The sequence below is a fragment of the Streptomyces sp. NBC_00510 genome (assembly GCA_036013505.1).
Classification (GTDB): domain Bacteria; phylum Actinomycetota; class Actinomycetes; order Streptomycetales; family Streptomycetaceae; genus Actinacidiphila.
The window spans coordinates 922,744-1,038,086 of sequence record CP107851.1 but is presented as its reverse complement, the minus strand read 5'-3'; the positions used below and the strand labels follow the sequence as shown (position 1 = coordinate 1,038,086).

Sequence of the window (115,343 nt, the reverse complement as noted above, 5' to 3'; positions counted from 1 at the left end):
CCTGGAGAGCGAGTACGGGCAGCCGCTGGGCGCCTGCTACATCGTCCTGTCCACCACCGACCACTACCGCGTCCGGCAGAAGCTGAAGCTGCTCAACGAGGCCCGCAAGCGCATGGGCAGCACGCTCGACGTCCCGCGCACCGCACAGGAACTGGCGGACGCCGCCGTCCCCGGACTCGCCGACCACGTCACCGTCGACCTCCTTGACCCGGTGCTCCGCGGTGACGAGCTCCCGCCCGGCCCGCCCGACGCCTCCACCGTGGCCCAACTGCGCTGCGCCGGGCACCGTTCCGCACCTGACGACGTCCCGCCGCCCACCCCGCACGGCGACCGGTGCGACTACCCCCGGCGGTCGCCCACGGCCCGCGCGCTCGTCGACGGCACCTCGGTGCGCGTCGCGGAACTGGACCCGGCCGACCCCCGCTGGACCGCCGGCGACCCCGTCCGCAGCGCCCACCACCGCGCCCTCGGCGTCCACTCCCTGATGATCGTGCCCATCCGCTCGCGCGGCACCACCCTGGGAGCGGTCACCTTCGGGCGCTCCCGGGACGGCGGGCCCTTCCGGCCCGACGACCTGGTCCTCGCGGAGGAACTCGCCGCACACGCCGCGGTCTGCATCGACAACGCCCGCCGCTACACCCACGAGCACGCCGCCGCGCTCGCCCTCCAGCGCAGCCTGCTCCCGTTGGACCTCCCGCAGCAGAACGCCGTCGAGGCCTCCTACCGCTACCTCCCCGCCGACGCGGAGGCCGGCGTCGGCGGCGACTGGTTCGACGTCCTGCCGCTCTCCGGCGCCCGGGTCGCCCTGGTCGTCGGCGACGTCGTCGGCCACGGCATCCACGCCGCCGCCACCATGGGCCGCCTCCGGGCCGCCGTGCAGACCCTGGCGGACATCGACCTCGCCCCCGACGAGGTACTCGCCCACCTCGACGACATGGTCAGCCGGATCGCCGACGAATCCGCCGACGCCGCCGACGCCGCCGACACCTCCGGTGTGACCGGCGCGACCTGCCTCTACGCCGTCTACGACCCGGTCGGCTGCCACTGCACCCTCGCCCGCGCCGGCCACCCCGCACCCGTGCTCGTCACCCCCGACGGCGCCGCCGGCCTCGTGGAGCTTCCCAGCGGCCCGCCCCTCGGCCTCGGCGGCCTGCCCTTCGAGGCCACCCGGATCGACGTCCCGGAGGGCAGCGTCCTCGCCCTCTACACCGACGGCCTCATCCAGGACCGCTCACTCGACGCCGGCCGGGGACTGCGGCGCCTGCTCGACAGCCTCGCCTGCCCGCGGACCTCGCTGGAGGGGCTCTGCGACGCCGCCACCGCCTTCGCCGGCGGCCGGCCGGTGGACGACGCGGCCCTGCTCCTGGCCCGCACCCACGCGCTCGACGCCGAGCACGTCGCCTCCTGGGACATCCCCGCGGACCCGGCCGAGGTCGCATCGGCGCGGGCCCGGGCGGCGCGGCAACTCACGGCCTGGGGGCTCGACGACCTCGCCTTCACCACGGAACTCGTCGTCAGCGAACTCGTCACCAACGCCGTCCGCTACGCCTCGGGCCCCATCCGGCTGCGGCTCATCCGCGACCGCACGCTCATCTGCGAGGTCTCCGACGGCAGCAGCACCTCGCCTCACCTGCGCCACGCCCGGACCACCGACGAGGGCGGCCGCGGCCTCTTCCTCGTCGCCCGGTTCGCGGAGCGCTGGGGTACTCGGTACGCGGGGGACGGCAAGACCATCTGGTCGGAACAACCCCTCCGGCCCCGCGAGGGCGCCACATGGCCTTGATCCGGACGGGCAACCGTGGCTGACGTGGCGTCACGCGCCGGGGAACGGGTCGCGCGGGTGCGCGACGACCCGGCCGCGCGCTACGCGCTGGCCCGGGAGTTCTACCGCCTCGCCACCGGACCCCGCCACCGCTACGGCCACGCCGAACTCAGCTTCATGCGCTGGTCGCTGGCCCGCGGCGTACTGGCACCGGAGACCGCCTCCCCGCCCGGCAGCCCCTGGTGGCGGGCCGTCAACGAACGGCTGCTGCGCGACAAGACCGAGGCCCAACTGCTGTCCGCCGGAGCTGCGGGCACCCCAGGCGCCCGCAGCGTCGAGTTCTGGCTGGACTTCATCCGCACGCCGGAACCCGACCGCTGGTACCGCGCGCACAACGCCAGCATCGTCGCCGGCTATCTGCAGCACGAGGAACTGGCCGCCACCGAGCTGAAGGTGGAGCGGTTCATGATGAACGTCGCGCTGCTGCGCGTCCTGTTCACGCACGCGATGCTCGCGCGGCCCCGGCTCGCGCTCGGCCCGTTGGCCGCGTTCGGCCCGCTCATGGCCGATCCCCGGCACCGGGCCGTCCAGATGTACCTCGACCTCGGCCGGTCCTTCCCGCCCGAGTACCCGGTCACCACACCCGTCGAGGACACCGTCCTCGACGAACACGCCCTCGCCCGCATGCTGGACTACGGGGTGATCGCTCCGCGGCTGTCCGAGCTCTACGCGTTCTCGGCCGCCTCGCTGGAACAACCCCGGCTGACCACCCTGCTGGACGACGGCGTCCCGGCCTACGCGTGGCCGCACGCGGACCGGCGGATCTGGTACGTCGGCAACACCGGCCCGCACCTGCGGGCCATCGCCCGCCTCACCGGCGTCCGCCTGCGCTGGGAACCGTCGCCACGGGCCCGCGTGCGCCGGGGACCGCGCGGACCGCGGCGGGCGCGCTCTAGAGGCGGACCGGCAGCTCCGTCCTCCCGTTGAAGACGAAGGTGGGCAGGGGTCGCAGGTCCTCCAGCGGCACCGCCGGCCGCAGGCCGGGGAAGCGTTCGAACAGGTCGGGGAGGGCGGCCTCCGCCTCCAGCCGTCCCAGCGGTTCGCCGACGCAACGGTGGACGCCGTGGCCGAAGGCGACGTGGTCCTTGTCGCGCCGCCGGACGTCGAAGGCGTCCGTGTCGTCAGGGTGCCTGCGCGGGTCGCGGCCGCCCGCGCCGAAGCCCATGACGATCGGCTCACCGCGGCGGATCAGCACGCCTTCGCCGAGGTCGATGTCCTCCACGGCGTACCGCAGCGGCATGTGCCGGACGGGGGAGTCCGCGCGCAGGGTCTCCTCGACGACCGCCTGCCACGGCACGGCGCCGCCGAGGACGTCCCTCAGCTGTTCCGGGTGGCGCAGCAGGCCGATGACGGCGTTGGTGATCAGGTCGGTGGCCGAGGGGACGCCCCCGGCGACGGTGACGACGAGGGCCAGGAGCCGTTCCTCGTCGGTCATGTCCGGGGCCTCGACCAGGGTCGTCGGCATGTCGTCGCCGGGCACGTGTGCCTTCTCGGCGAGCAGCGCGGCCCAGAAGGCCATCGACTCGTCCGCGCCGGAGGCCGCGGCCCCGGGGTCGGAGGGCGGTTCCAGCAGTGCGCCCATCGCCCGGACGGCCTGCTCCCAGCGGTCCTCCGGTACGCCGAACAGGTCGCACAGCGTCTCACACGCGACGACCCGGGCGTACCGGGCGCGGACGTCGACGACGCGCCCGGAGCCCGGCGTGCCGAGTGCCTCCAGGTAGGCCTCCGTCCTGTGCCGCAGGTTCGCCCCCAGGGCGGCCGTCCGCCCGGGGGTGAACGCACGCTCCACGACGGCGCGCAGCCGGCGGTGGTCGGGACCGTGGGCGTTCAGCACCGTCGGCGAGACGAGGAAGGGCGACAACGGCCAGTCCGGGGGCAGGTCGCCGAGGCCGGGCCAGTGCTGCCTCGCGTCGCGGGAGACCCGGGGGTCGTCGGCGAGCCGCCGCAGTACGTCGTACCGGGTGACCGACCAGGCGAGGACGCCTTCGGGCAGTTCGACGGGGGTGGCGGGGCCCGCCGCCAGGAGGCGTGCGGTGTCTTCGTGGAGACGGTGGCCGGCCGGGTCGAGCCCGCTCCGCTCCGGGGGCTTGTGCATGGGGAGTCCTTTCCTCGGCTGCGCGCGGTCGCAGCGCGGTGGCCGTCGAGAGGTGATCCGGGCGGGGATCAACGGGCGGGGAGGCGGCCGTCGATCTCGCAGGCCTGGCAGGGCGGCCTGCCGCAGGTGCACTGGGTGATCGCCTCGAGCACGCCGCGGTCGTGGTGGAGGCACTCGTCGCGGCAGGTGTGGCGGGGGATGAACCCGGCCTGGATCTCGCCGGGCCAGGGCTCGTGGCCCTCGCGGCAGCGGACGAAGCGCTCCGGGTCGGTCTCGTGCAGCTCGTGCATCGCGGAGCGGGCCTGGTCCTCCAGTTCCCGTACCCGGGTGACCAGGGCCTTGAGCTCGGCGGCGAGGCCCTCGTAGTGCTCTGCGCCGGTCCGCACGTGGGCGGCCCGCAGGGCCATGGCTGCGTTGCCCAGGAACCTGCCGGCGTCCTGGAGGTCGGTGACGTGGTGCATCTGAAGGCCGTTCACGCCACGGACCCACACGGCGTCCATGCTCATGTCTCCACCTTTCCGGTGTTCGCCGTCTTCCGCGCGACACGCCGTACTGCCTGCCGGACTTCTGCGGTGGCGACCTGAGGTAGCGCTGCCATGGTGGATCCGTGCATGAGGTGAAGCAAATCGATGGATCTCATGCCGTGATGCGACAAGCCGATGAACAGAGCCGCTGACCCGCGGCTGCGGGTCAGCGACTCGCCGAGGCGAAGGGGCCGGTGCCCGCGAACACCAGCCGGGCGAAGTTCCTTCCGATGCGCCGGTGTCCCGCGGGATCGGGGTGGACCTCGTCGGGCAGCGGCAGTTCGGCGTAGTCGGCCGCACCGTAGAGCTCGCGCCCGTCGAGGTAGTGCAGGTGAGGGTCGTCGGCCGCCCGCTGTGCGACGATCCGGGCCAGCTCCTCGCGGATGACGTTGAGGGTCAGCCGGCCCGCGGGGCGTTCCGCCGGGTCGCCGGTGGCCTTGAAGCGCAGCCTGCCGCCCTCGAAGTCCGGGGCGAGCGGGCCCGGGGTGTCCTCCTGGACGGGGCACAGGATGGGGGAGACGACCAGCAGCGGTGCCGTGGGATGGCCCTCGCGGACGATGTCGAGGAAGCCGTGCACCGCCGGGGTGAAGGCGCGCAGCCGCATCGCGTCGGTGTTGACGATGTTGATGCCGATCTTGAGGCTGAGCAGGTCCGCCGGAGTGTCGCGCATCGCACGGGCGGTGAACGGGTCGAGCAGCGCGCTGCCGCTGAACCCCAGGTTGACCAGCTCCACTCCGCCCTCGGCGGCTGCCAGCGCGGGCCAGATGGCCGTCGGATGCGCTGCGTTGGAGCCGTGGCTGATGGAACTGCCGTGGTGCAGCCACACCTTGCGGCCCCGCGGCGCGGACGGCTCGACGGGGGCGTCGGTGCGCAGGGCGATCAGCTCGGTGATCTCCGAGTGCGGGAGCCAGATCTCGACGTCCTTGTCCCCCGGGGGCAGTCCGCCGAACCGGGCGGTGCCGGGCGGCCCCTCCCGCAGCTCGGCGGCCTGGGTGACCATGTCGACGATCTCGCGGACGTTGCCGCCGGCCACGGTGGCCTGGGCGGTGAGACGGCCGTCGGCCAGCAGGTCGTACACGCCGTCCGGCGGGGCCGGGAAGCCCCGGTAGACCCGTTTGGTGGGCAGCGTGTCCAGTTCGACCGTGGTGGCCCGGGTGCGGAACGCCAGCCGCACGCCGGACGGCTGGGCCTCCGCCACGGCCAGTTGCTCGTCGGGGATCTGCCGGCGCGCCGCGGCGGGCAGGCGGTGCGGGAGCAGCCCGTGGCGGGTGTGCTCCACGTCGAGGGCGCCGCGCAGCAGTTCCTCGGTGACGGGGGTGGTGATCAGGTTCCGGTCCGTGTGCATGATGCGTTGCCTGTCCAGGGGCTGTCCGTGGGCTGGGTGCCCGTACGTTGGGTGGGAGGTGCCGGGGCGCGCGCCCTCAGGACGTCGACCGCTCGCGCAGCAGGGCGTCCAGGGAGTCCAAGGCCCACGACCACGACTCCTCGGCGGTGACGGGTGTGTGGTCGAAGCCCCCCGCCAGTTCGAGGCTCACGTAGCCGTGGAAGACGCTGCCCAGGAGACGGACGGCGTGCGTCTGGTCCGGTTCCGGGAGGTCGTAGCCCCGCAGGATGGCCCGCGTCATCTGGGCGTGCCGGACGCCGGCGCTGGCGGCCGCCGTCTGCGGGTCGAGCCTCAGCTGCGCCGCCGCGTAGCGGCCGGGGTGCTCCCGGGCGTACGCGCGGTACACGTTCGCGAAGGCGACCAGGGCGTCCTTGCCTGCGCGGCCGGCGAGGGCCTCGGCCGCCCGGTCGGCGAGTTCCTCCAGGGCGAGCAGGGCGATCCTGGTCTTCAGGTCCTGCGAGTTCCTGACGTGCGAGTACAGGCTCGCGACCTTGACGCCGAACCGCTCGGCGAGCGCCGAGACGGTCACCTGGGCGAAGCCGACCTCGTCGGCGAGTTCCGCCCCCGCCCGGGTCAGGCGTTCCGCGGTGAGTCCTACGCGTGGCACGCTGTGCCCTCCCTTCCTCCGTAAGCGATTATGCGCATACCTAAAGCCATTAGGCAAACGCCTAGCTCCTGAATCCGAGGCGTGCACGCTCCGCTACGAACGGCCCACCCAGGATGCGGCCCACGTCACCGCGTGTAACGGTCGTCATGTGCATTTCGGGTTCGGCTGGGGCCAGGGGACTCGTGGACGGCTCCGGCCGTCGCATGACCGTCCGCCTCGCCCACGACGTCGATGTCAACTCCCCCGGGAACGACCCCTGTCGGACGGGAGGCAGTGACCTCGAACGCATCCCCCGCAATCCACCACCACTCACCAAGTTCTGCTGAAACGCGAAGGGTCACGACTCGGCCGCCGCCGTGTCGTGCCGCGCCGCCGCGCCGGCATTCGCCGTGCGGCGCACCGGCACGGGCGGCGCACCGGACCCTTCGGCTACCCGGAAGGAATGGGTTGTGAAGGCTCGTCTTGGCTTGAGCCGGGGAAGGACGCTCGTGGCCGTTGCACTCGCCACGATCGTCACCTCGGCCCTCACGGGATCGGTGTCCGCCGTCGCGGACGGACACTCCGGAGGCTCCATAGACTCCGGCCACTGGGGCGTCATCGCCCGCAACACGATCGGTTCCCCCGTCGCCGATCTCAGGGACGGCCCGTACGGCTCGTACGGTGTGACGGGATCCCCCTCCAGGCCGCCCTACGGCAGCGGCAGCCTCGGAATCGCGGTGGCGAACGAGTCCACCACGCTGAGTCCCCCCAGCGAGAAGGTCGACTTCGGCAACGAGGTCGACTTCTACGGCAGCCGCGTCCGGGACCTGACCGCGCTCGGGTTCCACGTCTTCCAGACCCAGGAGAACGTCGACTACGGCGGCACACGGAACCTGCCGAACATCAGGATCGAGATCAATCCGAGGCTGACGCCCACCGACACCTACACCACCCTGGTGTGGCTCCCGCCCGCGGTCTCACCGACGAACCAGTGGAGCGGATACCTGAACGCCGCCACGACCGGCGAGTGGTTCCTCTCGGGCGGCGAGATTCCGGGCACCTGCACCCAGACCGTTCCGTGCAACTTCACGACGCTGAAGAACGCGCTCCCGCAGGCGACCATCTACACCGTCGCCGTCGGCAAGGGCCGCGACAACATCTGGGTCGGCGCAGTCGACGGCCTGCGGATCAACCGGTACGTCTACGACTTCGAGGCCGACGGCGTCAAGGCCCGTCGCGTCGGCTGAAGGCCGTCACTCCTCCCGCCGGGAGGGACCGGGGCATCACCGGAGCAAGCCGGCCGGTGATGCCCCGGGCGGCGTCAACCGCCGTTCCGCCGCCCCTGGATGAGCAGCAGGGTGACGTCGTCACTGCGGGCTGCGGGCTGCGGGCGGCGGACTGCTCGGCGTCAGGGACGAGGGCGTCGGCGAGTTCGTCCACGGTCCCGGCCCCGGCGTGTGCGCGAGCACCGCACCGGGCGGCAGCGGGTGCCTCGCGCGGCCCCGGCCTTCCGGCGGCCGGCGTGACCCGGGTAGAAACTGGACCGTTCGTTCCTGATAGGCGTACACTCCGGCGCATGGCACGCGTGAGGGAGTTCGACACCGACAGGGCCGTGGAGGCCGCGATGAACGCCTTCCGCAGCAAGGGGTACGAGGGCACGTCGGTGCAGGACCTGGTCGACGCCACCGGCGTGGGGCGCGGTTCGCTGTACGCGGCCTTCGGCAGCAAGGAGGGGCTGTACCTGGCGGCCATGGACCGCTACCGGGAGCAGTACGCCCTGCCCCTGGTCGAGGCCCTCCGGGCCGGCGCGCCCGGCCGGGAGCTGCTGCGCGAGGTCCTGGTCGCGGCGGTCGACGAGATCGCGCGCGACGGCAGCCGGCGGGCCTGTCTGATCGTCGGCGCGGCCATGGAGCGCGTCGCGCACGATCCGCGGGTCGCCACGCACGTGGAGGCGACGACCGCGCTGCTGGAGGACGCGCTGGCCCAGGTCGTCGCGGAGGCCCAGGCGGACGGCCAGGTGTCCGGCAAGCGTGACGCGCGGGACCTCGCCCGGTACCTCGTCGTCACGATGCACGGCCTGCGGGTCATGGGGGCCGTCAACCCCGACCGGGAGGCGCTGACGGCCGTCGTCGACGCCGCCCTGGACGCCCTCGGCTGACCCGAGCCCGCCGGGCCGCTCACTGCGCGGAGAAGCCGCCGTCGATCGCGAGCGCGGCGCCGTTGACGAAGTGCTCTCGTCGCTGAGCAGGAAGGCGGCGAAGGCGGCCACGTCCGCCTCTGCGCCCGCCCGTCCGGCGGGGATCCGCTCCAGGAACCGGCCCTCGATCCCGGGGTACGTCTGGACGGCGGCACGCCACAGCGGTGTGTCGATCAGCCCGGTGACCAGCGCGTTGACGCGGACGCCCGCCTTGGCCGAGTCGAGCGCCGCGGAGCGGGTCAGGCCCACCACGCCGTGCTTGGCGGCCACGTAGGCCGGCATGCCCGCGTCGCCCACCACGGCCGCCGTCGAGGCGTTGTTCACGATCGATCCGCCGCCCGAGGCGGCGATCGCCGGGAGTTCGTGCTTCAGGCTGTAGAAGACGCTGGTCAGGTTGGTGGCGATCATGTGGTGCCAGAAGGCGGCGTCGGTGGTGCCGAAGCTGCGCTGGTTGTCGCCGCCGCCGGCGTTGTTGAACGCCCCGTGCAGGCCGCCGAATTCGGTCACCGCGTAGTCGACGAGACGGGCGACCCCGTCCTCGGCGGTGACGTCCGTCGGCAGGAAGAACGCGCGGCCGCCCTCGGCCTCGATCCCGGCGACGGTCGCCTCGCCGCGGGCCTTGTCCCGCGCGCCGATCACGACGGTCGCGCCCTCGGACGCGGCGCGGCGGGCGAAGGCGGCGCCCATCCCCGACGTTCCTCCGGTGACGATGACGACCTTGGTTCCAGACGGTGGGACATGTGTGCTCCATGCGTGCGTCGAGGGGGCTTCCGCGGGCTCGGTCCCGCCTGTCATTGGAGGCTAACACAATCTGGAACGAACGGTTGGTAAAGAAAAGATGTGAGATGATCTTGGTTCGTGGCGCGTGGAGATCTGACGGACGAGCAGTGGGCTGTGTTGGAGCCGTTGCTGCCGAAGGGCAAGAAGGTCGGTCGGCCGCCGATATGGACCCGGCGGCAACTGATCGACGGCATACGGTTCCGGGTCCGCACCGGGGTCCCCTGGCGGGACGTGCCCGGGCAGTACGGATCGTGGGCCCGGGTGTACGACTTGTTCCACCGCTGGCAGCGGGACGGGACGTGGCAGCGGATCTTCACCCAGCTCCAGGAGCGGGCGGAGGCGAGGGAGCTGATCACGTGGGACCTCGACGCCGACTCCGCCGTCCGCCGGGCGCATCAGCGCGCCGCCAGGGCGAGGAGGAGGGGGAGCGCCGGAAGGAGCCGCCCGGCGGTGTCCTCGCCGAGCCGGACGATCACGGGCTCGGACGCCGGGAGGGTCTGACCACCGGGCCCTACGGCGTGCCGGGAAGCCGAATCGTGACGAGGAGACCGCCGGCGGGGCGGGGGGCCAGGTCGAGGGTCCCGTCGTGGGCGCGGACGATGCTCTGCACGATGGCCAGGCCGAGGCCGACGCTGGCGTGCTCGTCGGCGCGTACGCGTTCCGTTCCGCGCTGGAAGGGTTCGGTGAGGGTCGGTACCAGTTCCGGGGGGAGCGGATGGCCGGTGTTCTTCACCCGCAGCACGCTCGTGTCGCCGTGCGCCTCGGTGTGGACCGTCACGGTGCCGCCGGCGGGGTGGTTGTGGACGATGGCGTTCTGGACGAGGTTCGTCACCACCCGCAGCAGGAGCTCCGCGGAGCCGCTGGTCCGGGCGGCCCCACCGGAGACGTCGAGGGTGATCCGGCGCCGTTCGGCGAGGGGCAGCAGCGTTTCGGCGGCTTCTTCGGCGACGAGGGAGAGGTCGACGCTTTCGCGGGTGAAGTTCCCGCGGTTACTGCGGCTGAGGAGCAGGAGCGCCTCGGTGAGGTCGATCGCCCGCGTGTTGACGGCGTGGAGGCGTTCGATGAGTTCGCCCCGGTCCTGTGCGGGGTCCTTGCGGGCGACGTCGAGGAGCGTCCGCGAGATCGCCAGCGGGGTGCGCAGTTCGTGGGAGGCGTTCGCGGCGAACCTCTGCTGCTCGGCGACGTGGGACTCGAGTTGTTCCAGCATCGAGTCGAACGCGTCGGAAAGTTCCCGGAATTCGTCCTGGCGGCCCGTCATGCGGATCCGGTGGGACAGCGACCCGCTCCCGGCCATCCGTGCCGCATCCGTGACCTGAGTGAGGGGTGCGAGCATCCGTCCGGCGAGAAGCCATCCCCCCAGCAGGCCGAACACGAGCAGGAAGGCCATCGCGACGGCCGCGGCGGGGGCGAAGGTGTGCACGAGGAGGTAGCGGTTGGGCGAGACCCCGAGAAGGCCCTTGGAGTTGTCGGGCACGTAGCGCAGCAGGAACCCCCACACCACGGCCAGCAGGAGCGCGCCGGCGACGGCGAGGAACCCCGCGTAGCTGAGGGTGAGCTTCAGCCGGGCGCTGAGCCCTGGGCGTCTCTTCACGAGCGCCGGCGCTTCGGCCGGGCGGGGCTCGTCCTCGACGGTCGGTACGTGCATACCCGGAGCCAGCACGGCGTATCGCCGACGTATGCACCCGGGGCCGTTCGCGGCGTGGGCGCTGCCGCCGGGCCGGCCGGGCCCACCGGCCGCCACCGTCGAAGGCCGCCGCGTCGAGCGGGGGAACCCGAGTGCACCGGCGGCTGCTGCGGTCACCTGTCGGTCCACGTGCGCCGCAGCGGCGCCGTCGTGGAGTGGACCGCCTGGCGGGGGCCGTTCACGCGGCCCCCGCCGGAACTGCACTTCGGCGCCGGGCAGTACGACGCCGAGCCGGCCCGCGCGGCGCGCACGGCCGGTCAGTGACCGCGGCCCAGGGTGGACTCGCGGACGACCAGGTCGAACCCGGGGCGCACGCGGCGCGGCGGGGCGTCCGGCGCGCCGGTCAGGCGCTGCACGAGGCAGTCGACGGCCTGGCGGGCGATGGCCTTCTTGTCCGGCGAGATCGTGGTCAAGGTGATCGTGCCGTAGCGCCCCTCCTCGATGTCGTCGAAGCCCACGAGCGCGACGTCCTCCGGCACGCGCAGGCCCCGGGTGACGAGCACCCGCAGGGCCCCGATGGCCTGGAGGTCGTTGTAGGCGAAGACCGCGTCCGGCAGCGACCCGCGGTCCAGCAGGTCGGCCATGGCCTGGGCGCCGTCGGCCCGGCCGTACCCGGAGGCGGTCGCGACGAGGTCGTCGCCGTGCGGGAGCCCGCAGGCGGCCAGCTCCTCGCGCCAGCCGCGCAGTCTCAGGTGCGCGGGCTGCCGGGCGACCTCGCTGCGGGCGCCGATGAAGGCGATCCGCCGGCGTCCCGTCCCCGCCAGGTGCCGCACCGCGCTGCGTGCCGCGGCCACGTTGTCGATCACGATGTGGTCGTACGGGGCGTCGTACTCGCGCTCCCCGAGGAGCACCAGGGGTGAACTGTCGTCACGGGCGAGCAGGTCCGACGCCTCCAGTTCGATCGGCGAGAGGATCAGCCCGTCGATCACATGGGTGCGGAAGCCCTGGGTCACCAGGATCTCCTTGCGCCGCTCGCCCGCCGTGTGGTCGAGCAGCACGGTGTAGTCGTGGCGTGCGGCGGCGTCGATGACGGCGCCGGCCAGCTCGGCGAAGTACGGGTTGCCGAGCTCGGGCAGGGCCAGCGCGATGATGCCGGTGCGGCCCTTGCGCAGGTGCCGGGCGGTGAGGTTGGGCCGGTAGCCCAGTTCGTCGATCGCCTGCTGGACCCGCGCGCGCATCGCGGGTGTGACGTGCGGGTAGCCGTTCACGACGTTCGAGACGGTCTTGATGGACACTCCCGCGCGCTGCGCGACGTCCTTGAGGCTGACGCCCACGGCGCTCCCTCCGGGTTGGGCCGGTGCCGGTGGGCCGCGCGCGGCCCACCGGCACCGGCACGGTCATGTGGTGCGCGGTCCCCGCGCGAGATACCGCTGGGCCACGACCACCACGATAAGGAAGCCGCCGCTGACCACCGATTGGTACGAGGAATTGAGGGAGCCGATCTGGTTGATGAGGTTCTGGATCACCGCCAGGACCAGGACGCCCCACAGGGTGCCGCTGACCGAACCCGCACCGCCGATCAGCAGTGTGCCGCCGATGACGACCGCGGCGATGGCGTCCAGCTCCATGCCGACGCCGATGATGGTCACGCCCGAGGAGAGCCGGGCGGCGTTCAGGGCTCCCGCGAACCCCGCGAGCAGTCCGCTGATCGTGTACACCAGCACCCGGGTCCTGGCCACCGGCAGGCCCATCAGCGTGGCCGCGTCGGGGCTGCCGCCCACCGCGAACAGCGACTGCCCGAAGGAGGTCCGCTGGAGCACCAGTCCGCCTGCGGCGAAGAGCACCAGCGCGACCAGGACCGGGTGACCGAACCCGGCCACCGTGCCCTGCCCGAGTTCGGCGAAGGCCGAACCGTGCGGCACCAGGTAGGTGTCGGCGCCCTCGTCGGTCACGGCCAGCAGCAGTCCCCGGGCGGCCAGCAGCCCCGCCAGCGTGACGATGAACGGGGCCATCCCGGCCCGCGCGATGAGCAGACCGTGCACGGTGCCGAGCAGACCGCACACCGCGAGCGGCAGCAGCAGCGCCGGCAGCATCCCGTACTGCGAGGCCCACGCCGCGAGGACACCGCCGAGCGCGAAGACCGAGCCGACCGACAGGTCGATGCCGCCGGTGATGACGACGAGGGTCATGCCGAGCGCCACGATCGCCAGGAAGGAGGCCTGGACGGTGACGTTCTGCGCGTTGTCGAGGGTTCCGAAGGACGGGAAGACGAAGGAGGAGACCAGCACCAGCAGCAGGAGGACGGCGAGCACGCCCTGCCGCTGCACCAGTACGGCCAGCCGCCGCCGGTCCCCGGCACGGGCCGCCGCCACGGCGGGCGGCTGCGGCGTCGCCCCGGCGGAGCGGGGCGTGGTGAGTGACTTCATCGGGATCGACGCTCCCGGGCGACGTAGACGGCGACGAGGATGATGACGGCCTGGGCCATCTGCGCGGTGGAGTCGGGGAGGTCGTGCTTGACCAGGGTGGCCCGCAGCAGCTGCATCAGCAGCGCTCCGCAGACCGTGCCCAGGACGCGCACGGACCCGCCGGTGAGCGGGGTCCCGCCGACCACCACCGCGGTGATCGCGGACAGTTCCATCAGGGTGCCGAGCGTGGACGGGTCACTGGCCGTCAGACGGGCGGTGGCCAGCACCCCGGCCAGGGCCGCCAGCACCCCGCACACCACGTACACGCCGATCAGCACCCGCTTCACCGGCAGCCCGGCCAGCCCGGCGGCGGCGCGGTTGCCGCCGATCGCGACCAACTGGCGCCCGAAGGTGGTTCGGTGCACGACCCCGGCGACCAGCAGGGCGAGCACACCGGCGATCAGCACGACCACGGGGACGCCCAGGACGTCGTCGGTGCCCAGGCCCAGCAGACCCGGGTTGGCGATCTGCTTGAGCTGCCCGTCGGCGAGGACCAGGGCCAGGCCCCGGCCGCCCACGAACAGCGCGAGGGTGGCCACGATGGGCTGCAGACCCACCACCGCCACCAGGGTGCCGTTGACCGCGCCCACCACCGCCCCGGCGGCGAGCGCCATGAGCAGCGCGGACAGCAGTCCGTACCCCAGGTACAGCGGCAGCAGGGCCGCGGCGAGGGCCATGACGGACCCCACCGACAGGTCCACCCCCTCGGTGCCGATCACCAGCGCCATGCCCAGCGCGACGATGACCACCGGGGCGACCTGGACGAGCTGGGTGCGCAGGTTGGCCGCGGTCAGGAAGTGGTCGGTGAAGACGGCGTTGAACAGGACCAGCACGGCCACCGCCGCGTACACCCCGTACGCCTGGAACCAGGCGGGGGAGGGGAGCCCGACCGGGCCCCGCCGCACGGCCGGGGAGAGCTCAGCCATCGTGCCGCACCTCCCCTTCCGCGGCGGCGTCCCGGACGGCGGGCGCGTGGGCCGCGAGGACCTCCAGCAGCTCTCCCTCGCCGACCTGCTCGCCCGTCAGCTCGCCGGCCACGGCGCCGCCGCGCAGCACCACGAGGCGGTCGGCGCCCTCCACGAGTTCCTCGATGTCGGAGGAGATGAGCAGCACCGCCAGTCCCTCCTGGGCCAGTTCGTCCACCAGCGCCTGCACCTCGGCCTTCGCGCCCACGTCGATGCCGCGCGTCGGCTCGTCGAGGAGGAGCACCTTCGGCTCCAGGCAGAGCCAGCGGGCCAGCAGCACCTTCTGCTGGTTGCCGCCGGAGAGCTCGCCGACCTTCTGCTCGGGTCCCGAGGCCTTGATCCGCAGACGCTTCATGAAGATCTCGACGACGCGGTCCTGGCGGGCCCGCGAGACGACGCCCGCCCGGGACAGCCGGGGCATGGCGGCCAGCACGATGTTCTCCCGCACCGACAGACCCGGGACGATGCCCTCCGCCTTGCGGTCCTCGGGCAGCAGGCTGATGCCCGCGCGGATCGCGGCCGCGGGGGAGGGGCGGCCCAGCCGCCGTCCGGCGACCGTCACCGATCCCGAGTCCAGCGGCAGCGCCCCGGCCAGCGCCTTGGCGGTCTCGCTGCGCCCCGAGCCCAGCAGCCCCGCCAGGCCCAGCACCTCGCCGGGGTGCAGCTCCAGCGAGACGTCGTCCAGGACGTGACGCCGGCTCAGCCCGGCGGCGGTGAGCACCGCCCGGCGGTCGGGGTGGTGGTCCTCGCCGAAGCCGGTCCGCCCGTGCCGGCGCACCTCGGAGACCTCGCGGCCCAGCATCATGGCGACCAGCTGCATCCGGTCCAGGTCCGCGAGGTCGCCGGTGTGCACCAGGCGTCCGTCGCGGAGCACCGTGACCCGGTCGCAGATCCGGTACAGCTCCTCGAGCCGGTGGCTGACGTACAGGATGGAGATGCCCCGGTCGTGGAGGTCGCCGATGACCCGGAAGAGCGTCTCGACCTCGCGCGGCTCCAGTGCGGAGGTGGGCTCGTCCATCACCACGACCTTGGCCCGCACCGACACCGCGCGGGCCAGCGCCACCATCTGCTGGGTGCCCACGCCGAGGCCGCCGAGGGGGTGACGGACGTCGGCGGTGACGCCGAAGCCCGCGAGCAGCGCCGCCGCCTCGCGGTGCATCCGTGGGAAGTCGATCAGGCCGAGGCGGTTCTTGGGCTCGCGGCCCAGGAAGATGTTCCGCGCCACGCTCATCAGCGGGACGAGGTTGACCTCCTGGTAGATCGTGGTGACCCCGGCGTGCTGGGCGTCGGAGGGCCGCGCGAAGGCGACCGCGCGGCCGTCGAGCCGCACCTCGCCGGCGTCCGGGCGGTGCACCCCGGTGAGGACCTTGATCAGGGTGGACTTGCCGGCGCCGTTCTCGCCGACGAGCGCGTGGATCTCGCCCCGGCGCAGGGTGAAGGAGACGTCGTCGAGCGCCACCACACCGGGGAAGCGCTTGCCGATGCCGACGGCCTCCAGCACCGCGGGGGCGCTGGGACCGTCCGGGCCGGGCGGCGGTGCGGCGGGTGCCGCGTCGGGGGGTGCCATAGCGGGCCTTCCATAGGGTTCGCGGTGTCGGGAGCCGAGGAGGGACGGGCCTGCCGCCCGGCCGGGGAGGAGGACCGGGCGGCAGGCGCGGGGGCTCAGTACGCCCCGGCCAGTGAGCCCTTGGCGTTGGACGCGTCGTACTCGCGGTCGGAGATGATCACGTCCTCGGGGATGGCCTCGCCGGCGAAGAACTTCTGCGCGGTGGCGAAGGCGAGCGGCCCGAAGCGCGGGTTGGACTCGATGACGCCGTTGTACTGGCCGTTCGCCAGCGCCTGCACGGCGTTGCGGGTGCCGTCGATGGACACGATCTTGACGTCCTCGCCGGGCTTCTTCCCGGCCGCCTTCAGTGCGGTGACCGCGCCGAGGCCCATCTCGTCGTTCTCCGCGTAGACGGCGGTGATCCCCGGGTTCGCCTGGATCAGCTGCTCCATCACCTGCTGGCCCTTGTCGCGGGCGAACTCACCGGTCTGCTGGGCGACGATCTCCAGGCCGGGGGCCTGCGCCTTGATCTGGTCGACGAAGCCCTTGGTCCGGTCGGTGGTGACGTTGTTGCCGGAGGCCCCGAGCAGGATCGCGACCTTGCCCTTGCCGCCGGTGACCTTGATCATCTGACGGGCGGCGCGCTTGCCCTGCTCGACGAAGTCCGAGCCGAGGAAGGCGACGTAGTCCTTGCACGCGGTGGCGTTGATCTTGCGGTCGATGGTGATGACGGGCACGTGCTTGGCCGCCGCCGCGCGCAGCGCGGGCTCCAGGCCGTCGGAGTTGAGCGGGGCGACGATCAGCAGCTGGGCACCCTGGGCGAGCATGTCCTGGATGTCGCTGATCTGCTTGGGCAGCTGCGACTGCGCGTTGGTCGTGAGCAGCTTCTTGACGCCGAGCTTCGCCGCCTCGTCCTTGATGGACTGGGTCTCGGCGATGCGGAACGGGTTCGCCTCCTTCTCCGACTGGGAGAAGCCGACGACGGCGTCCTTGAGGTCGAGCTTGTTCGCCCCGTAGGTCTGCAGGGTGCAGCCGCTGCCGGAGGCGTCGGTGGCCGCGGTCGGGGACTGCACGACCTGGGCGCCCTCGGAGGAGGCGGAGGATGCGCTGCCGGAGCCCTCCTCCTTGGCGCAGGAGGTGGCGGTCAGGGCGGCCGCGGCGGTGAGGCACACGACGGCAAGGAAGCGGGTGGAACGGGAGGTGCTCATGGACGTTCAACTCCTCGGAGAGCGGTGTGCGAGCTGATCAGGGGGTGCGGTGGTGCCGCCGTCGCCCCGGGGGACGGCCCGGGAGGCGGCCCGCCCCGCCCCGTGCCGGGGCGGGCCGCTCAGGTGGTCGGTACTCGGTCAGCGCTTCGCCGGCACGGCGGGTTCGCCGGCCGCCAGGGACGCCACCTCGGCGGCGGTCAGCGCGCGGTCGTAGGCGTGCACGTCGGAGATCGCGCCGCCCCAGTAGTCGACGAGGTTCCCGCCGTACTTGCCGCGGCCGATCACCAGGTGGCCCGAGGGCCCCTCGGCGTTGCAGCCGCGGACGGAACCGGCCTCGCCGCCGTCCACGTAGATGCGCAGCCGGCCGTCGCGGTGGCTGTAGCTGCCGACCAGGTGGTACCAGCGGCCCGCCTCCGGCTCGCCGATGGTGCCCGCGAGGGCCCGGCTCCCGGCGAAGCTGAACGCGAACCGCTTGTCGGCCTGCGAGTACTGCAGGTAGAAGGCGCTGTTGGTGTCGCCGTCGACGGACACCGCGGTGCTGAAGTGCCCCTTGTCGTCCAGCCGGACCCAGGCGGCCACCGAGTAGTCGCGGCGGTCGGTGTCCAGGACGGTGGCGCCGGTGTCGACGGAGCCGGTGCGGCCGTCGAACTGCAGGGCGGCGCCGTTCGGGCCGGTCGTCCAGCTCGTGCCGCCGGTCAGGGTGCCGTCGTGGTCGCCTGCGACGTCTCCGGCGACGGTGCCGGAGCCCTCGTGCAGCGGCCACCAGCCGACGCCGTTCGGGCCGGGTGTGCCGGGCGGCACGTCAGCCCCGCCGGCGGTGGCGCCGGCCGCGATGACCTGCCGGTTGACGTCCCGTACCTGTTCCGGGATCACCTTGACCACGTCGCGGTCGTAGGTGAGCAGGCCGTTGAGCTCGCCCTCGACGTCGGTGATCTGCGTGTAGACCGAGCCGGACAGGCCGCAGGCCGCCGGCCGGAGCAGCTTGCGCGTGTTCTCCACGTAGGCGGCGGTCAGTTCCTCCTTGCTGTGGGCGGCGTCGCCGTAGTCCTGGCCGCCCGCGGTGCCCAGGATGTGGCCGGGGACGAGGTAGGAGTAGCCGCCGTGCTCGCCGTCGACGGCGGCGCGGGTGTCGTCCGGGGCCGGACTGGCCGGGCCGTGGTAGTCGTGGAAGTCGATCAGGTCACCGCGGCCCGAGTCCCCCTTGGAGGCGCAGCAGTTGACGCCGGAGTGGGCGTCGACCAGGCGCGAGGGGTCCTGCTCCCTGACGGCGTCGGCGAGTTCGCCGGTGGCCTGCTTGCTCCACTCGCCCCAGCCCTCGTTCATCAGCGTCCACACTAGGACGGACGGGGTGCTGATGTGCTGGTCGACGATCTGGTGGACCTGGTCGACGAAGGTCTGGGTCTCCGGGGTGCCGGCGGCCGCCGTGCCGCGGCTCGGCATGTCCTGCCACACCATCAGGCCCAGCTTGTCCGCCCAGTAGTACCAGCGGGCGGGCTCGACCTTGATGTGCTTGCGGACCGCGTTGAAGCCGAGCTTCTTGTGCTGGACGAGGTCGTACTTCAGGGCCTCGTCGGTCGGCGCGGTGTAGAGGCCGTCGGGCCAGAAGCCCTGGTCGAGGGTGGCGAGCACGAACACCGGCTTGCCGTTGAGCTTGATCCGGTTGGTGCCGCCGGCCGGGGACACCTCGATCGACCGCATGCCGAAGTAGGAGCCGACGCGGTCCTTGGCGCGGCCGTCGGTGAGGGTGACCTCGAGGTCGTACAGGTACGGGTCGTCCGGGCTCCACAGGTGGGCGCGGGGGACGGGCAGCCGCAAGGCGGTGCCGGCGGCACCGGTGACCGAGCCCGCCTTGTGCCCGTCACGGGTGTACGCGGTGGCCGTGACCTTCGCGCCCGGCGAGGTGCCCGCGCCCGGCCGTACGGTGACGGCGAGCGAGGAGTCCGCGACGTCCGGGGTCAGCACCAGCGAGTCGACCGACGCCTCGGGGACCGGCTCCATCCAGACGGTCTGCCAGATGCCCGAACTCGGGGTGTACCAGATGCCGCTGGGGTTGCGGGACTGCTTGCCGAGCGCGTAGCGGTCGTCGGTGGTGTCCTTGACCTTCACCAGCAGGGTCTGCGGACCGCGCCCGGCCAGGGCGTCGGTGACGTCGGCGGTGAACGCCTGGTAGCCGCCGGTGTGGTGGGCCACCTCGCGGCCGTTGACGTACACCCAGGTCTCGTAGTCCACGGCGCCGAAGTTGAGCTTCAGCCGGTTGCCGGAGCGGACCCGCCAGTCGTCGGGGACGGTGAAGGTGCGCTGGTACAGCGACCAGTCGTGGTGCCGCGCGACGCCCGACAGACCCGACTCCATCGGGTACGGGACGACGATGCTGCCGCTCAGCTTGCCCTGGGGGAGCGCGGCGTCCTGCGCGGTCGGCTGGAACTGCCAGGTCCCGTTGAGGTTCTTCCACTGCTTGCGGGTCAGCTGCGGCCGCGGGTAGTCGGGCAGCGGGTGGGAGGGGGAGACGTCCTTGGCCCACCTGGTCTGGAAGTACCAGGTCGAGTCGTTGCGCGCGACGACCGAGAAGGGACCGAGGTCGCCGGCGGCGGTGGTGATGCCGCCCTTGCCGTCGTAGCTGATCCGCACGTCGGCGTTGAGCGAGACCGGGGAGTCGGCCTCGGCCGGCTTCAGGACCAGCCGGGTGGGGTGCTTGGGGTCGCGGGAGACGGTGGCGGACCAGCGGGTGCCGCCGGACAGCAGGGCGAGGTGCGGGGCCGCGTCCACGGGGAGGCCGGTCACGCGGGAGCCCAGCTCGACGGTGGCGCTGCGGCCGCTGGTGGCCACCGACGCCTCGGCGTCGGCCGGGGCGAACCCGACCGGCAGGTGCAGCGCCGAGTCCGGTACGGGGCGGCGGTCGAAGCCCGGCCCCGACCACTCGGTGTGCAGGTAGGCGCCGCCGTTGCCCTGGTTGTAGTCGTAGGCGAGCTCGTGCAGGCCGGCGGTCAGGGTGATCGGCTGCGAGGTGGTCTGGACGTCCCAGTCGGTGGTCCAGTGGTCGATCACGCTCGCGCCGTCCAGGGACATGCGGAAGCCGTTGTCGCCCTTGATGTAGAAGGTGTACGTGCCGTCGGCGGGCACCTCCAGGCGGCCCGTCCAGCGCACGGCGACGTTGTCCGTCGTGCCGGCGTAAGCCCGCAGCGTGGGCAGGAGGTCGTCCACGTGGAGGGAGCTGTCGATCCGGGTGCCGGTGTACCGGGCGAAGTCCAGGGCCGTGCCGCTGGACATCCGGTAGTAGTCGCCGCGCAGGCCCGCGTCGGCGGAGGCGGCGGTGACGTCGGTGGGGACGTCGGTCGTGGCGGAGGGCCGGGCGGACGCCGGGAAGGGCGTCAGCAGGGCCGCACCGAGGAGGAGCGCCAGCAGGGCGGTGAACCGAGCAAAGCGGTGGGTACGTCGTCGGCCAGGACTCATGGTGCACCTTCCGTGGGAGTCGTCGACGCCTTGACGGGAAAGTTGCGGGTCAGGAGTGTGCGGTGCCTGGGACCAAGAGCGCTACGCGCCGGAAACGCGGTTGTACAACGTTGGAAATTTTCGGCGCGGAGAGCATGAAAGCAGGGCCCCGCCGCCGTGTCCAGACCTCGCGTAGAAGCTCGTCAACGGGCCGTCAGGGCATGGGAGAGCGTGCCGCGCACGCCATCGTGCCCGCGCCGGCGCAGAGCGGAGCGGGATCAAGGGGCCGGACGGGGCATCGTGAAGTGACGCCCAGCTGCGGCGTGTTGGCGCGACACGGGGTGCCGTCATGGCGAACCGGAACATGTTCAACGTTGGAAACCGGCGCGACGGAGGGACCGCCCGGGGCCGGGCACGGAAGCCTGCCCCGGAGCGGTCCCCGATGGGTCAGCCGGTGGGTCAGCCGATGGGTCAGCCGATGGTCAGGTTCTGCACCAGGGTGTTGGCCGCGAAGCCGTTCACCCCGAACAGCCCGGTGGCGTAGGTGTCGTCGGTGGCGTCGATGACGGGATCGGCGCCGCCGCCGAGCCAGACCCGGATGCGGGAGCCGTCCGTGCGCACCTTGAGGTGGTAGGTGCGGCCCTCGACGATCTGGGTGGCGTACGTAGCGATGTCCCGGCCCGGGCGCCACAGCTTGACCACGCCGCTGGTGTCGATGTTCGCCGTGTAGCCGGCGCCGTCGTCGCGGGCGCGGAAGGTGAGCCCGGCCGCCGTGCCGTTGGTGACGGACAGGTCGCCCTCGTACGTGAAGTCACCTCCTGTGCGGTCGCTGAGGTAGAAGCCGTCCTGGGACGAACTCCCCCTCAGTCCGGACGGTGTGACCGTCCAGGTCCCGCCCCGCGGGGTCCACCTGCCGGCGGGGAAGACCGAGAACCCGGCCGTTCCGGTGTTGAGGTTCTGCACCGTCGCCGTGCCGTTGAAGACGTTCACCCCGAACACGCCCGTGGTGTAGGTGGCGTCGGTGGCGTCGATGACGGGGTCGGCGCCGTTGTCCAGCCAGACCCGGATGCGGGAGCCGTTCGTCTGCACCTTGAGGTGGTAGGTGCGGCCCTTCGTGACCGGGGTGGCGTAGGTCGCGATGTCCCGGCCCGGGCGCCACAGCTTGAGGACGCCGCTGGTGTCGATGTTCGCCGTGTAGCCCGCGCCCGAGGCGTTCGCGCGGAACGTCAGGCCCGCGGCCTGCGCGGTGTCCAGTGTGAGGTCGCCCTGGTAGACGGCGTCACCGCCGCTGCTCGCGCTCAGGTAGAACCCGTCACCGCCGGTCGAGGCGCGCTTGCCGCCGCTGACGTCGGTCCACGCCCCGCCCGCGGCGTGCCACGGGCCCTTGAGGTTGCTCTCCAGGGTGGACTGGGCCGTGCCCCAGCTGGTGTTGAGGCGGGTGAACGTCGCGCTGTCCAGCGTCACCTTGCCGCCGACGGCGAAGAGCCGGATGCCCTGGCTGTCCGCGGCGGAGTCGAAGTCGACGTTGTCGGACAGGGAGTAGAGCCCGCCGTCGGCGAACGTCTCCAACTGCCCCCGGTCCACCAGCAGGCGCATCGTGACCTTGCCGTTCCGCGGCTTGAGCGGCTTGCCCCGCAGGGTCTGCGCCTTGGTGTCGTAGACGACGCTGCGGTCGGCCGTCCCGTCGGAGCGGGCGTGCAGGTCGAAGCCGAACTGCGTGGCGGTCGCGCCCTTCACGTCGAACTGGGCGGTGATCTCGTACGTGTCGGCCTTGATGCCCCCGAAGAGGTTGTCGCCCTTGGCCGCGTTGACCGTCTGGTTCTTCCAGCTGCGGGTCTCCGAGCCCAGCGAGGCGAGCTCGGCGACCGGCGTCCGGGTGATCCGCGGTCCGTCGGGGGTGCTGACCAGGCCGAGGGAGGCGGGGAAGGTCGAGTTGCCCGTCCAGGTGCTGCCGCGGTTGCCGCCCTGCCAGGCCATCTGCACGGTGCGGCCGTCGGGCGTGTTGGTGAACGTCTGGGCGGCGTAGAAGGTGCCCCCGGCGAAGGTGGTGCCCAGGTCCATCTGCTGCGGGCCGGTCCAGTCGGTGCGGAAGGTCGTGCCGTCGAAGGAGCCGACGACGTACTGACTGGACGCGGAGGTCAGGACCCACCGCTGCTGCCCGGCCTTGCCGTCCAGGGCCAGGGGGTACATGTCGGGGCACTCGAAGAGCCACGGTGCCTTGAAGCGGCTGGCGAAGGTCCAGTCGAGGAGGTTCGGCGAGGTGTAGACGTCCACACCGTTGCCGCCCTCGTTGGACCAGACGACCATGGCCCAGCGGTGGCGTGCCGCGTCCCAGAACACCTTGGGGTCACGGCTCTCGGCGGGGATCTCGATCTGCTTGCGGCCCCTGTCGTAGGCCTGGAACGTCCGGCCGTCGTCGTTGCTGTAGAAGACGCTCACGCCGTCGGTGTTGGAGAACACCACGATCGGGTCGAGGGAACCCGTCTTGAGCCCCGAGGTGTTGTCCTTGTCCACGACGCCGCCGCCCGAGAAGAGCGTGCCGGGGTGGACGCCGGGTTCGAGCGCGATCGGCTTCTGGGTCCAGTGCACCAGATCGGTGCTGGTGGCGTGGCCCCAGTGCATGGTGTCCCAGGCCAGGCCGTGCGGATTGTGCTGGTAGAAGAAGTGGTAGAGCCCGTTGGCGTACACCAGGCCGTTGGGGTCGTTCATCCAGCCCGACTGCGAACTGAAGTGGAACTGGCCGCGGAACGGCTCGCTGTACGTGGTCGCCGGATACGGGAACTCCGGGTATTCCCCCACGGTCCCGGCGACCGCGGGGGTGCCGGGCAGCAACGCGGCCAGGCTCGCGATCAGGGCGACGAGCAGCGCCCCGACTCTTCGACGCATGTGAACCCACTCTCTGCACGCCGGTGATGTCATCGTTGACACATGTCATCGCTGACATCCGATCGATGACCGATGATGGGCCCCTGCCGGGAGCCCGTCAACGCCCCGTGCAGGATCGGCTACGGCCCCTCACGAGGTCGTACGGATCGTCAGGTCAGTGGAATACGCCTCCAGTTGGCGGGCCCACGGCGGGTTCGGCCCGGCGACGGCGCAGGTCAGCGCGGCCACGCGGGTCGCGTACGCGCAGGCCGCCACGACGTCGTCGGTCCGCAGCCGGTCGAGCCGGCCGCCCAGCAGCCCGCGGCCGCCGAGGTGGTGGAGGAGCCCCGCCGTGAAGGAGTCCCCGGCGCCGACGGTGTCGACCACCCGCGCCGGCACACCGGGTACGGAGACCCGCCGGCCGTCGAGCGAGGCGAGGACGCCCCGCGCCCCGAGGGTGACCACGACCAGGCGGGCCCCCGACGCGTGGAAGTCGTCGCAGGCCGCCTCCGGCGCGGTGCCCGGGGCCAGCACGGCGAGGTCGTCCTCGCTCAGCCGGAGGATGTCGGCCGTCGCGCACCACGTCCGGATCCGGTCGCGGTAGACCCGCGGATCGACCAGGGCGGGCCGGACGTTGGGGTCGATGCTGACCGTCGCGTGCTGCCGCGCCCCGGCCAGCACCTCCTCCACGAGGACGGCGCCCGGTTGTCTGACCAGGGCGAGCGAACCGGAGTGGACGCAGGCCGCATCGCCGAGTGCGGCGCGGCCCAGTTCCTCGCGCGTCCACTGCCAGTCCGCGGTGCCCTCGGCGTGGAAGGAGTACGCGGCCTGCCCGTCGCCGTCGACGTCGGCGACCGCCAGGGTGCTGGGTTCGGGAGCGGCCGTGGCCGCCGACAGGTCGACACCCGATGCCAGCAGGTGGGCGCGGAACAGGCGGCCGAAGACGTCCCCGGACAGCCGTGCCAGCAGCCGGGTCGGCGTGCCGAGACGGGCCAGGCCCACGGCGGTGTTGGCCGGACCGCCGCCCGGCAGGACGCGCAGCCGCAGCTCCTGCGACGCGTCCGGGGAGCGGCCGTGCGCACCGGACGGGGCCGCCCCGTGACCGGGTTCGGGGAAGACATCGGCGACGCACTCTCCGAGCACGGTGACCTGACGCGGCTGCATGGGGTGGTTCCTCCAGGTGGGAGCGGGGACGTGGGCCGGCCCCGGCGGCGGCCCCGGCGGGGTGTCGGGGGCGGGCGCCACGTGCTGCCAACGGGCTTCCTCGGCAAAGGCATTGACGTCGCCGGAGCGGGAGTCCATCATCCTCCGCATGCGGTGTCAACGATGACATGTGTCAACGTTGGCATTCCCCTGGCGAGATCCTTCGCCGAACACAGCGCCATACGGCTTTCCCCGCTCACTGCTTCCCGTAGGAGTCGCAGATGTCCCGTAGAGCCCGTCCGGTCCTCGTCATCGGCGCCGCCGGCCTCGCCCTGTCACTGGCCGCGTGCGGTTCCGGTTCCGGCGGCGGCTCCCCGTCCGGGGGCAAGGTGAAGGTCGGCCTGATCACCAAGACCGACACCAATCCCTACTTCGTCAAGATGAAGCAGGGCGCAGAGCAGGCCGCCAAGAGCGAGAACGTCGAACTGACCACCGCGGCGGGCAAGTTCGACGGTGACAACGCCAGTCAGGTCACGGCGCTGGAGAACATGGTCGCCGCCGGCGTCAAGGGCGTGCTCATCACCCCCAACGACTCCAAGGCCATCGTCCCCGCGATCCAGAAGGCGCGCGCCAAGGGCGTGCTCGTCATCGCCCTGGACACCCCTCCGGAGCCGCAGGACGCCGCCGACGCGCTGTTCGCCACCGACAACGTGAAGGCGGGCGAGCTGATCGGCGCGTACGCCAAGGCCGCGATGGCCGGCAAGACGCCGAAGATCGCCACGCTGGACCTCGCCCCCGGCGTGTCGGTCGGCGTGCAGCGCCACGAGGGCTTCATCAAGGGGTTCGGCGTCAGCGCCTCCGACCCGTCGATCGTCTGCTCCCAGGACACCGGCGGCGACCAGGCCAAGGGCCAGACCGCCATGGAGACCTGCCTGCAGAAGGCGCCCGACATCAACCTGGTCTACGCGATCAACGAGCCGGCGGCGCTCGGCGCGTACACCGCCATCAAGGCCAAGGGCCGCGAGAAGGACGTCACGATCGTCGCCATCGACGGCGGCTGCACCGGCGTGCAGGCGGTCAAGGACGGCAAGATCGCCGCGACCTCCCAGCAGTACCCCCTGAAGATGGCCGCCGACGGCGTCAAGGCGGTGGCCGCGTTCGCCAAGGACGGCAAGAAGACCAGCGGCTACACCGACACCGGCGTCACCCTGATCACCGACAAGGCGCAGACGGGCGCGGAGTCCAAGGACACCGGCTTCGGCCTGCAGAACTGCTGGGGCTGAGCCCGGTGACCGCATCCACCTCGCTCCCCGCCGTGGGCAGGGAACCGGCCGTGCTGCGCCGGTTCCTCACGGCGCCGGCCGCCGGACCGTTCGCGGCCCTCGTCCTCGCCTCGGTGTTCTTCTCCCTGGCCACCGACCAGTTCCTCTCCGGCGGCAACTTCTCGCTGATCCTCCAGCAGGTCATGGTGGTCGGCACGCTCGCCATCGGCCAGACGCTGATCATCCTCACCGCCGGCATCGACCTGTCGTGCGGTGCGGTCATGGCCTTCGGCGGCATCCTCATCGCCAAACTCGCCGTCCAGGGGCCGCTGCCGCCGCTGCTCGCCATCGCCCTCGGCATCCTGGTCTGCGGAGTGTTCGGGCTGGTCAACGGGCTGCTGGTGCGGACGGTGCCGCTGCCCCCGTTCATCGTGACGCTGGGCATGCTCAACGTCGCCTTCGCCCTCACCCACATCTACTCCGACGAACAGACCGTCACCGGCCTCCCCGAACCGCTCACCGCGCTGGGCCGCACCTTCCCGCTCGGCAGGACCGACGTCACCTACGGGTCGCTGGTCACGATCGCCCTCTTCCTGGGCTTCGCCTACGCGCTGAGCAGCACCGCCTGGGGCCGTCACGTCTACGCCCTCGGCAACAGCGCGGAGAGCGCGCGGCTCAGCGGCATCCGGGTCTCCCGGCTCACCGTCGGCGTCTACACGGTGGCCGGACTGGTCTACGGGATCGCCGCCCTGCTGCTGGTGTCGCGGACCGGGGTCGGCGACCCCCAGGCGGGGCAGACCGACAACCTCGACAGCATCACCGCCGTAGTCCTCGGCGGCACGAGCCTGTTCGGCGGCCGCGGCACCGTCCTCGGCACGTTCGTCGGTGTGCTCATCGTCGGTGTCTTCCGCAACGGCCTGCAGCTGATGGGCGTCTCCTCCGTCTACCAGACGCTGGTCACCGGCGTCCTGGTGATCCTCGCGGTGACCGTCGACCAGCTCTCGCGAAAGGGGACCCGATGACCGGCCCCGCCCCCCAGGGCCCGGCCCCCCAGGGCCCGGCGTCCCCCGCACCGGAGTCCCCGGCGCCCGCCACCGGGCCCGAACCCGTGCTCAGCGCGCGCGGGCTGGTCAAGCGCTACGGGCACGTCACCGCCATCGACCACGCGGACTTCGACCTCATGCCCGGCGAGGTGCTGGCCGTCATCGGCGACAACGGTGCCGGCAAGACCAGCCTGATCAAGGCGCTCACCGGCGCACTCGTCCCCGACGCCGGCGAGATCCGGCTGCACGGCAGGCCCATCAGGTTCGCCGGGCCGCAGGACGCGCGGGCGCACGGCATCGAGACGGTGTACCAGGACCTCGCCGTCGCGGCGTCGATGGACATCGCGTCCAACATGTTCCTGGGCCGCGAGATCCGCCGCCCCGGCGTGCTCGGCTCGGTGCTCCGCCTGCTGGACAAGAAGGCGATGCGCCGTCAGGCCGCCGACCACATGGCCGCGCTCAAGGTCGGCGTCGGCTCGATCACGCAGCCGGTGGAGACGCTCTCCGGCGGCCAGCGCCAGGCCGTCGCCGTGGCCCGCGCCGCCGCCTGGGCGCGCAGCGTCGTGGTGATGGACGAGCCGACCGCCGCCCTCGGGGTCAAGGAGTCCGGACAGGTCCTCGACCTCATCCGCCGGGTACGGGACAAGGGCATCCCGGTGATCCTCATCAGCCACAACATGCCCCACGTCTTCGAGATCGCCGACCGCGTCCACGTCCACCGGCTGGGCAGGCGGGAGGCCGTCATCAAGCCGTCGGACTACTCGATGGCCGAGGTGGTGGCCATCATGACCGGCGCGCTCGGCGTGCGACCGGACGGCGGTACGGTCGTGGCGGACAGTGACGCAGCCTCGGCCGCAGGGGTCGGGGGGAGCTGACCGACGGGCCCGGCATCCGCGGGGCCGACATCCGGAGAAAAGGTGGTCCATGACAGCGACCCGCAGACCGACCCTCGCCGACGTGGCCCGCGAGGTGGGTGTCAGTGCCAAGACGGTCTCCCGGGTGCTGAACGAGGACGGTCCCAGCTCCGCGGAGACCAGGAGGCGGGTGCTGGAAGCCGTGGCGAAGCTCGGCTTCCAGCCCAACCTCATGGCCAGGAGCATGCGGGTGGGCGGCCCCGACACCACCGTGGGTCTGGTGGTGCCGGACCTGGGCAACCCGTTCTTCGGCGCCGTCGCCGGCGGCATCGAGGACGCCGTGCACGGGCACGGACTGACCCTGCTGATGGGCTCGTCGGACGACGACCCGCAGCGGGAGCACGCGCTGATCGCCACCTTCCTGGCCCGCCGGGTCAGCGTGCTCATGGTCGCGCCCGCGGTGGGCGCCGACCACACCCACCTCAAGTCCCACCGGGCCGCCGGACTGCCGGTGGTCTTCCTCGACCGGCCCGGCAACGGCCTGACCGCCGACACCGTGGTCAGCTCCAACCGGGCCGGCACACAGGAGGGCGTCGCCCATCTGATCGCCGGCGGACACCGCAGGATCGGGTTCATAGGCGACCTCCCGGCCCGGCTGTACACCCGCCGCGAGCGGCTCGCCGGCTACCGCGCGGCGCTCGCCGAGGCGGGACTGCCCCACGACCGTGCCCTCGTCGCCGACGCGCACGACCCGGCCGGCGCCGCCGAGGCGACGGCCCGGCTGCTCGCCCTGCCCGACCCGCCCACCGCGCTGCTGTCGGGCAACAACGTCATGACGATCGGGGTCATGACCGAGCTCTCCCGCGGCGGGCGCAAGGACGTCGCGGTGGTCGCCTTCGACGACGTCCCCATGGCCGCCATCCTCGAACCCGCCCTCACCGTCGTGGCCCAGAATCCGGTCACCATGGGCGAGTTGGCGGGATCCACCGCCCTCGAACGCCTCGAGGGCGACCGCACCCGGGCCCGTACCCTCCTGGTCGAGACCCGGCTCGTCCCCCGTGGTTCGGGGGAGCTGCCCCCACCCGCCCGGACCCGCTGACCGCCGGGCGCCGCGCCGGGGACCGGCCGGACCGCGACCACCGAACGGGTCATCGGCCCCCGCCCGTAGTGCGCATTCCCGCCCATACCGATCGTCGTGACCTATGGTGAGCGTCCTGTCACGAAAGGGTCGTGGTCGATGTGATGGCGGTGGCGTGCACGGGTGGTCCAGGCCGGAAACCGCCCGCTGACCGGCGGTGCGGGCGATGACGGGGGCCTGGCAGGTGCTGGCCCAGGGACTCGGGTCGGCGGGCGATCCGGCGCAGTTGCTGCCGGCCCGTCAGCAGATGGCCTTCACCCTGGGCTTCCACATCATCCTGGTGCCGTTCGGCGTCGCCCTCACCACGCTGATGCTCATCGCGAACCACCGCGGTCTGCGCCGCGGTGACGCCGACGCCATGCTGCTGGCGCGGCGCTGGTCGAAGGTGGCCGCGGTGCTCTTCGCCGTGGGGGCGATCACGGGCACCGTCCTCTCCTTCGAGCTCGGCATCCTCTGGCCGGGCCTGATGCGCGGGTACGGCCCGGCCTTCGGGTTCCCGTTCGCCATCGAGGGGCTGTTCTTCTTCCTCGAGGCGATCTTCGTGTCCCTCTACATCTACGGCTGGGACCGGCTGTCGCCGTGGGCGCACTTCTGGACGGGCGTACCGGTGGCGCTCTCCAGCATCGGGGGCGCGGCCGCCGTCATCGCGGCCAACAGCTGGATGAACCAGCCCGGCGGCTTCACGATGCGCGACGGGAAGATCGTGGCCGTCCGGCCGGCGGAGGTCTTCTTCAACGGGGCCTTCCGGTGGGAGTTCCTCCACATGCTGCTCGCCGCGTACATCGTCGCCGGGTTCGCGGTGGCGAGCGTCTACGCCGTGGGCATGCTGCGGGGCCGTACGTCCCGCTACCACCGCACCGGGTTCCTCATCGGCTTCGTCACCGCCGCCGTCGCACTGCCCCTGCAGGTCGTGGTGGGCGACACCATCGCCCGGTACGTGTACCAGTCCGAGCCCGCCAAGTTCGCCGCGGTCGAGCTGCTGCCGCGGACCGGCACGCACGTCCCGGAGACGCTCGGCGGGGTACTGGTCGACGGCGAGGTCAGGTACGGGCTCCCCGTGCCGGACATGGCCTCCCTGCTGGCCGGATTCCACCCGTCCACCGAGATCAAGGGGCTCGACGCGATCCCCGCGGACGTACGCCCCTCGGACCGGATCGTGAGCACCGTCCACCTCGCCTTCGACGTGATGGTTGGGCTGTCCTTCGCCCTGCTGGCGCTCGTCGTGTGGTTCCTCTGGCTGTGGTGGCGGCGGCGCTCCCTGGAACGGCAGCGGTGGTTCCTGCGCTGCTGCGCGGTCAGCGGGCTCGCCGCCGTGGCCTGCCTGGAGACCGGATGGATGGTCACGGAGCTGGGCCGCCAGCCCTGGACCGTCGTCGGCCACCTCCTCACCCGCGACGCGGTGACCACCCAGGGCGACCTGTGGCCGTTCTTCGGGTCGGTCGTCGTCATCTACGCGGCCGTGGGCGCCGGCGCGGTGACGGTGCTGCTGTCGATGAAACGGCGCTGGCAGGCCGGGGACGACGACAGCGTGGACGTCCCCTACGGTCCGCGCAGCGGCCCGGAACCCGTCGGCGCGCGAGCCGGGACGGAGGAGTGATGCCGGAAGCCGTCGCGGCCTTCCTCTTCCTCGGCGTCATCGCCTACTGCCTCTTCGGCGGCGCGGACTTCGGCGCCGGTTTCTGGGACCTGACGGCGGGCGGGGCCGAGCGGGGCCGGCGCCCCAGGCACCTGATCGACACCTCCGTCGGCCCGGTGTGGGAGGCCAACCACACCTGGCTCGTCTACTGCCTGGTCTTCCTCTGGTCGGGGTTCCCTGCCGCGTTCACCGCCATCACCACGACCCTCTACATCCCGCTGGGCATCGCCGTCCTGGGCATCGTGCTGCGCGGTGCCGGCTTCGCCTTCCGCAAGGCCTCGCTGCGCACCCCCGAGCAGCGGGTGTACGGGGTCGCGTTCGCCGCGTCGTCCGTCCTGACCCCGTACTGCTTCGGGTCGATCGCCGGGGGCATCGCCTCCGGGCGCGTGCCCTCGGCGGGCAACGGGAACGCCGTCACAAGCTGGCTCAACCCCACCTCGGTGCTCGGCGGCGTGCTGGCCGTCCTCGTCTGCGCCTACCTCGCCGCCACCTATCTGTACGTGACGGCCCGTCAGCAGCGCGACCACACCCTGCAGCGGCACTTCCGCGGCAGGGCCCTGCTCGCCGCCGTGCTGACCGGAGCCGTCAGCATCGCCGGCGTCTTCGTGCTGCGGCAGGACTCGCCGCACCTGTTCCGCCGCCTCAGCCACGGCGCCCTGCCGCTGGTGCTGCTGGCGGCGCTCTGCGGGGTCGCGACCATGGTCATGGTGTGGCGTGAGCGGACGAGGTTCCTGCGCGGGCTCGCCGCGGCCGCGGTCGCCCTGGTCGTGCTCGGGTGGGGCGTCGCCCAGTACCCCTACCTCCTCGGCACCCATCTGGAGATCGGCGAGGCCGCGGCCCCGCAGGCCACGCTGGCGGTGACGATCGGCGTCGCCGTCGTGGCCGGACTCCTCATCTTCCCCTCCATCGCGCTCCTCTTCCGGCTGGCCAACCGGGGCGCTCTGCGGCCGCCGGAAGGGGACCCGGCCGATCCGCGCCCCTGAGAGCACGTGCGCCAGGGCGCCCGTGAACCGGGGGAGAGGGGGAGGCATTCACCGGCGGGTCCGGGCTCCCGCGGGCCGCGCTCCTGCTCGTCATGCCGCCGCCGAGCGGCGAGGCCCGGGCCGGACGCGCCCGCCGTCTCCGGGGCCGCGGTCATGGGGCGTTGGCGTCCCGGGTGTGCCGCAGCCGGCGGGGCGCTCGGGGGCCGGAGTGCCGGCCGGCTCCTCCCCCCCCGCCGGGACCGTGTGCCCCGCGTTGCGGTGTCCACGGTCATGGGCACGTCCGGCGGTCCGGTCGGCGGGAACGCACCCTGTGATGACCGCGGCCCGGCCGGCGTACTCCTGGGGAGGGCACGCCGGCCGGGCCCACCGGTCAGCCGGAGACGCCGAGCACGGTCTCGCCCGAACGACCCGCCCCGGTCCCGGTCACCCGTACCGTCAGCGTCCGTCCGTGGCCGTGCGGGACCGTGACGAACGCGTGGGCGAAGCCCGCGGCCGTCGCGCGGCCGGAGCCGACGACCCGGCCGTCGAGCCGCACGGTGAACCGTTCACGCGGCGACAGGCCCGCCGCGGTGACCGACGCCGTGGAACCGGCGGCCGCCTCCCGGGGCATGGTGTCGACCACGAACGGCGACCGGGCCCCGGAACCGCGCACCGGTTCGAGGTCGTCCGCGTCCACCGGCGGCACGAGGATCCGCCGCACCGCCAGCGCCTGGAAGATCGGGCCGTTGATCTCGTAGTACGCGGTGGCCCACAGCGGCCGCCCGGCGGGCACCGTGACGGTCCGGGAGATCGGCGCCCCCTCCTGCGGGCTGCGCGTGGTGGGGATGCGCTCGTCGAGGAGGAGCGAGCTGCCCGCGTAGATCTCCGGGCCCTCGCCGACCGTCAGGGCGAATCCCCCGCTGTACGCCGCGGGACGGTTGGTCACCGACATCCTCAGCGGCGCGGCGCCGCCGTGGTGCTTCGCCGAGGAGCCGCGCTGGAAGGTCGCGTAGAACGGCTCCACCATCGCGGGCCGGCCGGTGCGCCCGGCACGGTCCCGGTTGCGGTAGGTGGCCACGGTCGTCCCGTCGAGCACGAGGTCGAGGCGGTCCACCCCGGTCGTGTCGTAGGTGCGGGTGAACGTGTCCTCGGGATCGGTCTGCAGCGTGGCGAGGACCAGGTCGCCGTTGGTCAGCTTGTAGCGCAGCGTCGGGAAGACCGGCACCTCCGAGTTGTTGGTGTAGCTCACCTGCGCGGTGTGCGCCGTGCTGCGGTCCTCGGTGATGGACGCGGTGCTCGCCTTGACGGCCGTGGGCGTCCAGGTCACCGATTTGGTCTGCCCGGTGCGGCCGTGGCCGGCGACCACGGCGAGGGTGGCGGTGAGCTTCCCCGGCCTGGTCTCGACCGGATCGGACGTCCAGGCGTACCAGGGCAGTTCGCCCGCGTCGACGGCGAGCGTCCGGTCCAGGTAGGTGCCGGAGGCGCCGCGGACGGTGATGCGCACCGTGCCCTTGCCCTTGACGGCGGTGGTCATCGCGGCCAGCGGGTTGCCGTCGAAGGCGTGGGCGTCGGAGTGCTCGGCGTCGCCCAGGACCAGCTTGGCGACGGTGAAGGAGCCGCCCGCGCTCCGGCCGCCGTACCTGACCTCCAGGGTCTGCTTCCCGGTGGCGATGTCGGCCGGGAGGGTGACGAGACGGCCCACGCCGCCGTCGTCGGTGGTGCGGCCGCCGGCCAGCACCCGGTTGGTGCCCTTCACCCGGATCTGGAAGTCGACGGCCGGGGTCAGGTCCTTCGCCACGACGACGGCGGACTGGCCCGGCACGGCGTAGGCGGGCTTGACGGTGACGGTGGGCCGGGCGCCGGGGGAACCGCCGGGCGGGCCGGTACGCGGATCACCGGTGACGGTCACGTAGGTGGTCCGTCCGGTGTCGCCGTACGTGACGCGGCCGAGGTACACCGCTCCGGCCCGCAGGCCCTTCCAGGACAGGGCGACCGGGGTGGTGCCGCCCGCGTGCAGGGCCGCCGTGGCGGGCTGCGCGGTGAACGACCCCTCGGCGCCCTTGTCGCCCAGGGCGAAGCTGGTCACCGTGAAGTCGAGCGGTCCGGACCCGGCGAAGAAGTCCACCTCGACCTCGTACAGACCGGGCTCGGGGTCCTCCAGGTCGAGCTGCTCGTCGGCGGACTCGGTGGCCGCCCGGTCGACCAGCGACGTGTCGCCGTACTCGTTGAGCCGGTACACCGACAGGTCCAGGTCGGCCGAGTCGTCGGCGGCGTCGAGGGCGAAGCGGGCGTGCTCCGTCCCGGCCGGCACCTCCACGACGTGGGTCCGCGCGGGTCCGCCGACCGTTCCCGAGTCCTGGACCCGCAGGCCGCGGGAGAGCCCGGTGAGGTCCAGCGGCACGTCGCGGTCCTCGCCGCCCTTGAGGGTCACGGTGGTCCGTCCGCTGCCGCCCGAAGCGGCGACCGCCGTGGGCGCCACCAGGGTCACCGGTCGTACGGCGACCGCGCTGCGCACGCTCTGCTCACCGGCGCGCCAGGTCAGGTACCCCGTGGCGTACTCGCCCAGCGGCGCGGTGGTCCGGGTGAACGTCACCTTGAACGTCTTGGACTGTCCCGCCCCGGTGAAGGTCAGGGACCGCGGCTCGACGACGGTGTCCACGCCCGGGATCCGCACGGGGTCGGCGGTGAAGGTGCCGGGGCCCGTCGACGTCACGGTGCGGGTCACGGTCTGCCGGCCGGCGAGCGAACCGACGCCGATCGACGCCAGGTTGAGGTCGGACGGCGCGGGCGCCGTACGGTCGCCCTTGACGGCGGCGGCGTACCGCTCCCAGTCGTCGGGACCGTTCAGGTACAGCAGCCCGGGGTGCAGGTAACGGGTCGCGTCCACCTGGCCGTTGCCCTGGGCGAAGACGTCCTCCGACGCTTCTCCCGCGCCCGTCACGGTGGGCCGGGTGGTGGTCATCAGCGCGGACTTGATCTCGGCCGGGGTCGCCTGCGGGTGCAGGCCGAGGTAGAGCGCGCCGAGACCGGCCACGTGCGGGGACGCCATCGAGGTGCCCGACATGAAGGTGAAGCTCGGCCGCCCGCCGGCGGCGTTGGCGCCGTCGGCGAGGACGGCCACACCCGGTGCCGCGAGGTCGGGCTTGATCAGGTCGCCGCCGTCGGCCTGGACCGGGCCGCGCGAGGAGAACCCGGCGATCTGCGGGACGGCCGCCGACGCCAGCCGGTGCGGGTTGCCGTCCACCAGGGTCGCCGTGGGCGTGTCGGTGGCGGCGTACGAGACCAGCGCGTCGTAGCCGTCCGCGTCGACGGCGATCGTCGGGACGGCGTGGGTGTCGAGGTCGGTCGAGTCCGGCGAGGGGTTCACCAGGACCATCCCGATGCCGCCCGCGCGCTTCACCTCGGCCGACTTGGCCGCCCGGTCGTACGTGCCGCGCTCGCACAGCACGATCGCGCCCTTGACCTTGGCACCGTCCAGGCTGTCGGGACCGCACAGCTGCGGCCGGACGGAGATCGCGGTCCCGGCGCCCGAGGCGGCGACCAGCGGGCCGGTCACCTTGCGGCCGTCCGCCGGGAGCGAGACGGACGCGCCGAGCACGTTCTGGCCGTCGCCGAGCTCCACCGTGGCCTCACGGGTCGGCATGGTGCTCGCCGCCGCGGTGGTGATCCACGGCGAGGCGTTGTCGACGGTGCTGTCGCCGGGGCCGGAGTTGCCGCCGGCGGTGGCGACGAAGATGCCGCTCGCTGCGGCGTTGCGGAACGCCTCGTCCACGACCGAGTCGGTGGTGAGGGCGCCGCCGGCCGAGCCGATGGAGTAGTTGATCACGTCGACGTTGTCGGCGACGGCCGCGTCGATCGCGGCCAGCAGGTCACCGGTGGCGCAGCCGTCGTCCGTGGTGTCCTTCGCGTCGGGACCGCTCCAGCAGGCCTTGTAGGCCGCCACCTTGGCGGCCGGCGCGACACCGGAGATCGGGCCCATCGGCACGCCGCCGAGGTCGGCGGCGACGCCGCCCGCGCCCGCGGCCGTGCTGGCGGTGTGCGATCCGTGCGCCTCGCCGTCCCGCGGCGACAGGTACTCGCCGACCGAGGGGCCGCCGATGTGGGTGGCGCCGAAGTTGTCGACGAAGTAGCGCGCGGACACCAGCTTGGTGGAGCAGTCAGCGGCGGTGAACTGGACGCCCGCGGTGCAGGTGCCGGTGAAGGTCCCGCCGTCCGCCTTGCGGTAGGTGACGACGGAGCCGTCCAGGTACGGCTCCTGACCGGGCGCGGTACCGAGCGGCGCACCGGCGAACGAGGGGTTCTCCGGGGCGATGCCGGTGTCGACGACGCCGACGACCACGCCCTTGCCGGCGCTTGCGACGCCGCCGTTGCCGGCCCACACCCCGCTCTCGCCGCTGAGGCCCAGGTAGTCCGTCGAGTTGACGGCGGCCAGCGGCTTGCGCAGGTCGTCCTTGACCACCGACACCACCGTGGGGTCGGCGCGCAACTCCTCGACCTGCCGCGGCTGGAGCTCGGCCGTGAAGCCGTTGAGCGCGGCGGAGTACGAGGAGATCACACGGGCGCCGACCGTCTTGGCCGCGTCGTCCTGACGCTCGCGCAGGTAGGTGCGGTAGGCCTTCACGGGTGCCGAGCCCGCCTTCAGGCCCTCACTCTCGCGGGGGGCCGTGCGGGCCTTGCCGGCCACGCCGCCGGTGTACGTCGCCGCGGCCGGCTCGCGCAGCGTGACGATGTACCGCCCGGCGGACGGCGGTTCGCCGTTCCCCGGGTCGTGCGCGGCGAACGGCGCCGGGACGGTGGGCGGCGTGGGGACCGGGGCCGCGACGGCCGGCGCCGGTGCGGCCGCGGTGAGGACCGTCAGGCTGGCGCCGGCGACGAGGGCCGCGAGGGACCGCGGTATCGCCGACCGGCGCGCAGAAGGATGGGCAGGTGGTGCCACCAAAGCTCCTTCATCAGGGGGTGGCCGGACAGCCCGGCCGAGTGACACGCCGTTCGGGCGCACACAAGTTCTAGCCGGGTGATCCTTTGGTGACCAACGTCCTGCGCTGCCGAAACCGGCCAGTGGCCAGAAGGGGCCACCGCCTTCCGGTCAGATCCAGTTGCGGCGGGCCGCGGCGACGCCCGCGCCGAACCGGTTGGTGGCGCCGAGTTCGGTGAACAGGTCCTGGATCCTGCGGCGCAGCGTCCGGGGCGAGATGCCCAGCTGGCGGGCGATCGCCTCGTCCTTGACACCGGCCGCGAAGAGCGCGAGCAGGTTCCGTTCCTCGTCGGTCGGCCTGCGGGACCCGTCCGCTGCGTCCGCCGGATCCCCCGGGACCGCCGTCGGCAGGGTGCCGGATCCCGGCTCGCCGGTCAACGGGGAGGCGGAGGCCCAGTACTTCTCGAAGAATTCGCCCAAGGCCTCCAGTAGGGGCGGGGATTCGGTGTAGAGGTACTCGGCGCTCCCGACCGACAGGCTCAGCGACACCATCGCGGCCGACCGGTCGGCCATCGCCAGCTTGATCGGCAGCGCGGGTACGACCCTGGCCTCCTCCCCGCGCGACACGAGGCTGCCCAGCTCCTGCCATCCGCCGTCGGCCTCGAAGCTGGCGGCGGCGTAGACCGCCCGCACCCGCACGCCCCGCCGGACCGCCGCCTCGTCGAGCGGCTCGTTCGGGGCGAGCAGGAACGGCGGGCGGTCCAGCGCGCAGAGTTCGGTCCGCGCGGTCTGCTTGAGCCGGTAGTAGCGGTCCCCGACGGCCTCCAGGCCGCTGATCACGCCGGTGCCGGGACCGCCGTCCCTGGCCCTCCTGGCCGCGTCGAAGAGCACCCCGAGCGGGCCGGCCGCCTCGCGCACCGCGGCCAGTCGGCGCTCGCGCGACTCGACGAGCGCGCGCAGCGCGTGCCGGGGGTCCACCGTGAAGAACTCGCCCGAGGAGCGACGGCTCATCAGCCCCGCGTGGTGGAGCCGCTCGAGCACCGCCAGCCCCTCGTCCGCCGTCACGCCGAGGGCGGCGACCACGTCGTCGACGGTCGTGCTGTCGCGGGACAGCAGGAGGCGGTAGGCCCGCTCGGCCACCGTGTCCACCCCGACCCACGCGAGCGGTGCGTCATTCTCCACGAGAGCATCCATTCCTGCCGTCCACGTCGCCGACGAGATCGAACCAAGAACGGGCGGCAACTTCAAAGCCGTGGGTCAGGTGACGTCGACGACCACCTTGCCCCGGGAGCCGCCCGCGGCCAGCAGGCGCTGGGCGTCGGCCGCGCGTTCCAGCGGGTAGGTGGCGGCGACCCGCACGGACAGCCTCCCGGCCTCGGCGAGTACCACCAGCGCGGCGAGGTCCGCCCGGTCGAGGCGGCAGAAGACCGGTACGACCCCCGGCATCCCGGTCTCCGCGACGGAGGCCACCCGGGCGCCCGTGCGGGCGGCGTCCGCCGTCGCGGCGAGGGTCCCGCCACCGGCGGTGTCGAGCACCGCGTCGGCTCCGCGCGGTACCAGTTCGCGTACCCGCGCGGCGGCCCCCCGTCCGTAGGCGACGGGTTCCGCGCCGAGCGAGCGCAGGTGGTCCTGGTCGGCGGGGGAGGCGGTGCCGATGACCCGGGCGCCGCGGGCCAGCGCGATCTGGACGGCGAGGGAGCCGACGCCGCCGCCCGCGCCGTGCACGAGCAGGGTCTCGCGCGGCCGGACGTCCAGCGCGCGCACCACCGCCTGATGGGCGGTCAGCCCCGCCAGGGGCAGTCCGGCGGCCTCGGCGAAGCCCATCCCGGCGGGCTTGTGCACCAGGGTGCGCACGTCGGCGGCGACCAGTTCGGCCAGTCCGCCGTGCGCGCGCTGCACGTCGCCGCGGATGTACCCGATGACCTCGTCGCCCGGGGCGAACTCCGGGGCGGCGGGCCCGGCGTGCTCCACCACGCCCGCGATGTCCCAGCCCGGGACGACGGGGAAGTACGTGTCGACGGCGGAGTCGAGCGCTCCCGCCTGGAGTGCCAGGTCGGCGGGGTTGAGCGCCGCCGCGCGCACCCGGACCAGCACCGAGTCGACATGGGTCCTGGGCGTGGGGAGTTCGGCGGGCTCCAGCACCTCGGGGCCGCCGTAGCGGCGGTAGACCATGGCCCGCATCACGCCCCCGGGAGGGCGATCGGCATGTCCATCAGGACGCGGTGGTGGACGATCTTCCACACGCCGTCCACCCGGCGCAGGTCGGTGTCGTAGTAGCCGGACTCGACCGGCTCCACCGTGCCCTGGGGCCCGAGGGCGCCCGCGGGCCACCCGCCGGCGGGTCGCGCGGCGGCGCGCGTCCGGAAGACGACGAACTGGGCGTTCATGTGGGCGCGGTCGCCGTCGACCTCGACGAGGTGGTCGGCCGTCATGTGGTGGCCGGCACCGCCCTCGGGGTGCGGGGCCATGTAGTGCTCGACCGCGTACGCCACGGCCGCCCCGCCGATGAGGGGCTCGCCGACGGGTTCGTGGCCGGCGGTACCGGTCCTGGCGTAGATCTGCACGACGGCGTCATCGGTGAACAGGGCTCCTTGGCCCTTGCCGTCCCGTCGGTCCGTCGCGCGGACGTAGCGGGCCAGGACCTCCCGGACCTCCCGGACATCGCGCTCCGCGCGCTCCTCGCTGCTCATGTGCGATGGCTCCCTTTCTCTCTTCCTGCGACTCGTGCACCGGAGCGGCCCCCCGAGCCGTCCGGCGTGCGTTCCGTCCCAGTGGACCAGGGGCCGCGCGGGGGAGCCATGACGCTTCTGACATGCGGCGATACTCTGGAGGTATGGATCGCTTGGAGACGCGTGAGCTGGAGTACTTCGTGGCCGTGGCCGAGGAGCTGCACTTCAGCCGCGCGGCGGAGCGTCTGGGCATCGCGCAGCCTCCGCTGTCGCGGGCGATCGCACGCCTGGAGCGCCGCATGGGGGTCCGGCTGCTGGAGCGGACCAGCCGCCGCGTCGCACTCACCCCCGCGGGGGAGGTCTTCCTGGACGAGTGCCGGCGGCTGCTGCGCGAGCTGGACGGGGCCGTGGACCGGGCCCGGCGGGCGGCCGCACCGGCCCGGCTCACCCTGGCGGTACGGCCCGGTACGGGTTCGGGCCTGCTGGTGGAGCTGGTCAGGTCGTACGAGGGCGTCGCCCCGGAGCTCGTCTTCACCTACGACCGGGTCGGCGCCCTGCGCGACGGCACGGCCGACGTGGCGCTGCTGTGCGTCGGCAGCGACGACCTGACCGGCCTCGGGACGGCCGACGTGGCGGAGGAACTGCCCGTCGCGCTGCTGCCGCGCGGGCACCGGCTCGCCGCCCGCCGTGAGGTGACCACCGCCGAGCTGCGCGAGGATCCTGCCTTCCGGGAGGAGTGCCCGCCGGTGGGTCTCGACGAGATCGTCGACCGGGTGGCGCTCGGCCGGCTGGTCACCGTCGTCGGCTCGGCCGCCGCGGACCGGCTGACCCGGGACGTGGTCGCGGTCGCGGTGGCGGACCTGCCCGCGACGACGCTGGCGCTGGCCTGGCCCCGGCAGGCCGGGCGCCCGGAGGTCGCCGCCTTCGCCCGTACCGCGCGGACCATGGCGGGCGGCCGCGGGGCGGGGGACCGGCCGGCGTGACATTCGTCGCACGGGGTCCGGTGGACAGGGGTGCCCCAATGTTGTTTATTCTTCAACCAGTGAAGCGCGGCCCGCCCCCACGGGCCGCGGTGTCCCTGGACCGCGCAACCCCGAATCGCGGGGAAGGTCCTCCCTGAAAGGAACCACCTTGTCGATCAAGCTCGCGATCGTCTACTACTCCTCCACCGGCACCATCACCGAGATCGCGAAGGAGATGGCCGAGACCGCGGAGAAGGCCGGCGCCGAGGTCCGCCTGCTCAAGGCCGCGGAGCTCGCCCCGCAGGCGGCGATCGACTCCAACCCCGCCTGGGCCGCCAACCACGCCGCCACCGCCGACGTCCCCGTGGCCACCCCCGCCGACGTCGAGTGGGCCGACGCCGTGATCTTCGGCACCCCCACCCGCTTCGGCAACATGTCCTCGCAGCTCAAGCAGTTCATCGACACCCTCGGTGGCCTGTGGGCGCAGGGCAAGCTGGCCGACAAGGTCTACAGCGGCTTCGTCTCCACCGCCACCTCCCACGGCGGCCAGGAGTCGACCCTCCTCGCCCTCTACAACTCCATCCACCACTTCGGCGGCATCGTCGTGACCCCCGGTTACACCGACCCCGCCAAGTTCGTCGACGGCAACCCCTACGGCACCTCCCACGTGGACGCCCAGGGCAACAACCCCGTCAACGACACCACCCGCACCGCGGCCCGCATCCAGACCGAGCGCGTCATCAAGCTCACCGCCGCGCTGAACCGCGGCCTCGCGGGCTGACCCCGAGCCGACGGCGCACCCGCTGAGACGGACGTTCACGGGTGCGCCGTCCATCCACTCGGCGGCGCCTCCTCCTGTCGTGCCGGAGGCGCCGCCGACCCGTACCCGTACCGCGTCAGGCGCAGGGGTTGCTGAGGTACACCCACCCCAGCGGATCCCACCGCAGGCGGCGCACCTCGACACCGTCGATCTCCGCGTCGTCCTCACGCGCGGCGCGGGAGCGGGGGAGCGAGGCCCGCGCCAGCGCGATCGCCACCGCGTCCTCGGCGTCGTCCGCCTCGCCGACGACGAAGAACTGCCGGCCGACGGAGCCCCGGGGCGTACGGAAGCGGAAGCCCACGAACCACCGGTCCTGACCCGCGCAGCCGCCGTCCCCGCGGACGTCGGCGGGCGTCCCGTGACGGTCTCCGGTGCTGGACATGGCGGGTTTCCCTGCTCTTCGGCTGCTGAGGTTCATCGGCATGCGTCGCGTCGCCGGTGGGCGACAAGACTTCACGGTGACACGGCGGGAGCCCGGTGAAAAGGGGACAAAGTCCTCCCCCCATCCAGGGAATAGCCCGCCGCCCGCCGGAGGGGCCTCAGTACCGGGCCGTGCCGGGGCCGGACAGGTGCTCCCGGAAGAAGGGAACGGCCTCGGCGACCGCGCGGTCGACGTACCTCGGCACGTCGTAGAAGTCCATGTGGGTACCGCCCTCGACCACCACGAGCCTCGGCCCGGGCAGGGGTGACGGGGGGCCCGCCGGACTCAGCGGCCGCTTGTGGGCGTCCCGATCGGCTGCTGGGCCCACACCGTCTTGCCCTGGGCCCGGTAGCGGACGCCCCACTGGTCGGCGAGGCCCGCGATGATGAACAGCCCCCGGCCGTTCTCGTCGACGGTGCGCGCGTGCTTCACGTGCGGGGCGCCGGGGCCGGTGTCGCTGACCTCGCAGGTCAGCATCTGCTCGAGGACCAGGCGCAGTCGCAGGGGCGGAGTGCCGTAACGCACCGCGTTGCCGACGAACTCGCTGACGATGAGCTCGGTGGTGAACGCCGTCTCCTCCGCCACGCCCCAGGCCGCCAGCTGCCGCCGGGCCGCCGCGCGGGCGATCGGGGCGGCCTCGGCGCCGGGCGGCAGCGCGCAGGTCAGCACCCGGTCCGCGGGCAGCGCCCGCGTACGGGCGAGCAGCAGCACCGATTCTTCGCCCGCGTCCGTGCCGGTGAACGCGGACCCGATGGCGTCGCGCACCTCCGTCAGGGGCCGGGCGCCCGCGCCGTCCAGCAGCGGCCGCAGCGGCGCGGACGGCGCCAGGACCCGCTCCGCGAACGAGGTCGTCGCCATGGCCAGGGTGCTCCCCGCCGGGAGGCCGACGGTGGTCGCGGGGAAGGGGGCGTTGTCCTGGCCGCTGAGCAGGGGACCCGCGGGGACGGCCAGGGTGGCCGAGGTGCCGTCCGGGAGGACGACGACCGGCTCCGGCAGGCCTGCCCGGGCGACGGTGCAGGTGAGTTCCACCGGGTCGCACACGGCGATGGCGCAGCCGATGTCGATCGGTTCGAAGTCCAGTTGCGGCAGCGCGGCGGACGCGGCGGCGAGACGGGCGGCGGTCTCGCTCAGCCGGGCCAGCAGCTCGTCCGGGGGCAGGTCCAGGGCCGCGAGGGTGTGGAGGGCCGTCCGGACCAGCCCCATCGTGATGGCCGCGACGATCCCCCGCCCTGCCACGTCCCCGACGACCAGCGCGGTCCGCGCGCCGGGCAACGGGATCGCGTCGGACCACGCGCCGCCGCCCTCCACACCGGGCTGGTGCAGCCGGGAGACCTCCACGGTGGGCCGTCCGGCGGGCTGCCCGGGGAGCAACCGGCGCTGGAGGGTCGAGGCGATGATCCACTCGCGCATGTACTGCCGGGCGTTCTCGATGCAGAGGGCGGCGTGCGCGCACACGGCGGAGGCCACCGCCAGGTCGTCCTCGTCGAAGGGCTCCCGGTCCTGTTCGCGGTAGAAGCTGACCACGCCCAGGGCCTGGCCGCGCAGCGTCAGCGGGGCCACGATCAGGGAGTGCGCACCGGCTCCCAGGATGGCGTCCGTCCGCGTCGGGTCGGTGGCCAGCCACGCGGCGTGCTCGTCGATCGGCACCAGGCGCGCCCTGGCGTCGGACAGGACGTCCGTGAACGGCGTCCCGGGCGGCAGGGGACGCACCTCGCCGACCGGGTACGCCGACAGACGGCCCCGGAACGCGGCCCGCCGCAGGGGAACGTCCTGGTGCACCGGCACCTTCGGCGGTTCCTCCCCGCGGACGACCTCGTCGACCATCTCGACGACGGCCGTGTCGGCGAAGGCGGGCACGACCGCGTCCACAAGTTCCCGGGAGACGAGCCCCACGTTGGGCACGTGCCCCACCCGTGCGCGGACCTGTTCCAGGAGGTCCAGGCGGCCCCGCGCCTTCTCCCGGTCGGTGACGTCGACCGCGGACGCCACCAGCCCGAGCGTGTCGCCCCGGGAGTCCTCCAGGCGGAAGTAGCAGACGGAGCGGATGCGGTACCCGCGCCGGTCCGGCGACCCGGGGCCGTGGACGAGCCGGTTCAGGACCGGTTCCCCGCTCTCCAGGACCTGCCGCGCCACGCCGGCCTCCGCCTCGGGACCGGCGAGGTCGTACACCTCGGTGAAGTGCCGGCCCAGCGGGCTCCCCGCCCGCGCGCCACCCGCCGCGGTGACGCCGGCGCTCATGCGGATCACGCGCAACTGCCGGTCGAGGACGAGCAGTTCCATGGGGGAGTCGGTGAAGACGGCCTTCAGGATCGCCACGTCCTGCTCCGACAGGGCCGCGTCCACCGCCGCGCGCACCCGCCACAGCACCGAGGTGCCGCGCAGCACCGGCTCGACCCGTACCGCGACGCCGCCGGGGAACCCGGCGCGCGGACGTCCGGCGTCCGCGGCGATCCCGCGCAGGAGCGCGCCCAGGGACCGGCCGACGGCCTCCTCGGCGGCGCACCCGAACAGCTCCTCGGCCGGACGTCCCCACTCGACCACCCGGCCGTCCTCGTCGACGAGGAGCAGCACGTCACCGCTGGGCATGGACCACGCACCTCCGGCTCCATGCCTGCCCGTCCCGTCCCGGCGGCAGGCCCGTCCGCGCGACAGCTCCGCCGATCGGCTCAGCCGGTACCGCCGCCGGACACGGCAGGGCCCTTCCGGGCGGCGCTCCCTGATAAGGGGCGCGCCCGGAAGGGCCGGGTGCCGGCGCTCAGCCGCGGCGTACCGTGATCGTCCGCTCGGTCGTCACGCCGTTGACGGTCACGCGGAGCACCGCGGTGCCGGTGCGCAGGCCCTTGACCGTCGAGGTGGCCGGGTCGTAGGCGATGACGGGCGCCCCGTCGTGGTGCCCGTGCCCGTCGCCGTCGGCGCCCGCCACGTCGACGCGGCTGCCGGACCATGCGGCGCCGACCGGCCAGGCCACCGGGACGGTACGGGTGCCGTCCTGGGTGACGGTCGCCGAGGCGTGGCCCACGCCGCCGACGGTGAGCGTGGCCGGGGCGACCATGTCCACCGCGTCGGTGCGGGCGTGCACCTCGGCGCGCAGCCAGATCGCGGAGTCACCGGAGGGGACGTCGAAGGGGTCGGTGACCCGGCCGTGGCGCGGGTCGATGCCCAGCATCGTCCAGCCGGTGAAGCCGCCGTTGTCGGGCGTGCTCGCCGGATTCTTGCCGGAGTTGCCGTTCACCAGGTACGGGACGCCGTCGATCCGCGTCGCGGAGAAGGCGCCGACGTGGCCGGCGACGAACGCGGCGGACTTGTGGCCCTCGGCCCGGAAGTCGGCGAGCCACTGCTCGACCAGGGCGGCCTCCTTGCGGTCGCCGAGCTGGCTGGCCCTGTCCGGCAGCGGGTCCTCGGTCGGGTGGTGCTCGAACACCACGACACCGCTGACGGAACGGTCGGCGGCCGCGTCGCGGAGCTGGTCGTGCAGCATCTGGAGCTGGGCGAAGCCGCCGCCGCGCAGGGTGCCGCTGGAGGAGTCCAGGGTGATGAAGCGGGTGCCCTCGACGTCGAAGACCGACGTCGTGTCACCGAAGGCCGCCGTGAAGTTGGAGGTGTTCCCGGGGCCCATCACCTCGTGGTTGCCCGGCACGTAGTGCCACGGGACGGTGCCCTTGGTGCGGGCTTCGAACTCGTCGAGCAGCGTGCGGGCGAGCGCGAAGTCGGCCGGGGAGCCCTCGTCGACGAGGTCGCCGTTGACGACCAGCAGATCGGGCTTGGCCGCGGCGATCTCCTCCAGGGTCCGGCGGGCCGCGGCGACCAGCGGGCTGCCGGGGTCACGGGCGACGAACTGGGCGTCGGACATGACGGCCACGCGCAGGGGACGGCCGTCGACGGTGCCGTTGGTCACGACCACCGGGTCCTCGACCTTCGGCCGCACCGGCAGGTCCACGTCGGGGGCGACCTTGACCCGCAGGTCGCTGATGGTGACCTCGCCGGTGTAGGAGCGGGCGGCGCTGGTCTCCAGCAGCCGGACCCGCTGGAACGTCAGCGGGTAGGGGGTGCCCACGGGCACGGGGAACTCGACCTTGCGCCAGCCGGTCCAGGTGATGGTGGGGCCGTCCAGGTTGGCGGTCACACCGGCGGCCGTGCGGTACTGCAGGCGTGGCCACTCGCCGTTGCCGTCGCCGTTGATCCACATGGTGACGGCCTGCGGCTGGCCGGGCAGCTGGATCTGCTGCGGCGGCACGGCGTACTGGCCGCGGGTGGCCGTCGACCGGGTGAAGTCGTACGTCAGCTTCAGGCCGGGGGCGCCGTCGTGGCCCCCGGCCGGGGTGACGGAGCCGCCGGGCGCCCGGTCGTTCGCGGAGGTCCAGGAGGCCGCGTCCGACAGGTCCGCGAACGACTTCTCGGCCAGGCCCACGGTGACGGCGACGTCGGTGGTCAGCTTCCCGACCGTCAGGTGCAAGGTGGTGGACGCGCCGTCAGCCAGGCCGCGCACGGTGAAGGTCGCGTCGTCCGCGGGCGACACCGAGACGACCCCGTCGCCGCCGGTGACCTTGACGTCGGACGCGTCGATCGGGGCGGAGTCGCCGAGCGCGTCGTAACCGGTGACGGTCAGCCGGGCGGTGTCGTCCAGGCCGTCGAGGGCCACCAGGCTGCTGCCCGGCGCGATCCGCACCGCGGGGGCGAGCACGGTCAGCTCCGCCGAACCCGTGGCGCGGTGACCGGAGGAGGCCTCCACCCTGGCGGTGCCCGGGCGCTTGCCGGTGACGACGGCGGATCCGTCGTGCCCGGAGCGGACGGTCACCCTGCCGTCGCCCCGCCACCGCACCCGGCCGGCCGGCACCGGCGCGTACGTCTCGTCGTGGGCGAGCGCCCGCACGGCGCGGTGCAGCCCGGGGAAGACCTTCTCCGAGCCGTCCGCGGTGAGCGCGGGCTGCACGCGGAAGCCGCGGACCGCGCCCGAGCCGGGTGCGGCGAACAGGCCGAGGCCGTTGGCGACCTGCCGCTCCGAACCGTCCGACGGGCTGTTGACCAGGCCCGTCGTGCTCTCGCCCGGCAGCCGGGCGGCCATGGTGGTGGAACCGCCGCCGTCCATGTTCAGGGCGTTCCGGGCGCCGAGGCCCTTCATGAAGGCGCCGAGCTCGTTGAGGTCCATGCCGCGGCTGTCGGTCTGCTTGCCGTCGACGGCGACCAGGTACATGGTGCGGCCGTCGGCGGAGAAGCCGACGCTGGTGCGGGAGGTGGCGGTGACGGTGTCGCCGTCCGTGTAGTGCTTGACCGTGCCGTCCGCGACGAGGACCTGGCCGCCGCCCACCGCGACCGCCACGTCGCCGAAGTCGGCGCGCGGCTTGTAGGCGACGGTGACGGCGTCGCCCGGCGCGAGCCCGGCGAGCGCGTCGGCGCCCGCCTCCCGGCCGAGCAGCACGCTGGTGCCCGCGGGGATCGGGCCGCTGCTGACGGACGTGTGCACCTCGGTGACCTTGCCGTCGCGCAGCCGGACCTCGGTGACCCGGTCCGCACCGCTGACCGGCTTGGTGCGCGGGGAGACCCCCCACTGGTCGGTGAAGAGCCCGATCCCGCCGGCCGCCAGGACGGGGGTGTTGACCCCGGACAGCTTCAGGTGCTCCGTCCCGCCGACGGTGACGTCGCCCTCCAGGAACACCTGGGCGAGCCGGCCGAGACCGTCCGCGCCGATGGCGACGGTCTGGTTGCGGCCCTCGGTGGGCGAGTTGACCAGGCCGTCCTCGCGCGACACCGCCGCGCCGACCGGGGCCTCGGTGTCGTTCATGTCGAAGTAGTCGCCGTTGACGGCGGCGACGGCGCCGGTGCGCCGGGCCTGCTCGGTCACCCGGGACTTCCCGGTGACCGTGCCGGAGGATATGTGGTCCACGCTGAGCCGGTCCTCGGCGAGGTCCGCGACGAGCACCTGCCCCCGGACCCAGCCGTCGGCCTCGAAACGGTCGAAGCGGGTCAGGTTCAGCCCGGGCGCGATCGGAGTGCGGGTCTCACGGGTGACGATCGACTCGCCGGGGGTGCTCGGGATGAGTCCGTGGCCGGAGCTGCCCGGCTTCGTCACGCCCGCGGGTGCCGACACGAGCTGTTCGGGCGCGAACGCCTGGGCGGTCGTCATCATCCCGGCGCCGATGCTGAGCGCGGTGGCCAGGGCGAGCACGGCGGCACCACGTCGTGCCGCGGAACGCGGGCTCGGGACGGCGGGCTGGAGGGGGAACGGCACTTGCTGACTTCTTTCCCTGTTGGGGTGGTGGTCGCCGTTCAGTTGATGTGCCGTCGGTGTCGCAGCGCCGATAAACGGGTGGTCATCCGGAATGTGCAAGGTGAACATCCGTCACCGCCGGCCCTGTGAGCAGCGGCGACGCCCTTGGGTGCCGGCCCAGGGGTCAGCCCGCGGGGGTGAGGTACGTCCAGGTCTCCACGAGCCGGAAGCCCAGGGACTCGTACAGGGGGCGGGACATGGGGGAGTTCTGCGTGAACGCGTGGCGGGCCCCCGACGCGACGGCGTCGCGGAGTCGGGCCGTCACCAGCGTGCGGTAGTGGCCGTTGCCCCGGTGCCGCGGCGGTACCGAACCGTTGAACATCCCCACGTGGTCGCCGACCAGGACGTTGAACCCGGTCGCGACGGCCTCGCCGTCCACGTCGAGGGTGAACGCGGTCATGCCGGGGGCGTCGAGCAGCGCCGGGAGGGCGAACGCGTCCGCGACCTCCCCGGGCATGCCGAACCCCGCCGCGAGCGCGGCGGAGTACCGCCCGGCCTCGGCACCAGTGAGCGTGCGCACCGTGCCGCCCCCGGGCGGCGCGGCGGGCAGATCGGCGAGCGACGCGGCGTCCCACGCCAGCAGGGGGAGCGTGGTGCCGGCCGTACGGCCGAACCGGGCCGCCAGCGCCGTCAGTTCCGGATCGGCCTCGCCGCGGACCTGGATGCTCCAGGGCAGGCCCGTCGCCGACAGCTCCTCGGCGAGGGCCTCCGTCTCCCGCAGATCCCGTTCGTGACCCGTGGACACCGTGTTGAGGAGGGCGACCGGCAGGCCGGTGCACACCAGCCGCCCGCCCTTCGGGCCGCGCCGCGTGAAGGCGCCGGGCAGGAGGTCCGTCAGCCGCTCCATGGCCCCGTGCAGGGCGTCCACCGCGGCATTGCTGATCATCTCGGTCACGCCGCGGAGGATACCCGGCCCGCCCGTACGGCTACGCCGCCGCCCGAACCTCGGACGCGAGCACGCCCCCGCGGCGGCGCGGTGAGGGGACGTTCGCGAGGAGGGCGGCGACGAGGGCGCGCTTGCGGTCCACGAGGTCCCCGATGCGTCCGTCGAGGAGCAGCGGTCCGCCGAAGGTGAGCGTGCAGGCGGTCCGACCCACTGCCGGCTGCCGTCGGTGAGCCCGAGGTCGCGCTGGGCCGACGGCAGGGCGATGCTCACGATCGTGGCGTCGAGGACGACCATGAGCTGCGCCGGCGCGATCACTCCCAGGGCCCACCACCGCCGGGCGTCGCGCTCCGCCGGGGGTTCCTGCCGCGGGGTTGTCACAGCCGGTGTGGTCATCTCGGTCTTCCTCACGGATGTCGACGAGGGCGCGGACGCGGCACGGGCAGACTGCCAAGTGCTTGACGGGTCAAATATATCCTGGGGGTGCCGGGCCGGCGTTCGTGGCGGACGTGCCGACGTCACCGTCTTGACAGGTTACGAAATGCTGGGCCATGCTCGTCACCAGTCAAAGCGGTGACGATTTCAGAACTGGGAGAACCCGATGGACCTGAAGCTCGAGGTTGTGGTGCTGCCCGTGTCCGATGTGGACCGGGCCAAGGACTTCTACGCGGCGCTGGGCTTCCGGCTGGACGTCGATTACGTCGGCGACGACGGATTCCGCGTCGTCCACTTCACCCCGGAGGGATCCGGGGCCTCGATCCTCTTCGGCGACGGTGTCACCACGGCCGCGCCGGGCACCGTGCAGGGCCTCCACCTGATCGTCGAGGACATCGTGGCGGCCCGCGCCGAACTGGCGGCACGTGGTGTCGACATCAGCGAGGTGTTCCACGACGCGGGCGGCGTCTTCCACCACGCCGGCGAGACCGGCCGGGTCGCGGGCCCGCACCCTGCGCGCGCCAGCTACGGCTCCTTCGCGACCTTCGCGGACCCGGACGGCAACGGCTGGGCGCTCCAGGAGGTCACCGAGCGCCTGCCGGGGCGCTGACCCCGCCCTCCCTCCTCGACGACCTCCCGACCTTCCCCGACCACCCGACCCCCTGAACCCCCGCGGTGCCGCGGATCCCCCCTCCGCGGCACCGCGGGCCCGTGACCGGGTCCCCTCTGGCCCCCTTTGGAAGCGAGTTATGAAGACCGACGAAACCCGGGAATACGACGTCGTCGTCATCGGTGGCGGACCGGTCGGCGAGAACGTCGCCGACCGGACGAGCGCCGCCGGACTGGCCACCGTGCTGGTGGAGGGCGAACTGCTCGGCGGCGAGTGCTCGTATTGGGCGTGCGAACCGAGCAAGGCGCTGCTGCGGCCCGTGGTGGCACGGGCCGACGCCCGCCGCATACCCGGCCTGAGGGGCGCGGTCGAGGCACCGCTGGACGTGGCCGCGGTCCTCGCCCACCGCGACCGGCTCTCCGCCCACTGGAAGGACGACGACCAGGTCGAGTGGCTGGACTCCGTCTCCGTCGACCTGGTGCGCGGCCACGGCCGCCTGGACGGGCCGCGGCAGGTCGAGGTGGACACGCCGGACGGCGGGACGGTCCGCCTGACCGCGCGGCACGCCGTCGTCGTCGCCACCGGGACCACGACGCTGCTCCCGGATCTGCCGGGGCTCGCCGAGGTGCGTCCCTGGACCAACCGCGAGGCGACGAGCGCCCACGAGGTACCGGGCCGTCTGGTGGTGGTCGGGGGCGGCGTCGTCGCCGTCGAGATGGCCACCGCGTGGCGGGCGCTCGGTTCCGAGGTGACCGTGCTGGTCCGGGGGAACAGCGGACTGCTCGCCCGCATGGAGCCGTTCGCCGGGGAGATGGTCGCCGAGGCCCTGCGCGAGGCCGGTGTGGACGTACGGTTCGGCGTCTCTGTGACCGCCGTGGCGCGAGAGGACGGCCCGGACGGTCCCGTACGCGTCACGCTGGCGGACGGCGGGACGCTGGTCGCCGACGAGATCCTCTTCGCGACCGGACGCGCCCCCCGCACCGCGGACATCGGCCTGGAGACGGTCGGCCTGGCCCCCGGCGACTGGCTGCCCGTGGACGACACGTTCCGGGTGACGGCCGTCGCCGACGGCTGGCTGTACGCGGCGGGCGACGTCAACCACCGCGCCCTGATGACGCACCAGGGGAAGTACCAGGCCCGTATCGCGGGAGCGGTGATCGGAGCACGGGCCAAGGGCGAGCCCGTGGACGACCGCAGGTGGGGCGCGCACGTCGCGACCGCCGACAACCACGCCGTGCCGCAGGTGGTGTTCACCGACCCGGAGGTCGCCTCCGTCGGACTGACGACCCGTGAGGCGGAGGCCGCGGGTCGCCGGGTGGACGTCGTGGACTACGACATCGGGCGTCTCGCCGGGGCCGTGCAGTACGCCGAGGACTACCGGGGCAAGGCCCGCGTCCTGATCGACCCGGACCGCGGCACGGTCGTCGGCGTCACCTTCGTGGGCCCGGGAGTGCAGGAGCTGCTTTACTCGGCGACCGTCGCCGTCGCCGGTGAGATCCCGGTGGACCGGCTGTGGCACGCCGTCCCCGCCTTCCCGACGATCAGCGAGGTCTGGCTGCGCGTCCTGGAGACCTACCGGGACATGCGGGCAGCCTGACGGCACGTCATGCGGCGAGGACCCGCCTTCCCGAGGGGAGGCGGGTCCTCGGTCACCGTACGGGTTCAGCGCCGACCGGGGTCAGCGGTGGTGACGGGTGACGACCTGGTGCACGGCGCCGGCCATGGCCGCCTCGCCCTGGGCGTTGGGATGCGCCGGTGCCGCCGGGGTCGCGGGGGCGAGGGACTCGATCCAGCGCGTGCCCGTCGGCGCGCACATGTCGTGCCCGATGGTCGGGGTGTAGGTGTCGGCGTAGCGCGCGCCCGCCTTGCGGGCCTGGGTGGCCAGCATGGCGTTGAGCGCCTTTTCCGTGTCGCGCAGGTAGGAGAAGTCGCCGGCCGCGAAGGGCACCGTGGCGCTGGTGCAGGCCGATCCGTCGTCAGGGAACAGGTCCGGGTACCCGACCACCACGACGCGGGCGTGGGGCGCGCGCCGGTGGATGCCGCGGATGACGGTGGCGACCTTGGGCGCGGTCTGCGCGACGCGCTCCGCGAGCTGGTCGTGGCCGCCCGCGGTGAAGTGGGCGCGGCAGGGGGCCCCGGTGGGGTCGGAGGACGTCACGCCGGCGCAGGTGGCGATGACGCTGCTGAAGCCGATGTCGTTGCCGCCGATGCTGAGCGTGACCAGGTCCGTGCTGCGCTTGAGGGCGGCGAGCTGCGCCGGTGCGGCGCCCTGGGGCGCGGTCATCTCCGCGGTGGTCGCCCCCGAGCAGCTGACGTCGGTGAGGCGGGCGTTCTCACGTGCCGCGACGAGCGAGGGGTAGTTGTGGCTCGACCGCAGGCACGTCGGGTCCACCTGGTCGGGGATCAGCGGGCCGGACGCGTAGGAGTCGCCGAGCGCGACGTAGTCCCGTCCACCGCCCCCGTGACCGGCCGGCGACGCGCCGGCGGTCCCTGCTCCGAAGCCCAGCAGCGTCACCATGCCCGTCAGGGCGGCAGCACCGAGTGCGACCCCGCGACGGGTGCCGGGCCGGGTCAGTGTTCTCTTCATCTGTGTCCGTTCGTCGTGGTTCCTGGCCGTCCGGGCCGCCGGACGAGGTGGCCCCCGGCTGCGCAGCGGTTCCTGCGGCGGCATCACGCCGCGTGCACAAGCTACTTGCTGCGCCAAGCAAGTAGATCATCGCGCCTTCGGGAGACGCAAACGCCGGCGCCCCGCGTGCCACCGGCCGGGCCGGTGCCCTGCACATCCCCGGCGGCCGTTCAAGCCCCGCGATCTCGGGGCATGACAGCGCCTTCCGTCACCTGTCTGCTGGTGGCGAGACAGCAGACAGGACGACGGCCCCGCCACGACGAGGTGATCCCCATGAGCACGGACAATCCGGCACGGCTCCACGGCGCACACCGCAAGGACCGGAGCGCCCACCCTCCCCGGCGCCCGTGGCCGCGCGGGCTCCTGGCCTGCGTGCGCGCGCCCTGGACGGTCGCCTGGCTGGTCGTGGGGCCGGTGTACGAGCGGACGGTCCCCGGCCGGGCCCGCAGGCGCCGCGCCGGGGGACCGCTGCCCGTGCCGGCCTGAGCACCGTCGCGGACCCCGTACGTGCCGTGGGTCAATCCTCGCCGGGCTGCTCCGCGTTCTGCCAGACCGTCAGGTCGACCGTGGCGTAGTAGTTGTCCGCACCCTCGGGGGAGTAGCCCCGTACCGTGACGAGTGCGATGTGCCCGGCGGCGGTGACCACGCAGATCCGGCTGCCCTTGACCGCGTTCTCCCGTGAGATCTGCTGGGAGTACCGGGTCGCGGAGCGGCACGTGGCCAGCGACCCGGTCTGACGGTTGGTGAGCAGCGCCAGGGTGTTGCCGTCGGGCGTGGCGAAGCCCCAGCTCTGCGTGACCCAGTCGGTGAAGTAGCCGAAGTCCCCTTCGTAGTGCGGGCCGGTCTTCGGGTGGTACGGCTTGGGCGGCAGCTCCGAGAGGGAGATGGTGTAGCCGTCGGCCAGGTCGACGCCCTTGTAGGACGTGGACGGCGGGTCCGCCGCCGGTGCGGCCTTCTCGCCGCTGTCGCCTCCACTGCCGTCACCGGTGCCGCTGCCGCTCGGGGCGGTCGACGTCGAGGAGCCGCGGTCCGGCGATCCGGCCCCGCTCGGTCCGTCCGACCGGTCCACGGTTCTGCCGTACACGAGGAGCGCGGCGACGCACGCCGCCGCCAGGCCGGCGATGACGGCCACGACGACGCCCGGCCTGGGCCCCGGGCGCGGAACGGGCGAGCGCGGTGGGGCGGGCATGGTGGTGTGGCGGCCGATGTCGGCGGCGACGGCCGGCGGGAGCCAGCCCTCGGGGCGGCGCAATTCCGTCCGCGGTGAGATCCGACGGCAGATGTCGATGACCTCGGCGGGGGTGGGGCGGGCGGCCGGATCTTTCTTCAGGCACAGCCGGGCCAGTTCGGCGAGCTCATCGGGCACGCCGGACAGCTCGGGCTCCGCGTGGACGATGCGGTACAGGGCGGCGTGCGGGGTGCCCTCGCCGAAGGCGGGCCGGCCGGTGGCGGCGTAGACGGCGACCTGGCCGAGGGCGAAGACGTCGGTGGGGGGCAGGCACGGGGCGCCGGAGGCCTGCTCGGGGGTCATGAAGGCGGGGGTGCCGATGATGACGCCGCTGCGGGTCAGCGAGGTCGCGTCGGCGGCCCGGGCGATCCCGAAGTCGATGACCCGCGGCCCGTCGGCGGCCAGCAGCACGTTGGACGGTTTGAGGTCGCGGTGCACGATGCCGACGCTGTGGATGGCCTGCAGGGCCTCGGCGATCCCGGCGACGGTGAGCGCCACGGCAGGCACCGGGAACGGCCCGTGCCGGCCGACAGCCGCCTGCAGGGAGGGCCCCGCCACATACGCCGTGGCGAGCCAGGGGCGCTCCCCATCGGTGTCGCTGTCGATGACCGGCGCGGTGTACAGGCCCTGCACCTGCTGGGCGGCTTGGACCTCCAGCTGGAACCTGCGGCGGAACTCGTGGTCCGCGGCCAGTTCCGGCCGGATCACCTTGATGGCGACCGGGCGCCCGCCGGGTGTGTACGACAGGTACACCGTCCCCATGCCCCCCTCACCGAGGCGGGCGGCGATCCGGTACCCCGCGACGGTGGCCGGATCACCGGGCGCCAACGGCTGGAACACCGGGATCACCCGCTCAGTCCGCATCGAACCCCCCCTTGACGACCGGCCCACCCCGGCACGCGGTGGCGGGTCGCGCCGATGCCCGCCACCGGAGGGGGCGGGTTCGCGGGACCGGGCCACGGCTGCCTGGGGCGACCGATGTGGCTCTGGGGATATGAGCATCGGGCACGCCGGCCGTCGACAGCAAGGGCGTGGACGGCCTGGGTGCGTCAGTGCGACACGTCGACCGAGCACGCGGTCGCGCCCCACGAAGCGGCGCCCCTGGGGCGGCCACCGGCGTCGGGACCGGACCGGTGGCGGCCGGGCGTGGCCGGCCCGACGTGCGGGTGCCCCGCCCCGCGCGCACGCTGGACCATGGACGCACGGGGACGTCGCCCCGGCCGGTTCCCGTGGAGCGGCCTTCCGGAGCGACGAACCCGAGGAGCACTGATGGCACGCACGGTCGACGCCGTCGTCGTCGGTTCCGGTGTGAACGGCCTGGTCGCCGCCACCGAACTGGCCAAGGACGGCTGGTCGGTGGCCCTCCTGGAACAGGGCGACCGGCTTGGCGGCTTCATCGCCACCGAGGAACGGACCCTGCCCGGCTACCTGCACGACACCTACTCCTCCTGGCACCCGCTGTTCGTGTCCGGAGGGGCGTACGCCGTCCTCGGCGAGGACCTGCACCGCCACGGCCTGGAGTACCGCAACGGCGACGGCTTCGTCACCGGGACCGTCACCGACGACGGCCGCGTGCTCCTCGTGCACCGCGACGCGGCCACCACGGCGGAGGCGTTCGGCCGGGCCGAGGACAGGGCCGCCTACCTGGCCATGCTGGGGCGCTTCCTCGACAACGCCGACGCCATCGGCGGCATGCTGAGCGGCGAGCCCCGCTCCCCGCGGACGCTGCGGCACATCGCGAAGCTGGTGCGCCGCGAACGGTTCACCGGCACCGAGGCCTGGCTCCGGTCGGCCGTCACCAGCGGACGCTCCTACTGCCGCGGCGCGTTCCGGGGCGACGAGGCCGACCTGCTGTGGGTGCCCTGGCTGCTGCACGCGGGGCTGTCCCCGGACCACGCAGGGGGCGGCCTGCTGCTGCCCGTGCTCGCGGCCTCGCTCCACGGCTACGGAGTGCCCGTCGTGGCGGGCGGCGCCGGCAACTTCGTCCGGGCCTTCGAGACGCTCCTCGGGGAACTCCACGTGGACGTCCGCACCGGGTACCCGGTGGAGCGGCTGCTCCTCACCGACGGCAGGGTCACCGGGGTGGCCGGCGGCGGTGAGCACATCCACGCGCGCCGTGCCGTCCTCGCCTCGGTGACCCCGACCGCGCTGTACGGGGAACTGCTGCCGCAGGACGCCCCGGTGCCCGCCGCGGTCCGCGACCAGGCCCGGCGCTACCGCTACGGCCGCGCCGCGATGCAGCTCCACGTCGCCCTCTCCGCCCCGCCCGGCTGGAACGACGACCGGCTCGCCGGCATCCCGCTGTTCCACCTGAGCGACGGATCGGCGAGCACCGGGATCGCCTGCGCGGAGGCCGAGGCGGGCCTGCTGCCGCGCCGGCCCACGGTGGTCGTCGGCCAGCAGCACGTCCTCGACCCGTCCCGCGTGCCGGAAGGCGCCGCGTCCCTGTGGATCCAGCTCCAGGAACTGCCCTTCGCGCCCGTCGGCGACGCCGCCGGCGAACTGGACGTCGGCGGCGGCTGGACGAAGGCACTGACCGAGGGCTACGTCGACCGGGTCCTGGCCCGGGTGGCCCGCCACGCCCCCGACCTGCCCGGCAAGGTGCTCGCCTGGGACGCCGTCACCCCGGCCGACCTGTCCGGGCACAACCCCAACGCCGTGGCCGGCGACCCCTACGGAGGCTCGGCCGAACTCGACCAGAGCCTCCTGTGGCGACCGCTGCCCGGCGCGCCCCGGCACGCCACACCCGTCCCCGGGCTGTGGCACATCGGCGCCTCCACCCACCCCGGCCCCGGCCTCGGCGGCGGCTCGGGCCACCTCGCCGCGCAGCAGCTCATCCGCGGCGCACGACGGCCCGGGCGCCGCTGACCGGGGCCCGCGCCGCGGCGGGCCTGGTGCGCCGGACGGGGGCGTGGTCCCCTGGCTGCCGTAGGGACGACACCGTTCGGCAGGAGGGGGCGACATGCGGGCCGGCGATCTCGTGCAGCTCGGACGCACACCGCTGCGGGTCAGCAGGCTCGGGCTGGGCCTGGCCTCGCTCGGCGGACTCTTCTCACCCGTACCGGCCGCGCAGGCCGCGGCCGTCCTGGACCGGGCCTGGGACCTCGGCATCCGGCTCTACGACACCGCCCCCGTCTACGGCTACGGGCGCTCCGAGACCCGCACCGGCGCTGCGCTCGCGGCCCGGCCGCGCGACGCGTTCGTGCTGTGCACCAAGGTGGGGCGGCTGATCGAACCGGGAGGCCCCGACACCCAGCCGATCTGGGCGGATCCCCCGCCGGGCGTGGGGCCGCGGCTGGACTACTCGTACGCGGGAGTGCTGCGCAGCGTCGAGGAGAGCCTGGCCCGGCTCGGGCTCGACCGCGTCGACGTGCTCCATGTGCACGATCCCGACGAGGACTTCACCGCCGCCGTGGGCGACGCCTACCGCGCGCTGGCCGAACTGCGGGAGGCCGGCGCCGTGGGAGCGGTGTCGATCGGGGTCAACCACGCCCCCGTCGCCGTCGACTTCCTGCGCCGGGCGGCCGATCCGGGACCGGACTGCGTGCTGCTGGCCGGGCGTTACAACCTCCTCGACCAGTCGGGCCTGGACGAACTGCTGCCGCTGTGCGCCGAGCGCGGCATCGCCGTCATGGCCGCCGGTGTCTACCAGTCGGGGCTGCTCGCGGACCCGCGTCCCGGTGCGCCCCACGGGTACGTCACCGTGCCCGCCGCGCTGGCCGGCCGGGTGGCGGCGTGGCGGGAGGTGTGCCGGACCTTCGGCGTGCCGCTGCTCGCGGCGGCCGTGCGCTTCCCGCTGGGGCACCCGGCGGTCGCGAGCGTGGTCGTCGGTGCCCGTTCCGCGGAAGAGGTCGCCCAGAGCGTGGCGTTCTTCGACCACCCGGTGCCGGAGGAGTTCTGGCACGCCGTCAAGCACGCCGGGCTGCTCCCGGAGCATGTGCCCACGCCGTGACCGGGGCGCACCGGCGCGGCCCGACCGGCTCGCCGGAGCCGGACGGGCCGATCCGATCCGGCCCGGTCAGGCGGCGGAGGCGTCGCCCTCGGCCCGCTCCTCGGGGACGAGCAGCACCGCGATGCGGCTGGTGTGGGCGATGGCGTCGCTGACGCGGGGGTTGAAGAAGGCCGCGACCGAGCCGCGGTGGTGGGGGCTGACGACCAGGAGGTCCGCCTTGAACTGCTCCGCCGCCGCGGAGATCGCGCCGGCGACCTCCTGCGTGGTTACGTCGCGGACGAGCTCACCGTCGGCCTCCGCCACACCCATGTCGTGGAGCGTGGCGACGGCCTCGTCGACGACGGCGCCGGCGTCGGAGTCCTCTTCCAGGGTCATGACGGTGTCGAACGCGACCGTCGAGGCGAGCACGTGCACAACGTGCACCGCGGCGCCGGTCAGCCGGGCCATGTCCCCGGCCGTGCGCAGGGCGGACTGGCGGGAGGGGCTCGAGTCGACGGCAACCATGATGCGCTGGTACATGGACATCTTTTCTCTTCTTCCAGGGCTGAGCAGGGGTTTGCGGACTCAGTAGAGGCCCGCGGTGGTGGAGTTCCCCTGACCAGCGGTGTCGTACGGCGTGAACATTCCGTTCACAGTCTGCGCCGACCGGTGGGGCCGTCCGCGGCGGGGGGTGGTGCCCCTTGAGCCTGGTGGCTGCCGTACCCTGCGCCCCGTCAGCCGGGCAGCTTCGCCGCGAGGACGTCGACCGGGGTGATGACGGGCGGTACGGCGAACAGTTCGTCACCGAGCGCCTCGATGCGCTGCCGCACCTTGCCCCGCAGGTGCGTCTCGCGGTCCTCCTCGGTCTCGAAGGCGTCGAAGATGCGGAAGGAGGACGGCCCAGGGCGGAAGGCGAACCACGCCAACGTCCCCGGTTCGGCGTCGACCAGCGCCTTGGCGTCGACGAGGAAGCGGACGACGTCGTCCTCCCGGCCCGGCCGGGCCTCGAACTCCACGAAGAATCCGTACGCGGGCATACCGGTGCTCCAGGTCGCAGGAGGGACGGCCCCTTGGGGCCGCTGGTGACGGCGACGCTACCCGGCCGGCCCGGCGTGTTCCGCGAAGCAGGCACGGCATTTCGCGGCCCGTTCCGTGGGTCCCTGACCGGGCGAGAGCCCGGCTACGCTCCCAGCATGAAGAGCGATCGTCACGACGCCGCTGGTCCCGGCCGGCGCCGGCCGGGTCAGGCCGCCGCGCTCACCGCGTGGCTGGTGGTGATGGCGCTGGTGCCGATGGGCGCCCTCGCCCTGCTGCTCTGGCCGTTCGGCCTGCTGCCCGACGTGAGCCTGCTGTCGGTCGGGACCGCCCTGATCGCCGGTGGCGGTGTCGTCGGCTCCGACCGCGAGCGTCCTCGCCGCCGGGGGCTGGCCGCCGCGGCCGGCACCTGCGTCCTGGCGGTGACGGGAACGCTCGGCTTGACAGTGGCCCGGCTGGTGGCGCCCTCCGCCACGGACCTCGGTCTGCACGTCGGCATCGTGCTGGGATTCCCGCCCGCCGCGGCGCTGTTCACCTGGGTGGGCAACCGGAGGAACCCGCCCGCGCCGGCCGCCGCGGCCGGCGGGTGACACGGGGCGGAACCCGCTGCCGGGGCGGTACGTCACATCGGCGGGGTCCGAGGGGGGCCCACTGCCTTGGGGAGGCGTCATGAGATCGCTCGTGCTGGTGGGTGCCGTCTGTCTGCTCTTGGGATCCGCCGGATGCGGAGCGCGGACGGTGTCCGCGACGGACGACGACGGTGCGGCGACCTCCCGCATGCGGGAGGTCGCCGAGGCCTGGGAGGGCTCGGAGGCCGCACGATCGTGGCGGGAGGGCTTCTACCCGCTGGAGGACGTGGTGCGGCTCCCGGACAACGCCTTCCGTACGGACGCCGACAAGCAGGCCTACCTGACGCGGAACTTCGAGCACCGTGGGGCGCTGCCCCGCACCGAGCGGGAGGGCCGCATCCGCTGGGCGGACGGGACGTCGACGCCCGTCACGCCGATGACGGCACGGGAGGCCTACGACGGGCTGGACGAGGGGCCGGAGGGCCGCGCGGACCCGCTGACCGTCACCAAGGCCACCTTCGGCGAGATGACCCTGCTCACCAGCCGTGGCGAGGCCCGCGTCCCCGCCTGGCACTTCACGCTCGACGGCTACGACACCCCGCTGGTGCGTGCCGCGATCAGCCCCGCGCGGCTGCCGCGCGCGCCGATCGCCGCCCTCTCCCAGGCCACCGATCCCGGGATGCCGCTGGAGGGGCTGCGGAAGGTCGCCGGGGACGGCCGGAGCGTCACCGTCCTGGCGGGGCACGGCGCCTGTGACGACGGTCCGGCCGTGGACGTGCTGGAGACCCGCGACAGCGTGGTGCTCCGCGGCATGGTCCGCGGTGCGGACGACGGCCCGTGCACCGCGCAACTGCTCGTCGATCCGGTGACGGTCCGCCTGGACCGGCCGCTCGGCGGGCGGATCCTGCTGGACGCCTTCACCGGCGGGCCCGTGGCGCTCGGCAGGCGGTAGATCTCTGCCAGACCCTCCCCATCACCCCGTATGACGACGGCCGCCGCGCCCCGAGGGGCGTGGCGGCCGTCGCGTGCGTGGTGGCGGTGCGGCGTCAGGCGGCGCTCCTGCGCCGTACGACGACGATGATCACGGCGCCCAGTCCGAGGGCCAGGAGCGCGGAGCCGCCGAGGAGCAGCGCGCCGCCGGCGCCGGTGAAGGCGAGGCCGCCGCCGGAGTCACCGCCGGAGGACGAGGAGCCGCCGCTGCCGGACGTGCCGGAGGAGCCCGACGTGTCGTCGCCGGAGGCGGTGGGCTCCGGGGTGGCCGACGGGCCGCCGGAGGAGCCCTGCGAGCCGTCGCCGTCGCCGGTGGCGTTGAGGACGATCCACGCGGTGTTGTTGGAGTGCTCGGGCTCGGCCGGGTCGTTCCACCTGGGCAGGGAGACCTTGCCCTTGGCGTTCTTCACGACCTTGTCGATGCGCAGCTCGAACGGGAAGCTCAGCTTCGCGTCCTCCAGCAGCGGGGTGTCGACCCAGCACAGGTAACCCTTGACGCCCTCGTCGATGGTGGTGAAGTTGCAGCCCTTGGGGCTCTTGGTCACCTTCGCGCCCTCGGGCACGGCGACGGAGAAGATGATCGGTTCCCCGCCGCTGCGCAGAGCGCTGATCCAGGCCGGACCGTCGTTGCGGAAGCCGATGTCCGCCTTCACCGTGTCGCCGGCGTCGCCCCGGGCGGAGGCACCGGTCAGGACCAGGTCGTAGGTGTTGCCGCTCGGCAGGTCGAGATCGGCGTAGCGCGTGTAGTCACCCGCGGGGGCGCCGGGGAGTTCCTCGAGGGTCAGCGGCGCGCCGGTACCCGGCGTGTAGCCGTCGTTCTCCAGCAGCGCCTCGGCCTTCTTCGCGCCGACCGCGGAGAACCCGTAGCTGAAGCCGTCCCTGAGGGCGAACGCGGCCGTCTTGACCTTCAGCGGTTCGGCCAGGGTGTAGGCCGTGCCCGTCTTGTAGGTGCCGGGGAAGGTGCAGATCGCGTCGGTGCCCTGGTAGAGCAGCGACCCCTCGGTGGTGTGCTTGTAGGCGCAGTTGCCGTAGCCGTCGGGGAAGCTCAGCCCGCGCGAGCCGTGGAAGTGGAGGACGGCGCCCTCGGCCGCCATGCCGCCGACGTTGCGGAACCCGACCGGCGCCTGGTAGGTGTCGCCGGCGGCGAGGCCCTTGGGCTCGGAGAGCTTGCGGCCCAGCAGTTCCGGACCGCCGACCAGCACGTCGATGGTGAGCGGGGCGAACTCGACGCCCTCGCCCTCGCCGGTCACCTTGATGGTGCCGAAGTCCCCGGCCGCGCTGTCGGCGTCGACGTCGAGGCGGATGCCGCCGATGCGGTTGTACGCCTCCCCGGCGTTGATGTCGTCGCGCTCGCAGACGGCGGTCAGTCCGGTCGCGTCGCAGGGCAGCTTCACGGCGGCGACGCCCTCGAGGCCGCTGGCGTCGATCTTGATCGTGTACGGGCCCTGGTGGACGACGGGGACCACCCCGTCGTCGTCCGGCTCGTCGCTGCCGGGCGCGGCGAGCCGCAGCGTGACCTGGGGCTGGCTCGGGTCGTCGTCGTCGCCCTGGAGCGACAGATCCACGTGGCTCGCGCCGGTGATCCCGACCGGCAGCGGGGCGCCGTCGTCGGCGAGGGCGGGTGCGGCGGAGCCGAACCCGGCGGCCAGAGCGGCGGCCGCAACGAGACCGATCGCTGCCCGGGAGACGGATCTGCGGACGGGACGTCTCATCAACGTTTCCTTGTCGGATGTCGGATGTCGGAGTCTGAAGGGGGTGCGCCGCTCTGGGCGCACGTCCTTCAGACCTCCCGGGCACCCGCACCGTTGCGTACAGGAAGATCACAGAGAGATCACAGATCGGGCCGCTCGCCCCCCCGGGATCCGCGTACGTCGAGACCAAAGCCAAATAAGCCGGACACATGCATGTTTTACGGAATCCGGGTGCCGGAATAGTTGCCTCGGCATACGGGGTTGCATCCCTCGTACGCGACCCGCACGACCACCACCACGGTCCTACCTCTGCCCGGAGGCCTCACCCCATGACGCTCACGACGACCGACCTGCCCGCCCGGAGAACCAGCGGGGCGGTCGTCCCGGTACTCGCCTTCGCGGGCATCGTTGTCGCGGTCATGCAGACCCTGCTCGTGCCGGTCATCAAGGACCTGCCGCAGCTGCTGCACACGGCGCCGAGCAACGCGACCTGGGTGCTGACCTCCACCCTGCTCTCCGGCGCGGTGGCCACCCCGATCATGGGCCGCCTCGGCGACCTCTACGGCAAGCGCCGCATGCTGATCACCAGCCTCGCGGTCATGGTGGTCGGCGCCGTGGTCAGCGCCGTCACCAGCCAGCTGCTCACCATGATCGTGGGCCGTACGCTCCAGGGCTTCGCCATGGGCGCCATCCCGCTCGGCATCGGGCTGATGCGCGACATGCTGCCGCGGGAGCGGCTCGGCTCGGCGATGGCCCTCATGAGCTCCTCCATCGGCGTCGGCGGCGGCCTCGCGCTGCCCGGCGCGGCCCTGATCGCCCAGCACACGAACTGGCACGCGCTCTTCTACGCCGCGGCCGGTCTCGGCGTCCTCGCCATCGTCCTCGCCCTGGCCGTCGTGCCGGAGTCCCCGACGCGCGCGAAGGGCACCTTCGACCTGCCCGGCGCGCTCGGCCTGTCCACCGGCCTGGTCCTGTTCCTGCTGCCGATCACCAAGGGCAGCGACTGGGGCTGGTCGTCCGGTACCACCCTCGGGCTGTTCGCCGCCGCAGCCGTCGTCCTGCTGCTGTGGGGCGTGATGGAACTGCGGGTGAAGGCCCCGCTGGTCGACCTGCGCACCACCGCCCGCCGCGAGGTGCTGCTCACCAACCTCGCCTCGATCATGGTCGGGGTCAGCTTCTACGTCGTCTCGCTCGTCCTGCCCCAGCTCCTCCAGCTCCCCGCCGCCACCGGTTACGGCCTGGGCCAGTCCATGGTCGTCGCGGGTCTGGCCGTGGCCCCGCTCGGCCTGACGATGATGTTCACCGCCCCCGTCTACGCCCGCCTGTCCGCCCGCTTCGGCCCGAAGACCACGCTGATCATGGGCCTGCTGGTGATCGGTGCCGGCTACGGTGGCGGCCTCGGCCTGATGGACGCCGTCTGGCAGACCGTCCTCACCTCGGTGATCCTGGGCGCGGGCATCGGCCTGGCCTACTCCTCGCTGCCCGCGCTCATCGTCGGCGCGGTGCCGGCCTCCGAGACCGGCGCGGCCAACGGCCTGAACACCCTGATGCGGTCCGTCGGCACCTCGGTTTCCAGCGCCGTGATCGGCATGGTGCTGGCCAACACCGCCCAGCACGTCAACGGGGTCGCCATCCCGACCATGCACGGCTTCCGCGTCTCGTTCCTCATCGCCACGGGCGCCGTCCTCCTCGGCCTGCTGCTCGCCCTCGGCCTGCCCGGACGGCGGACCGGCCTGCAGTTGCGCGCCAGCAGCGAGGAGGAGGCCGGCCTGGCGCGTGCGGAGGAGGTCCTGCGCGGTTTCCGGGGCCGGGTCGTGGGCGCCGGGGGCGCTCCGGTCGCCCGTGCCAAGGTCACCCTGATCGACCGCCGCGGCCGGCAGGCCGGCGCGACGCTCTCCGCGGAGGACGGCAGGTACGCGCTCGCGGTCCCGGCCGGGGGCCCGTACGTGCTCGCCGCGCGGGCGGCGGGGCACGGCCCCCTCGCCTCGGCGGCCACGCACGCGGGCGACGAGCGCCTGGTCGACCTCGACCTGGCGCTGCCCGGCGAGACCGTCACGGCCTGACCGGTGGCCCCGGTGGCCCCGGTGGCCCCGGTGGGCCGGGCCACCGGGGGTCAGCCCCGCCCCGTCAGCCGCGACCCGGCGGGCGTGCGCCGGTACAGCACCGTCCGACCCGACCGGGAACGGGTGACGAGACCGGCCTGGTGCAGCACCCCCAGGTGGTACGAGACCGTGGCGGCGCTCAGGAAGTGACGCGCCGCGAGCTGCGTGGTGGACGCCGGCCGCGCCAGCGCCCCGAGCAGCCCCGCCCGGGTGGGGCCGAGCAGCCTGGCCAGTTCGGCGGACGGGGGCACCGGCGCGGCGGGCCGGTCCCGCACGGGAAAGGCCACCATCGGCGGCCGCCGCCCGCCGCGCACCGGATCCACGACCACCCCCGGCGCCCCCGACACCAGCGACGGCACCACGACCACCAGGGGAACGGCGAGGCCCACCGAGAAGCGGCTCTCGACGCGCAGCGTGCCGCCGTCCCACCGGATCCCGGGGTGCAGCGAGTTGAACAGCCCCGCGGCGCCCTGCCGGGCCAGTACGCCCGCGCACCGGTCGACCTCCGCGTCGAGCGCGGCCCTCGCGTCGGGCCAGTGCGGGGCGAAGGCGAGCTCCCAGTAGCGCCGCAGTTCCTCCGCGACCTGCCGGGCGACGTGCCCGCCGCCCCGCCCCATCGCGCGCCGCACCCCGGGCGGCAGCTCCGCTCCGGCCAGCCCGTTGCAGGGGCGGCCTTCGCGCAACGCCTCCAGTTCGCCGAGGACACGGTCGGGCGGCGTGGCCCGCACCCGCTCCAGCTCCTCCTCGACGGTTGGCGAGGGACCGGACGGATGCGGGCTGAGGAAGTCCGGTACGTAGCCGCCCCCGTCGAGCGCCAGCTCCGACAGCAACGGCAGCCGCGCACGGCGCAGCACACGACGGGCGCGGCTCACCCACGGATCGGCTTCCGGTCCGGGGCGCAGGCCCCACGGCAGCAGCGTCGCCGAGACCTCGTGCAGCGGCGAGACCGCGAAGTGGGACCGGGCCAACCCGGCGGCGTCCACGGTGAGTTCGATCATCGCTGCCCCTGCCGCCCCTCACCCTGATTCCTTCGAACGTGCTCGAATCGTGGCACGGAACCTCGCCGTGGCGAGCCCCCTTGGCGCAGTCTGATGGCCGACGGACGGCAGGGGCACGGAGGACACCGGAAAGCGGGGGTGTGCGTGATGCGGGCGATGCGCGGGGCCGGAAAGGCACGGGGGACGCGGAGGTCCGGAGCACGGGCGGCGGTGGCGCTGGCCGCCGTCGGCCTGCTGATGGTGGCGGGCACCTGCACGTCGTCGGCCCAGGACCGGGGCACCGCGGGGCCGGCCGGGGGGAGCGGGGGGCTCTCCGGCACCGCGGCCTGCCCCGGCCTGGAGGGCTTCAGCTGCGCCACGCTGACGGTTCCGCTCGACCACAGCGGCGCGGTGCGGGGCCGGCTGGGCCTGAAGGTCGCCATGGGGGACAACGCGGACGCCCCCAAGGGCGTCCTGCTGTTCCTCACGGGCGGTCCCGGGCAGCCGGGCGTCCCCTTCGTGGAACGGATCGCCAAGGCCATGGAGCCGGTGCTCAAGGACTACCGCCTCGTGATGATCGACCAGCGCGGCACCGGCGGCAACGCCCTGCAGTGCCCAGAACTGCAGGCGCAGATGGGGTCGTCGGACCTCACACCGCCCACCGCGGGCGCGGTGCGGGACTGCGCCGCGGCCATCGGTCGCGACCGCCGCTTCTACGCCACCGGCGACACGGTCGCCGACCTCGAACTGCTCCGCCGCGCGCTGGGCGTGCGGAAGATGACCCTCGACGGTGTCTCCTACGGCACGTACACCGCCGAGCGGTACGCCCTCGCCCACCCCGGGCACGTGGCCCGGATGGTGCTGGACTCGGTGGTGCCCCAGACCGGTTACGACCCGATGGACCTGGCCGCCATGCGGGCCGCGCCGCGCGTGCTGACGGCGGCGTGCGAGAGCATCGGCTGCGCCACGGACCCGGCGGCGGACCTGGCCGAGGTCGTGGACACCTACGGCAACGGCGTCGACGTGCTGGACGCGCTCACCACCTGGGAGTTCGTCGACCCGGACTACGCGGACATGATCGACGCCCTCCACCAGGCCGCCGAGGGCGACCCGGGACTGCTGAACGGCCTGATCCAGGGCGTACGGCAGGGCAGCGCGGCGACGGCGGAGGAACTCAGCCAGGGGCTCCACGCCTCGACGCTGTGCCTCGACGGACGCTACCCCTGGGGCAGGTCGGACGCCCCGGTCGCCGGCCGCCGGGACGCGCTGGAGAAGGCGGGTGCCGAACTGACCCCGGCCGACCACGGCCCCTTCGACGCCGTCACGGCGACGGGCCTCGGCTCCATGCTCAGCTGCCTCGACTGGCCCCGCACCCCGGCCCCGCCGCTGCCCGCCGCCCACCGCCGCCTCCCCGGCGTCCCGGTGCTCCTCCTCGGCGGCGACCGGGACCTGTCGACGCCCCTGGAATGGCTGTACGACCAGAAGAAGCTGACCCCGCGGGCCCAGGTCGTGGTGGTCCACGGTGCCGCCCACTCCGTGCAGAGCCGGGCGGCGAGCGACGAGGGCCGCCAGGCGGTCCACGACTTCCTGCTCGGGCGCTGACGGCCGCGCGGGCCGCGGGGGCGCCGGGCCGCCGGGAGCGTCGCATCCGTCAATCCGGATGCGGCGCCCCGGCGGCCTGTGATCCCCTGCACCCCATGACCGAGCCGTCCCCGCGTGACCGCATCGAGCGCTACTACGCCACGGTGCCGCTGCTGTTCGCCGAAGCCGAGAGGTTCGGCTCCCTGTGCCTGTTCGTCCGCAAGGAGCCCGGCACCCCCTACTACGGCGGGCCGAACCACGCCCGCCCCGATGCGGTGGGCGGCCGCGGGGCGCCCTCCGCGGACGACATCGCCCGGGTCCGTGCCCGGCAGCGCGAACTCGGCGTGCCGCAGGCCTTCGAATGGCTCGCGGAGGTCACGCCGTCACTGCGCGGGCGCATCGAGGCAGCCGGTCTCCCGGTGGCGGAACGCCCCTTGATGGTCCTCGACCCCCGCCGTCCGCTGCCGCGGCAGCCCCTCCCCGACGAGGTCACGATCCGGGAGGTGCACGCCGACGATCCCGCCCTCCCCGCCGTACTCGCCCTCCCCGGGTTGGCGTTCGCCGACGAGGGCACCGCGACCGGCCCGGCGGGCCGCGTCGAACTGGCGGCGGCCGCAGAGGCACTGCGGGCGGACACCACGGTCGCGACGACCGCACCCTCGCTCCGCGCCGGCCACAAGACGCTCATCGCCGCCTTCGCCCCCGACGGCACCCCGCTCGCCGCGGGCCACCACCATCCTGCCGACGGCACCACGGAGATCGGCGGCGTCGGTACCCTCCCCACCGCCCGTCGCCAGGGCCTCGGCGCCGCCGTGACGGCCGCCCTCGCCGCCCACGCCCGCGATCACGGCGTGCGCACCGTCTTCCTGGCCTACGCGCACCGGGCCGTCGCCCGCATCTACGCCCGCCTGGGCTTCCGTCCGGCCGGCACCACCCTGCTCATCTCCGGTCAGCCGGCCCGCGGGCAGTAGCCGGGGAGGCCGGTCAGCCGTGCGGGTGGTCCGGCGCGCCGTCGACCCGGCGGGAGCCGCGGGCGTCGTCCATCCAGCCCGGGCGCGTCCGGAGGAAGGAGAGGTCCTCGGCGGACGGGTCGGCCGCGTCGCGAAGACGTTCGCCCTCCGCGGGGGTGAGGCGGGTGTACCAGGTCGTCAGGTCGTCGCCGCCGCCGGACCAGTCGGGGTACTCGTGGAAGCGGTGGAACCAGAAGGTCCGGCAGCCCGTGCAGCACAGCAGGGACTCCTGGTCGTGGTGGGACTCGTACAGCGTCCGCACCCAGGCGAGTTCGGGCCCGGCGCAGCAGTCGATGAAACTCGGGGTCGCCACGGCGCGCGATCCTATCCCCCAGGGACGGGCGCGTTCAGGGCGCCCGGTAACCTCTCGGCGTTCGGGCCCGTGGAGCCCGTCACCCTCGACGAAGGCGGTACCCGGCCGTGGACCTGACTGCGACGTTCTAGATGACGGGACGGGAGTACCGTAGAGCGATCCGCAGTTCGCCCGCCATCCGTGGGGTCACCGTCCTCGGCCTTCTCCTGGCCCTGCTGGGTGCGCTGTCCCTGTTCTCGGACGAGCCGAAGAAGTGGCTCCTCTTCTACGGGATCGGCATGCCGTTCTTCCTCGAGGTCGTCGCCGTCCGTCTCGCCGTCCGCAGGATCGCGCGCCAGTTCACCGAACCGTGGACCGTCCGGCTGACGGAGGAGACCTACACGCTGCGCACGACCGTCTCGCAGGCGGAGGTCGGCTGGGACGCCTACCGCGACGCCCGGGAGCGTGCGGGGTTCTGGTACCTGCGCCAGGTCAGCGGGGCCTACGGGTTCTTCCCCAAGCGGGCCTTCGACGAGACCCAGCAGGCCGTCGTCGCCGCCTTCTTCGCCCGGCGGCTGCCCCCGGTGAAGCGGCCCTGGTACCGGCCGTTCTCCTGACGGGGCGCGGTCGGGGGGCCGGCGTGTGCTGCCGGCCCCCGGCCGACGGTCAGGCGCGGGCGAGGAGTTCGAGGGTGTCGACGACCCGGTTGGAGAAGCCCCACTCGTTGTCGTACCAGGCCACCACCTTGACGTGGCGGCCGTCGACACGGGTGAGGGCGGCGTCGAAGATGGACGAGGCCGGGTGGCCGGTGATGTCGCTGGAGACCAGCGGCTCGGTGGCGTAGTCGAGGATGCCCTTCAGCTTGCCGTCGGCGGCGGCGCGGTAGGCGTCCAGCACCTGCTCGCGGGTGACCTCGCGGGAGACCGTGGTGTTGAGCTCCACGATCGAGCCCACCGGCACGGGCACGCGGATGGAGTCGCCCGAGAGCTTGCCGTCGAGCTTCGGCAGCACCTTGCCGATGGCCTTGGCGGCCCCGGTGGTGGTGGGCACGATGTTCACACCGGCGGCGCGGGCGCGGCGCATGTCGCGGTGCGGGCCGTCCTGGAGGTTCTGCTCCTGGGTGTAGGCGTGCACCGTGGTCATGAAGCCGTGCTCGATGCCGGCCAGGTCGTCCAGCACGGACGCGAGCGGGGCCAGGGCGTTCGTGGTGCACGAGGCGTTCGACACGATGACGTGCCGGGCAGGGTCGTACTCCTCGGTGTTGACGCCGTACGCGAGGGTGACGTCGGCGCCGTCGGAGGGGGCGCTGACCAGGACCCGCTTGGCGCCGGCGTCCAGGTGCCCGCGGGCGGCCTCCGCCGAGGTGAAGCGGCCGGTGGACTCCAGCACGACGTCGACGCCCAGCTCGGCCCACGGCAGCTTGGCCGGCTCGCGCTCGGCGAGCACCTTGATCCGGCGGCCGTCGACCACCAGCTCGGAGCCGTCCACCTCGACGGTGCGGCCGAGCCGGCCGAGCGCGCTGTCGAACTTGAGCAGGTGCGCGAGGGACTCGGGTGCCGTGAGGTCGTTGACGGCGACCACCTCGAGGTCGCTGCCGCGTTCGACGAGGGCGCGGAGGGTGTTGCGTCCGATGCGGCCGAATCCGTTGACGGCGATGCGGGTCATGGCGGGTTCCTTTCGTTGCCGCCTCCATGTTCGGCATGCGGGGGCTCCCGCGGCAGTGGCCTGAACGACAGCATGCGCAAGTATCCCGCCATACCTTTCGCCAACGATCGCAAGGATCCCGCCACTGCCCCGCCGCTCAGGCCGAGAAGGTGTTCCGGTACTCCGTGGGGGAGGTCCCGAGGATGCGGTGGAAGTGCAGCCGCAGGTTCGCGCCGGTGCCGAGGCCGACGCGGTCGGCGATCTGCTCCACGCCCAGGTCGGTACGTTCCAGCAGTTCGCGCGCCAGGTCGACCCGGGCGCGCAGCACCCACTGCATCGGCGTGTAGCCGGTGTCCTCCACGAACCGCCGTGAGAAGGTGCGCGCCGAGACCCGCGCGTTGCGGGCGAGCGTCTCCAGCGTCAGCGGTTCGGCCAGGTGCGCCAGGGCCCACTCGCGGGTGCCCGCGAAGAGGTCGCCGAGCGGCTCGGGCACGCTCCGGGGGACGTACTGGGCCTGGCCCCCGCTGCGGTACGGCGCCGCCACCAGCCGCCGCGCCACGTGGTTGGAGAGCGCGACGCCGTGGTCCCGCCGCACCAGGTGCAGGCACAGGTCGATGCCGGACGCCGCTCCGGCCGAGGTGAGCACGTCGCCCTCGTCCACGAACAGCACGTTCTCGTCCACCTTCACCAGGGGGTGCCGCTCGGCGAGGGCCTTGGTGTAGTGCCAATGGGTCGTGGCCCGCTTGCCGTTGAGCAGGCCCGTCGCCGCCAGCGCGAACGCCCCGGTCGAGATGGCCGCGAGCCGGGTCCCGCGCTCGTGCGCCGCCATCAGCGCTCCGACGACCGCCGCGGGCGGCTCGGCGCCGGCCGGCTCCCGGTAACCGGGGATGAAGACGGTGTCGGCGTCCTCGAAGGCCTCCAGACCCTCCGCCACGTGGTACGACAGCCCGTCGCCGCCGGTCACCAGCCCGGGCGCGGCGCCGCACACCCGCACGTCGTAGGGCATGCTCGGCCGGTTCGAGAACACCTGCGCCGGGATCCCGACGTCCAGCGGCTTGGCACCCTCCAGCACGAGCACGACGACGTGATGGTTCTTCCTGCGGCTCAACGGGCCTCCTCCGGCTCTCCGCCCGGTGGCGTGGCCGGCCACCACCGCAAGCATCCTGCCACCGGCCGCCCGGTGCCTCCCCGGCCCGGAAGCGGCTGTGAGCCGAACACGGGATCTACGCGCGAAGAAATTTTAACATTCCATTGTCATGGACACTTCCCAACGGGCCGGGTCCGGGGTTACCAAGTGGTAGTCAACTCTCCGCCCAGGGAGGTTCCGTGAGACGCACCACGTCGTTGTCGGCCCTGGCCACCCTGATCGTCACCCTGGCCTTCGGCCTGCTGTGGTCCACCCCGGCACACGCCGCCGGGCCCGCCTACGTCGCGCTGGGGGACTCGTACTCCGCCGGCAACGGAGCGGGCAACTACGACAGCGCCAGCGGCAGTTGCCACCGGAGTTTCAGCGCGTACCCGTACCTCTGGAAGAACGCCCACGCCCCCTCCTCCTTCGCCGACACCTCCTGCTCGGGTGCGGTGACCACGGACGTGACCAACAACCAGCTCGGCCCGCTGAACGCCTCCACCGGTCTGGTCTCCCTCACCATCGGCGGCAACGACGCGGGCTTCTCGGACGTCATGACGACCTGTGTGATCGGCTCCGACACCGACTGCGTCAACCGGGTCACCCAGGCGGAGAACTACGCCCGAAACACCCTGCCCGCCCGCCTGGACGCCACCTACAACGCGATCCGCGGCAAGGCCCCCAACGCCAAGGTCGTCGTCCTCGGCTATCCCCGCGTGTACACCCTGAACGTGCTGTGCGTCGGTCTGTCCGACACCAAGCACCGCAAGATCGACGAGGCCGCGGACGTCCTCGACGGCGTCATCGCCGCCCGGGCCGCCGCCCACGGCTTCGTCTTCGGCGACGTCCGGGGGACCTTCAACGGCCATGAACTGTGCTCCGGCGACGACTGGTTGCACTCCCTGGTGGTCTCGCCGAGCTGGGAGTCCTACCACCCCACCGCCAAGGGCCACTCGAGCGGCTACTACCCCGTGCTGAACGCCAACAGCTGACCACCCACCTTCCCGCACCCGGGGGCCGGCCCGGTCCGGTCCGGCCCCTTCCGCCTCCCCGGCGACCCCGTACGGCCGTGCCCGAAGGTCCGTGCGGGGTCGCGTCATGCCGTCACCGAGAAGTGAGTCGGTCACAAAGTGGATGAGTGGCTGTACCACTCCTTGCGATCGGGCCCTCCCTTTGCCACTCTTGGCGGGCCCGGTCCTCCGCTCCACGACCGGGTGGTTCGCGCGCCTCCCTCGTCCCCCACCGCCATGCCGTGCTGCCCGCGTACGGCGGCTGACGACCGAACAGGATGCGGAATGTCTCTGACGCGCCGAAGAATGCTGATGGCGACCGCCGCGAGCGTGGTGACCGCCACCGTCGCCCCGGGCGGCCTCGCCGGCCTCGCGGCCGCCGCCCCCCGGACCACCGCCGACGACGGTTCCGCACCGGGCCTGTCGACCCTGGACCGTACGCTCCTGCGCGGCCCGGACCTCGGGTCCGGCTACCGCGGGATCGTCGCGGGGCCCGGCGAACCCCACCTCGTCCGCAAGGACCTGGCCAACGTCACCGCACCCACGGTGACCCGGTCGCTGATCGCCTTCGCCCAGATGTCCGACCTGCACATCGTCGACGACCAGTCACCGCTGCGCGTCGAGTGCCTGGACCGGCTCGCCGACTACGGCCCGCCGCACTACAACTCGTATCCCACCGAGTCCGCGTACCGCGCGCACGAGTTCCTGTCGACCCAGACGACCGACGCGATGTGCCGCGCCGTCCGGCAGGTCGGACGCGGGCCGCGGACCGGCGCACCGCTGGCCTTCACCGTCGTCACCGGCGACGCGGTCGACAACTGCCAGTACAACGAGACCCGTTGGTACATCGACCTGCTGGACGGCAACACCGTCACCCCCGACTCCGGCAACCTCGCCCTCGACGAGAGCGTGAGCAGCGGGCGGTTCGGCACCGATGTCCACTACTGGCACCCGCAGGCCCGGCAGAGCCCCGCCGACAACAACGAGGTGGCCGGCTTCCCCCTGGTGACCGGTCTGCTCGCCGCCGCCCGCAGGCCCTTCACCGCGGGCGGCCTGCGCATGCCCTGGTACGCCGCCTACGGCAACCACGACGGCCTCGTGCAGGGCAACGTGGCGCCGGGCGTCCTGCCGTTCGACCCGCTCAAGAGCATCGCCACCGGCTCGACGAAGATCACCCAGATCGAGGGCGTCCCCGACGTCTTCGACAACGGGCCCGCCTACTACCTCGAGCTGCTGACGGACATCATCACCGGCGACTTCACCCTCGACACCGAGAAGGTCACCGCCGACCCGGCACGACGTCTGCTGGAGCGGCGCGAGTTCGTCGCCGAGCACTTCCGCACCACCGGCACCCCCGCCGGACACGGCTTCACCTCCGGCAGCGACCGGGCGTACTACGCCATACCCTCCGGCCCCTCCGACCTCGTCCAGGTCCTCGTGCTCGACACCACCAACCCGGGCGGCGGCGCGGACGGCGCCCTCGACCAGGCGCAGTGGGAGTGGCTGGACGCGCAGCTGAAGGCGAACAGCTCCCGCTACGAGACGGACCGCGCCAACGGCACGGGTCCCGGCACCGTCGTCACCCAGCCCGGGGTCAAGGACAAGCTGATCGTCGTCTGCTGCCACCACACGCTCGACTCGATGGACAACACGGACGACGACGCGCCCTACAGCGGCGCCGACCTGCGCGACAAGCTGCTGCGCTTCCCGAACGTCGTCCTGATGGTGGACGGCCATACGCACACCAACAACATCACCGCGCACAAGCCCGCCTGGACCTCCGCGCTCAGCGCCGGATTCTGGGAGGTGAACACCGCCTCGCACATCGACTGGCCCGTGCAGTCCCGGATCGTCGAGATCGCCGAGGGCGGCGGTCACCTGTCGATCTTCACCACCATGGTCGACGCGGACGCCCCGCTGTCGTACGGCGGGGACACCGGCACCCCCGCCGCGCTCGCCTCACTGGCGCGCGAACTGGCCGCCAACGACATCCAGTCCGTCGCCCGCGGCATCGACCTGCGGCGGGGTGCGCCGACGGCCCGCAACACCCAGCTGCTGCTCCCGCTGCCCTTCGCGCTGCCCTCAGGCGCCGGCACGCCCGCGCCCGACTGGCCCCTGCTGCAGCAGGGCCAGAGCGGCACCCGGGTCAGGGCGCTGCAGTACCTGCTGAACGCCCGCGGGGTGGGACTCGCCGTGGACGGCGTCTTCGGCATCACGACCGCCGCCGGTGTCCGTTCCTTCCAGACCTCGCGCGGTCTGCCCTCGAACGGCGTCGTCGGCCCCGCGACCTGGCAGCCGCTCGTCGTCGCGACGCTCAAGCAGGGCGACGTAGGACCCGCGGTCTCCGCCGTGCAGTACCTGCTGAACACCCGCGGGGCGGGACTGACCGTCGACGGCGCTTTCGGCCCGGCGACGGACACCGCGGTGCGTTCCTTCCAGTCCTCCCGCGGCCTGCCCGCGGACGGCACCGTCCGGACCGGGACCTGGCTGAACCTGCTGGCCCCCTGACACCACGAGGGCGGGCGCGGAGTCCACTCCGCGCCCGCCCCCGTCGCCGTGAGCGGATCAGGCGAGCAGTTCCACCTCCGCCAGGGTCGACTCGGTGTCCAGGACCAGGCGGTACTGGGTGTAACCGCCCGGAGAGGCGACCGAGAAGGCCCGCGTCTGGCGGTCCCAGGTGAAGGGCTCACCGGAGCGCTTGTCGAGGGTCTTCCAGTGCGTGCCGTCCGAGGAGCCCTGGAGGGTCCAGCCGGTGGGGGCCTTGGTACGGTCCGACGACGAGGTCAGCGTGTACTGGACGGCCTTGGTGCGTCCGTCCACCGGAAGGTCGACGGTGGTGACCGCCGCGTCCGTCGCCGAGGTGTTGTCGAACAGGGCGCCGTCGCCCTTGAGGGCGTCCGCGCGGGGCGCGGGCACCTTGTCGTCCTGGGTGATCGACACCGGCGCGGCGTTCTTGCCGGTGCCCCACGACGAGGGCTTCGGGCCCATGGCGAACTCCAGCACACCGCCCTTGGCGAGGAGCGAGTGCGGCAGCGAGGTCGACGTCCAGGAGCGGCCGTTGACCTTGAGCCCCTGCACGTACACGTTGCGCGTGCTGTTCTTGGGCGCCTTGACGACCAGGTCCTTGCCGTTCTCCAGGTGGACGGTCGCCTTGGTGAACAGCGGGGAGCCGACGGCGTACTCGCCGCTGCCCATCACCAGGGGGTAGAAGCCGAGCGCGGAGAAGAGGAACCAGGCCGACTGCTCGCCGTTGTCCTCGTCGCCGTGGTAGCCCTGCCCGATGGCGCTGCCGGTGTAGAGGCGGGAGAGCACCTCGCGGACGTTCTTCTGCGTCTCCCAGGGCCGGCCGGCCGCGTCGTACATGTACGTGACGTGGTGGGCCACCTGGTTGGAGTGCCCGTACATGCCCATCCGCACGTCCCGGGCCTCCGTCATCTCGTGGATGACGCCGCCGTAGGAGCCGACGAACTCGGGCGAGGCGGTCTCCGGGGTGGAGAAGTACTCGTCGAGCTTCTCCGCGAGACCGTCGCGGCCGCCGTACAGGTTGGCCAGGCCCCGGCTGTCCTGCGGGGCGGTGAAGGCGTAGCCCCAGCCGTTCGTCTCGGTGTAGTCGTAACCCCACACCCGCGGGTCGTACTTCGCGGAGTCCACCCGCCAGTCGCCCTTGGCGTCACGCCCCTGGAAGAAGCCCGCCTGCGGGTCGAAGAGGTTGACGTAGTCCTGGGCGCGGTTGAGGAAGTACGCGGACTCCTCCTTGTAGCGCTTCTTGCCGGTCTTCTCGTAAAGGGCCTTGCCCATCTCGGCGATGCCGTAGTCGTTGAGGTAGCCCTCCAGCGCCCACGACAGGCCCTCGTGGGTGTCGGTGCTCGTGTAGCCGAGGAAGGGGGAGGTCGTCATCCCCTTGCGGCCCACGCCCGACTGCGGCGGGACGACCGTCGCGTTCTTCACGGCCGCGTCGTACGCCGCCTCGGCGTCGAAGTTCACGCCCTTGACGTAGGCGTCGGCGAAGGCCACGTCCGAGGACGTGCCCGTCATCAGGTCCGCGTAGCCGGGGGACGACCAGCGCGAGGTCCAGCCGCCGTCCTTGTACTGCTGCACGAACCCGTCGACCATCTCACCGGCCTGACCGGGCGTCAGGAAGGAGTACGCCGGCCACGTCGTCCGGTAGGTGTCCCAGAAGCCGTTGTTGACGTAGACCTTGCCGTCCACGATCTTCGCGCCGGTGTGGGTCGGGGTGTCGGGACCGGGCATCGCGGAGAAGGGGGACGCGTACTGGTACTTGGAACCCACCTTCTCGAAGCCGGAGTTGGGGTACAGGTACAGCCGGTACAGGCTGGAGTAGAGCGTCGTCAGCTGGTCCGGGGTGGCACCCTCGACCTCGACGCGGCCCAGCAGCTTGTCCCACTGCTTCTGCGCGCGCTTCTTCACCGTCTCGAAGGAGGTGCCGCCCGGGATTTCCTGGCGCAGGTTGTCCTTCGCCTGGTCGATGCTGATCAGCGAAGTGGCCAGCCGCAGCGACACGGTGCGGTCCTCGCCGGCGTCGAAGCGCAGGTAGCCCTTGACGCCGCTCGACGTGCCCTCGCTGACGGGCGCGTCGAACTCGCCGTACAGGAACAGCCGGGTGGCGCCGGTGGACAGCCCGGACTTCACGTCGGAGTAGCCGGTGAAGGTGCCGGTCTCCTTGTCGAGCGTCAGGCCCGCCTGCTCGGTGACGTTGTCGAAGAGCACGCTCGCGTCGTCACCGGGGTAGGTGAACCGGAGCACGGCCGCGTGGTCGGTCGGGGCCATCTCCGTCTTCAGGCCGTTCTCGAACGTCACGCCGTAGTAGTAGGGGCGCGCCATCTCGTTCTCGTGCCGGAAGGCCAGGGCCCGTGCGCCGCGCGCCGTGTCCGGGGTGCCGGAGGCGGCCGACGGCATCACCTGGAAGGTCTGCCGGTCGCCCATCCAGGGGCTGGGCTCGTGGCTGGCGCTGAACGCCTGGATCGTGGGCAGGTTGTCGGAGTTGTTCGCCTTGGCGTAGTCGTACAGCCAGTTGAGGGTGCCCGCGTTGGTCACCGGCGTCCAGAAGTTGAAGCCGTGCGGCACGGCCGTCGCCGGGAAGTTGTTGCCGCGCGAGAAGCTGCCGCTGGAGTTGGTCCCGCGGGTCGTCAGCGCGTAGTCCGACAGGTGCGCCTTCCGCTTCTCCTGCGCGAGCGGCTTCAGCGTCACGTCGTCCAGCCAGCCGCGGAACTTCGCCGGGCCCTTGGGGGAGTCGTACGCCACCAGGATGCGGTCGACGGTCTTGCCCGCGGCGACCGACCCGATCCGCGAGACGACGTCGTTCCACTGGTTGACGTAGAGCACCTTGGCCGCGCCCTGCCCCTGCGGGGTGAGCGCGAAGCCGTGCTCGTCGGTGGCGCCCAGACGGCTGAGGTGGGTGCCGTCGGTGAAGATCAGGTCCACCGAGACGTTGGTGGCGTCGTAGTCGCGGTCGCCGTCCGCCATCGACGGGTAGATCCGGTACGACAGCGCGGTGTCCCGGCGGACGGGGACGTCGACGTCGAAGACCTTGTTGTACGAGTACGCCCTGCCGTCGCCGGTGTGCCGGCCCGCGTAGCGCAGCGCCCGCGTACCGGTGAAGCCGGCGCCCGACTTCGCCGTCGGCGAGCCGCTCGGGCCGCGGTCGACGAGCGAGAGCATGTCCTGCGGCACCGGGTCACCGGTGGTGCCCGTGGACAGCTGCAGGTCGGCGAGCTGCGTGATGCCCGACGCGCCGTTGTTCCTGGATATGTCGATCCGGAAGTGCTGGTACTCGGCGGGCTCCACGAGGTCGTACGACTTCGTCTGGAACCGCTCGGGGAAGGACTCGCCGGAGCGGGTGTCCAGGGTCTTCCAGTCCTTGCCGTCGGTGGAGCCCTGCAGGGTCCAGTCGCGCGGGTCGCGTTCCGCGGCGTCGTTGGCGGAGGTCAAGGCGTAGGTGACGACCTTCGCGGGGCCGTCGAGGTCGAACTCCACCCAGCCGGTGGGCTGGAAGACCAGCCACTTGGTCCCCGGCTCGGCGTCGACGAGGTTCTCCTTCACCTCGCCCGAGTCCGTGTACTCGCCGTTGGCGCGGATGTCGGTGACGTGGTCGTTGAGGTTGCCGGGGATGCCGGTGCTGTAGCCACCGTCCACACCCGAGGCCCGCTTGGACCCGTCCGCCGCGGTGTCCACCGTGTTGCGCCAGTCGGGCGCCGGATCGCCCGACTCGAACGACGACGCGAAGGTGTCGACGTGCGGCCCCGGTTCGGGCACGGCGACCGCCGCTTGCTGCGTGGCCGCGGCCAGAGCGAGGGCGGTCACCAACACGACCGCCGAGGAACTCCATCTGTGCCGGGCAGCTCTCTGCTGCATATGCGCGAGCACCCTTTCTGCGCCTAGACAACGTTGTCAAGTTCGCTGTGCAAGGGCTAGTAGGGGGTCAAGGCACCGGTGGTGTCAAGGGTGTTGGTGTGACTTTCGGACCGGCGGGGGTCGCGGACACCCGCCGCGGCCCGGCGCGGCGGGTGTGAAGCGGCGTCAAACCTGCGGCGGAGATGCCGTCACGTCAGGGGCCGGACGCGTGCGGGCAGGGCGGCCGAGTCGGCGGTCCCCACCGGCTCCGGGAGAGGGGAGGCCGCCGGGGCCCGGTGCGGACCGGGCCCCGGCGACGGCGGGCCGTCAGACCAGGTCGGGGCGCTGCCACTCCTCGCCCAGCACATGGTGGGCCAGGAAGCCGAGCACCGTCGCGTACCACAGGCGGACGTTGTTGGGCTTGAGGATCCAGTGGCCCTCGTCGGGGAAGTACAGGAACTTCGCCGGGACCTCGAACCGCACCAGGTCGTTCCAGAGCGCCAGGCCCTCGCCGATCGGCACCCGGTAGTCCTTGTCGCCGTGGATCACCAGCATCGGCGTGGTGATCTGCGCGGCCCGCAGGTGCGGGGACTCGCGCTCGTACCGCTCGGTGCTGACCAGCGGGTCGCCCTGGCGCCGCATCCAGTACGCCGGGAAGTCGGTGACCTGCGCGAAGCTGTACATGTTCCACAGGCTCGCGTGGGTGACGATCGCCTTGAAGCGGTCGGTGCGCGTGGCGATCCAGTTCGCCATGTAGCCTCCGTACGAGCCGCCCATCATCGCGGTGCGCCCGCCGTCCAGGTCGTCCCGCAGCAGCGCGGCGTCGGTCAGCGCCATCACGTCGTCGTACGGGGCGCCGCCCCAGTGCGCCCAGCCGCGCTCGTGCATCTGCTGGCCGTAGCCGGTGGACAGGGCCGGGTCCGGCAGCAGCACCGCGTAGCCCGCGGCCGCCGCGACCCACGGGCTCCAGCGCCAGTGCCAGGCGTTCCAGCTGGTCTGCGGGCCGCCGTGCACCCACAGCAGCAGGGGCGCCGGGGTGTCGGCGCTCGCGCCGTCCGGCAGCACCAGCCAGGCCCGCAGGGCCGTCCCGTCCTCGGCGGTGGTGTGCACCTCGGTGAGGCTGCCGGGCAGGACGGTGTCCTGCCCGGGGCAGGGGAGCGTCACGGGCTGCTGTCCGGCCGTCGCGGCGTCGAGCCGCACCGGGAGCGGAGGGCTGTCCACCGCGGAGCGCAGCGCGTACACGGTGCCGCCGTCGGGGCTGACCACCACGTCCGAGTACGTACCGGACGCGGTGAGCGCGACCAGTTCACCGCTGCCGGTGGAGAGCCGGAAGACCGGGCCGTGACCGCCCTCGTCGGCGGCGAAGTACACCACCGGGGCGCCGTCCTGACCGGGAACCGGGGAGACGACCGGGGAACCCGGCCACTGGCCGAAATCAGGCAGCAGGTCGCGTCCGGGGTCCTGGTCGTCCGTGGCGCTCGTCAGCCACAGCGTGACGTCACCGGGGGCCTCCCAGGTGACACGCCGCCGTCGGGCGCACACCAGGTCCCGGCCGTCCGGGGTGAACGCCGGGGCGCCGAACTCCGCGTCGGGGGACTCCAGCATCCGCAGCGGCTTGCCCGTCTCGGCGTCCGCGACGACGACCACGGAGCGGACCTCGTCGGGGAGGGTGCCCACGGCCGTCGCGTACGCGACCAGCGAGCCGTCGGGGGAGAGCGCCACACCCTCGGCGAAGGCGGCCCGGCGCGCGCCGCAGTCCACGAGGGCGGGCTGCTCCGCGCCGGCGTCCGCGACGGTGAACAGGTGCGGGATGCCGGGACCCAGGTCGTGGTCCCAGTACCGCACCGGCACCGACTCGTGCAGGATCGCCGAGACCTTGGCCTTCCGCCGGGCCTCGCGCAGTCGCTCGTCGTGCTCCGCGTCGGCCGCGCCGGGCAGCAAGGAGGCCCCCAGGGCGACCCGGGAGGCGCCGGTGGCCGTCGCGTACTCGCCGATCCCGCCGGGCCTGGCCAGCAGTTGCGCCGCCTCGCCGCCGCCCGCCGGCAGGCTCCACAGCGCCGCCTCCTGCCGGTCGTCCTCGCCGTCGCCGGGGTCGGCGACCGGACGCGAGGACAGGAAGAGCAGGGTGCCGTCGGGCAGGAACCCCGGGGCGGACTCGCCGCGCCCCGAGCGGGTGAGCCGCCGCGCCGGACGCTCCCCGGCCGGGTCCACCTCCCACAGGGCACCGATGAACCGGGTACGGTCGGCGGACAGTTCCTGCACCGACGTCACCAGACGGGTCCCGTCCGGTGACAGCGCGAGCGAGGAGACGCGGGGCAGCGCGAGGAACGCCGCCAGGTCGTGGAATGCAGTGGATTCGGGCATGAGGATCATCCTGAATCCCCGGGGCGGCCCCGCACCAGTGCCCCCGGCGGCAAATCGCGGTCAAAGACGCAGGCAGCGGCGGCCCACGACGACCGTCGGCGGCGCATCGCGACCGCCTGCGCCGGAAGGCGGCCCGCCCGGTCGCCACAACCCTCGGCGAACGTCAAGTGTCTTCCGGGTGACGGAACAGCGGGCGTTGCCGGCCGGACACCACCCGACCGCGGGCGATTCGACACAGGTGCGGGGGACGCCGAGGGCAACCCGGGAGACCATGGAGGTTCTTCTGTGCGTCACATCAAGAGCGCGGCCCTCACGGCCGCGGCACTCCTCACCCTGTGCGGCGGCGCGCTCCTCACGGCCCCCGCCGCACAGGCGGCGGTGCCCTTCCCCTCGATCGGGTGGCAGCAGCGCAACTGCGACTTCGACGGCAACGGGTACGACGACGTGCTGATCGGCGCCCCCGGCGCCACCGTGTCCGGGGCCAAGGGCGCCGGGTACGTCACCGTGCAGTACAGCGGGTCGGGCGGCCTCAGCACCACCAAGAGATCCGTCCTCAGCCAGAGCACCTCGGGCGTCGCGGGCGCCGCCGAGGCTGGCGACGGCTTCGGACGGGCCGTGGCCACCGGCGACCTGGACAACGACGGCTACGACGACGCGATCGTCGGCATCCCCGGCGAGGACCTGGGCACGCTCTCCGACGCCGGCGGTGCCGTCGTCTTCTGGGGCTCCCCGACCGGTCTGCACGGCGGCGACAGCTTCTGGCTGCAGGACCCCGACCAGCCGCGGGCCGGCGCGAACTTCGGGCGGGCCGTCGAAGCCGCCCGGTACTTCGCCCCGGACCCCTCGGACCCCGACGCCAACCTGCGCGACAGCATCGCCGTCCTGGAGAACGACTCCCTGCTGTTCTTCACCGCCCAGCCGGGGGCCGCCGCGCCGCGACTGCGGCAGGCGGACCGGGGAGTCCGCGCCCTCGAGCGCACGGCCCGGGACACCGGCCTCGCCCTGCGGAGCCTGAGCCACGGCAACTACAACGAGGACTCCTGGGCCGACCTGGCGATCTCCGGGGTGACCACGGGCGACCGGCCCGGGGTCGGCGTCACCCAGGTCCTGCACGGCGCACCCGGCGTCGAGGACCTCGGCGACGGCGGCACCTTCGCGGGCGGACCCGCGGTCGCCGCAGGTGACTTCAACCACGACGGCCAGGACGACCTGGCCATCGGCGACACGGGCACCGGCTCGGCGCTCGGCGGATCCGTCACCGTCCACCTGGGCAGGGGCGACCTGTCCGGCCTCGACCCCACCCCGGCGCAGACATGGACCCAGGACTCGGCCGGCGTTCCCGGCGTCGCCGAAGCGGGCGACCGCTGGGGCGCCGAACTGTCCGCCGGCGACACCAACGGCGACGGTCTCCCCGACCTGGCCATCGGCGCCCCCGGTGAGGACGTCGGCTCCGTCGCCGACGCTGGCGCGGTCTGGACCCTGCGCGGCGCGCCGGGCGGGCTCACCGCCACGGGAGCGCGCAGCTTCGACCAGAACACCGCGGGCATCCCGGGCGCCGCGGAGGCCTCCGACCGCTGGGGCGGCCAGATCCGGCTGGTCGACGCCGACAGGGACGGCCGCTTCGGCCTCCTCGCGGCGGCCCCGGGCGAGAACACGAACGACGGCTTCGTCTGGGTCGTCCCCGCGTCGTCGTCCGGCCTGGTCGCCCAGGGCACGTGGACGTACGACGGCGCGACCCTGGGCGCTCCCTCGGCCAACGCGCAGTTCGGCGCGGCGATCGACGAGTAGGCGGAAGCACGGGGCAGGGTGTGGCGCCGTGCCCGGCAGGACCGGGTGCGGCGCCACACGTACGTCGCAGGGCTCAGGCGGGCGCGCTCGTGTCGCCCCCGTACCGCAGATCGCGGAGCGGAACGCCGTCGTACTCCTCGACCTGCTCGGCGCCGTCGGGCGAGAATCCGGCGCGTGTGTAGAAGCGGCGTGCGCGGGCGTTGTCGGCGAGCACCCAGAACTCCAGCCGCAGGTGGCCGAGTTCGGCCGCCCGCGAGCGCACCGCCGACATCAGCCGGCGCCCGGTGCCGGTGCCGATGCGGTCCGGCCGCACGTAGAGGGCGTAGAGCTCGCAGGCGACGCCTCCGCCGGGCTCCCGGGGTTCCCCGGCGCGCGGCCCGAGGGCCGCCCAGCCGGTCACGACGCCGTCCTCGGTGGTGACGAGGTTCTCCACGCGGTTCCCGGCGGTCGTCAGCCACTTCCTGCGCAGGAACGCGTCCTCCTCGACGCTCATCGCGTCCAGGTAACTCCGCGGCACGATCCCGGCGTACGCCGCCTGCCAGCCCCTCACCCGGATCGTGGCGACGGCGTCGACGTCGTCCATGCGCATGGCCCGCACCGTGATCACGGTCGCATGGTAACCGTGTCGCCGCGGCCCGCGCGGCGGTTAGCATCGCGGCCATGCCGATACCCGAGGAAAGCAGGCGCGCCGTGGGGGCGGACCCCGGTCGGTGGCGTGTCACCGTGGTGGACCGTCACAGCGCTGTGGGCAGGCCGCCGTACCCGTCGCGGCTGCCCGAGGGGCGACCGCTGGCGCGGCGGGACGACCTGCGGATCCAGGGGGCGACCGGGGAGATCAGCTGTGTCGACGTCTCGGGACGGACGCGCTGGACCCATGCGTGCGCAGGCCGTCCCAACGCCGCGCACATTGCCGGGGGCAGGGTGCTGGTCACCACGGACTCCCTGGAGTACACGCCCTGGGGGTTCCTCGGTCCTGCCCTGCTGCTCGACCTGGCGGACGGCACCCTGGTCGCCGAACTGCGCGGGGAGCGCGGTGCCGCGCTGCGCGGCGGACGGTTCTTGCTCGGCCTGGAGGGCTACGACTTCTTCGACACCTGGGAGCACGACCGTGACGGCGCCACCGTGGACTCCTGGCGCAGTTACGGCCATTACGTCGTCGGCACCGGCATCCGGGTCGTCGAGGCCGACCGGAGCCACCCCACCAGGAGCCGAGTGGTCCGGCTGCTGCCCGGTGGCGTGATCGAGCGCGGTCCCCGGCTCACCGACCCGGTGACGCCGCGGCCGCTGGTGCTGGAGGACGGCACGATCCTGGTGCTCGACGCAGGGGTGCTGCGTGCCGTCGACCGCCGCCTGGGCGGCGGCGTCCTCGCCGAGCTGCTGCCGATCGCCCCCGACAAGACGTCCGGTCACATCAGCTCGCTGCGCCGCGACGGCGACCGCCTCACCGCGGTCATCGCCGAACCCCGCCCGGGCCACCCCACCACGTACACCGTCCACACCTGGACCCTCGCCCTCCACCCGGGGTGACGTATCCGCGAGGCACGAATGACCGACGAAGCACAGCCACTCGAGCTCTTCCGTTTCGACGACGAAGGACAGAGCGTCAGCGTCCGGATGGAAGGCGGTCCGCCGTCGGTCATGGGCGACAACCGGTACCGCCGGGCCGAGATCGTGGTGGAGAGCGACTTCGTCAGCGGGCGGGTGAGGCTGGTCCTCTCGCTCGAAGACCTGGACGAGTGGAGGCGCTGCCTCGACGCCCTCGCTTGTGGCGACGGCGTCGAGTGGCCGCCGGACGAACGCACGGCGTGGCTGGACATCGTCCCGGACGACCCGATGGAGGTGACGGTCCACGATGCGCCGTCCACCCAGGTTGCCGTGCGGGTACCGATCGGCCTCGCCGAGGACTGGCTGGAGGCGAACCGCCTGCGCCTCGACCGCGTGCGCCGGGCCTTCGGCTGAACCGCCGGGCGGCGGCGGGCCGTCGGGGACCGTTGCAGGCGATTCGATCACACTGTTACGCTGCGGTCGCGTCCTCGATCGCCAAAGGAGGTGGGAACCGTGAGCCAGCCGACTCTCATGTGCTCCCACCCCGTTCCGAGGGCGCCGAGGATCTGAACGGGAGCGCGTCGCTTCCCGGAAGGACCTCGCGTGACCGATCTGGTCATCCGCCCCCTCGCCACAGGCGAGGAAGCACTTTTCGAATCCCTGCCCGATCCCGGCCTTGTCGGTTTCGCCGCCTTCGGTGACACCTACGGTGGGATGGCCGCCGCCGGTGAGTACCGCCCCGAGTGGACCTGGGTGGCCTTGCGTGACGGCGTCGTCGTCGCGCGCGCCGCATGGTGGGCCGGCCCGGAGGACGACAAACCGCTCGCCTTGGACTGGTTCGACTTCACCGACGCAGGTGCGGCCGTGGAACTGCTCCGCACCTCGCCGCTGCGTGCCGAGTACTCCCTCAAGCTGCCGCCCGGCTGGCGTGACCTCCCCGCCGTCCGGGAGCAGGCCCGGGCACGGATCGACGCGGCCGTCGCCGCGGGGCTGTCCCCGCTGGTCGAGCGCTTCCGCTACCGCTGGACGCCGGAATGCGGCGTGCCCGCGCGCCCAGGCCGCCTCGAATTCCGTCCCGAGCCGGACGACGCCGCGGTCCTCGACGTCTTCCGCCGTATCCACCAGGGCAGTCTCGACGCCCATGTGCGCCGTAACGTCGCCAGATCCGGCCTCGAGGCGGCCGCCCGGGAAGAGCTGGACTACCTGCTCTGGCTGCCGAGCCCGCGCGAGTGGTGGCGTCTGGCCTACGACTCCGCCGGGGAACTCGTCGGCCTGAGCGTGCCCGGCCGCCACTACGGGGACCCCCTCATCGGCTACATCGGTGTCGTGCCCGAGCACCGCGGCCACGGATACGCCTACGACCTGCTCGTCGAGGCCACGCACAAGCTCGCCGGCGAGGGCGTGGACCGCATCGTGGCCGGGACGGACCAGACCAACACACCGATGGCCGCCCACTTCGCCAGGGCCGGTTACCCGATCGCTCAGGAACGCATCGACTTGATCTGGCCCTGACCCCGCTCGCCGGAAGGCGGGGTGCGGGACCCGGGTGTACGACCGGGTCCCGCACCCCCGGGGAGCGGCGTCAGCACCCGAGCTCCTTCATCGTGTCGTCCCAGAGCCGTTCTGCCGACGCCTGGTCGATCGCCCAGGCGGCGACGCCGGTTCCGCCCGCGGTGGGTTCGGGCTGGAGTTCCGCCGGGCGGCAGTCCTCGAAGTAGCGGCCGGTCACGCCGTCGACCAGGGGTGAGGCGGCCAGGAGCACCTGCGTGGCCGCGCCCTGCTGCGGGGTCTTCCAGCCCGGCGGGACGTCCAGCTTCCGGCCCGACTCGTCCGTGGCGCCCACGAACCGCAGTTGCTCGTCGCTGAGGTGGCGCTGCAGGTTGGTCATGATGCCGCCCGGGTGGAGCGCGTTGGCGGTGATGCCGTCGGCCGCCCAGTGCCCGGCGAGCGCGACGGTGAAGAGGATCGCGGCCGACTTCGACTGGCCGTACGCCGTCCACGCCTCGTAGGGGCGGTGGGCGAAGTGGATGTCGTCGAAGTCGACCGGGGCCATCAGGTGCGCGGACGAGCCGACCATGACGACCCGGGCGCCACCGGCCGCGCGCAGCGCCGCGTGGAGGCCGAGCGTGAGCGCGGCGTGGCCGGTGAAGTTGACGGCGTACTGCGTCTCCCGCCCCTGCGGGGTGAGGGTGAGCTCCGGCACGGCCATCACGCCCGCGTTGTTGACGAGGATGTGCAGCGGCCCGGTCCAGCCCTCCGTGAAGGCGCGCACGCTGTCGAGGTCGGCCAGGTCGACCCGGGCGACGTGGACGTCGTCGCGCCCGGTCTCCCGGCGGATGCGGTCGGCGGCGGGGGCGGCCGCGTGCGGGTCGCGTACGGCGAGGGTCACTTCGGCACCCGCCCCGGCCAGGGCCAGGGCCGTCTCCAGCCCGATGCCCGAAGCGCCGCCGGTGACGACGGCGCGCTTGCCGGAGAGGTCGACGTCGCGTACGACGTCCGCCGCGGTGGAGTGCGCCCCGAAGGGGATGCCGGTGACGAGTGACATGGGTTCTTCCTGCTTTCGGCTTCCGGCATGCGCGTGCGGGCACGCCGGGTGACGGTGCCGGCCGGATAAGCAACCAACCGGATGGTTTAAATGTAGAGCGCGAGGTTCATGAATGCAACCATCCGGTTGGTTTCATTGGTGACCGCTACGGTGCCCGTCGCCCGTGCCGCGAACCGCGCAGCCCGGCCCGACCTGCATCTCTTAGGCTGTCGCCATGGCTTATGACTCTGCCGCCACGCGGGCGCGCCTCATCGAGGCCGCGTACGGCGAATTCGTCGCGCACGGGCTCGCCGGGGCCCGGGTCGACCGGATCGCCAAGGCCGCACCGGCCAACAAGCAGGCCATCTACGCCTACTTCGGTTCCAAGGACGAGCTCTTCGACGCCGTTCTCGAAGCCCGGCTCCGCGTGCTGGCCGACGTCGTGCCGTTCACCCCGGACGACCTGGCCGGGTACGCGGGCGCGCTCTTCGACGTCTTCAGCGACGACCCGGACCTCGTCAAGCTGACCCAGTGGAAGGCCCTCGAGCGTCCCGAGGCCTCGGCCATGGAGCGGGACAACCACCTGGGCAAGGCGCAGGCGGTCGCCGACGCCCACGGCGTCGGCCTCGAAGCGGGCATGGACGCGCTGATGGTCGCGCTGTCCGCCGCGCAGGCGTGGGTCGCCACGCCCGCGAGCATCCGCAATCCGGGGGGCGGCGAAGAGACGGCCCGGCGCGACCGGCACCGCGAGGCGGTCGTGGCGGCCGTCGGCGCGATGACCGGGCGCCTCCTGCCGCGCGCCGCCGGCTGACCTCACCCGTCGGCGGTCACAGCTGCGCCTCGCAGGCCTCCAGCCTGGCGAGCAGGCTCGCCAGGGCGTCGTTCCACCGCTCGGTGCCCCGCTGTTCGTCCAGGAGGGCGCGCAGCGCACGGACCTCGTCGGCGGCGAAGGACTCGTGACCGGGGTTGTACTCGAACTGCAGGAACGCGATCCGCAGCTCGAAGTACCGGGAGGGGTCCGCGTCGTGGAGCCACCGGTTCAGGGCCAGTGCCGCGGCGCCTTCCATCCGGGCGCACCGGAGGCCGACCGACGGCTCCAGGACGAACTCGACCGTGGAAACGCCGCCGGGCGTGATGAGGCACATCCGCGCCGGGGCCGGTCCGCTCCGGACCATGCCGAACGAGGCCCCGTGCTCTCGGTCTTCCGGCGTGTCAGCCATCTCTGCTCTCGCTTCTTCCGATCCGGTGGGGGATGGGCGAGGTCCCGCGCCGGGGTGCGGCGCGGGCCCTCGCACTCATCAACAACCGGGAGCGCCGGGTCATACCCGATGCGGCGGGCGAGATCGCGGGGCCCGTGCGGGGTCAGGAGCCGGGGAGCCGTCCGGCGAGTCCGGTGACCTGCCGACGCACCACGTCCCACGCCGCGGGGTGGAGCGCGGCGAGGTCCGTCTCCTCCAGCGCGTGCAGGGCCGCTGCGGTGCCGCCGTCGAACGGGACACTCGCGCCGAGCACTTCGTAGCCGTCACGGACGGCGACGCGCAGGAGGCGTCCCTCGTCGGCGGCGTGCACCGCGGCGGCGACGACGAGGGGCGGAGGCCCGCCCGCCTCGCCGGACAGCTTCTCGTAGGTGCTCACCAGCGGCTCCCGCCAGCGGATGCCGAGCAGGAGGTGCTGCTTGGCCACGGCCTCGGCGAGATCGGTCTCGTGGGTCCGGTCCGGCTCCAGCGTGATCGCGCGGGCGCCGAGGACGAGGGCGGCGGGCAGCAGGCAGCGCAGGGTGCTGCCGACGAGGTTGCCGCCGACGGTGGCCGTCCGCCGCACGGCGCCGGTGCCCACACCGGCGGCCGCCCGTCGCAGTACCTCCGGAACCCGGTCGTCGATCCGGTTCAGCACCACCGCCGCGCCCAGCGCCTCGCGTCCGATCGTGTTGGCCTCCGGCAGGTCGCGCAGCGACATGGCCTGCTCGGGGAAGCCGTCGCGCTGCCAGGTCGCCCACACGAGCGTCGCCCCGCCGACGGGCACCGCTCCCTGGGCCATGAACTCCTGTGCTTCGGGCACGGACGTGGGCAGATGCAGCAGCACGGCAGTCGACCCGCCTTCCGGGAGTCGGCGACCGGACGGCGCGCGTGCCGGTCGCATGATCGCTTGCGCTACGCATTCTCCCCGTACACGAGGGAGCGCGTACAGGGCTCAACTGTTCCCTTTGTGCGCCCTCCGTGCGCGAAGTGCCCCGCGTGCGCGGGGCCGAGGCGGCGCTTCCGTCCCGCGGCGGGGGTCAGGCGTCCTCGTGGCGTGCCTCGTGCCGCCAGAAGCCGGAGAAGGTGATGCGGTCCTTGGGGAGACCGGCGCGGTGCAGGTGCCGGCGTCCCTTGGTGGCGAGGCTCTGCTCGCCGACGACGAAGGCGTATCCGGTGGCGTCCACCGGGGTGTGCCCCCGCAGTTCGGCGAGTGCGACGGAGCCGGGGACCGCGTGCGGGTCGTCGCGCACGACCCAGGTGACGGCGATCCCGGCGGGCGCGTCAAGGTCGCGCCGGTCGTCGGGGGTGGGGATCTCCTGGATCAGGCGGCCCACGGTGCCGCGGGGGAGGGAGCGCAGGATGCCCGTGGCGGCGGGCATGCCGCTCTCGTCGGCCACGACGAGGACCTCGGAGGCATCCTCGGGGCAGTCGAACATGACGCCCTGGTCGAGGAGTGCCAGCGCGTCCCCGGGCCGGGCGCCGCAGGCCCATATCGCGGCACGGCCCTCGAGTTCGCCGTCCGGGGTGCGGTGCACGACGAACTCGATGTCCATTTCGGCCGCTTCGGGACGGAACGCGGCGACGGTGTAGTTCGAGTAGTGCGGACGCTCGGCCGTGGGGATGGCGAGGTAGGGCCGCCACCAGCGTGCCCCGGAGAACTCGGGCAGCCGCAGGGCGTCCTGGTGGGGGAGTTGCATGAAGAGGCGGAACCAGTGGTCGTAGCCCATCCACGGGAAGTCGGCGAGGTCCGCGCCCCTGACGGTCACGCGGTGCAGGGAGGGGGAGACCCGCTCGGTCCTGACGACCTCGGCGCGGAACATCCTGGGGTTCTGCGGCATGAGCCGCGGGGTCTTCGCCATGCAGGAAGGTTAGCCTAAGTTTACCGAAGTGAGAGGGGGGTGGTCCGGGCGGAGATTAGGTTAGGCTAACCTTCGTTCGTGAGTTCTACGGAAGAGACTGCCGCGGCCTGCGGCCTGCGCGGTCACCGGCTGGCGGCGTACGACGTGACCGTGTCGTACGACGGGGTCGACGTCGTCCATGACGCGGCGATCACCCTCCGGCCCGGTGAGGTGACCGCCCTCGTGGGCCCCAACGGCAGCGGCAAGTCGACGCTCCTGCGCACCGTGGCACGCCTGCAGCGGGCCCGCCGCGCCACGTTGACCATCGACGCGCACGACGGGACCACCGCCGACGGGCTCGCCCTGACGGCGCGTGAGTTCTCCCGCCGGGTGGCCCTGCTGACGCAGGGGCGCCCCACGCCGAGCGGGCTGACGGTACGGGACGTCGTGGAGTTCGGCCGCTACCCCTACCGGGGCCGCTGGGGCCGCCCCGACCCGGACGGTCCGGCCGCGGTGGATCGTGCGCTGGCGCTGACCGGTGTCGCGGACCTCGCCGCCCGGGGCGCCGAGCACCTCTCCGGCGGCCAGCTCCAGCGCGTCTGGCTCGCGAGCTGCCTCGCCCAGGAGACCGGTGTGCTCCTCCTCGACGAGCCCACGACCTACCTCGACCTGCGCTACCAGGTCGAACTGCTGGACCTGATCCGGGACCTGGCCGACGACCACGGCATCGCCGTCGGCGTCGTCCTGCACGACCTGGACCAGGCGGCCGCCGTCGCCGACCGGATCGCCCTGCTGCGGGCGGGCCGGATCGTCGCCGACGGTCGCCCCGAGGACGTGCTGACACCGCAACGCCTCACCGACGCCTACGGGATACGGGTCGAGGTCGACACCGATCCCCTCACCGGCCTGCTGCGCACCCGCGCCGTCGGCCGCCACCACGCACGCAACGAAAGGCCCGTCACCACCCCATGAGACGCTCCATCGTCATCGCCGCCACCGCCGCTGCCGCCGCACTCGCCCTCGCCGGCTGCGGCACGACCGAGCCGGCCGCGGACGGCGCGGCCAAGGACGACACCAAGGGCATCACGCTCACCGACGCAAGCGGAGCCGAGGTCAGCCTCGACGGGCCCGCCAAGAAGGTCGTCGGCACGGAGTGGAACGTCGTCGAGTCCCTCGTGACGCTCGGGGTGGACCCGGTCGGCGTCGCCGACGTCAAGGGCTACGGCACCTGGGACACGGTCGTCCCGCTGAAGAACCAGCCCAAGGACATCGGCACCCGTGGCGAGCCCAGCATGGACACCATCGCCTCGCTCTCCCCGGACCTGATCGTCGCCACCACCGACCTCCCGGACGCCGCCGTCAAGCAGCTGAAAAAGATCGCCCCGGTCCTCGAGGTGCGTTCCGCCGACGCCGCCGACCCGGTCGGGCGGATGAAGGAGAACCTCGACCTCATCGCCGAGGCGACCGGCACCACCGCCAAGGCCGACGAGGCGAAGAAGGCCTACGACGCCAAGGTCGCCGAGGGGAGGAAGGCCCTCGCCGACGCGGGCCTCGCCGGCTCGAAGATCGCGTTCGCCGACGGCTACGTCGCCTCCAACCAGGTCTCCATCCGCCCCTACACCGGCGGCTCCCTCATCGGCGGCGTCAACGAGGCGCTCGGCCTGAAGAACGCCTGGAAGATCGGGGGCGACAAGGACTACGGCCTGGCCGCCACCGACGTCGAGGGACTCACCGGCCTCGGCGACGTGCGGTTCGCCTACATCGGCAGTGACAGCGAGGGCAGCGACCCCTTCGCCGACGACCTCGCCAAGAACTCCGTGTGGAAGTCCCTGCCGTTCGTGAAGAAGGGCGAGGTGCACCGGCTGCCCGACGGCATCTGGATGTTCGGCGGCCCGCAGTCGATGGAGTCGTACGTCGACGCCGTCGTCGGCGCCCTGACGAAGTAGCGCGCCGTGGCCGTCACCGCAACGACCCCCGCCACCCGTCCGCACGCGGTCGGCTCCCGGACGGGAGCGGCCGCGGTGACGGCCGCGCTCGTGCTCCTGGTCGCCGTCCTCGCGGTCGTCGACATCACCCAGGGCACCGCGGCCGTCGGCCCTGCCGAGGTCTGGAAGGCACTGACGGGCGGGGCCGGTCCCGGCGACGCGTCCGTCGTGATCGCCTCGCGCCTGCCCCGCATGACCGCCGGCCTGCTGGTCGGCGCCGCCCTCGGGACCGCCGGCGCGGCCCTCCAGTCCGTCAGCCGCAACGTGCTCGCCGCGCCCGACACCCTCGCCGTGAACGCCGGTTCGTACCTGGCCCTCGGCGTCCTCATGGTCACCGGGACGTCCCTGCCGCTGCTGGCCTCCTCCGGTGTGGCCTTCGCCGGCGGGCTCGCGGCCGCCGCCGTCGTCCTGTCGCTGTCGGGGCTGGGCACCGGGACCGTGCGCCTCGTCCTGGCCGGCAGCGCGCTCACCCTCGGCCTGACCTCCGTCACCGAGGGGCTGATCCTGCTCTTCCCGCAGCAGACCAACGGCCTCTACCAGTGGAGCCAGGGCAGCATCAGCCAGAACGGCTTCGACGGCGTGGTGCAGATGGCCCCGGTCGCCGTGGCCGGTGTCGCCGGACTGCTGCTGGTGGCCCGGCGCGTCGACGCCCTCGCGCTCGGCGACGACGCCGCCCGCGGCCTCGGCGTCCCCGTCCGCGGCACGCGGATCACCGTCGTGGTGTGCGCGTCGCTGCTGTCCGCCGCGGCGGTGACCCTCGCCGGGCCCATCGGCTTCGTCGGCCTGTGCGCGCCGGCCCTCGTACGGCCGCTGGCCCGGCGTCACCGGCCGTTGGTGCGTACGCGCCTCGGCCTGCCCGTCATGGGCCTGGTCGGCGCGGGCCTGGTGCTCGGCGCGGACGTCCTGCTGCGCGCGGTGGTGCCGGCGCAGACCGCCGTGGCGGTGCCCACCGGCGTCGTCACGAGCCTGGTCGGCGCGGTGTTCCTGGTCGTCATGGCGCTGCGGGCCCGGGACTCGGCAGGGGTGGGCGCGCCGGACCGGATGCGCATCCCCGGCCGTGCGACGTTCCTGGTGACCCTGGCCCTCCTCGTCGCCCTCCTCGTGGGGGTGGCCGTCGCCGGAGTGCTGCTGGGCGACACCAAGCTGCTCCTGGGCGATGTGGCGAACTGGGCGCAGGGCAGGGCCGGTCAGGCGGTCTCCTTCGTCCTGGACACCCGTGTCCCGCGGGTGCTCGCCGCACTCCTGGCGGGGGCGGCGCTCGCCCTGTCCGGCACGCTGGTGCAGGCCGTCACCCGCAACCCGCTGGCGGAGCCCGGCATCCTCGGCGTCTCGGGCGGCGCCGCGCTCGGCGCGGTGCTGTTCGTCACGACGGTCCCGGTCGCCGGGGCCTGGAGCGTGGCGGGAGCCGCGTTCGCCGGGGCCGCGGTGAGCGCGGTCCTCGTGTTCGGGCTCGCGGCGCGGGGCGGCTTCCAGCAGACCCGGCTGGTCCTCGTCGGCGTCGGCGTGTCCGCGGCCGCGACGGCCCTGATCAGCCTGCTGATCGTGCTCACCGACCCCTTCAACGCGACGAAGGCGCTCACCTGGTTGTCCGGCTCCACCTACGGGCGGACCGTGCCCGACACGCTGCCCGTGGCGGCGGCCCTCGTGCTGGGTCTGGCGGTCGCGGTGGCGCGGCGCACCGAACTCGACCTGCTGTCGGTCGACGAGGACACCCCGGCCCTGCTGGGGCTGCGCCGCGGCCCGGTCCGGCTCGGGTTCCTCGTGACGAGCGTGCTGCTCACCGCGACCGCCGTGGCCGCCGCCGGCACCATCGGCTTCGTCGGGCTGGTCGCCCCGCACGCCGCCCGGGCCCTGGTGGGCCGCCGGCACGTACGGGTCGTACCGGTCGCGGTGCTCCTGGGCGCCTCGCTCGTCTGCGCCGCGGACCTCCTCGGGCGGACGGTGATCGCCCCGGCCCAACTCGGCGCGGGCCTGATGACGGCCGTCATCGGCACGCCGTACTTCCTGCACCTGCTGCTGCGCACCCGGCGCTAGCGCCGGGGCGGTTCGTGCCGCTCGCCGATCTACTGCGGCTGATCGACGAACGGTCGAAGGCCTTCCGCGCTGCGGTCGCCTCGGCGCCCAGCCTCGACGTGCCGGTACCGACCTGCCCGGAGTGGACGCTGTCCGATCTGGTGCGGCATCTGGGCGAGGGGCGCCGCAAGTGGGCCGTCATCGTCGCCGCAGGGCCTGCCGACGCTCCCCCGGACACGTCCCAGTGGGCTGCCCTGGCCGTGCCTCGGGAGCGCGAGGCCCTGCTGGACTGGTGGGACGCGTCGGCGCGGCAACTACTGGACGCGCTCCGCGAGTTTGGCCCGGGGCGCGGCTGCTGGAGCTGGTGGGGTACGTCGCAGTCGCCGCAGACGTCCGGAGCCGCCGCCCGGCACCAGCTTCAGTAGATCGCGGTGCACACCTACGACGCCCGGATCGCCGCGGGCGCCCCGCAGCCGCTGCCAGCCGAGGTGGCGCTCGACGTTGTCGACGAGTTCCTGTCCACCTGTTGCGCGACGACGAGCGCCTGGCCGCACAAGCCCGCCGCCGTCGACTACCACGCCACCGAGGGCCGTTCCTGGCGCCTCGTGCTCTCCGCCGACGGCGCGCGGACCGTCGCCGGGGAGCACCCGGACGCGGCCGACGCCTCCCTGCGGGGCACGGCGGGTGAGCTGGTTCTGGCCCTGTACGGCCGAGTTCAGGTGGACTCCCTGGAGGTCGGCGGTGACCGGCGGCTCTTCGACCGGCTCCTGGCCTGGGACCCGGAGGGGCAGTACCCGGGCCCGCGGCTTCGGTGGACGCCTCTGGGGGCCGCCGGTCGTCCGGCGGCCCCCAGAGGCGTCTCAGGCGCGGGCCGCGGCCGTCGCGGCCGTCGCGGCCGGCTCGTCCTGACGGGCGACGAGCGAGGCGACGATCTCGCCGGCCCGGATCGCGGTGGTGGACAGCAGGGTGGAGGTCAGCCCGTGCGTGTGCTCGGTGCCGCCCTGCACGTAGATGCCCGCCCGCACCTCGGGGGCGACCTCGACGCGGTGGTCGCGGCCGACGCGCAGCGCGTCGCCGTCGTCGCGCAGGCAGATCTTGGCGGACTCCCCGAGGAGCGTGCCGACGTCCTGCGAGCGGTACCCGGTGGCGTGCACGAGGACGTCCGCCTCCAGGACGTGCCGCTCGCCGGTCGGCAGGAACTCCACCGTCACGTCGAGGCCGTCGTCCGCGGCGCTCACGTCGCGGATGCGGGAGACGTTGAGGAAGCGCAGCCGTTCGCGGCCCTGCACCTTCTCGCGGTAGGAGGTCGCGTACAGGGCCTCGATGAGGTCCATGTCGACCACCGAGTAGTTGGTGCTGCGGTGGTAGTCGACGAGGGACTGCTTCACCTCGGACGGGGAGCCGAAGTAGAGGTCCACCGCCTCAGGGTCGAAGATCCGGTTGGCGAAGGGGCTGTCGTCGGCGGGCGTGTAGCCGTACTTGGCGAACACCGCGCAGATCTCCGCGTCGGGGAAGGTGCGGTGCAGGAAGTCGACCGCCTCGGCCGCGCTCTGCCCGGCGCCGAGGACGACGGCCCGGCGCACCGGGGTGCCCGTCGCGGTGAGCTCGGCGACCCTGGGCAGCAGTTGGCTGTTGTGCCACACGCGGTCCGACAGCTCGGTGCCCGGCGGCAGGTGCGGCTCGAGCCCGACGGCCACGCTGATGTTGCGGGCCCGGTGGGTGACCGTCCGCGCGGGGTCCTCGGGGTCCCGGCACGTCACGTCGAGGTGGTCGACCTCGCCGTCGGCGTCGCGGACCGGTGTGACCGACAGCACTTCGCAGGAGTAGTCGACGACGTGGGCGACGCGGGCGGCGGCCCACTCGAAGTAGTCGTGGAACTCCACGCGGAGCGGGAAGAGCGTCTTCTGGTTGAGGAAGTCGACCAGCCGGCCCTGTTCGCGCAGGTAGCACAGGAAGCTGAAGTCGCTGGTCGGGTTGCGCATGGTGACCAGGTCCTTCAGGAACGAGACCTGCATCGTCGCGTCGTCGATCAGCATGCCGCGGTGCCACCCGAAACGGGGCTGCCGCTCCAGGAAGCGGGCGTTGATCCGCCGGGAGGCGGGGACTTGTGCGTTGTGCTCCTCGAGGGCTATCGCCAGAGCCAGATTTGACGGACCGAAACCGATTCCCAGGATGTCGTGGATCGTGTCCGGCTCATTGAGCGGTGCTGTCACCGTTGCATCGCCTCCCTATGCGCGCCACATACTAGATAAGGTAAGCCTAACCTTGCAATAATCACTGAAGGAGAGGCCGCCCATGCGGGTCGTCATGTTCGGTTATCAGACCTGGGGACACCGGACGCTGCAGGCCCTGCTGGAGTCGGATCACGAGGTCGTCCTCGTCGTGACCCACCCCAGGAGCGAGCACGCGTACGAGAAGATCTGGGACGATTCGGTGGCGGAACTCGCCGAGAAGCACGGCGTGCCCGTGCTGCTGCGCAACCGCCCCGACGACGCCGAACTGCTGGAGGCCATCCGCGCCGCGGCACCCGACATCATCGTCGCCAACAACTGGCGCACCTGGCTGCCACCGGAGATCTTCGACCTCCCGCCGCACGGCACCCTCAACGTGCACGACTCCCTGCTCCCCGCCTACGCGGGCTTCTCCCCGATCATCTGGGCGCTGATCAACGGCGAGGAGCGCGTCGGCGTCACCGCCCACCGCATGGACGGCGAACTGGACGCCGGCGACATCCTGCTGCAGCGCTCGGAGCCCGTCGGCCCGGACGACACCGCGACCGACCTCTTCCACCGCACCTGCGACCTGATCGCACCCCTCGTGCGCGAGTCCCTGGACCTGATCGCCTCCGGCCGCGCCGAGTGGACGCCCCAGGACCGCGCCCGCGCCAGCTTCTTCCACAAGCGCTCCGTCGAGGACAGCCGCATCGACTGGAACTGGCCCGCCGAGGACCTGGAACGCCTGGTGCGGGCGCAGTCCGACCCGTACCCCAACGCCTTCACCTACCACCGCGGCGAACGCATCAGGATCGTCTCCGCCGCCGTCTCGCAGGCCCGCTACGGCGGCACGGCCGGCCGCATCTTCATCCGCGAGGGCGACGGCGTCGTCATCGTCGCCGGCGCGGACGCCCGCGGCGGCCACCGCAAGGGACTGCTGGTGCGCACGGTCCGCACGGACGACGGCACCGAGTACGCGGCCGGCGACTGGTTCCGCACCATGGGCGGCTACCTGACCACGCGTCCGTGACGACGGCCCTGGCCGGCCCCGGGCCGCTTCCCGCCCTGCGCGCGCTCGGGGGCCGCACCGTCGTCGTGAAGGTGGGCGGCAACGCCATGGGCGACGCCTCCCTGCTGCGCACCTTCGCGCAGGACGTCGTCCGCATCCGGGAGGCCGGGGTGCGGGTCGTGGTGGTGCACGGCGGCGGCCCGCAGATCAGCGCCCAGCTCGACCTGATCGGCATCGAGGCCCGCTTCGTCGGCGGGCTGCGGGTCACCACCCCCGAGGTCCTGGACGTCGCGCGGATGGTGCTGGCCGGCAAGGTCCAGCGGGACCTGGTGGGGCTCCTCAACGAGCACGGCCCGTATGCCGTGGGGCTCACCGGCGAGGACGCGCACACGCTGACCGCGGTGCGCCGCTACGCCGACGTCGACGGCGAGATCGTCGACATCGGCCTCGTCGGCGAGGTGACGGAGGTCAACACGGCGGCCGTGGACGTGCTCCTGGACCACGGCCACATCCCCGTCGTCTCCTCGCTCGGCCGGGGCACGGACGGCCAGATCTACAACGTCAACGCGGACGCGGCGGCCGGGGCCCTGGCCGCCGCGCTCGACGCCGAGGCGCTGGTCGTCCTCACCGACGTGCCCGGGCTGTACGCCGACTGGCCGCGCCGCGAACGGGTCCTGGACCGGCTCACCGCCGCCGAACTGGAGGCGATGCTCCCGGCGCTGGGCGGCGGCATGGTGCCCAAGATGGAGAGCTGCCTGCGGGCCGTCCGGGCGGGCGTCCGCACGGCCCGCGTGCTGGACGGCCGCGCCCCGCACGCCCTGCTGCGCGCGCTGTCCGTCGGGCCGGGCGGCGCCGGCACGACCGTCCTGCCGGGCTAGGCCGTGAGGTGCGCCGGGGTGGCCGGGCCGCGGTCGCCCGCGCCTGTCCGCCCCGGCGGCCGAAGCCGGCGTCCGGTCAGTCGGTTCCTGCCGGCCAGTCGTCTTCGTCTCCCGGCTCGGGCAGGATGCGGCCTCCCTCGGCGGCGAACCGAGCCGGGCTGTCCTTGATGATGACGAGGATGTGCGACTCCGGCACGCCGGTCACCCTGCTGCCGGCGGCCGAGATGTCCTTGGCAAGCTGTGTCTTCTCCGTGTCCGCGTGGCCCGCCCGTGTGGTCGCCTCGATCAGCAGGGGATGTGAGGGAGCCGCATCCGTGAAGACGCTGCCTTCCGGCAGTTCGGCGAACGTCACGTGCACGAAGGAGGTGGGCGCCCCGGTGATCGACGCGTGGAGACGCGTGATCTCCGCCGCCAACTCGGCCTTCTGCTGCGCCGAGACCGTGTTCTGCGTGGTGACCACATGGTAGACAGGCATGGCCGGCTCCGATCAGCCGTGCGGACCCCGTACCAACACCGTAGGCCGCCGCCGTACGCGCCGCAGGTCGACGGTGTCCGGCTCCCGGATCGCCTCCGGCCCGCCACCGGTCGGGCCGCGCGCCGCGTCACTCGGCGGCGACGGGGACCGCCTCGTGGTGGCGGCCCATGGGGATCACCAGAGGGGTGCCGCTCACCGGGTCGGTGGTGACCTGGCAGCGCAGGTCGAAGACGTCCTCGACGGTCTCGGCGGTGATCACCTCGGCCGGCGTGCCCTCGGCGGCGATCCGGCCCGACTTCATGGCGATGACGTGGTCGGCGTAGCGGCAGGCCTGGTTGAGGTCGTGCAGGACCATCACCACCGTGCGGTGCTCGCGGCGGTTGAGGTCGGTGACGAGGTCCAGGACGTCGATCTGGTGGGCCAGGTCCAGGTAGGTGGTCGGCTCGTCCAGCAGGAGGACGGGGGTGCCCTGGGCGACGGCCATGGCGATCCAGGCCCGCTGGCGCTGGCCGCCGGACAGCTCGTCCACGGCCCGGTCCGCGAGCTCGGTCAGGTCGGTCGCCGCCAGCGCCTCGTGGACCGCCAGCTCGTCGGCCTTGGACCACTGCCGCCACCACGTCTGGTGCGGCGAACGGCCGCGGCTGACCAGGTCGATGACGGTCAGCCCCTCCGGGGCCACCGGGGTCTGCGGCAGGATGCCCAGCCGCTGGGCGAGTTCCCTGGTCGGCACCGACCGCAGGGCGCGGCCGTCGAGTTCGACGACGCCCTGACGGGGCGCGAGCAGCCGGGCCAGCGCGCGCAGGAGGGTGGACTTGCCGCAGGCGTTGGCGCCGACGATGGCGGTGATGCGGCCGGAGGGTATGACGAGGTCGAGGTCCTCGACCACCAGCCGGTCGTCGTACGCCAGGTGCAGCCCGCGCGCCCGCAGGTCGGGGCCGGCGGCGGCGGTGGGGGCGGGGTCGGTGGTCGCCATGGGTTCAGCCTCCTGAGCCCGCGCGGTTGGCGCGGATGAGCAGCCAGAGCAGGACCGGCGCGCCGATGACGCCGGTGACGATCCCGACCGGGAGTTCCGTGCCGGGGATCGCTTCACGCGCGATGAGGTCGGATCCCAGGACGACCAGCGCGCCGGTCAGTCCCGAGGCGGCCAGCGGCGGCCACGCCGTGCCGGCCATCCGCTGGGCGATCTGCGGGGCGGCCAGCGCCACGAAGGCGACCGGTCCGGCCGCGGCCGTGCCGAAGGCGATCAGCCCGACGCCGATGAGCAGCAGGGCCAGCCGCACCGGTTGCACCGGCGTGCCGAGGCCGGCCGCCACGTCGTCGCCGAGCTGCAGGGTCCGCAGCCGGCGGCCCATGCCGAGGGCGAGCGGCACGAGCACGGCCATGGCGACCGCGAGCTGCGTGACCTGGTCCCAGGTGCGGCCGTTGAGGTTGCCCACCAGCCAGCCGAGGGCGGCCTGCGCCTCGAACCGCTCGCCGTGCGCGACCAGGTAGTCCGTGGCACTGGTGCACATCCAGGACACGCCGATGCCGACCAGGATGATGCGGTAGCCGGTGGCGCCGCCCTTCCACGCCAGCGCGTACACCAGGAGCGCCGTGACCAGCGCCCCCAGCAGGCCGAGGCCCTGGGTGCCCAGCCCGCCGTCCCAGCCGAGCACGATGCCCGCGACCACGGCGGTCCCCGCGCCCTCGGTCAGCCCGATCATGTCGGGGCTGGCCAGCGGGTTGCGGGTCATGGTCTGGTACAGCGCGCCGGAGATGCCGAAGGCGATGCCGACGAGCAGTCCCGCGAGCGCACGCGGCAGCCGCAACTCCCGTACGACCAGCACCGTTCCGGGGTCGCCGGCGCCGGTGAGGGCCTTGACCACGTCGGAGAACCCGATGGGGTAGTCGCCGAGGGTCACGCCCCAGCAGAAGAGCAGGAACACCGCGACGACCAGGGCGGCGCACACGGCGACCAGCCGCGGCCGGAGCACTCCGGAGACCGGTGGGGCCGCCAGCCGGAAGGGCCGGCGGCCGCGGAGGGGGGCGAGGGCGGTCATGCTCAGACCTCCGCGAGTTTGCGCCGGCGGACCAGGGCGACGAAGAACGGGCCGCCGATGAAGGCGACGAGCACTCCGGCCTGGACCTCGGTGGGCCGTGCGACGACCCGGCCGAGGATGTCCGCGGTGAGCAGCAGGCACGGGGCGAGCACCGCCGAAAGCGGCAGCAGCCAGCGGTGGTCGGGGCCGATGCCCGCGTACTGGGTCAGCACCCGGGCGACGTGCGGAACCACCAGGCCGAGGAAGACCACCGGGCCGATCACGGCGACCGACGCGCCCGTGAGAAGCATCACCGCGACGACCCCCTGCAGGCGTACGAGGCCGAGCCGGCGTCCCAGGGAGGCGGCCACGTCGTCGCCCAGGGCCAGGCTGTTGAGCGCGGGGGCGGCGGCGAGCGCGAGCACCGCCCCGACCGCCAGGAACGGCAGGATGCTGCGGACGACGGTGCCGTCCTGGTCGGCGAGGGTGCCCGCGGACCAGAAGCGGTAGCGGTCCAGGGCGTCGGGATCGGTGAGGACGATCGCGTTGGTCAGCGAGAACAGCAGGAAGGTGACGGCGACTCCGGCCAGCGCCAGCTTCACCGGCGTCGCGCCCGAACGGCCCGTCCGGCCGAGCAGGAAGACCACCACGCTGGTGCCGAGCGCGCCGGCGAAGGCGAACCAGATCGTGCCGTACAGCGAGCCGAGCCCGAACAGGGCGATGGCGACGACGATCCCGAAGGACGCGCCCGCGCTGACGCCCAGGATGCCGGGGTCGGCGAGCGGGTTGCGGGTCAGGGCCTGCATGAGCGCGCCGGACAGCCCCAAGGCGGCGCCCGCGGTGAGGCCGAGGACGGTGCGCGGTACCCGGACGGTCCAGACGATGTTGTCCACGAGATGGCTCGAGGGGTGGCCGAAAAGCGCCCGGACGACCTGGTCCGGGGGGATGTCGACGGCACCCAGCCCGATCGACAGCACGCACAGTCCGGCCAGGGCGACGACCGGCAACACGACGAGCAGGGCTGGGCGCAGGTTTCCGCGCGCGGTCACCGGCCTGGCTCCACGGCCAGCATGCTTAGGTTAGGCACACCTTAACCCTACCGCTGTGAGCTGTGCGGTCATGCCCCGATGGGGAGGTCTATCAAGTTAGGTAATGCTTACCTTAATATGGCGAGCGGTCACGGCTCGGTCGAGTCGATTCCGCACATAAGGGAAGGCACGGGCACCGGTGTCGGGTAACGAAGAACTGGCGATGGCGGCAAAGGACTTCTGGCGTGAGCGGCTGATTCCGCTCGCACAGGAGACCGTTCTCCCCGTCGACTTCCCCTATCCGCAGCGTCCCGCGGGACCGGCCGCGGTCCGCTTCCGTGCCCTGCCCGGCACGGCCGCGGGTCAGGAACGGCACCTCGCGGCGTACGTCGCCCTGCTCCACCACTACGGCGGCGGGGCCACCGACCTCGTCCTCGCCCACGACGGCCTGCCGCTGCGCGTCGCCCTCAGCGCTGACACCACCTTCGCCGGGCTCACCGCGCAGGTGGCGGCCGTCGCGGAGCGGGCCCGCGCCCACCGCGCCCCGGCCACCGTCCTCGCCGCCGCCTTGGGCGCCGCTGCGACCCGCGGCGGCGGTCTGCTCTGCAACACGGGCTTCGCCGCCGGCGACTGGGCCGGCGGCCCCCTCGACCTCGAACTGCGGGTGGCGTCCGGCGAGGTCCACGCCGCGTACCACCCCGGCCTCTTCGAGGCCGCCACCGTCGACCGGATCCTCGGCCACTACGCCACCCTCCTGGCCGCCGCCACCGCGCACCCCGACCGTGCCGTCGGCGACCTCGCAACTCTCGACGGGCCGGAGCGGCACCGCGTCCTCCACGAGTGGAACGACACCGACCACGACGTGCCGCTCGCCACCTGGCCCGCCATGTTCGCCGAGCAGGTCCGCACCCGGCCCGACGAGACCGCCCTGGTCTTCGAGGACGTCCGCCTCACCTACGCCGAACTCGACGCCCGCGCCAACCGGCTGGCCCACGCCCTCGTCGCCCGGGGCGCCGGGCCCGAGACGGTGGTGGCGCTGGCCGTGCCGCGCTCGGCCGAGCTGATCGTCGCCGAGGTCGCGGTGCTCAAGTCCGGCGCCGCCTACCTGCCGGTCGACACCGACTACCCCGCCGACCGCGTCGCCTACATGCTCGCCGACGCCACGCCGGTGTGCCTCGTCACCACCGCCGAGGTCGCCGCCGACCTGCCCGGCGAGGTGCCCACGCTGCTCCTGGACGCCCCGGACACCGTCGCCGAGCTCGCCGGGCTGCCGGCCCACGACCCCGAGTCCGGCGGCCGGCTGACGGTCGCGAACGCCGCCTACGTCATCTACACCTCCGGCTCCACCGGCCGGCCCAAGGGCGTCGTCCTCTCCCACGCCGGCGTCGCCAAGCTCGTCGCCACCCAGAGCGAGCGCTTCGGCATCGGCCCGCACAGCCGGGTGCTGCAGTTCGCCTCCCCGAGCTTCGACGTCGCCTTCTGGGACCTGTGCCTCGGCCTGCTCTCCGGCGGACGGCTCGTCGTCGTACCCTCCGAACGACGCGTCCCCGGCCCGCCGCTCGCCGACTACGCGAACGCCCACGGCATCACCTTCATGATCCTGCCACCCGCGCTGCTCGCCGCCATGCCCGACGACGTGCACCTGCCCGCGGAGGCGACGCTGCTCGCCGGCACCGAGCGCGTCTCGCCCGAACTCGTCGGCCGCTACGCGCGCGGCCGCATGATGTTCAACGCCTACGGCCCGACCGAGGCGACCACCAACTCCACCCTCGGCCTGTGCGATCCCGACACCCCGGCCGGCACCATCGTGCCCATCGGCGTGCCCGACCCCGGCACCCGCGCCTACGTCCTCGACGCCCGGCTGCGGCCGGTCCCCGCCGGTGTCGCGGGAGAGCTCTACCTCGGCGGCGCCGGGCTGGCCCGCGGCTACCTCGGGCGGCCCGACCTGACGGCCGAGCGCTTCGTCGCCGACCCCTTCGGCGAGCCGGGGGAGCGGCTCTACCGCACCGGCGACCTCGTGCGCTGGAAGTCCGACGGGCGGATGGAGTTCCTCGGCCGCGTCGACAGCCAGGTCAAGATCCGCGGCTTCCGCATCGAGCCCGGCGAGATCGAGTCCGTGCTGCGCGCCCACCCCGGCGTCGCCCAGGCCGCCGTCGTCGTCCGCGAGGACCGGCCCGGCGACCGGCGGCTGGCCGCCTACGTCGTGCCGTCGGTCGACGGCGACGCCGAGGTCGCCGAGTGGAAGGACCTGCACGAACTCCTGTACTCCGCCGCGGGTTCCGAGGGCTTCCAGGAGAACTTCGCCGGCTGGAACAGCATGTACGACGGGCTGCCCATCCCGCTCGCCGACATGCGCGAGTGGCGGACGGCCACCGTCGAGCGCATCGCCGCGCTCGCGCCGCGCCGCGTCCTGGAGATCGGCGTCGGCAGCGGCCTGCTGCTGTCCCGCCTGGCCCCCGGCTGCGAGGCGTACTGGGGCACCGACGTCTCCGAGGAGGCCGTCGCCGCGCTGCGCGCCCAGATCCGCGACGTACCGGAACTCGCCGGGCGCGTCGAGCTGTCGGCCCGCCCCGCGCACGACACCACCGGACTGCCCGAGGGCCACTTCGACGTCGTCGTCGTCAACTCCGTCGCCCAGTACTTCCCGGGCGCCGACTACCTCCAGGACGTGCTGCGCAAGGCCGCCGCGCTGCTCGCCCCCGGCGGTGCGATCTTCGTCGGCGACGTGCGCAACCTGCGGCTGCTGCGCGCCCTGCGCGCCGCCGTGGAGAGCCGCCGCGGTGCCGGCGACGAGGGCGCCGCCGGTGACGCCGCCGACAAGGAGGCGTTGCGCGCCGCCGTCGACCGCTCGGTGGCGTGGGAGGGCGAACTCCTCGTCGACCCGGACTGGTTCGCGGGCCTCGACGGCTTCGCCGCCCAGGTGCGCGTCAAGCGCGGCGTCCACCACAACGAGCTGACCCGCTACCGCTACGACGTCGAACTGCGCCCGGCACCCACTTCGGCGGAGCCGGACACGGGTGACGAGATCGCGTGGGCCGCCCTCGGCGGTCTCGACGCCCTGGACGCCCGGCTCGCCGCGCGCCCGGAGCGGCTTCGCGTCACCGCCGTGCCCAACGCCCGCCTCACCGAGGACCTCGACGCCCTCGCCGTCCTCGACGACAGCAGCCGCCCCGGCGCTGACGGCGCCGGCACCGTCGATCCTGAAGCGCTGCACGAACTCGCCGCGCGGCACGGCCTGTCCGCCGCCCTGACCTGGACCGGGGACGCCGACGACGGCAGCGTCGACGCCGTCTTCACCGCCGAGGGCGCCGACCCGGGCCCGCTGTACCGGCCCGGCGGCGGCCGCCCGCTCGCCAACCGGCCCGCCCCCTTCCGCGACGTCACCGCGCTGATGCGCACCCTGCGCGCGCACGCCGCCGAATTCCTGCCGGAGTACATGGTCCCCGCGGCCCTCGTGCCCCTGGACCGGCTGCCGGTGACGCCCAGCGGCAAGCTCGACGGCGCCGCCCTGCCCGTCCCCGACTACGCCGCCCTCAGCTCGGGCCGCGCCCCGCGCGACGCCCGCGAGGAGCTGCTGTGCGCCCTGTACGCGCAGGCCCTCGGTGTGCGGACCGTCACGATCGACGACGACTTCTTCGCGCTCGGCGGCGACAGCATCGTGGCGATCCAGCTGCTTGTCCTCGCCCGCCGCGCCGGCCTGCGCCTCACCCCGCGCGACGTCTTCCGGCACCGCACCGTCGCCGCGCTCGCCGAGGTCGCCCAGGAGGGCGGCCCGGACGACGCCACCGCGGAGGAGCAGGCCGCGCCCCTGCTGTCCCCGACGGACTCCGAACTGGCCGCCCTGCGCGGCGACCTCCCGGTCACCGTCGACGAGGTGCTGCCGCTCGGCCCGCTGCAGGAGGGCTTCTTCTTCCACGCCCTCGTCGACGGCGCCGACCACGACGCCTACGTCGTGCAGCAGGCCGTGGAGCTGTCCGGCCCCGTCGACGGCGCCGCCCTGCGACGCGCCATGGAACGGCTCCTGGAGCGGCACGCCCCGCTGCGCGCCTGCTTCCGCCAGCTCCCCGACGGCCGGCCCGTCCAGGTCGTCACCAGTGGCGCCGTGCTGCCCTGGCGCGAGGTCGACCTGTCCGCGCAGGAGGACGGCGTGCGCCGCGGCCTCGCGGACGCCGTCGCCGCCGACGAGCGGTCCCGGCCCTTCGACCTGGCCCGGCCGCCGCTGCTGCGCTGCGCGCTCGTCCGCCTGGGCGCGGACCGCAGCCGCCTGCTGCTGACGTTCCACCACATCGTCGCGGACGGCTGGTCGCTGCCCGTCCTCCACCGCGAGCTGATGGCCCTGTACGCGGACGACCCGGCGCCGCTGCCGGCGGTGCCCGCGTACGCCGGCTACCTGCGGCGCATCGCCGCCGCCGACCGGGACGTCGCCCGCACCGCCTGGCGTACCGCGCTCGCCGGACTCGAAGGCCCGACGCGCCTGGTGGACGCGCCCGCGGACGGCGGCCCGGTCGAGCCCGCGCAGACACGCGTGGAGCTCTCCGAGCGCGTCACGGCCCGCCTCGCGGCCCGTGCCCGCGAGCTCGGCGTCACCCTCGGCACCGTCGTGCAGGGCGCCTGGGGCCTGCTGCTGGGCCGGCTTACCGGACAGCAGGACGTCGTCTTCGGCACCACCGTCTCCGGCCGCGACGTCGCCGTCGACGGCATCGACTCCATGGTCGGCCTGTTCATCAACACCCTGCCGACCCGGCTCGCCTGGGACCCGGCCACCGGCCTCGGCACGCTGCTGCGCCGCCTCCAGGACGAGCAGAGCGGCCTGCTGGACCACCAGCACCTCGGCCTCGCCGAGATCCAGCGGGCCGCCGGGCACGCGGGCGGCGGCGAACTCTTCGACACCCTCGTCGTCTTCGAGAACTACCCCGCCGAGACCGGCCTCGCCGACCCCTCGGGCACCGTGCGCGTCAGCGGCCACGCCTTCCACGACACCGTGCACTATCCGCTCGCGCTCATCGTGAAGCCCGGCCGCCGCATGGACCTGCGGCTCAAGCACCACGCGCGCCGGATCGACGCCGCGGCCGTCCGCGCCCTCGGCGACCGGCTCACGCTGCTGCTGGAGGCCATCGCCGACGACCCCGGCCGCCCGGCCGGCTCCGTCGACCTGCTCACCCCGCACGAGCACGCCACCGCCCACCTCGACGGCGCCGTCCGCGACGTCCCGGCAACGACGCTGCCCGCCGCCATCGCCGCGCAGACCGCCCGTACCCCCGGTGCGACCGCCGTCGTGTACGGCGACACCTCCCTGACGTACGCCGAACTCGACGCGCGCGCCGAGGCGCTGGCCGCGCGGCTGCGCGCCCGCGGCGCCGGACCCGAGGGCTTCGTCGCCGTCGCCGTCCCGCGCTCGGCGGAACTGATGGTGGCGCTGCTCGGCGTCCTCAAGTCCGGCGCGGCCTACCTGCCCGTCGACCTGGACTACCCGGCCGAGCGCGTCTCGTACATGCTCGCCGACTCGGGCGCCACCACCGTCGTCACCACGGCGGCCGACGCCCCGCGGCTGCCCGCCGTGGAGGGGCTGACGCCGTTGCTGGTCGACGCCCCCGCCGAAGACGTCCAGGGGAAGGTTGCGGGTGCGGCGGCCCGGCCCGACGACCCGGCGTACCTGATCTACACCTCCGGCTCCACCGGCCGCCCCAAGGGCGTCGTCGTCACCCACCGCGCCGTCGTCAACCGCCTCGCGTGGACGCAGGGCGAGTACGGCCTGACGGCCGACGACCGCGTCCTGCAGAAGACCCCGTCGAGCTTCGACGTCAGCGTGTGGGAGTTCTTCTGGCCGCTGTGCGAGGGCGCCGCCGTCGTCCTCGCCCGGCCGGACGGGCACCGCGACCCGGCCTACCTCGCCGGGCTCGTCCGCGAACAGCGCGTCACCACCCTGCACTTCGTGCCCTCCATGCTGGAGGCGTTCCTCAGCACGCCCGAGGTGACCGCCGAAGCGTCGTGGGCGGCGAGCCTGCGCCGCGTGCTCAGCAGCGGCGAGGCCCTGCCCGGCGCCGCCGCCGCGCGCTGGCAGGCGCTCACCGGGGTGCCGCTGCACAACCTCTACGGGCCCACCGAGGCCGCCGTCGACGTCACCCACCACGCCTTCGACGGCGCCCAGGACACCACCGTGCCCATCGGCCGCCCGGTGTGGAACACGGGCCTGCGCGTGCTGGACGCCTGCCTGCGCCCGGTGCCGGACGGCGTGCCCGGCGAGCTCTACCTGACCGGTGTGCAGCTCGCCCGCGGCTACCACGGCCGCTCCGCGCTCACGGCGGAGCGCTTCGTGGCTGACCCGTACGGCACCCCCGGCGAGCGGATGTACCGCACCGGCGACCTCGTGCGCCGGCGTTGGGGGTCCCCCCGGCCGGAGGCTGGGGGAGGTGTCCTGGAGTACCTGGGCCGCACCGACCGCCAGGTCAAGCTGCGCGGCAACCGCATCGAGCCCGGCGAGACCGAGACCGCCCTCGTACGGCTCCCGGAGGTCGCCCAGGCCGCGGTGACCGTCCGCGAGCAGCGCCTCGTGGCGTACGTCGTCCCGGCGCGCGACTCCCGCCCGGACACCGCCGCCCTGCGCGCCGCCGTGGCCGAGCTGCTGCCCGCGCCGCTCGTCCCGGACGCCTTCGTCGTGCTGGACGCGCTGCCGCTGACCCCCAGCGGCAAGCTGGACCGGGCCGCGCTGCCCGCGCCCGAGGCCGAGCGCGCCCCCGCCCGCGCTCCGCGCACCGACCACGAGCGGACGCTGACGGAGGTCTTCGCGGCCGTCCTCGGCCTGCCGGACGCCGGCCCCGACGACGACTTCTTCCTCCTCGGCGGCGACAGCATCAGCTCCATAGGCGTCGCCAGCCGCGCCCGCGCCGCCGGTCTCGAACTGACCCCGCGCGACGTCTTCGAGCACCGCACCCCCGCCGCCCTCGCCCTGGCCGCCCGCACCGGCGCCGCCGCCGCCGCCGCGGAGCGCACCGGGCCCGTCCGCCCCGAGCTGACCCCCGGGGAGACCGAGCGCGTCCACCGCACCGCCGGGGGAGCGGTCGCCGAGATCTGGCCGCTCGCCCCGCTCCAGGAAGGCCTGTTCTTCCACTCCGCCTACGACGACGGAGCCCTGGACGTCTACACCGTCCACGAGACCTTCGACTTCGCCGAGCGCCTGGACGAGGGCCGGCTGCGCGCCGCCGCCCGCACCCTGCTCGACCGCAACCCCGGTCTGCGCGCCGGATTCACCAGCGACGGGCTGCGCCAGCCGGTGCAGTTCATCGTCGCCGAGCCCGAAGTGCCGCTGGAGACGGTCGACCTGTCGGCGCTGCCCGCCGCCGAGCAGGAGGCGCGGCTGCGCGTCCTGATGGACGAGGAGCGCACCCGCCGCTTCGACCTGTCCGCGCCGCCACTGTTCCGCATGCTGCTCGTACGCCGCGGCGCGGAGCTGGGCGACCGCCTCGTCATCGGCCGCCACCTGATCCTGTGGGACGGCTGGTCCGCCTGGCTCTTCCTCGACCAGCTCTTCGCCCTCTACGCGACGGGCGGGGACGCCACCGGCCTGCCGCGCCCCGGCTCGTACGGGGACTACCTGGCCTGGCTCGGCACCCAGGACGACGCCGCCGCGACCGCCGCCTGGCGCGCCGCGCTTGCGGGCCTGGAGGAGCCCACCCTGCTCGTCCCGGCCGTCGCCGACGCGGGCCTGGAACCCGTCATCCCCGAGCAGCTGGACGTGCTGCTCCCCGCGGAGCTCGGCGACTCGCTGCGCGAGCGGGCCCGCGCCCACGGCCTCACCCTCAACACGGTGCTCAACGCCGCCTGGGGCCTGACCCTGGCCTCCGCGACCGGCCGCACCGACGTGGTCTTCGGAACCACCGTCGCGGGCCGGCCGACCGAGGTGCCGGACGTGGAGAACGTCATCGGCATGTTCCTCAACACGGTCCCCGCCCGCGTCGCCCTCGACCCGGCGGAGCCCGTCCTCGACCTGCTGCGGCGCATCCAGGGCGAGCGCTTGGAGCTCATGCCGTACGAGTACCTGGGCCTGGGTGTGCTGCAGGCCGAGACCGGTCACCGGCGGCTGTTCGACACCCTCTTCGTGCTGCGCAACAACGACACCGAGGACCGGCTGGAGCGGCTGCGCGCCGAGCACGGCGCCACCGCCGTCGCCAACGTCGACGCCACGCACTACCCCGTCAACCTGATCGTGACGCCGGGGCAGCGCGTCCTCGTCACCCTCGCGCACCGCCCCGACGTCGTCCCGCACGAGGCCGCCCGCGCGCTGCTGGACCGCTTCACCCTCCTGCTGGACGGCATGGCGGCAGATCTGACGGCTCCCGTAGGCCGTCTCGACCCGCTGCTGCCCGCCGAACACGCCGCCCTGGAGCGGGAGTGGGCCGGCAGCCGGGTCCCGGAACCCACCGAGACCATCGCCGACCTCCTCGCCGCGCAGACCGCCCGCACCCCGGACGCCACCGCCCTCGTCTTCGGCGAACGCACCCTCACCTACGCCGAACTCGACGCCGCCGTGAACCGCACGGCCCGGCTGCTGCTGGCCCGCGGCGCGGGCCCGGAGAAGGTGGTCGCGCTCGGCCTGCCCCGCTCCGCGGAGATGGTCGTGGCCCTCTTCGCGGTGCTGCGGACCGGCGCCGCCTACCTGCCGCTGGAGCTGGACCACCCGGCCGACCGGCTCTCCCTGATGCTGGAGGACGCCCGGCCCCTGCTGCTCCTGACGAACGCCGCCGTCTCGGCCACCCTGGACGTCGGCACCCCGCGCGTCCTGCTCGACGACCCGGCCGTCGCCGCCGAGCTGGCGGAGCTGTCCGTCGCCCCGGTCGTGGCGAGCTTCAGCCTGGAGCACCCCGCGTACGTCATCTACACCTCCGGCTCCACCGGCCGCCCCAAGGGCGTCGTCACCCCCTACCGGGGCCTGACGAACATGCAGCTCAACCACCAGAAGGAGATCTTCGCCCCGGCGATCGCGTCGGCGGGCGGGCGGCGGCTGCGGGTCGCGCACACCGTCTCCTTCGCGTTCGACATGTCGTGGGAGGAGCTGCTGTGGCTCGTCGAGGGCCACGAAGTGCACGTCTGCGACGAGGAGTTGCGGCGTGACGCCCACGCGCTGACCGCCTACTGCGAGCGGCACCGCATCGACGTCGTCAACGTCACCCCGACCTACGCCCGGCTGCTCATCGAGGAGGGGCTGCTCGAAGGGCACGTCCCGCCGCTGGTGCTGCTCGGCGGCGAATCCGTCCCCGAGACGGTCTGGACGCGGTTGCGCGACACCGAGGGGAGTTACGGCTACAACCTCTACGGCCCCACCGAGTACACCATCAACACCCTCGGCGGCGGCACCCACGACAGCGCCACGCCCACCGTCGGCCGCCCCATCCGCGGCACCCGCGCCCACATCCTCGACGCCTGGCTGCGCCCGGTGCCCGACGGCGTCCCCGGCGAGCTGTACATCGCGGGCATCGGCCTGGCCCGCGGCTACCTGGACCGGCCGGGCCTGACCGCCGAGCGGTTCGTGGCCGACCCCTTCGGCGAGCCCGGCGAGCGGATGTACCGCACCGGCGACCTGGTGCGGCGGGGCCCGGAGGGAAACCTGGACTTCCTCGGACGCACCGACGACCAGGTCAAGATCCGCGGCTACCGCGTCGAGCCCGGCGAGATCGAGACCGCGCTCAGCCGCCACCCGCGCGTCTCGCAGGCCGCCGTCGTCGTCCGCGACGACCGGCTGATCGGCTACGTCGTCCCGGCCCCCGCCGACGCCGCCGAGCGCGAGTCCACCGAGCGCGCCCAGGTCGGCGAGTGGCAGGAGATCTACTCCGACGAGTACGAGGAGATCTCCACCGCCGTCTTCACCGAGGAGTACGCGGGCTGGGACAGCTCCTACGACGGGCAGCCCATCCCCTTCGAGGACATGCACGAGTGGCGCGAGGCCACCCTCGCCCGCATCCGCGAACTGCGCCCGCGCCGCATCCTGGAGATCGGCGTCGGCTCCGGCCTGCTGCTGTCGCGGCTGGCCCCGGACGCCGAGGCGTACTGGGCCACCGACTTCGCCGCCCCCGTCATCCGCAAGATCGGCGAGGAGCTGCGGCGCGACCCGGAGCTCGCCGCCAAGGTGGAGCTGCGCTGCCGTCCCGCCGACGACCTGGAGGGGCTGCCCACCGGGTACTTCGACACGATCGTCATCAACTCCGTCATCCAGTACTTCCCCAGCGTGGCCTACCTGGAGTCGGTCGTGCGCGGCGCCATGGAGCTGCTCGCCCCCGGCGGCGCGCTCTTCGTCGGCGACGTCCGCAACCTGCGGCTCGCCCGCACCTTCCACACCGAGATCCAGCGCGCCCGGGGCACCGACGGAGCGGAGTTCGAGGGGGCCGTGGAACGCGGCCTGCGCCTGGAGAAGGAACTCCTGGTCGACCCCGACTTCTTCGCGCACCTCGGCTACGGACTCGACCTGCGCACCAAGCGCGGACGTCACCACAACGAGCTGACCCGGCACCGCTACGACGCCGTGCTCTACCGCGGCGAGGCCTACTCCGAGCGGCTGGGCGAGGAGTCCGTGGCGGCGTGGTCGCCCGGTCTTCCCGAGCTGCTGCGCGAGGAGCGGCCCGAGCGGCTGCGCGTCACCGGCGTGCCGGACGGCCGTGTCCGTCCGGACGGCGTCGACCCGGAGACCCTGCACGACCTTGCCGCCGACCTCGGCTGCCGCGTGCTCACGACGTGGGGCGCCGAAGCCGGCACCTACGAGGCCGTCTTCGTCCCGGCCGGCACCACCGGCACGACCGCCGGGCTGTACCGGCCGGGCGGCGGCAGCGCCCCGTACGCCAACGACCCGGCGGCGGGCCGCGACGCGAGCGCCCTGGTACGGGTGCTGCGCGAGGACCTGAAGCGCGAACTGCCCGAGTACATGGTCCCGGCCGCCTTCGTCACCCTCGACCGGCTGCCGATGAACGCCAACGGCAAGCTCGACGTGCGGGCGCTGCCGGACGCCGAGCCGGCCGTGGCCCTCGGCGGCGGACGCGGACCGCGCACCCCGCAGGAAGAGGTGCTGTGCCGCCTCTTCGCCGAGGTGCTGGCCCTGCCGTCGGTGGGCGCCGAGGACAACTTCTTCGACCTGGGCGGCCATTCGCTGCTCGCCACCCGCCTGGTCAGCCGGGCCCGCACCGAGCTCGGCGCCGAACTCGCCATCCGCGACCTCTTCGAGGCCCCGACGCCCGCCCAGCTCGCGCAGCGCGCCGATGCCGGACGGCCCGCCCGCCCCGCGCTCACCGCGGCCGCCGAACGGCCCGCCCTCGTCCCGCTCTCCGCCGCGCAGCGCCGCCTGTGGCTGGTGGAACGCCTCACCGGCGGCGGCGCCGCGTACAACTTCCCGCTCGTCTTCCGGCTGCGCGGCGCCCTGGACACCGACGCCCTGCGCCGGGCCCTTGGCGACGTCGCGGCCCGCCACGAGGCGCTGCGCACCCTGATCGGCGAGCAGGACGGCGAGCCGTACCAGCGGATCGTCCCCGCGGGCGAAGCCCTGCCCGGGTTCACCGTCGCCGAGGGCGCCGGGTCCGACCTCCCGGGGCTGATCGAGGCGGCCCAGCGTCGCCCCTTCGACCTGACGGAGCACCTCCCGCTGCGCTGCGAGGTGCTCCGGGTCGGCACCGACGACCACGTGGTGGCCGTCGTGCTGCACCACATCACCACCGACGAGTGGTCCGACCGCCCCTTCATGGCGGACCTCACCGCCGCCTACACCGCCCGCGCCGCGGGCTCCGCCCCGGCCTGGCAGCCGCTGCCCGTCCAGTACGCGGACTACACCCTGTGGCAGGAGCGCCTGCTCGGCACCGTCGGTGACACGCAGCTCGCCTACTGGACCGAGCGGTTGCGCGACCTGCCCGAGGAGCTGGCGCTGCCGCTCGACCGGCCGCGTCCCGCCGCGCCCACCGGCGCCGGCGCGATCGTGCGCGGTCAGGTGCCCGTGGAGCTGGGCCGGGAACTGCGGGAGCTGTCCACCGCGACCGGCACCAGCATGTTCATGCTGTTCCAGGCCGCGACCGCCGCGCTGCTGCACCGGCTCGGCGCGGGCGAGGACGTCCCGCTCGGCGCGCCCATCGCCGGCCGTACCGACAGCGGCCTCGACGACCTCGTCGGCTTCTTCGTCAACACCCTCGTGCTGCGAACCGACCTGTCCGGCAACGCGCTGACGTTCCGTCAATTGCTGGGCCGGGTGCGTGAGTCGGCTCTGGAGGCCTTCGAGCACCAGGACATGCCCTTCGACCGGGTCGTGGAGGCGGTGAACCCGCCGCGCGCAGCGGGCCGCAACCCGCTGTTCCAGGTGATGCTGGGCTACCACCACCGCCCGGACGGCGACCCCGACGTCTTCGGGCTGCCCACCGAGTGGTTCGACATGGACACCGGCACGGCCAAGTTCGACCTCGACTTCACCTTCGTCGACCACGGCGAGGCACACCCGCTGGCACTGCTGCTGGAGTACGCGACCGACCTGGCCGACGAGGCCACCGCCGCGCTGCTCGTCGCCCGGCTGGTCCTGCTGCTGCGGCAGGCCGCGGCCCACCCGGACCTCCCGCTGGCGGAGTTCGACCTGCTCACGCCCGCCGAGCACGAGGCCGCCGCCGTCGCCTGGAACGACACCGCCCGGCACGGCGCGGAGACCCGGGCGGTGCCCGAGATCCTCGCCGACACCGTACGGGCCCACCCGGAGCGGACGGCCCTGGTGACCGCCTCCGGCACGCTGACCTTCGCCGAACTGGGCGTCCGCGTCGACTCCGTCGCCGCCCTGGTCCGTGCGCACGGCGCGGCCGAGGGCACGGTGGTGGCTCTCGCGCTGCCGCGGCACGCCATGGTCCCGGCGATCCTCGGCGCGCTCGCCTCGGGCGCCGCCTATCTTCCGCTCGACCCCGCCCTGCCCGCCGACCGGCTGGAGTTCATGCTCCGCGACGCAGGCCCGGTCTGCCTGCTCACCACCGCCGACCTCGCCGAACGCCTCCCGGCCGCGCCGGGCGTCGCACGTCTGCTGCTCGACGGGCCGCTGCCCGAGGCCGCGTTCGTACGCCCGGCCGGTTACCCGGCGCTGGGGGCCGCGTACACCATCTACACCTCCGGCTCCACCGGCACCCCCAAGGGCGTCGTCGGCACCCACCGGGGCCTGTCCAACCTCTTCGGCGCCCACCTGCGCGACATGGTCGAACCGGCGGTCCGCGCCACCGGCCGCGCGGTCCTGAAGGCCGCGCACACCGCCTCGTTCAGCTTCGACGCCTCCTGGGACCCGCTGCTGTGGCTGCTGGCGGGCCACGAACTGCACGTCGTGGACGAGACGACGATGAAGGAACCGGCCGCGCTCCTCGCGCACCTGGCGGAGATCGCCGCCGACTACGTCGACCTCACCCCGACCTACCTGGGCGAGCTGACCCACCACGGCTTCCTCGCCCCGGGCGGCTACGCGCCCGCCGTCCTCACCGTCGGCGGCGAGGCCACCCCGCCCGCCCTGTGGCAGCGGCTGTCCGGGCTCCCCGCCACCCAGGTGCACGACCTGTACGGGCCCACGGAGGCATCCGTCGACGCCTACGGACGCCACAGCGGGGCCCCGGAGTGGGCGGCGCCGCTGGACAACACCCGCGCGTACGTCCTCGACGAGCGGCTGCGCCCGGCACCGCTCGGCGTGCCCGGCGAGCTCTACCTCGCCGGAGCGGGCCTGGCCCGCGGCTACCTCGGCCGGCCGGACCTGACGGCCGAGCGGTTCGTCGCCGACCCGTTCGGGGAGCCCGGCGAGCGCATGTACCGCACGGGCGACCTGGCGCGGCGCCGGTGGGGGTTCCCCCGGCCGGAGGCTGGGGGAAGCACCCTTGAATACCTGGGCCGTACCGACGACCAGGTCAAGATCCGCGGCTTCCGCGTGGAGCCCGGCGAGATCGAGTCGGTCCTCACCGCCGATCCCGGTGTGTCGGCGGCCGCCGTCGTCGTCCGCGAGGACACCCCGGGCGTGCCGCGCCTCGTCGCGTACGTCGTCCCCGCCCCCGGCCACGAGCCCGACCCGGCCGCGCTGCGCGCCCGTGTCGCCGCCGCGCTGCCCGAGCACATGGTGCCCGCCGCGTTCGTGAACCTGGCGGCGCTGCCGCGCACCGTCAACGGCAAGCTGGACCGGGCCGCGCTGCCCGCGCCCGACCTGTCGTCGGCGGTCGGCGGCCGCCTGCCCCGCACCCCGCGCGAAGAACTGCTCGCCGAACAGTTCGCCGCCGTGCTGGGCCTGGAACGGGTCGGCATCGACGACGACTTCTTCGTCCTCGGCGGTCACTCGCTGCTCGCGATGCGCCTGATCAGCCGGCTCCGTACGGCGCTCGGCGCCGAGGTGACGCTGCGCGCCGTCTTCGACGCGCCCACCGTCGCCCGGCTCGCCGCCCTGCTGGACGGTCAGGGCGCGCAGGAGCGCCCGGCCCTCACCGCGGGCCGCGTCCTGCCGGAGCGGCTGCCGCTCTCCTCGGCCCAGCGCCGGCTGTGGCTGCTGCACCAGGTCGACGCCGCCGACCCCTCGTACAACCTCCCGGCCGCCTGGCGCCTGACCGGCGCCCTCGACCGCGCCGCGCTGGAGGCGGCGCTGAACGACCTCGTCGCCCGCCACACCACCCTGCGCACGGTCTTCCCGGCCGTGGACGGCGTGCCCCACCAGCACGTCCTGGCCCCGGAGCAGGCGCGCGTGACACTGGGCACCGCCGCCCCCGACGAGCTGCCCCGGATCGCCGCGCGGCCGT

General features: G+C 73.5%; 80 protein-coding genes and 3 pseudogenes (2 of these 83 only partly in view). 39 read left to right on the top strand and 44 right to left on the bottom strand.

The genetic code is table 11. The features are described 5' to 3' along the window. Nucleotides 1–1,783: the 3' portion of a SpoIIE family protein phosphatase gene (locus OG937_04560; protein ID WUD71001.1), read on the top strand. The gene continues 683 nt to the left of window position 1, outside the view; only the last 1,783 of its 2,466 coding nucleotides appear in the window; its start codon lies off the left edge, out of view; its stop codon occupies nucleotides 1,781–1,783. 24 nt (nucleotides 1,784–1,807) lie between these two features. Next, the gene (locus OG937_04555) at nucleotides 1,808–2,749 is read left to right on the top strand and encodes a hypothetical protein (GenBank protein WUD71000.1); all 942 of its coding nucleotides are present in this window, start codon (nucleotides 1,808–1,810) and stop codon (nucleotides 2,747–2,749) included. On the opposite strand, the gene OG937_04550 is transcribed toward OG937_04555, so the two are convergent. The 4 genes from OG937_04550 to OG937_04535 all read right to left on the bottom strand — a co-directional run bounded on the left by OG937_04550 (nucleotide 2,715) and on the right by OG937_04535 (nucleotide 6,432). Continuing rightward, the gene (locus OG937_04550) at nucleotides 2,715–3,917 is read right to left on the bottom strand and encodes a cytochrome P450 (protein WUD70999.1); all 1,203 of its coding nucleotides are present in this window, start codon (nucleotides 3,915–3,917) and stop codon (nucleotides 2,715–2,717) included. The genes OG937_04555 and OG937_04550 overlap by 35 nt on opposite strands. 68 nt (nucleotides 3,918–3,985) lie before the next feature. Then, the gene (locus OG937_04545; GenBank protein WUD70998.1) at nucleotides 3,986–4,423 is read right to left on the bottom strand and encodes a hypothetical protein; all 438 of its coding nucleotides are present in this window, start codon (nucleotides 4,421–4,423) and stop codon (nucleotides 3,986–3,988) included. 184 nt (nucleotides 4,424–4,607) lie between these two features. Further along, entirely contained in the window at nucleotides 4,608–5,786 is a 1,179-nt protein-coding gene (locus OG937_04540; GenBank protein ID WUD70997.1) for a GDSL-type esterase/lipase family protein, read from the bottom strand. 76 nt (nucleotides 5,787–5,862) lie between these two features. Continuing rightward, nucleotides 5,863–6,432: a TetR/AcrR family transcriptional regulator gene (locus tag OG937_04535; protein WUD70996.1), complete on the bottom strand. Its 570-nt coding sequence runs from the start codon at nucleotides 6,430–6,432 to the stop codon at nucleotides 5,863–5,865. A gap of 488 nt (nucleotides 6,433–6,920) precedes the next feature. Here OG937_04535 and OG937_04530 point away from each other — a divergent pair, with 488 nt between their 5' ends. Continuing rightward, nucleotides 6,921–7,658: a hypothetical protein gene (locus tag OG937_04530; protein WUD70995.1), complete on the top strand. Its 738-nt coding sequence runs from the start codon at nucleotides 6,921–6,923 to the stop codon at nucleotides 7,656–7,658. Between the two features lie 329 nt (nucleotides 7,659–7,987). Next, nucleotides 7,988–8,569 carry a TetR/AcrR family transcriptional regulator gene (locus OG937_04525; protein WUD70994.1) on the top strand — a complete coding sequence of 194 codons (582 nt, stop codon included), beginning with the start codon at nucleotides 7,988–7,990 and terminating at the stop codon, nucleotides 8,567–8,569. Between the two features lie 120 nt (nucleotides 8,570–8,689). Here the strand turns inward: OG937_04525 and OG937_04520 are convergent. Then, a pseudogene (locus tag OG937_04520) lies at nucleotides 8,690–9,295 on the bottom strand (SDR family oxidoreductase). Nucleotides 9,296–9,466: 171 nt separating this feature from the next. Here OG937_04520 and OG937_04515 point away from each other — a divergent pair. After that, a complete protein-coding gene (locus OG937_04515; GenBank protein WUD70993.1) occupies nucleotides 9,467–9,889 on the top strand; it encodes a transposase in 423 nt (140 codons plus the stop codon). Nucleotides 9,890–9,899: 10 nt separating this feature from the next. Here OG937_04515 and OG937_04510 read toward each other — a convergent pair whose 3' ends face one another. Next, nucleotides 9,900–10,979, bottom strand: coding sequence for a HAMP domain-containing histidine kinase (locus OG937_04510; protein ID WUD78630.1), 1,080 nt, complete (start codon nucleotides 10,977–10,979; stop codon nucleotides 9,900–9,902). 222 nt (nucleotides 10,980–11,201) lie between these two features. Between OG937_04510 and OG937_04505 the strand changes: the two genes are divergently transcribed. Continuing rightward, nucleotides 11,202–11,336, top strand: coding sequence for a hypothetical protein (locus tag OG937_04505; GenBank protein ID WUD70992.1), 135 nt, complete (start codon nucleotides 11,202–11,204; stop codon nucleotides 11,334–11,336). Here the strand turns inward: OG937_04505 and OG937_04500 are convergent. From OG937_04500 to OG937_04465, 8 genes are all read right to left on the bottom strand, one after another. Then, nucleotides 11,330–12,346: a LacI family transcriptional regulator gene (locus OG937_04500; GenBank protein ID WUD70991.1), complete on the bottom strand. Its 1,017-nt coding sequence runs from the start codon at nucleotides 12,344–12,346 to the stop codon at nucleotides 11,330–11,332. The genes OG937_04505 and OG937_04500 overlap by 7 nt on opposite strands. A gap of 63 nt (nucleotides 12,347–12,409) precedes the next feature. Further along, entirely contained in the window at nucleotides 12,410–13,438 is a 1,029-nt protein-coding gene (locus tag OG937_04495) for an ABC transporter permease (GenBank protein ID WUD70990.1), read from the bottom strand. Continuing rightward, the gene (locus OG937_04490; GenBank protein WUD70989.1) at nucleotides 13,435–14,403 is read right to left on the bottom strand and encodes an ABC transporter permease; all 969 of its coding nucleotides are present in this window, start codon (nucleotides 14,401–14,403) and stop codon (nucleotides 13,435–13,437) included. Before OG937_04490 ends, OG937_04495 begins: the two co-directional genes overlap by 4 nt. After that, on the bottom strand, nucleotides 14,396–16,009 hold the full coding sequence (locus tag OG937_04485; GenBank protein ID WUD70988.1) for a sugar ABC transporter ATP-binding protein: 1,614 nt from the start codon (nucleotides 16,007–16,009) through the stop codon (nucleotides 14,396–14,398). The genes OG937_04490 and OG937_04485 overlap by 8 nt, the downstream gene beginning before the upstream one ends. Before the next feature lie 95 nt (nucleotides 16,010–16,104). Then, nucleotides 16,105–17,196: an ABC transporter substrate-binding protein gene (locus OG937_04480; GenBank protein WUD70987.1), complete on the bottom strand. Its 1,092-nt coding sequence runs from the start codon at nucleotides 17,194–17,196 to the stop codon at nucleotides 16,105–16,107. A 138-nt stretch (nucleotides 17,197–17,334) separates the two neighbouring features. Then, nucleotides 17,335–20,646 (bottom strand): PA14 domain-containing protein, encoded by a 3,312-nt coding sequence (locus OG937_04475; protein ID WUD70986.1) that lies wholly within the window; start codon nucleotides 20,644–20,646, stop codon nucleotides 17,335–17,337. Between the two features lie 450 nt (nucleotides 20,647–21,096). After that, nucleotides 21,097–23,511 (bottom strand): glycoside hydrolase family 32 protein, encoded by a 2,415-nt coding sequence (locus OG937_04470; protein WUD70985.1) that lies wholly within the window; start codon nucleotides 23,509–23,511, stop codon nucleotides 21,097–21,099. A 129-nt stretch (nucleotides 23,512–23,640) separates the two neighbouring features. After that, nucleotides 23,641–24,654 carry a carbohydrate kinase gene (locus tag OG937_04465; protein ID WUD70984.1) on the bottom strand — a complete coding sequence of 338 codons (1,014 nt, stop codon included), beginning with the start codon at nucleotides 24,652–24,654 and terminating at the stop codon, nucleotides 23,641–23,643. A 260-nt stretch (nucleotides 24,655–24,914) separates the two neighbouring features. Between OG937_04465 and OG937_04460 the strand changes: the two genes are divergently transcribed. The 6 genes from OG937_04460 to OG937_04435 all read left to right on the top strand — a co-directional run bounded on the left by OG937_04460 (nucleotide 24,915) and on the right by OG937_04435 (nucleotide 31,549). After that, nucleotides 24,915–25,916, top strand: coding sequence for a sugar ABC transporter substrate-binding protein (locus OG937_04460; GenBank protein ID WUD70983.1), 1,002 nt, complete (start codon nucleotides 24,915–24,917; stop codon nucleotides 25,914–25,916). Between the two features lie 5 nt (nucleotides 25,917–25,921). Beyond that, entirely contained in the window at nucleotides 25,922–26,917 is a 996-nt protein-coding gene (locus OG937_04455; GenBank protein ID WUD70982.1) for an ABC transporter permease, read from the top strand. Then, nucleotides 26,914–27,813 (top strand): ATP-binding cassette domain-containing protein, encoded by a 900-nt coding sequence (locus tag OG937_04450; protein ID WUD70981.1) that lies wholly within the window; start codon nucleotides 26,914–26,916, stop codon nucleotides 27,811–27,813. The genes OG937_04455 and OG937_04450 overlap by 4 nt, the downstream gene beginning before the upstream one ends. Before the next feature lie 49 nt (nucleotides 27,814–27,862). Continuing rightward, complete coding sequence (locus OG937_04445) at nucleotides 27,863–28,891, top strand: LacI family transcriptional regulator (GenBank protein ID WUD70980.1); 1,029 nt, start codon at nucleotides 27,863–27,865, stop codon at nucleotides 28,889–28,891. A gap of 205 nt (nucleotides 28,892–29,096) precedes the next feature. Further along, nucleotides 29,097–30,527, top strand: a complete 1,431-nt coding sequence (locus tag OG937_04440) for a cytochrome ubiquinol oxidase subunit I (GenBank protein WUD70979.1) — start codon at nucleotides 29,097–29,099, stop codon at nucleotides 30,525–30,527. Then, the gene (locus OG937_04435) at nucleotides 30,527–31,549 is read left to right on the top strand and encodes a cytochrome d ubiquinol oxidase subunit II (protein WUD70978.1); all 1,023 of its coding nucleotides are present in this window, start codon (nucleotides 30,527–30,529) and stop codon (nucleotides 31,547–31,549) included. Before OG937_04440 ends, OG937_04435 begins: the two co-directional genes overlap by 1 nt. Before the next feature lie 370 nt (nucleotides 31,550–31,919). Here the strand turns inward: OG937_04435 and OG937_04430 are convergent, their stop codons facing one another. The 4 genes from OG937_04430 to OG937_04415 form a co-directional block, all read right to left on the bottom strand. Then, nucleotides 31,920–36,464, bottom strand: a complete 4,545-nt coding sequence (locus OG937_04430) for a S8 family serine peptidase (GenBank protein ID WUD70977.1) — start codon at nucleotides 36,462–36,464, stop codon at nucleotides 31,920–31,922. Nucleotides 36,465–36,614: 150 nt separating this feature from the next. Then, nucleotides 36,615–37,625 carry a helix-turn-helix transcriptional regulator gene (locus OG937_04425; protein ID WUD70976.1) on the bottom strand — a complete coding sequence of 337 codons (1,011 nt, stop codon included), beginning with the start codon at nucleotides 37,623–37,625 and terminating at the stop codon, nucleotides 36,615–36,617. A 75-nt stretch (nucleotides 37,626–37,700) separates the two neighbouring features. Beyond that, on the bottom strand, nucleotides 37,701–38,624 hold the full coding sequence (locus OG937_04420) for an NADP-dependent oxidoreductase (GenBank protein WUD70975.1): 924 nt from the start codon (nucleotides 38,622–38,624) through the stop codon (nucleotides 37,701–37,703). Next, on the bottom strand, nucleotides 38,624–39,133 hold the full coding sequence (locus tag OG937_04415) for a nuclear transport factor 2 family protein (protein WUD70974.1): 510 nt from the start codon (nucleotides 39,131–39,133) through the stop codon (nucleotides 38,624–38,626). The genes OG937_04420 and OG937_04415 overlap by 1 nt, the downstream gene beginning before the upstream one ends. A 143-nt stretch (nucleotides 39,134–39,276) precedes the next feature. Here OG937_04415 and OG937_04410 point away from each other — a divergent pair, with 143 nt between their 5' ends. Next, nucleotides 39,277–40,095, top strand: coding sequence for a LysR family transcriptional regulator (locus tag OG937_04410; GenBank protein ID WUD70973.1), 819 nt, complete (start codon nucleotides 39,277–39,279; stop codon nucleotides 40,093–40,095). A gap of 148 nt (nucleotides 40,096–40,243) precedes the next feature. Continuing rightward, on the top strand, nucleotides 40,244–40,855 hold the full coding sequence (wrbA, locus tag OG937_04405) for an NAD(P)H:quinone oxidoreductase (protein WUD70972.1): 612 nt from the start codon (nucleotides 40,244–40,246) through the stop codon (nucleotides 40,853–40,855). Nucleotides 40,856–40,970: 115 nt separating this feature from the next. Here wrbA and OG937_04400 read toward each other — a convergent pair whose 3' ends face one another. The 5 genes and pseudogenes from OG937_04400 to OG937_04380 all read right to left on the bottom strand — a co-directional run bounded on the left by OG937_04400 (nucleotide 40,971) and on the right by OG937_04380 (nucleotide 48,859). Next, entirely contained in the window at nucleotides 40,971–41,276 is a 306-nt protein-coding gene (locus OG937_04400) for a hypothetical protein (protein WUD70971.1), read from the bottom strand. 324 nt (nucleotides 41,277–41,600) lie between these two features. Further along, a complete protein-coding gene (locus tag OG937_04395) occupies nucleotides 41,601–43,901 on the bottom strand; it encodes a SpoIIE family protein phosphatase (protein ID WUD70970.1) in 2,301 nt (766 codons plus the stop codon). A 169-nt stretch (nucleotides 43,902–44,070) separates the two neighbouring features. Continuing rightward, nucleotides 44,071–47,541, bottom strand: a complete 3,471-nt coding sequence (locus tag OG937_04390) for a phosphodiester glycosidase family protein (GenBank protein ID WUD70969.1) — start codon at nucleotides 47,539–47,541, stop codon at nucleotides 44,071–44,073. A gap of 163 nt (nucleotides 47,542–47,704) precedes the next feature. Continuing rightward, the gene (locus OG937_04385; protein ID WUD70968.1) at nucleotides 47,705–48,475 is read right to left on the bottom strand and encodes a hypothetical protein; all 771 of its coding nucleotides are present in this window, start codon (nucleotides 48,473–48,475) and stop codon (nucleotides 47,705–47,707) included. 118 nt (nucleotides 48,476–48,593) lie between these two features. Continuing rightward, a pseudogene (locus OG937_04380) lies at nucleotides 48,594–48,859 on the bottom strand (MFS transporter). Nucleotides 48,860–49,064: 205 nt separating this feature from the next. Between OG937_04380 and OG937_04375 the strand changes: the two are divergent. Both OG937_04375 and OG937_04370 read left to right on the top strand, forming a co-directional pair. Continuing rightward, nucleotides 49,065–49,508, top strand: a complete 444-nt coding sequence (locus OG937_04375) for a VOC family protein (GenBank protein ID WUD70967.1) — start codon at nucleotides 49,065–49,067, stop codon at nucleotides 49,506–49,508. Between the two features lie 139 nt (nucleotides 49,509–49,647). Continuing rightward, complete coding sequence (locus tag OG937_04370) at nucleotides 49,648–51,105, top strand: NAD(P)/FAD-dependent oxidoreductase (protein WUD70966.1); 1,458 nt, start codon at nucleotides 49,648–49,650, stop codon at nucleotides 51,103–51,105. A gap of 81 nt (nucleotides 51,106–51,186) precedes the next feature. Here OG937_04370 and OG937_04365 read toward each other — a convergent pair whose 3' ends face one another. Beyond that, nucleotides 51,187–52,095 carry an SGNH/GDSL hydrolase family protein gene (locus OG937_04365; GenBank protein ID WUD70965.1) on the bottom strand — a complete coding sequence of 303 codons (909 nt, stop codon included), beginning with the start codon at nucleotides 52,093–52,095 and terminating at the stop codon, nucleotides 51,187–51,189. A 312-nt stretch (nucleotides 52,096–52,407) separates the two neighbouring features. On the opposite strand from OG937_04365, the gene OG937_04360 reads away from it, so the two are divergent. Continuing rightward, nucleotides 52,408–52,620 (top strand): hypothetical protein, encoded by a 213-nt coding sequence (locus tag OG937_04360; GenBank protein WUD70964.1) that lies wholly within the window; start codon nucleotides 52,408–52,410, stop codon nucleotides 52,618–52,620. 31 nt (nucleotides 52,621–52,651) lie between these two features. Here the strand turns inward: OG937_04360 and OG937_04355 are convergent, their stop codons facing one another. Next, a complete protein-coding gene (locus OG937_04355) occupies nucleotides 52,652–54,226 on the bottom strand; it encodes a serine/threonine protein kinase (GenBank protein ID WUD70963.1) in 1,575 nt (524 codons plus the stop codon). 405 nt (nucleotides 54,227–54,631) lie between these two features. On the opposite strand from OG937_04355, the gene OG937_04350 reads away from it, so the two are divergent. Next, nucleotides 54,632–56,230, top strand: a complete 1,599-nt coding sequence (locus tag OG937_04350) for an NAD(P)/FAD-dependent oxidoreductase (protein ID WUD70962.1) — start codon at nucleotides 54,632–54,634, stop codon at nucleotides 56,228–56,230. A 94-nt stretch (nucleotides 56,231–56,324) separates the two neighbouring features. Then, nucleotides 56,325–57,314 (top strand): aldo/keto reductase, encoded by a 990-nt coding sequence (locus OG937_04345; protein WUD70961.1) that lies wholly within the window; start codon nucleotides 56,325–56,327, stop codon nucleotides 57,312–57,314. Nucleotides 57,315–57,380: 66 nt separating this feature from the next. On the opposite strand, the gene OG937_04340 is transcribed toward OG937_04345, so the two are convergent. Together OG937_04340 and OG937_04335 are read right to left on the bottom strand one after the other, a co-directional pair. Next, nucleotides 57,381–57,833, bottom strand: coding sequence for a universal stress protein (locus OG937_04340; protein WUD78629.1), 453 nt, complete (start codon nucleotides 57,831–57,833; stop codon nucleotides 57,381–57,383). Nucleotides 57,834–58,027: 194 nt separating this feature from the next. Then, nucleotides 58,028–58,330: an antibiotic biosynthesis monooxygenase gene (locus OG937_04335; protein WUD70960.1), complete on the bottom strand. Its 303-nt coding sequence runs from the start codon at nucleotides 58,328–58,330 to the stop codon at nucleotides 58,028–58,030. Nucleotides 58,331–58,486: 156 nt separating this feature from the next. Here OG937_04335 and OG937_04330 point away from each other — a divergent pair, with 156 nt between their 5' ends. Beyond that, on the top strand, nucleotides 58,487–58,918 hold the full coding sequence (locus OG937_04330; GenBank protein WUD70959.1) for a hypothetical protein: 432 nt from the start codon (nucleotides 58,487–58,489) through the stop codon (nucleotides 58,916–58,918). Between the two features lie 79 nt (nucleotides 58,919–58,997). Beyond that, nucleotides 58,998–59,849 carry a hypothetical protein gene (locus OG937_04325; protein WUD70958.1) on the top strand — a complete coding sequence of 284 codons (852 nt, stop codon included), beginning with the start codon at nucleotides 58,998–59,000 and terminating at the stop codon, nucleotides 59,847–59,849. A gap of 94 nt (nucleotides 59,850–59,943) precedes the next feature. On the opposite strand, the gene OG937_04320 is transcribed toward OG937_04325, so the two are convergent. Further along, nucleotides 59,944–61,599 carry a hypothetical protein gene (locus tag OG937_04320; GenBank protein ID WUD70957.1) on the bottom strand — a complete coding sequence of 552 codons (1,656 nt, stop codon included), beginning with the start codon at nucleotides 61,597–61,599 and terminating at the stop codon, nucleotides 59,944–59,946. A gap of 308 nt (nucleotides 61,600–61,907) precedes the next feature. On the opposite strand from OG937_04320, the gene OG937_04315 reads away from it, so the two are divergent. After that, the gene (locus OG937_04315; GenBank protein WUD70956.1) at nucleotides 61,908–63,641 is read left to right on the top strand and encodes an MFS transporter; all 1,734 of its coding nucleotides are present in this window, start codon (nucleotides 61,908–61,910) and stop codon (nucleotides 63,639–63,641) included. 50 nt (nucleotides 63,642–63,691) lie between these two features. Here OG937_04315 and OG937_04310 read toward each other — a convergent pair whose 3' ends face one another. Further along, nucleotides 63,692–64,678 carry a winged helix-turn-helix domain-containing protein gene (locus OG937_04310; GenBank protein WUD70955.1) on the bottom strand — a complete coding sequence of 329 codons (987 nt, stop codon included), beginning with the start codon at nucleotides 64,676–64,678 and terminating at the stop codon, nucleotides 63,692–63,694. Nucleotides 64,679–64,888: 210 nt separating this feature from the next. Between OG937_04310 and OG937_04305 the strand changes: the two genes are divergently transcribed. Together OG937_04305 and OG937_04300 are read left to right on the top strand one after the other, a co-directional pair. Beyond that, complete coding sequence (locus OG937_04305) at nucleotides 64,889–66,259, top strand: alpha/beta hydrolase (protein ID WUD70954.1); 1,371 nt, start codon at nucleotides 64,889–64,891, stop codon at nucleotides 66,257–66,259. 95 nt (nucleotides 66,260–66,354) lie between these two features. After that, entirely contained in the window at nucleotides 66,355–67,209 is an 855-nt protein-coding gene (locus OG937_04300; protein WUD70953.1) for a GNAT family N-acetyltransferase, read from the top strand. Nucleotides 67,210–67,222: 13 nt separating this feature from the next. Here the strand turns inward: OG937_04300 and OG937_04295 are convergent, their stop codons facing one another. Next, entirely contained in the window at nucleotides 67,223–67,561 is a 339-nt protein-coding gene (locus tag OG937_04295; protein ID WUD70952.1) for a hypothetical protein, read from the bottom strand. 131 nt (nucleotides 67,562–67,692) lie between these two features. On the opposite strand from OG937_04295, the gene OG937_04290 reads away from it, so the two are divergent. Then, on the top strand, nucleotides 67,693–68,157 hold the full coding sequence (locus tag OG937_04290; GenBank protein WUD70951.1) for a YcxB family protein: 465 nt from the start codon (nucleotides 67,693–67,695) through the stop codon (nucleotides 68,155–68,157). A 49-nt stretch (nucleotides 68,158–68,206) separates the two neighbouring features. Here OG937_04290 and gap read toward each other — a convergent pair whose 3' ends face one another. Together gap and OG937_04280 are read right to left on the bottom strand one after the other, a co-directional pair. After that, nucleotides 68,207–69,205, bottom strand: coding sequence for a type I glyceraldehyde-3-phosphate dehydrogenase (gene gap / locus OG937_04285; GenBank protein ID WUD70950.1), 999 nt, complete (start codon nucleotides 69,203–69,205; stop codon nucleotides 68,207–68,209). 136 nt (nucleotides 69,206–69,341) lie between these two features. Then, complete coding sequence (locus OG937_04280) at nucleotides 69,342–70,292, bottom strand: DJ-1/PfpI family protein (protein WUD70949.1); 951 nt, start codon at nucleotides 70,290–70,292, stop codon at nucleotides 69,342–69,344. Between the two features lie 257 nt (nucleotides 70,293–70,549). Between OG937_04280 and OG937_04275 the strand changes: the two genes are divergently transcribed. Further along, nucleotides 70,550–71,305 (top strand): SGNH/GDSL hydrolase family protein, encoded by a 756-nt coding sequence (locus OG937_04275; protein ID WUD78628.1) that lies wholly within the window; start codon nucleotides 70,550–70,552, stop codon nucleotides 71,303–71,305. Between the two features lie 303 nt (nucleotides 71,306–71,608). After that, entirely contained in the window at nucleotides 71,609–73,831 is a 2,223-nt protein-coding gene (locus tag OG937_04270; protein WUD70948.1) for a TIGR03767 family metallophosphoesterase, read from the top strand. 57 nt (nucleotides 73,832–73,888) lie between these two features. Here OG937_04270 and OG937_04265 read toward each other — a convergent pair whose 3' ends face one another. Then, nucleotides 73,889–77,695, bottom strand: coding sequence for a GH92 family glycosyl hydrolase (locus OG937_04265; GenBank protein ID WUD70947.1), 3,807 nt, complete (start codon nucleotides 77,693–77,695; stop codon nucleotides 73,889–73,891). Nucleotides 77,696–78,001: 306 nt separating this feature from the next. Further along, complete coding sequence (locus OG937_04260) at nucleotides 78,002–80,038, bottom strand: S9 family peptidase (GenBank protein WUD70946.1); 2,037 nt, start codon at nucleotides 80,036–80,038, stop codon at nucleotides 78,002–78,004. 285 nt (nucleotides 80,039–80,323) lie between these two features. Here OG937_04260 and OG937_04255 point away from each other — a divergent pair, with 285 nt between their 5' ends. After that, nucleotides 80,324–81,826 carry an FG-GAP-like repeat-containing protein gene (locus tag OG937_04255; GenBank protein WUD70945.1) on the top strand — a complete coding sequence of 501 codons (1,503 nt, stop codon included), beginning with the start codon at nucleotides 80,324–80,326 and terminating at the stop codon, nucleotides 81,824–81,826. A gap of 73 nt (nucleotides 81,827–81,899) precedes the next feature. On the opposite strand, the gene OG937_04250 is transcribed toward OG937_04255, so the two are convergent. Then, the gene (locus OG937_04250; GenBank protein WUD70944.1) at nucleotides 81,900–82,433 is read right to left on the bottom strand and encodes a GNAT family N-acetyltransferase; all 534 of its coding nucleotides are present in this window, start codon (nucleotides 82,431–82,433) and stop codon (nucleotides 81,900–81,902) included. Nucleotides 82,434–82,486: 53 nt separating this feature from the next. Between OG937_04250 and OG937_04245 the strand changes: the two genes are divergently transcribed. The 3 genes from OG937_04245 to OG937_04235 all read left to right on the top strand — a co-directional run bounded on the left by OG937_04245 (nucleotide 82,487) and on the right by OG937_04235 (nucleotide 84,883). Beyond that, nucleotides 82,487–83,353 (top strand): hypothetical protein, encoded by an 867-nt coding sequence (locus tag OG937_04245; protein ID WUD70943.1) that lies wholly within the window; start codon nucleotides 82,487–82,489, stop codon nucleotides 83,351–83,353. A gap of 18 nt (nucleotides 83,354–83,371) precedes the next feature. Further along, on the top strand, nucleotides 83,372–83,785 hold the full coding sequence (locus tag OG937_04240; GenBank protein ID WUD70942.1) for a DUF5959 family protein: 414 nt from the start codon (nucleotides 83,372–83,374) through the stop codon (nucleotides 83,783–83,785). 189 nt (nucleotides 83,786–83,974) lie between these two features. Continuing rightward, nucleotides 83,975–84,883, top strand: coding sequence for a GNAT family N-acetyltransferase (locus OG937_04235; protein ID WUD70941.1), 909 nt, complete (start codon nucleotides 83,975–83,977; stop codon nucleotides 84,881–84,883). Nucleotides 84,884–84,953: 70 nt separating this feature from the next. Here OG937_04235 and OG937_04230 read toward each other — a convergent pair whose 3' ends face one another. After that, nucleotides 84,954–85,916, bottom strand: coding sequence for an SDR family NAD(P)-dependent oxidoreductase (locus OG937_04230; GenBank protein WUD70940.1), 963 nt, complete (start codon nucleotides 85,914–85,916; stop codon nucleotides 84,954–84,956). 214 nt (nucleotides 85,917–86,130) lie between these two features. Between OG937_04230 and OG937_04225 the strand changes: the two genes are divergently transcribed. Further along, nucleotides 86,131–86,706 carry a TetR family transcriptional regulator gene (locus tag OG937_04225; GenBank protein ID WUD70939.1) on the top strand — a complete coding sequence of 192 codons (576 nt, stop codon included), beginning with the start codon at nucleotides 86,131–86,133 and terminating at the stop codon, nucleotides 86,704–86,706. Nucleotides 86,707–86,722: 16 nt separating this feature from the next. On the opposite strand, the gene OG937_04220 is transcribed toward OG937_04225, so the two are convergent. The 3 genes from OG937_04220 to OG937_04210 form a co-directional block, all read right to left on the bottom strand. Next, nucleotides 86,723–87,115 (bottom strand): hypothetical protein, encoded by a 393-nt coding sequence (locus OG937_04220; protein ID WUD70938.1) that lies wholly within the window; start codon nucleotides 87,113–87,115, stop codon nucleotides 86,723–86,725. Between the two features lie 142 nt (nucleotides 87,116–87,257). Next, nucleotides 87,258–87,977 (bottom strand): FAD binding domain-containing protein, encoded by a 720-nt coding sequence (locus OG937_04215; protein WUD70937.1) that lies wholly within the window; start codon nucleotides 87,975–87,977, stop codon nucleotides 87,258–87,260. 193 nt (nucleotides 87,978–88,170) lie between these two features. Beyond that, nucleotides 88,171–88,992, bottom strand: a complete 822-nt coding sequence (locus tag OG937_04210) for a siderophore-interacting protein (protein WUD70936.1) — start codon at nucleotides 88,990–88,992, stop codon at nucleotides 88,171–88,173. A gap of 78 nt (nucleotides 88,993–89,070) precedes the next feature. On the opposite strand from OG937_04210, the gene OG937_04205 reads away from it, so the two are divergent. The 4 genes and pseudogenes from OG937_04205 (at nucleotide 89,071) to OG937_04190 (ending at nucleotide 93,754) form a co-directional block, all read left to right on the top strand. Then, a complete protein-coding gene (locus tag OG937_04205) occupies nucleotides 89,071–89,943 on the top strand; it encodes an ABC transporter ATP-binding protein (GenBank protein ID WUD70935.1) in 873 nt (290 codons plus the stop codon). Then, nucleotides 89,940–90,917, top strand: a complete 978-nt coding sequence (locus OG937_04200) for an iron-siderophore ABC transporter substrate-binding protein (GenBank protein ID WUD70934.1) — start codon at nucleotides 89,940–89,942, stop codon at nucleotides 90,915–90,917. Before OG937_04205 ends, OG937_04200 begins: the two co-directional genes overlap by 4 nt. 6 nt (nucleotides 90,918–90,923) lie before the next feature. Further along, a complete protein-coding gene (locus OG937_04195) occupies nucleotides 90,924–92,990 on the top strand; it encodes an iron ABC transporter permease (protein ID WUD70933.1) in 2,067 nt (688 codons plus the stop codon). Nucleotides 92,991–93,004: 14 nt separating this feature from the next. Beyond that, nucleotides 93,005–93,754 (top strand): annotated as a pseudogene (locus tag OG937_04190) (maleylpyruvate isomerase family mycothiol-dependent enzyme). A gap of 75 nt (nucleotides 93,755–93,829) precedes the next feature. On the opposite strand, the gene OG937_04185 reads toward OG937_04190, so the two are convergent. Beyond that, nucleotides 93,830–95,182 carry a lysine N(6)-hydroxylase/L-ornithine N(5)-oxygenase family protein gene (locus OG937_04185; GenBank protein WUD70932.1) on the bottom strand — a complete coding sequence of 451 codons (1,353 nt, stop codon included), beginning with the start codon at nucleotides 95,180–95,182 and terminating at the stop codon, nucleotides 93,830–93,832. Between the two features lie 82 nt (nucleotides 95,183–95,264). Between OG937_04185 and OG937_04180 the strand changes: the two genes are divergently transcribed. Then, complete coding sequence (locus OG937_04180) at nucleotides 95,265–96,212, top strand: methionyl-tRNA formyltransferase (GenBank protein ID WUD70931.1); 948 nt, start codon at nucleotides 95,265–95,267, stop codon at nucleotides 96,210–96,212. After that, nucleotides 96,209–97,069, top strand: coding sequence for an acetylglutamate kinase (gene argB / locus OG937_04175; protein WUD70930.1), 861 nt, complete (start codon nucleotides 96,209–96,211; stop codon nucleotides 97,067–97,069). Before OG937_04180 ends, argB begins: the two co-directional genes overlap by 4 nt. A gap of 76 nt (nucleotides 97,070–97,145) precedes the next feature. Here argB and OG937_04170 read toward each other — a convergent pair whose 3' ends face one another. From OG937_04170 to OG937_04155, 4 genes are all read right to left on the bottom strand, one after another. Next, nucleotides 97,146–97,544, bottom strand: a complete 399-nt coding sequence (locus OG937_04170) for a tautomerase family protein (GenBank protein ID WUD70929.1) — start codon at nucleotides 97,542–97,544, stop codon at nucleotides 97,146–97,148. 127 nt (nucleotides 97,545–97,671) lie between these two features. Next, nucleotides 97,672–98,517, bottom strand: a complete 846-nt coding sequence (locus OG937_04165) for an ABC transporter ATP-binding protein (GenBank protein ID WUD70928.1) — start codon at nucleotides 98,515–98,517, stop codon at nucleotides 97,672–97,674. Nucleotides 98,518–98,521: 4 nt separating this feature from the next. After that, nucleotides 98,522–99,583 (bottom strand): iron chelate uptake ABC transporter family permease subunit, encoded by a 1,062-nt coding sequence (locus tag OG937_04160; GenBank protein WUD70927.1) that lies wholly within the window; start codon nucleotides 99,581–99,583, stop codon nucleotides 98,522–98,524. 2 nt (nucleotides 99,584–99,585) lie between these two features. Then, nucleotides 99,586–100,581: an iron ABC transporter permease gene (locus tag OG937_04155; protein ID WUD78627.1), complete on the bottom strand. Its 996-nt coding sequence runs from the start codon at nucleotides 100,579–100,581 to the stop codon at nucleotides 99,586–99,588. Between the two features lie 232 nt (nucleotides 100,582–100,813). Between OG937_04155 and OG937_04150 the strand changes: the two genes are divergently transcribed. Next, nucleotides 100,814–115,343 carry the 5' portion of a non-ribosomal peptide synthase/polyketide synthase gene (locus tag OG937_04150; protein ID WUD78626.1) on the top strand. 7,376 nt of this gene lie beyond the right edge of the window, so 14,530 of the gene's 21,906 nt are visible here — the first part of the coding sequence; its start codon is at nucleotides 100,814–100,816; the stop codon falls past the right edge of the window.

What these genes read in the sequence shown, in the direction of transcription:
- OG937_04550 (WUD70999.1), bottom strand. Translation starts at nt 3,917, where the DNA reads ATGCACAAGCCCCCGGAGCGGAGCGGGCTCGACCCGGCCGGCCACCGT.
- OG937_04545 (WUD70998.1), bottom strand. Translation starts at nt 4,423, where the DNA reads ATGAGCATGGACGCCGTGTGGGTCCGTGGCGTGAACGGCCTTCAGATG.
- OG937_04540 (WUD70997.1), bottom strand. Translation starts at nt 5,786, where the DNA reads ATGCACACGGACCGGAACCTGATCACCACCCCCGTCACCGAGGAACTG.
- OG937_04525 (WUD70994.1), top strand. Translation starts at nt 7,988, where the DNA reads ATGGCACGCGTGAGGGAGTTCGACACCGACAGGGCCGTGGAGGCCGCG.
- OG937_04495 (WUD70990.1), bottom strand. Translation starts at nt 13,438, where the DNA reads ATGAAGTCACTCACCACGCCCCGCTCCGCCGGGGCGACGCCGCAGCCG.
- OG937_04490 (WUD70989.1), bottom strand. Translation starts at nt 14,403, where the DNA reads ATGGCTGAGCTCTCCCCGGCCGTGCGGCGGGGCCCGGTCGGGCTCCCC.
- OG937_04485 (WUD70988.1), bottom strand. Translation starts at nt 16,009, where the DNA reads ATGGCACCCCCCGACGCGGCACCCGCCGCACCGCCGCCCGGCCCGGAC.
- OG937_04480 (WUD70987.1), bottom strand. Translation starts at nt 17,196, where the DNA reads ATGAGCACCTCCCGTTCCACCCGCTTCCTTGCCGTCGTGTGCCTCACC.
- OG937_04475 (WUD70986.1), bottom strand. Translation starts at nt 20,646, where the DNA reads ATGAGTCCTGGCCGACGACGTACCCACCGCTTTGCTCGGTTCACCGCC.
- OG937_04470 (WUD70985.1), bottom strand. Translation starts at nt 23,511, where the DNA reads ATGCGTCGAAGAGTCGGGGCGCTGCTCGTCGCCCTGATCGCGAGCCTG.
- OG937_04465 (WUD70984.1), bottom strand. Translation starts at nt 24,654, where the DNA reads ATGCAGCCGCGTCAGGTCACCGTGCTCGGAGAGTGCGTCGCCGATGTC.
- OG937_04460 (WUD70983.1), top strand. Translation starts at nt 24,915, where the DNA reads ATGTCCCGTAGAGCCCGTCCGGTCCTCGTCATCGGCGCCGCCGGCCTC.
- OG937_04450 (WUD70981.1), top strand. Translation starts at nt 26,914, where the DNA reads ATGACCGGCCCCGCCCCCCAGGGCCCGGCCCCCCAGGGCCCGGCGTCC.
- OG937_04445 (WUD70980.1), top strand. Translation starts at nt 27,863, where the DNA reads ATGACAGCGACCCGCAGACCGACCCTCGCCGACGTGGCCCGCGAGGTG.
- OG937_04440 (WUD70979.1), top strand. Translation starts at nt 29,097, where the DNA reads ATGACGGGGGCCTGGCAGGTGCTGGCCCAGGGACTCGGGTCGGCGGGC.
- OG937_04435 (WUD70978.1), top strand. Translation starts at nt 30,527, where the DNA reads ATGCCGGAAGCCGTCGCGGCCTTCCTCTTCCTCGGCGTCATCGCCTAC.
- OG937_04420 (WUD70975.1), bottom strand. Translation starts at nt 38,624, where the DNA reads ATGCGGGCCATGGTCTACCGCCGCTACGGCGGCCCCGAGGTGCTGGAG.
- OG937_04415 (WUD70974.1), bottom strand. Translation starts at nt 39,133, where the DNA reads ATGAGCAGCGAGGAGCGCGCGGAGCGCGATGTCCGGGAGGTCCGGGAG.
- OG937_04410 (WUD70973.1), top strand. Translation starts at nt 39,277, where the DNA reads ATGGATCGCTTGGAGACGCGTGAGCTGGAGTACTTCGTGGCCGTGGCC.
- OG937_04400 (WUD70971.1), bottom strand. Translation starts at nt 41,276, where the DNA reads ATGTCCAGCACCGGAGACCGTCACGGGACGCCCGCCGACGTCCGCGGG.
- OG937_04395 (WUD70970.1), bottom strand. Translation starts at nt 43,901, where the DNA reads ATGCCCAGCGGTGACGTGCTGCTCCTCGTCGACGAGGACGGCCGGGTG.
- OG937_04375 (WUD70967.1), top strand. Translation starts at nt 49,065, where the DNA reads ATGGACCTGAAGCTCGAGGTTGTGGTGCTGCCCGTGTCCGATGTGGAC.
- OG937_04370 (WUD70966.1), top strand. Translation starts at nt 49,648, where the DNA reads ATGAAGACCGACGAAACCCGGGAATACGACGTCGTCGTCATCGGTGGC.
- OG937_04365 (WUD70965.1), bottom strand. Translation starts at nt 52,095, where the DNA reads ATGAAGAGAACACTGACCCGGCCCGGCACCCGTCGCGGGGTCGCACTC.
- OG937_04360 (WUD70964.1), top strand. Translation starts at nt 52,408, where the DNA reads ATGAGCACGGACAATCCGGCACGGCTCCACGGCGCACACCGCAAGGAC.
- OG937_04355 (WUD70963.1), bottom strand. Translation starts at nt 54,226, where the DNA reads ATGCGGACTGAGCGGGTGATCCCGGTGTTCCAGCCGTTGGCGCCCGGT.
- OG937_04350 (WUD70962.1), top strand. Translation starts at nt 54,632, where the DNA reads ATGGCACGCACGGTCGACGCCGTCGTCGTCGGTTCCGGTGTGAACGGC.
- OG937_04345 (WUD70961.1), top strand. Translation starts at nt 56,325, where the DNA reads ATGCGGGCCGGCGATCTCGTGCAGCTCGGACGCACACCGCTGCGGGTC.
- OG937_04340 (WUD78629.1), bottom strand. Translation starts at nt 57,833, where the DNA reads ATGTACCAGCGCATCATGGTTGCCGTCGACTCGAGCCCCTCCCGCCAG.
- OG937_04335 (WUD70960.1), bottom strand. Translation starts at nt 58,330, where the DNA reads ATGCCCGCGTACGGATTCTTCGTGGAGTTCGAGGCCCGGCCGGGCCGG.
- OG937_04330 (WUD70959.1), top strand. Translation starts at nt 58,487, where the DNA reads ATGAAGAGCGATCGTCACGACGCCGCTGGTCCCGGCCGGCGCCGGCCG.
- OG937_04325 (WUD70958.1), top strand. Translation starts at nt 58,998, where the DNA reads ATGAGATCGCTCGTGCTGGTGGGTGCCGTCTGTCTGCTCTTGGGATCC.
- OG937_04320 (WUD70957.1), bottom strand. Translation starts at nt 61,599, where the DNA reads ATGAGACGTCCCGTCCGCAGATCCGTCTCCCGGGCAGCGATCGGTCTC.
- OG937_04315 (WUD70956.1), top strand. Translation starts at nt 61,908, where the DNA reads ATGACGCTCACGACGACCGACCTGCCCGCCCGGAGAACCAGCGGGGCG.
- OG937_04310 (WUD70955.1), bottom strand. Translation starts at nt 64,678, where the DNA reads ATGATCGAACTCACCGTGGACGCCGCCGGGTTGGCCCGGTCCCACTTC.
- OG937_04300 (WUD70953.1), top strand. Translation starts at nt 66,355, where the DNA reads ATGACCGAGCCGTCCCCGCGTGACCGCATCGAGCGCTACTACGCCACG.
- OG937_04290 (WUD70951.1), top strand. Translation starts at nt 67,693, where the DNA reads ATGACGGGACGGGAGTACCGTAGAGCGATCCGCAGTTCGCCCGCCATC.
- gap (WUD70950.1), bottom strand. Translation starts at nt 69,205, where the DNA reads ATGACCCGCATCGCCGTCAACGGATTCGGCCGCATCGGACGCAACACC.
- OG937_04270 (WUD70948.1), top strand. Translation starts at nt 71,609, where the DNA reads ATGTCTCTGACGCGCCGAAGAATGCTGATGGCGACCGCCGCGAGCGTG.
- OG937_04265 (WUD70947.1), bottom strand. Translation starts at nt 77,695, where the DNA reads ATGCAGCAGAGAGCTGCCCGGCACAGATGGAGTTCCTCGGCGGTCGTG.
- OG937_04260 (WUD70946.1), bottom strand. Translation starts at nt 80,038, where the DNA reads ATGCCCGAATCCACTGCATTCCACGACCTGGCGGCGTTCCTCGCGCTG.
- OG937_04245 (WUD70943.1), top strand. Translation starts at nt 82,487, where the DNA reads ATGCCGATACCCGAGGAAAGCAGGCGCGCCGTGGGGGCGGACCCCGGT.
- OG937_04240 (WUD70942.1), top strand. Translation starts at nt 83,372, where the DNA reads ATGACCGACGAAGCACAGCCACTCGAGCTCTTCCGTTTCGACGACGAA.
- OG937_04230 (WUD70940.1), bottom strand. Translation starts at nt 85,916, where the DNA reads ATGTCACTCGTCACCGGCATCCCCTTCGGGGCGCACTCCACCGCGGCG.
- OG937_04225 (WUD70939.1), top strand. Translation starts at nt 86,131, where the DNA reads ATGGCTTATGACTCTGCCGCCACGCGGGCGCGCCTCATCGAGGCCGCG.
- OG937_04220 (WUD70938.1), bottom strand. Translation starts at nt 87,115, where the DNA reads ATGGCTGACACGCCGGAAGACCGAGAGCACGGGGCCTCGTTCGGCATG.
- OG937_04210 (WUD70936.1), bottom strand. Translation starts at nt 88,992, where the DNA reads ATGGCGAAGACCCCGCGGCTCATGCCGCAGAACCCCAGGATGTTCCGC.
- OG937_04200 (WUD70934.1), top strand. Translation starts at nt 89,940, where the DNA reads ATGAGACGCTCCATCGTCATCGCCGCCACCGCCGCTGCCGCCGCACTC.
- OG937_04180 (WUD70931.1), top strand. Translation starts at nt 95,265, where the DNA reads ATGCGGGTCGTCATGTTCGGTTATCAGACCTGGGGACACCGGACGCTG.
- OG937_04170 (WUD70929.1), bottom strand. Translation starts at nt 97,544, where the DNA reads ATGCCTGTCTACCATGTGGTCACCACGCAGAACACGGTCTCGGCGCAG.
- OG937_04165 (WUD70928.1), bottom strand. Translation starts at nt 98,517, where the DNA reads ATGGCGACCACCGACCCCGCCCCCACCGCCGCCGCCGGCCCCGACCTG.
- OG937_04160 (WUD70927.1), bottom strand. Translation starts at nt 99,583, where the DNA reads ATGACCGCCCTCGCCCCCCTCCGCGGCCGCCGGCCCTTCCGGCTGGCG.